Genomic DNA, 110997 nt, shown 5'->3' on the forward strand with positions numbered 1-110997 from the left:
AGAAAAAATCGTTCCCTAGAGCCAGTTATGAAGGTGAAGCATATCCACAAACGCTTTGTGGATCAGTGCCGTGAAAAGGGTATAACTCTCTCTGAATACCCCTTAAATACAAAATGGATGGGGTATAAGGCTCTACAACGTTACATTAAACAAATAGCTGAGCGAAATTTCAAAAAGGCTGCAGCCCGTTACGGTAAAGATGCATTTCATAGAGCAAACCGAGTAGGGGAGGAAGATCAAAACCAACTCTCGAACTTATTCCCGTATCAGAAAGTCCAATTTGACGCCCATCGAATTGACGGTTTTTTTACGGTAGATATTGATACACCAGATGGAGACCCTATGACCTTGACGCTTGAACGTTTCTGGATTCTTACCATCATTGATGTGAGTAATCGCTGCATTTTAGGATATTCTGTTTCACTGAATAGAGAGTATGGTGGAAGTGACGTAATGCACTGTGCTCGTAATGCAATTATGCCACATAAACGGCTAGAATTGACAATCCCCGGCCTGAGTTATCATCCTCCAGGTGGGTTTCCATCAGAAAAGTTTCCTGAGTTAGAGTGGGCAGTGTGGGATGTAATCTGTTTAGATAACGCCAAATCTCACTACGCTAAAATGGTGCAGGATCGACTCACAAACTTAATTGGTTGTACTCCGAACTTTGGTCCCGTGGCACTTCCAATGAGAAGAGGAGTTATTGAGAGATACTTTAAAACTTTAGCTGAGAACCTGTTTCATCGGTTACCGAATACAACGGGCAGCGGTCCGGATGATCCAAGAAGAAACAATCCTGAAAAAAACGCTCTTCGTTTAAACATCACATACGAACATTTATTGCAGCTCATTGATGTGATGATTTCAAATTACAACGGAACACCTCATGGTGGGATTTATCATCAAACACCCCTCGAACTTCTTGAAAAAAGGATACAACTAAGAGGCTTACTACCAAGACGCCTGGAAGAAGAGAAACGATCGGAGATGTTGTTTATGCAAACCCAAATAAATCGAACCGTAAGAGGTTCTCTATTGAGTGGAAGAAAGCCCTACATTCAATATGAAGGCGTAGAATATCGTAGTGAAAAGCTCGCTAACTCTGCCCATCTTATAAAGCACGAGCTAGTTCTACATGTAAATGTTGATGATCTGCGTACTTTAAAAGCTTTTCTTCCTGACGGCAGCGAATTTGGTTATTTAACTGCTTGTGGCAGATGGTCACTTACTCCACATTCCTTGCAAACGAGACGTGCGATCAATTCATTAGTTCAGCGGAAGCTAATTCATTATACAACTTGGGACGATCCTATCTTCGTGTACACTGACTATCTCTTGAGTAGAGAAAACACTAAGAAATCAATAAATAAAATTACTCAAGTGAAAGAGATCAGTAAACAAAAGCTAACGGATGAAGCGGAGGAACAAACAAATGCATTAGAAGAAGCAAGAGCACAACATGAATTGTTAGACAAAGTTCGAGAAGAACAAATCAACAGGGAAAAAATCAATGAGATGGATAATTATGAGCGATTACTAAAACAATTCAAGACAAAAATGTATTGAGATAAGGAGAATTTGAACATATGGAAAATAATTTGATACCTGTTGGTACACACCCTATTGAAGTAGGGCATTATTTACTTCCGACCAAAGAAGTACTCCGCCTAATGGATAATCTCAAAAAGATTGTACTGAACCGATTACCAGGAATGATTGTCTATGGTCGTCCGCGTCTTGGAAAGACCACTGCATTAAAGTTTGCCTTAGAAAATCTGCCACATTTTATAAATGCGCCAATACCAATCTTCATAGCCAATAGCAACTCATATAGATTTCCGAGTGAAGAGAAGTTTTACGCAGATCTGCTACATGATTTTCAATTTCCGTTTATAGCTAGAAGAAAACCTGGTGAGTTGCGGAATCAAATTGTTAATTTGTTAAAAGAAAAAGCTGAATTGTCTCGTTTAAGAAGGGTTATTTTGATTATGGATGAGGCACATCACCTAACAGAATCACATTATCATTGGTTAATGGACATCTATAATCAACTAGATCGTGAGAAAATCAGTATGTCTGTAATTTGCGTAGGTCAAGAAGAATTGCTCACTAGGAGAACTTTCTTTTTAGGACAATGTAAGTCCCAGATCATAGGACGCTTTATGACACATGAACATCGGTTTTTTGGTATTACTTCACTAGATGATTTTAAAGCAGTTCTTCGTTGCTACGATTCACCTGAAATCTCAGCTTATCCAGAAAACAGTGATTGGAGCTTCACAAGATATTTTTTTCGGGAAGGATATGAGAAAGGTCATCGGTTGGAAAAGGATGCAGCTTTAATATATCAACAATTTCAAAATCTTCGAAGGGAGCATGGAGTGAACTCAAAACTTGAGATTCCTATGGAGTATTTTACGTATACTGTTGAAAACGCTCTGAAAATATACGGAACTCATGGAGAGAAACTTGAATGGATCTCAGCCCAAAATTGGTTAGATTCCATTAAACTTACAGGCTATATTGAATCTGAAATTTATATGGCATTAGCAGGTAATGGTGATTAGAACATGAATGTCGTGTGGAGGAAAGAATGGATAAATGAATATGAATCGCCTTGGTCCGTATTTGAAAAACTTGCTTTGGTGAATCTTGCAGATCGAAATGAGATTCTTCAAATCTTTGGCAGTGCTCACGTGAAGGATATTAAACATTACATTGGAGATAAGCAAAGAGAACTAATACAGTTAAATGGATTTCACCTCGAAAGGCTTCATCAAACGCTGGATTTTAACTTACAAGAACACAATTTTAAGAATATTCAGTCGTTAATAGGTCCATTTTCTGAACTATATAGTTCATGGGAGCATTGGTTTCATCGTGAATTGCATTGGTGTTCGAGGTGTATGGAGGGGGGGTATCATTCTTGGCTGCATCAGTTTAAGCTTCTTGATGAATGCGCATTTCATGATCTAAAATTGAATAATACTTGCCCTAACTGTAGATCAACAGTACCTTTCTTGTTGTCGAATAGACAGTTAGAACATGCATTTCAGTGCAAGTGTGGCTATGCCTTTGCTAATTTTCATATGTCCAGTTGGAACGAATGGAGAGCGCCTGATCAAATGAATCCTGCTGTCCTTCGTTGGGTTCAAGCAAACCAGGCAAACATGAAGATATCAAATATGCATTCCAAATGGATTATACATGCACAACATTGCAATTTAAAGCGTTTAGTTATGGATGGACCTGAAGAGATAAAGTTATTTAATTCAGAAGAAACCTTCCACAGACAGGATTATTTCTCTAAGCGTTTCCAAAAAGATTTACTGCAAGTTACTTCTAATGCTGTTCAACAAGTTGTAGACCGACTACTTCAGAGTACACTTAAGTCTCATCGACATTGCATAACTCAATTGATGGAGCTTAGAAAATCAAATGAAACGATTGAATTCCCTGAAATTTGTCCCTATGCATATGCTTATGTTTTTTGGAGAAAATCTCTTTTAAAGAAGGAGCATTTCTACGGTTTTGATTCTTTAAGGATAAGCTTAATTTCTGATGATGTAGCACCACTTCTTGTCAGGGAGCTTCTGGAGTATTTCTCTGATCAGGTCGTCAATTATCAAATGAAAATCCGTAGATGTATTGATATGGGGGGGCTTTCCTGGATTCTTGAAAAACTGGTCTTACAGTTCTGTGAAAATTTCTTTTGTGCTTGGATGGAGATCGCAGGGAAGAGAAGCAAGGAAGTTAGCGTACCTTCTTGGAAGGAAATTGAGAATATGAGGGATCAATCGTTTCCAGATGTCGCTTTCAAATATAACTTTGATGAGAGCAGCTCGTCTAGCAGCATTGAATATTATCATTTGCAAAACAGAGAACCGTTGTTGAATAACAAATGCAATTGCCCGAATCAATACGAAACTGCTAAACAAGATATTCAAACAATGATATCGTATACACCTCAAAAAGTTGCGATGCTAAACATGAGTAATCCAAGTGATGAACATCAGATCCTACAAAAAATAGTCGAGAGATATGTGAAAAAATTAAGTTTTTGAAGCCGTTAATCTGAAAAGATTAACGTTTTTTTGTGTTTAACTCAGTTTAAATGAATAGGAAAAGGGGGTTGTAAACGGCAATAGGTACAAGTTCTTGTCCTTTAACGGTATATGTTCTTGTCCCAAACGGCCAAATCAAATAAAAAAGATGCTTAACGTAAGGTGATAATGAACACTAAGATACCTGATAAAAAAAATGTCAAGAGACTGTTGTAAAATCAAATTTTTGAATCAGTTATAACTGATTGCTTATTTATTAACCATAAACCCGTAAATTGAAGGAGGAGACAGCAATAGGTACAAGTTCTTGTCCTTTAAGGGTACAAGTTCTTGTCCTCCGACAGCAATAGATCGGTACCGAGAAGCTTTAGTCAAGTTTTGGGAGGAAATACCGGAAAGACATATGTACAAAATACGAGTTTTGTGAAACAGTACTTAAGAAGTTAAAGAACCGCTAATGATTTTATAATATCCTCATTACGGTTCTGCTGTTTTTTAACTTAATCCCACACAACTTCTGTTCCTGCTATAAAATCATGTATTGCACGACGATCCTCTCGCATTCCAACCATAAACGCGCTCACAATAATTCCAATACCTAGCGTCAATACGTACACAAGTCCAGCAACTAAAACTCGCATTAACATTGTAGTTATTTTAGGCGATTCTTGAGTGTCATACATTTGAATTCGAATTCCACAAATCCGCTTACCAATCGTTCGTCCATACCAGTAAACAGGTAATAAAATTGAATATAACGCACTCAATATTTTAGCAACTGGCTCATCTGAATCATAATTTCCAGTAAGTGCACCGGCAATAATAACTAATGGAATTCCAATAATAAGTCCATCCAAGAAACTTGCGGCAAGCCTAATCCAAAAACCTGATTTATACAAAAATGATTCCTCCAAACTATTTTGTCATACCTTGATGCGCGATTATTTATATTATACAAGAAATATATACCATTTGGTTCATATTATTCATTTTTATCTCCTAAGTATCTACCTTTCTACTTTGTGAAATTATTAACAATAATAATGGATGCGATTAATACGTTTAGACTCCACCTTTTCATATAAGCCCTTCCCTTCTACAACTTCCAAAATAAAGAAATAGCCATATTTTAAATATGGCCTAGTAGTATAATTATCCTGCTCTTACAATGGATCAATGAAAAGCTTTCCAGAATGAACCATCTGTATTAATAATAGTCATAATCTGACTAAATGGGATCGTAAATGTCGGGAATCCCGCAGCATATGGTGCAATATCATAAGGGTTGAAATACAGATGCAATGCATCTGCTGTAACAAAAAAAGGCTGGTCCGCACTTATTCCGGTGTACGTATCTGGAAAAACATACGAATACTGCGGATCATTTTTGATCTGATCCCCTACAATTTGGCTTAATACCTTCACATAGTCACTGCCCGGCTTAAACAGATCCTTCAATTCATAGAGCTGGCCGTCGGATAGATTAATAATGGCATACACCATCGTTGGCATCCCGTGTGCGGCTCCTGCTGGATAGTTATAACCCGTCAACTGCAGTTGAAGCAATTGCTTCTGATAGAAAGTTATATCAAAATCACCGGTATAGGTATAGTCCAGTTGCTGATCTGCAGGAACCGGTTTTACTTGGGAAAGTTCTTTCAGCTTAGCATTAAGCTTACCCTGCTCTGTCTGATTGGCTAATCCGTCAACCTGCGGATAATAAACGAGATAATCCCGGTTGGGTTTATACTTCTCCTCACGCACCTGATAAGGCGGATGTAACGGTACGATCCTATTCTGTTGCCAAATCATCTGTCCAGCCCGGTTCACATAGGATAAACGTTGATCCACAAACACTTTAATCAGATCCGGAGCCACAACTTCCATCGACCCTGCCCCTGTTACACGAGGATATCCTGGAGCCGGTCTGCCGCTCAAATCCAGAAGATACGTCTGATTTCCGTCTGATGCGGATGCGAGACCGTGTTTGTAGTTTTCCACATTACGATAGATGAACTCCGTTAGTATTCTGCCATTCAATTCAGCGAGTGCATACACCGAGCCGATATACGGCTGTTCTGGATTAATGGCCTTCCCGAGTGCGTACCTGTGCTCCCCAAGCTCCCGAATATCGTTATAGGCGGGTTGAATCACAAATGATCCCTGCATATTAATGACACCATAGTTCGATTTGTAATCCTCTGCCGTATTAACAATAGCCTGCCCATCGTTAAAAGCAAATGCGGAAGTAAACTTGGGCTGAATACGAATATTGCCCCTTTCATCAATGTATCCGTATTTGCCAGAGGATTCTTTTTGAAAAGCAAGCAAACCATCTCCTAACGGCCCTACATAGGCATAAGGGTACGTTGCAAGACGATTTCCGTGCCGATCAATAAGGGCGTATTCCTGATCTTTAATCTGCACAACGGCTTTGCCCTGCTGAAAATCATTTGCTGAAGTGAATTGCGCTCGGATTACTTCATTTCCCGAAGCATCCAGGTATCCATACAAGCTAGGTGAGCCATTCGTCTGATTTGGGTTTTCATCATAAAACATGGCTCTGCCTTCATGCATATCTGCGATAAACGGATAAGCTCGCTTAGTCAGCACGGTACCTTGCTCATTAATCATTTTAAACCCTTGAGAATCAATGGCCATGGCCCGTTCTTCGGAAAAAGAGTTAATCGAATCATACACTGGCTGAACTACATACTGCCCTTGAAGATTGATGACACCGGCACGACCCTTCTTTACGACAACTGCCAACCCGTTAGGTTGAAACGCCTGAGCCTCTTCCAGCACCGGCTCCAGGAGGATATGTCCCTGTGCATCCATATAACCCCAGCGCGTTCCACTTGTTGTTCGGACAGAGACGGGATATAACCATGTCGTCAGTCTGAGATCTGTACCTGCAGTTGCAGTCATCGCCTGCTTTATTTTTTTCTCCAGTTCAAGCAAGTTCTCTCTTGAAGGATACGCTTCCGGAAAGCTTAGTGCTTTCTGGACTGAAATGAGTGCCGCGGGATATGACCCAGCATGAAACTGAGCATCCGCAAGATAGTACCAATAAAACACATAGTCGGGATAATGTTGCGTTAACTGCTCATAATACTGCACGACTTTTGGAAAGTAGGCTCGGTATGCATCCGTTGCTGGGACCCACTGACTCTGCTGCCATCGAATAATCTCCACTCGATAAGCTTCACCAGTGTCATGAATCCACAATGCTATTTCAACCTTCCCATCTCGGCCATTCACGCCAGGTATATCTACAATCTCGGCGTAGCTGTAATACAAATCGTCCGGGGCAATGTCCGTAAGGCCGGATTCGGTCCATTCATACACAGCAAGTTTTGACCAAACGGCTCCGATCTGCCAGCCTACAATCAGATTATTTCTTGCCGTTGAAGTTACAGGCGCTGCTGTCAGCAACTTAACGCCATAACCCAGCCCTTTTGTCAGAGCCATTTTAATCCAATGTCCTTGAATGAACTTTAATATAAGCAGATACAGCTCGCTATTCAATTGGTAAACAGCAGAAATTTCAGGCATGCCATCACCTGTAAGATCAGCCGCATACACTGCCGGATGTTGAATTGGCTTATCAATGGTAATGATCGTTGCCCCCGCTGGAATATGTTGATTTACGATTTGCAGTAATAGCGGTTCACTCATCGACATTTCCGCTTCCTCCCTTATGACCGCATTCGCCTAATGGTATGCAGCATAACTCGGGATATGACATGAAAGTGTATTGTGACACCTCTACTTCATCGTATCACTCTTCTAAATTCACCTTCTGTGCATTGATTAAAAGACTGCTTATCAAATCACTTTTACTCACATGAACAACAAAAAAATTGCAGAGGCTCAGCTGCCCTGCAATTTTTTCAGATTATTTCTATCTAATTAGGACTAAAACCAGCAAAAATTACTTCATACCTTACTTTCGTATAATAATTAATCCTGTTTCATCATTATTAAAATCAGGCATACGTTAAACAAGTTAACTAGAGAGATCAAGTTTGTGATTGTACACTAAGCTGAACATATTGACTCAGTCGACAATATTGATTCAAGAGCTGTTCTTCTTGTCCTTCGCCTAATGCCACTTTGCGCCCTGCTTCTAGAACACCGCTGACCAATTCATGCAGGAAGTGCATCTGCATTCGCTGCGCGTTGGTATCCAATTGCTCAAGCAGTTGCGTATCTCGAATCGAAAATTGAGATAACCCCCGAAGAAGTAATTCCTCACACCAATCAGATAACTGCTGGATCAATCCATTATCTTCTTCCAAAACGTCCCATCCTTCCACTACTGGAATCCAGCTTCAAGCTTAGCAACGTCTGGCCCTTTAGAAAACTGATTGGACTGATACGTTTGGTTTCTATTCGTACAAATGCATAAAAATGTTCAAGTTTTTGAGAACCAAATCCTGATTCCAGTCTGTTAATCATAGACTGCCAATCCGATGAGTAAGGAAGTGTGAGAGGCAATCGTGCCCCCTCTGTATCCTCAACTATAAGGATCAGATCCTGCGTTTGTTTGTTGAAGCTATGCTCTGTAATGCGAGCAACCTCAATTAATGCCAACCGTTCTTTTGGTTCAGTGAATAGATCGATAGAATCAGGCTCGCGTTGAAGTGCAGCAGGTATGTCTATCAGGTACTCTCCAAAATGAACCCCGGTCACGCCGGTTCGTGGTAAAATAGTTAACTTCGCCCCATCACCTGAAGAAATTCGTCGTTCTTCATTCACTTTAACCGACTGAAACTGAACTTCTTCTCCCGTAAATTGACTAAATGTCAAACTTGGCAACCAAGGGGTAAACGCTGCATAATGCTCGGCATACGAGAATTGTTGATCCTCATAATACACCGCACGTACATCACTGTACGTATAGATCTGCCCATCATCAAAGCAATAGAAATAATACGTAATTCCGCGAAATCCTGACCGTGTCTCCCAAGAGTCTGCGCCTAGCCCATAGAGATGCAGTGAAGGCACGGTAAAGTACTTACTTCGGAAGCTGCCAACCAGCTGACTTTGCTGCCTAACAGGAATCTCCCCTTGTTCAAGCACTTCTAGCGCGAGATACAACTTGCTTATACGATCCAGCATCGTCTGCATAGAGAAACGTACATGACGTTTGAAAAAAAGCTGGAGCTCTCCCTGAATGCCGCGTAAACTACGTTCAATCTCTGGAAGGTTACCACTATGTGCAGCAATGGCCAGCGTCTCCAGTTGCGCATTATATGACTGAGGAAGTCTGGCAAGCCCTGTCTTAAGCATACCTCCCAACATGTCGCGACACTCCTGAATCGTTTGAAGCGAGAATTTCGGCTCGTATGCGCGGACACTCAAAGCGTCCGTATCATCCACCCCATGATACAAACGGTATCTCAGCAAAGCTTCAAGCTTGGCCATTTTTCCCGCGGTCTGCTTTAACTTGCATAAAGCTTTGGTCAGCTGAGGTTCTTCTGTGAAGGATACCTCTATATTCTGACTTTTAAAATGTACGGTGAGCAGCGTGTCTTCCATGATTTGAATGTCTTCAGGATAACGTAAACGAAAAACCACCTCTTCAACCATCGTCGAAGTATATGATTTCAGGATGGGAGTAAGATCGGCTTCAAGCATCCAGCGAAAACGGACATTTGTCTCCGGCGAATGAGATTGCAAACCGTAATCTGGCTTGTCTGACTCGTTAACCTGATGAAACTTATCCTGCACCGCGAGCTTATACTCTTTGGCAGTGTCAGGATCTACAAAATCAGCTGAAGACAGTTTTACATCCAAAAGTGACGGCGAAGAAGCAGGAACGTCTTCTAAAGGCTTCGCGACTTCCACAATATCTTCACCCGTAACACTGTTTTCAGTTATCTGCTGACGCTGGTCATACAGAATTGCAATCAACACATGCTTGCAGATATTCTCTGATGGACAAGAACACTGCCAATCATCCAGCGTAGCATAGAGGGTACACTCGATACCCTCACTTAGCTGACAGCTCACCGAAGCTGTATTCCAGGTGTACTGTACTTGTACACCTTGATCCAGCTCTTTAAGTGCCCTTTTGTATAGCCCCTTGTTCGCATAACGAATGAGATAATCCTCTGTGCACAATTTGGAAAAGTGGCTGAATTTCTGCTTGAATTCATTGAAATCGTTCATAACCACGAAATCAGCGCCCCGTTGCTCTCAAAATATCATAGAGAGTCTCACTGAATACTCGGCCTGAAATTTGGCCTAAAGGAATGGATTTGTTATCTGCATAATAATAGTGCTGTCTCTTGCCATTTGGTTTGAAGAAATGTAACGATTCCAGCGTCACGTCGTCCATCCCTTCATAATACGTAATACTTGTACCGCTGAACCGAAGTTCAGCAACAATCTCTCCGTACTCTTTGTAAAACTCGTTGAACCAGCCGCCATCTTGCGCAGGACCTTTAATCCATCCGTATTTCTCCAATGCTTTCGGGAGAGCTGTTGGTGAAAATTCCTCTTCTGGAAGACGATCATATTCTGTCTTGGCCCGATCTTCATCCTCAATCAAATGGATTTGACGTTTCAATTGTTCGAACGGTTGTTTGACCTCATAATCCTCAAGCTGAGTAGCCCAACCCTCTAACGTATCCTGGTCGAGTTCAAGCGGATGTACAAGACCCACCTGAGCTCCTGATGGCAAATCCGTTTCATCCTCATCTACTGTATTAAATGTACCGTCCTCCATGTAACGGAATGTACGGACTAACTCGCCCTGCTCATAAACGCCCCAGATTAATCCAACGGCAAATTTCTGCATGATGACATTGTCTACAAATAGGGAAGTCCATTCCTCAGCGGTCCATAAACGCTGTTTGGATAAAAACTCTTCCAAGCGTGCAGTCTGAATCGTAACCATCGTTTTAAGATCTTTCTTCAACTGGGTGAAACGTGCCTTGGATTCTGCGGCGAGCTCAGGGTCATCCTTCTGTGCCGGAGCAGGCAAACTTTTAACGGCTTTACCCGTTTCTTCGTTTACAACAACAACCTGTAGATCGGCATTAACTTTCACCTGGAAGGACCGCTCACCGTAACTAAGCTGTAACGTGCCTTTTTCATCAAAACCGAGGGAAGTGACTAAACGATCTTCAAGCTGCTCTGCAGTCAATCCCATATTCTCTGCTGCAAGCTGCAATGCTTCTTCGGCTGCGCCTTTCACTTGACGGTTCTTAACGCTGCGTTTAACCTTGTCAATCGCCATAAGTGCGGCAGGTTCTTTTAGAAATGCTAGTACTTTCACTGCTTCGGCCGCTATAGCCCCACGGCTATTCTCTGTCCATTCCTTAATCTGTGGGGTCAATATATGAACAATCTGAAGATCACCGAAAAGTGCGGAAACATACATAACCCACTTTTCCTTCGCAGGCGCACCATCCTGAATCCATAGCTGCAACAGTTCCTTTGAAAACCTGATAAGCGAAGCTTCGCTTACATATTCTCGCAGTTCATTTAACCGCTCATTCGGTCCAGACCCATGATCGATAGATTGCAGTAATACATATTGTTTGATCCGGTCATCCAAAGGCAAACCATCTGCTGATCGAATCAGAGCAGGCAGTTCCTTTAGAGGTAACCAGCTGATCCGGGACATCTTTTTCGCATCGGCCAGGTCAGCTAACGCTGCGTGTGAATATTCAGGGCTTAGATCAGCAGTGTCAAGCAGAATTTGAATCAGGTTTTTCCATTCGGTGGCTTTCTCACTTTGCAAGAGTTCAGTATATAATTCCTTACTGTTATCCAGACTGCGGATCGCCGTTAGCGCCATTTCTTTAATGGAAGCCTTTTTCTCCGCACGGTAGATCATCATATACAGTTCTTGATCCGGAACCCGATTGAACTCGGCCAAAGCCATACTGCTTGCCCGTTTAGAAGCATCCTGTAAACCTGCTTGAATAGCTGCTACCAATTGTTGCTTAGGCAGGGTAGATCTCTGCTCAAATGCAACTTCAAGCGTTAAAAGACGTGTATCCGTCGGCAGTTTTTTATACTGCTTTAATGCATACTCCAGGTTTTGCTGTAAAATACGGCGATACTCATCCTGCGGCATCGATTGATACGTATAATCTGTCATCCCATTCAGCGAAATCAGGCTAGTCAGCAGTTGTTCTCGTTTTACCTGAGGATCGTCACCATACGTATTCAAAATTTGCTCACCACTAAAAGCATAAGAATGATACATGTCCGAAACAATATCCAGCGTCCATTCCGGATGAGTTAGCAAAATCGCAAAGCGGTGCATTGGCTCCGAATCAATGGGCAGGAAACTGATGCTAATGAGATTGTTAATCCGCTTCCGGTCCCGATTGACATGATTAAACAATCCACGGCTGTCCTTGTCTTCCCAATACTCTTCAAGGGTGTACTCACCACTTAAATATCTCGCAATGGCAAGACCTTGTCTCCCACCTTCGAGCGGTTGACGCAACACACGGAACACAGCCTCTTCAATTGTGTTTTCCGGTTGAATTCCATGGATGTCTTGATCCAACATCATTTTATGAAGACATAACTTCAGGAATGGTGCTCTGACAATCTCATATGCTCGTTTGGCGTGCTCAGGTTGGTTGGCAATTGCCGCCTTGATTATAATCCAAGACACGCGGTACGAATTCAATTCGAGTTGCGTCATTTCAATTAATTGATAGGGCTCGTTCAGCGGGATCAGCCCGGACAGCAGATCATCTTCGCTTCTTGAACGAGGATTCATACTAAGTAAATACTTGCGAACCTCCATCGGATAGAGCTCATGCAGGTGATGAATGACTTCGAGAAGAACCTTGCCAACGTCACTAACGTTATCCAGAAAGCGTTGCTTTCCTCCATTGATATTCGTCAGATACAAGACCGCACTGCTCAATAAAACCATCGTCTGATGGAATTCGGCATGCGAAACATGATGTTTCGCGGAGTAAGTGATTTCTGGATAATGCTTGGCAATCAATTCGCTGCGTTTCCGTTTCAGGAATTCCTCTTCCAGCAACTGTGACGAACTGTTTTGCTTGCCTTGAACGTTGCCTGTAACCAAAGGTTCAATCAAGCGGTACAGCTCTTGATGTAGCTTTGCCGCATCGTTAGCCATAACATGCTGGAACAGCTCGGGCAAGACGGAACTCATATCCTTGATCTCTTGCTTATTCACAAATTCTACATCCGGTTGCACACACAAATGAACAAGCATCATGGCATCAATCACATCTCTGAAATTACCCTGACTGTCTGCTTTTTTGGAATCAAAAAGCCATTGTGCTCGCTTCACGCGCCTCTTAAGCTCGGAGAGGATTTCTTCTTCACCCGCATATTGCTTCATTTTCTTCAAACGAGATAACAAGGTTGCCATCCGATCCGAACTCTTGCTTTTCCCATTTAATCCATAAGCCTCCGAATCATCACCGAGACATGCTGTGAATGCATTAACCCCCCAAGGGCTTCTACGGAAATAATTCGATTCCAAATGCATGGCAATAGCTCCGGCACGAAAAAAAATATCTCCATCTTCTTTTTTGCCAAGCTTGGACAGTGCTTCTACCGTTCGATAGACATAATGACTCGTTTTACCCATCATCTCAGGGAACTTTTCTGTTGCACCCATGACGTAATCAATAATTTCGGAGCTGCGATCCGTTGTAAGCGAGTAGTCATCTGAACAAATGGAAGCGAACTTTTCTACCAAACTCTCTACTGCACGGTCTGCGGTAAGCATGATTTTATTCCTCCTAAAAGTATGTTTAAGTGATAATTTCGCCGATCCATTCGGCAAGCTCGTTAGGTGTAATTGCTGCTACATGTGCCCCCATATTGGCTAGCGTCTGCGCAGCATGTTTGTTGTACACCGAATCTCCGTTGAAATCGAGAGCGGTGAGCACAAGCAGATTGCATCCCGCATCGATAATATCCTTACAGGCTTGATACATCTGATTAATCGGGTAACCTTCCTCCAGATCACTCACCAAAATGTAGATCGTTTTTCCAGGATTCTCAATCAGCGTTTCCCCATAACGCAGCGCTTTGGCGATATGGGTTCCTCCACCGAGCTGCACATTCATCAATACATCTACGGGGTCCTCAAGTCGGTCGCTTAGATCCACAACTTTGGTATCAAAGATGAACAGCTTTGTGCGTAGCGCATTCAATCGATAGAAAATACTCGCCATGACCGAACTGTAAATCACCGAATCCATCATGCTGCCGCTTTCATCCACACCGATAATGATGTTCCACTTATTGTGCTGCTCTATATTTCCGTCAAAATAAAGACGATCAATCACAAACCTTCGTTTGTGTTTATCATAATTTTTAAGATTACGAGTAATGGTTCGTTTAAAGTTCAGGTTGCGCAGGGATCGCACCGAACTGGATGCGTACCGACTGCGTTTCCCCATAATACTGGCCCGGGTATGAGACTCCAGCTTCCTGCGCAGATCTTCAACCACCGTGCGTACAATATCTTTTGCACTCCGAAGTACGTCACCTTTCATTCGCCCTTTGAACTGCAAGATGTTTTTGAGCAGGTTCATGTTAGGTTCAAGGGACTCCAGCAGTTTTTTATCTGTTAAGAGCTCCGTCAGTCCATAACGATCAAGCGCCTGCTTTTCCAAAATTTCGACCGTAGATTTGGGAAAAAGTTCTCTGACCTTGTGTAACCAATTGGGTACGGTAAGCTCAGATGAACCACGTCCGCCTTCTTTTCGGTAACCTTGCTCCTCACCGTATTCACGGTTATAGAGGTACCCCAGAATTTCGTCCAGGTCAACATACTGAAATTCACCCGTGTTATATTGATCCGATTCACACAGACCTTCCTCTGCAGATTCCCCCAAAATCAGGCGCCAACGGTTCAATGTTTCAACAGCACTTCGTTCTTCCGAGGAAGGCAACTCCGTCAACATTTCGTTCTGGCCGCGACGGGCATCATTCATATTAACTTCCATGCAGCAAACTCCTTTCGAAGCGCCTCATCCTGCGTCCTGTAACGAATGAGCAGCTGCTCATCCAACGCAGGCATCAACATTTCATCCGACTTCACCTGGTGCAGATTCGCCACACGCTCGGCAATCAGATTCGTTTCCATTGGTGTAAAATAAGTGAAAGCCAGACGTAGTTCTGGAATCATAGCAATAAAATCATCATAGGATAACTGCTCAATTAACCCGTTTAGCTCATGTAACAGTTGGTCCTCATATAGGAAGGCATCTCGCGCTACGGTAAACACACCTTGTAAAAATAAAGCCGTTTGACGCGTCTGTTCCGGCGTTCCACGGATATACCCGCGGGCTCGCTCCACGATCTCTTCTCTAGATCGATCACCAAGTCCCGAAGCAATAGCGATACACACTCCTTCGAGCTGAGCAGGAAGCTTCGAATCCGACAAAAGCTCGTGCAAATGGTTTCGAAAAGCCGTATCCTGGAATTGCTCTTCGGCAGACTCGGCCAGCATCGCAAGTAGCTTTAATCCCTGAATAATACCTTCATGCTCGTCCGCATTCGTTCTCGAAAGCTGTTGCAGCTTGTCCACCGCGTTACGGTAAGCTTCAGACACTAACTCAGGAAGATGTGGGTCTTCCGATAGTCCTAACAGCCGGCGATGCTGATGAATCCGATTCAGAATCGTTAAGCTGTTGCATAGTGACAGAAAATGTCCATCTGTCCGCAGAGCAGCACGAACCTGGGTGTACAACTGCATGGCTGTCTCCTGAAGTCCCATTAACAGTGCCTGGAGCATTTTTTGAGCAAGCTCACCGCTGTGATGGTCAGGAATATCTCGCATCTGCTCTTCCATCTTTCGAGTAGCAGCTGTAGCAAGCGTTCCACCGTATAAAGAATTTTCAATAAGCCGCGCTTCAATCCGTGAGGAATACATGTATTCCCACGTTTCACGAACCAGATTCATATCACGTTGTGCGATCCAATCCGGCCCTGCCTGCCGCTTCGCGAACTCGGGAACCAGATAAGAGATGCATTGAAACAACTGACTAATCAAGCGATGTTCCGGTTTAGCATACAGATCAAGCACCTTTTTATGCTGACCCGTTGTTCGAATCTGAAGCTTGAATTCCGTGCAACGCGCTTTAAAATCTTCAACGATAGGAATATGAAAAGCATTAGGTGCAACGCTCCCGATGACGTCTCCGGTCAACAGAAGCTGCAGTTCCTGAAGCGGTTTGTCGGTGGCAAGTGTAAGCTCTCCTTTGACAAATGAAGAGAGGGCCGCATCCATCAGCTCATACACTCCGCCTTCCTGCTTGCCGCGAAGCTCTGCCAGACCTTGAATCATACTATAAGCCTCAATCGCATCACTTGTGGAAACATGTTCCTCCCGGTCTCGCAGCTTGCGCATCAATCTGGATAACACGTTCAGTGTAGTTACACGGTAAGGAGAACGTGAAGTATGGACTAGTTGATCCCAGATTTGATCGTAAAAATAAACATAAGGCATACCGCTGGCATAGCCATTCAATCGATCAGCTTCCGCAAATGTATACACCATCGGATACACCTGTTCATGAACATTACCTGAATCTGATGTATCGTGCTGAGTCGAATTGCCGTTGGGTTCCTTTTTCTGGACAGTGGAAGAATTCACTAAACCAAAAGTATGAAAACCTCCCGTAATTACGAGCACACGCTGATACTGCTCTTCAGCTTCCTTGATTCGTTTCGCCATATGGGCTTCTCTAACCAAATCACCACTTGCGATCAGGCGCTCCGGGGTGTAACACATTCGAGATAATGTACAATACGTGAAAACATCCTGCACAAAGGCAGAGGTCGGTTTCTGTAGCCCCCCGATCTCAAACACCTTTTCCCATAGTTCATCAAAACTGCGGCAGTTTGTTTTCTCACATAAACGGTTAATAAAATCTGAACTGGCAAGCAGTGTTTCGTCCTGAACGGAGATTTCTTTTTGCTCTTTTTTCGAAGGACTCTCCGTGTTTCTGGATACTTGCCGATAATCCAAATCTATAAATTGTGCCGGAATGCCAAGCCGGTGTGCTTCCTTCAGGGCAACATATTCGGGTGAATACCGGAGCATCGGATAATAACAGGCTTCTCTTCCGTACTCATCTTCATAGGTATAATAGAGACTGACCGGAGGCAAGGTCGCTTCATCCGTTAGCACAGGTATCAGAGGATTACCGCTTTCTGGCCCCTCAATCAAAATGATATCGGGTTTGTACTCCCCGATGACATGCAGCAGATGATGAGAACAAGCTGGACTATGATGCCGTATTGGAAAATAAACCGTTCCGTTGTTTAAGTTATATACACTTGTATCGAATAAGGATTGAAGCTGATTCAAATCCGTAACATCCGATAAACCAGCAGCGTCAGTGGGCTCCACTTGGTCTAACCGATCCATTTTCTTTCCTCATAATAATTTTTCCAAATCTCCTCTTCGGCAGAGCGCGCTTTAACAATTTTGGAAAAATAGTTTTTGAGAATGCTTAGGTCCTTGTCGTTTTCCTTTGCAATGGTTCCCAGCATATTTTGTACCAACCGATCCAGCGCAATAGATTTCCCCTCGTAATAGTACGATGTCATTGCGCTCTGTACATATACGGACACGGCTTCTGCAGTACTCATAGACGCTTGAGGTGTATCGAGCTTGTACCCTTCGCGAGACATGCCTGTTCGCAGTTCCATAAATGTAGTTGCCAGCAACTCCACCACGTCGGTTTGAATTTCGGTATCAATTCCACTATGTAATAACAGGTTTCTCGCCTGAGATTCAATGATTTTGGCTTCCATCTTTACATTCTGGATCGGTCTGATCGTTTCAAAATTAAAACGTCGCTTGAGTGCGCCGCTCATCTCATTTACACCTTTATCCCGAATGTTGGCCGTAGCAATGACGTTAAATCCCGGTTTGGCAAAAAGCACACCCCCGTCAAGTTCTGGAATGCTCATCACTTTATCGCTCAAAATACTGATCAAGCTGTCTTGTGCTTCGGCCGGACAACGTGTAATTTCCTCAAAGCGCGTTAAAATACCTTTTTTCATGCCGTTGTATAAAGGGGAAGGCACGAGAGCTGCTTCAGAAGGCCCTTTGTCCAAAAGCATCGCATAATTCCAGGAATATTTGATCATATCCTCCGTTGTTCCAGCCGTACCTTGTATTGTATTCAAACTAGTTCCCGAGATCGCTGCCGTAAGCAACTCACTGAGCATTGTTTTGGCTGTACCGGGCTCACCCACAAGCATCAACCCGCGATTCCCTGCAAGGGTAACAACTGCACGCTCAATCAACACATCATTCCCGTAAAATTTACGTGTAATGGTGATCTTCTCTCCATCCAGCATCGCTGGCTTATCTCGACCAATAATAAAATCCCGCACATTAGCTGGAGATAATAACCAGTTGGGCGGACGATGACCCTGATCCTCCTGTTGTAACGCCCGTAACTCAGCCTCGTATAATGTCTCGGCAGGCGGTTTAAGCATCTCTATCATCAAGATGTCTCCTCTCATATATACAGATCGTATGTTCCTATTCTCATCATTCTATCATAGCCGTAAGCTATGAAGTCTGAAAACGGGCAAAAATGGTTGAAACGTCCTTCTTACCTGCACTTTTGACTAAGTCCAAGGACTTACATCACCGCACAAATGTGAATCCTCTCTCCTGATCTACATCTAGAATAGAGTAATTTCTCATTCTTTCCTTCGGAATATCGCTTAGGCATATAGTTCTACATATCAACACTAACGTCCAGACTTCATAGAGAAGGCACTACAATCTTATAAACAATCCAACATCTCTTCTAATCACTGCTTAAAAAGAAAAGAATAAAGAAACACAGGACTGTGCGTCCTGTGCTTCATCCGTCCGCATAATTGGTGGCAAATTGTCTCTCATTTCATACAATTAGCTGGCTAAAGCCATAAACAAAAAGCCGCTAGATTAGCGACTAATTAAAAAGAATATGATCCTGTCTGTAGACGCTACATTCTCCGTCCGCACGAAGACGAGTACAGCTCGTACCATTCATACCGTGTCAGTTCAACCTGAGCCGCATCACGGCAAGCGAGAATCCGCTCCGGACGAATCGAACCGATCACCGGCTGAATTCCGGCTGGATGTTTCATTAACCAAGCCAGTACAATGGCTTCACTCGTGACACCACGCTCTTGAGCAATACGAGCCACCAGTTCGGCCGTAGCTTCAATCTCGGGACGCTGACCTTCGATCGCCCTGCCTGTAAATCTTCCCTGTGCGAGAGGACCCCAAGCTTGCAGCTGGATACGCTCTGCCTGACAGTACTCCATCGTACCGTATGGGAAAACATTTTCTTTCGCTTGCGCACGGTTCACGGTTACGCCAGCTTCTACAAAACCGATTTTATCAAGACTCATCTCCAGTTGATTCACGATGAATGGCATAGGACTGTACATCTGAAGCAAACGAATCTGTTCAGAACCCATATTGGATACCCCGAAGTGCCTTACTTTTCCAGCCTGATGAAGTTTAGCCAGTGCTTCTCCGATCTCCTGCGGGTGGGCAAGCGGGTCGGGACGATGAAGCAACAAAATATCCAGGTACTCTGTGCCGAGCCGGGATAAAATCCCGTCAACACTTTTTATAATATGTGCCCCTGAAGTATCATAACGCTGCGGCCCCTCATCATCCCCTACCAGCCGAATTCCGCATTTGGATTGGATAATGATCTGCTCCCGTAGTCCGTGCCTTTCGGATAAAATCCGCCCAAATACATGCTCCGCTTTCCCACGTGTATAGATGTCCGCCAGGTCAAAATGATTAATTCCAATCTCCAGTGCTGCTTCGACTGCTTGGCGGCCTTCAACAACCAAATCCTCAGTAATGGGGGCTCCATCCCAATCTCCTCCAAAGCGCATACACCCCAGAACAATAGGACTCGCGGAAATCTGATAATCATGTAAAGGCAACTGTCTATATGACATTTCCATGCTCCCTCGTTTTTTTATTTTTGCAAACGCATTCTTGACTCTCTTGTCTTCTTGAGTCCAACACGATATTCCTGCATCGCTCGCATTTTTATCATGCAAAACAAGGTTTCGAACCTTTACATATGGAATAATTACAAAGTGACATATCTTATTGCTATAGGAGAGGAGATTACACACTTGAATCCGAATGCATCTAATGAGACGAATGAGAGCAACGAGACCTCTAGCCCAGATTTTTTCACAGCATCATTTACTCAAAATCCTTATCCGGTATATGAAAAATTAAGAAAAGATGACCCCGTCTTCAAAGTCATGTTTCCGAGTGGAGAGTTTGGCTGGATCATTTCTCGATATGAGGACGCTGTTCAGATTTTGAAAGATCCCCGCTTCAGCAAAGACATAGTCAAACGATACGGGACAGAGGGCAAGAGTATTTTTTCAAAAAATATGCTGTTCTCCGATCCACCTGATCACCGTCGTTTGCGGGGGTTGGTACAAAAAGCCTTCACTCCCAAACTTGTCGCAGATATGAGAAGTCATATCCAGAGCATTGCGGATGACCTGCTCGGCAAGTTGCCTTCGCAAGAAAAGATGAATCTCATCGATGACTTTGCTTTTCCGCTTCCTATTATTGTGATTAGTGAAATTCTCGGCGTGCCGCTAGAGGATCGTGATCAATTCCGCATGTGGTCCAACACGGTTATTGAGGCTTCCACCGGAAAAAATGAAGAACTATTTCAACAACATGAACGGGAGTTCATCGAATATTTGACCGATTGGTTCGCCAAAGTACGTAAAGACCCCGGTCAGGACCTGATTAGCCAGCTTGTTATTGCCGAAGAATCCGGGGAGCAGTTGACCGAAAAAGAATTGCTTGGTGTGATCTCACTGCTTATTATTGCTGGACATGAAACCACTGTAAATCTTATTGGAAACGGTATTCTGGCTCTGCTTGAGCATCCGGAACAACGAGATTTGTTAATTCGGGAGCCTGAACTGATCCATCAAGCCATCGAAGAGATGCTGAGATATAACGGCCCAGTTGAGTTCAGCACCTCACGCTGGGCTTCGGAGGATATGGAGTTCCGTGGGCAGCAGATTACCAAAGGTGAACTTGTGGTTGTGGCGCTGGATTCAGCGAATCGTGATGAAGAGCAATTCAAAGACCCGGATGTGTTCGATATCACACGTGAGAAAAGTGCGCACCTCGCTTTTGGCAAAGGTATTCATCTCTGTCTCGGTGCACCGCTGGCCCGACTTGAAGGCGAAATTGCCGTGAGTACGCTGATCAATCGCTTTCCTAACATGAAGTTACAAAAAGATGTGGATACACTGGAATGGAGACCGGGCATGGTCGTTCGCGGCATCAAGGAAATTCCGGTTCTACTGAAATGAGCAGTTTCTTATTCGTGGTATTCCTGTTGATTATTCCAATTCTCTGGTCCAAACTCGGCAATCTGCAACGTCAGGTAGATGAGCTGAAATCAGAGGTAGAGCGACTTCAAAACGGTTCGTCTGTCGATTCGAATCGTTTTGCGATGAACGCTTCTTCTGTCCAAAATGCTTCATCCTTCTCTTCATCTACAGACACAAACGCCTTCCCTCAGAGCGGATTCGATACAGATCGGGAGTTGGATCAGGAATTGCTTGCAATGGTACGTCGGGGAAACAAAATTCAGGCTATTAAAAAACTGCGTGAAGCCCGCAGCCTCTCTTTAAAAGAAGCGAAAGATTATGTTGAAGCATTAGATCGATAGGGGCACAATTGACCGAAGCGGTCTTTTAAAAGAGAGTAAGCTTAAACTAACATCGTGAACTAAAAACGCTGAATTGCATCGTCCATAAAACGAAAGAGGAACTGAGCGGATTAACGCTTACAGTTCCTCTTTTTCGTACTCTTTTTCATAAACTAGCGAATACATGAACAACAGAAATAAATGGTGCCCTGACTTCTTACTGTGCAGTTACCGCACCATCGATAGGATAGACAGCTCCGTTGATGTATGGTGCATCGTCTCCGAGCAGGAAGGAAACCAGATTCGCGATTTCTTCCGGCTTACCGAGACGTCCGGATGGAATGCTATCTACCGTAGCTTGGAACACTTCCGGATTATCTTTACCGAATTGAACAACCATCGGTGTCTCGATCGTCCCTGGAGCAATCGCGTTCACGCGTATGTTCTCCTTGCCATATTCAATCGCTGCTGTACGCGTCAAACCAACAACACCGTGTTTGGTCGCCGCATACGGAGCAACTGCCGGAACACCCACAATTCCAGCGGTGGAAGCTGTATTCACAATGGAACCCCCACCTGTTTTGAGCATTTCGGTAATGACATATTTTAATCCGTAGAATACACTTCTCAGATTAATATCAATAATCTGGTCAAATTGCTCAATGGTATGTTCAATTAATTTGATCCCTGGGCCGGCAATGCCCGCATTGTTGAAGAACATATCAATTCGGCCGAACTCTTCGATCGTCTTTTTTACATAATTCTCTACCTCAGCGGCTTTACTCACATCAGCTTGAACAAAAATCGCTTTGCTTCCCAGCTGTTCTATCTGCTTCACCGTTTCAAGACCTGTCTTTTCCACCAAATCCACGACAACGATGGAAGCACCCTGCTCAGCTAGTTTCAGCGCTGCGGCTTGACCTAATCCACTTCCTGCTCCTGTAATGATGGCTACTTTTCCTGCGTGACTCATGATGATCTCCTCCAAATTATGTGTCATTTGCGATTGTACCTATTCATTCCTCGGCCCTATGGATGAGCTATGTAGGTCAGCAAGGACATGACTCCTTCCTGACTTCACCTATTTTAATCAACAACCGATTTAAAAACAAACTAAATTATATCAACTTGCTTACCGAAGCAAGTTCGTTTTCGCAAGTTCAATTAATTCATCGCCACGGCCATTCAGAACGGCTTTCATCATCCATAGCGTGAATCCTTCAGCTTGTTTAATATTGATTTTCGGTGGCAGGGAGAGCTCCTGGCGATTCACAACAGCGTCGATCAATACCGGGCCATTGTGTTGCAACGCACGTTCTATGGCTCCCTCAAGCTCGGCAGGATCTTCCACGCGTATGCCTTCAATGCCCATTGCTTGTGCCACCATCGCAAAGTTTGGATTCACAAGCTCAGTCCCCGATTCGAGGAAACCGGCAGCTTTCATCTCGAGCTCTACAAAGCTGAGTGCGCCATTGTTAAACACAACCACTTTGACTGGAAGGTTATGCTGCTTCAGCGTGAGCAGATCCCCCATAAGCATCGCTAATCCACCATCTCCAGATAACGAGATGACCTGTCTTCCAGGATCAGCAACCTGAGCACCAATGGCCTGAGGCAGTGCATTAGCCATCGTTCCGTGATTGAATGAACCTAGCAATCTGCGGTTACGGCTCATCTGAATATAACGTGCCGCCCATACCGTTGGTGTACCCACATCACAAGTGAAGATTGCATTTTCCGCAGCAGCATCACTGATCACTTTGGTCAAATATTGCGGATGAATAGGCTTTTTGCCTGGTTTTCCCACCGCAAGCTCGTCCAAATCCTCCCGTACTTTCGTATAATGCTTCACGCTTTTACGCAGATGTTTATCACTATGTTCAGCCGTGAGATACGGAAGCAACGCTTCAATCGTGGCCTTAATGTCACCACACACCCCATAATCCAGTTTGGTTCGCCGCCCCAAATGCGAGGTTTGGATATCCACTTGTATCACTGTCGCATCTTCCGGGAAAAACTGACGGTACGGGAAATCCGTTCCGAGCATAAGTAGTACGTCACAGTCCATCATGGCATGGTATCCCGAAGAATATCCGATTAAGCCTGTCAGGCCCACTGAATAAGGATTGTCATATTCTAAGTACTCTTTCCCTCGAAGCGCAATAACCATAGGGGATTTCAATCGATCACAGAGCTCTAGCAGCGGTTCACGAGCCCCCGCACATCCTGCCCCGCATAGAAGTGTAATTTTCTTGTCCTGATTCAAGTACTCCGCCAGTTTGGCGAGTTCGGGTTCAGAAGGGTGTACAACCGGATGTGGTGCATGGTATACATGCTCGGGAACAGGCAGATCAGCCGCTTCAAGTCCAGCAACATCACCCGGAAGCACAATGACAGACACCCCGGAACGTGCTACGGCTGTCTGCATCGCCATCGTGACCGAACGAGGCATCTGCTTGGCTGTTGTAATCACTTCACAATAATGACTGCATTCCTGGAACAAATACTCCGGATGAGTCGCCTGAAAATATTCACTGCCAATCTCGTCACTTGGGATATGAGCAGCAATGGCCAGAACCGGTACGCGGTTTCGATGGCAATCATAGAGTCCGTTAATCAGATGCATATTCCCCGGGCCGCTGCTCCCTGCACATACGGCAATGCTCCCACTTACTTGGGCATCTGAACCGGCTGCAAAAGCCGCTACTTCTTCATGTCTTACATGAATCCATTCAATTTTGCCCGACTTGCGGATGGAGTCGAGAACCGCATTCAGCGAGTCTCCAACAATACCGTATATCCGATGAATCCCCGCATTTAATAAGGCTTCAACAAGAACGTCTGCTATCGTTTTTTTCATGATGCTGGGTCACTCCTTTATAACGTTATTTTGATTAGGTTTCCATCCCTTGAATATACCTATTCTTATACCCCAATATTTTGAAAAACGAATCAATAACATATGTCATTCCAAGTATATAAACACAATCTGCGTTAACATCTGGAGAAAACTCAAAAAATCCGTTTACCTGAAAAGGCAAACGGATCACTCTTGTTTTTCACACGATATATGCTCCTGAGAGCACAGTTAATCAAATGGCTGGCATAACATTGCCACCGCTTACAGGGATATACGCTCCAGTGATAAAAGAGGACAAATCGGATGCCAGGAAAGCAACTACGTTCGCAATCTCCTGATCTTCTCCTCTGCGTCTCAATGGTACAGTCCGAGTATAAACCTCATCATGTCCTGGTTCGCTTGTTCGATCGCGTTCACTAATTGTCCAACCCGGAGCTACTTGGTTAACCGTAATCTGATATTCGCCAACTTCCTTCGCTAACACACGATATACACCGTCCATCCCGCGTTTTCCTGCGGTATAGGCCGATTGATGCGCAAAATTTTGCATCGCACATTCGGTATTAATCCCAATGAAGCGACCGGACCTCATTTCCTGCATCTGCGGAATGAAAGCTTTAGCAAGATATACACTCTGCATAACACATGATTCGAACTGGCTCAAGTAATCCTCGGGTGCTTGCTCCAGAACGGAAGTCCATTCGTATTGAATGACTGCATTCGCAACGACAATATCTACATTACCCAGCTTGTTTTGGATCGCATCTCGTATCCGAAATGCGGTATCCTGTTTAGTCATGTCACCTTGTACGATAACGGCCTGACAACCCAGGGCTTCGATCTCGCCCTGCAGTTCTTTGGCCTTCATTTCGTTGTTTATGTAATGCAGCGCCAGATTCGCGCCGCAAGTTGCGAGTGTACGAGCAATCACTCTTCCCAATTGACCCGTTGCACCCGTAACTAATGCCGTTTTCCCCGTTAGATCCAATTTCACGACCCGAGATGACCTCCTTATACATTCTATTTCTAAAACGATTTCGAAAAGTGAATTTTTGAATATTCGTGCCGCCTGAATTTTCGGATACCAAGACTTCCTTTGGGGTTTTTCTTGATTCTCAGTCAATTTCCAACGTTACTTTTGGATCTTTATTCGCCACTGTGTTTCACGAGATCAATTTCCTGAAAACGGCTGACTTCTTTCTCCCAGCGCTCTGCAACATATTGACGGTGTACGGGGTGAACATTATAAGCGTCATAAGCAGCCTGATCTGCAAACTCCATGGAAAAACCGTAATCAAACTCATTCTTAGCACTCACCTGACGTAACACTTGAAAATGTTCAACACCTGGAATTTCCGCAAGCGCTTCCTTACTTTCGTTCAAAAAAACTTCGGACTCCGTTGTATCTTTACCTGCATAAAGTGTAAATGTCACCATATGTGTAATTCTGCTCATCTTTGTTTTCTCCTCCACTATGTTCAGACTCTGTACTCTAGTTTACAACTGAATGTGCTGAAAGCGCAATATTTGGTTGAGTTGAACTGATAAGCACACATACAAGGCATAAACAGACACTAATAGCAAAAACCCCCGGAATAACATTCCAGGGGTTTCTCCTCATCTATAAGAGAACTAGTTTTTGAGGTTGTATTTGCGGTTGAACTTGTCAACACGTCCACCGATATCCACGTTTCTTTGTTTACCAGTGAAGAACGGGTGGGATGCAGAGCTAGTATCTACACGGATAACAGGGTAAGTGTTACCGTCTTCCCATTCCATTGTTTCGTTCGAGAACTTCGTGGAAGAAGCCAGGAATTTGAAGTCAGCACTTGCATCGTAGAAAATAACGAGCTGTGTTTTAGGATGGATGTCAACTTTTGGCATAATCTATTTACACTCCTTTAATATGGGTACTCCCTAGAATCAAACTAAATTTTATTATACTCTTTTTTTGTACGAAGTACCAGCAAGAATTGACGAAAAAACAAAAAAATTATAATCCATGCGATTGGGTATCTGATCTATCATTACGCCGGGCCTTTTTCCAATACATGCAACATGTACTCGAGCGCCTCTAGTTCATCCCTTCCTCTGGTCTGTAATCGAACCATACTGCCGTTTCGAAGCGGAAGTAAAGCCATGCCTAGAAGGCTCTTCACATCTACATGATGTTCATGATCAGCCTCCGTATAAGACAATGATATGTCCGAAGCAAAACGTGACGCTTGAGAGGATACCGACAATAATTCATCCCGATGGAAATCCGCGTGAATCATAAATTCATGTGTTCTCACAACTTCAATTCCTTTCGCCAAAATATGAGTAACCTGCAATCGTGTGTTTTCATTTATATATTAAAATCAACATGAATTATACCATGTGCTGGCAGGTTGTCCATGCCTTTTATGCGGAGAAAACAAAAAAATCACGGTTACTCTGCTTACAATTAGAAAAAGGTCCCGTACACATATGTGTACAGAACCTCATGTCCATTCTTATTACATACCGTTCGGGTAAACCATCACTTTAAGACTACCGCTTTTATTATGCAGTGCCCGCTCCATTGCCTGTTGTGTCTCTTCAAGGGCATATCGATCCGTGATCAAAGACATCACATCATGCTGTCCTGAACTTAAAAAGGCGACGCCCGCAGGATACGTATTCGCATAACGGAATATGCCATAGATATCTACTTCATTATCGGCGATAAACGGTACATTGATTGCAATCTCATCCTGTGCAGGCAATCCAACAATGGCCAGTTTACCACCTCTGCGAAGAGAATAGAGCGCCGATTGTAGTGCTTTGGGATTACCTGCCGTCTCCCAGGCTGTATCCACCCCGATACCCTCGGTAATTTCCCGAATCACAGCAAGCGCATCCTCATGACGCACATTGATCGTGTGCGTTGCTCCCATCCGGCGTGCGGCCTCGAGCCGGACTTCCTCTAAATCCGTGACGATTATGGTCTGAACTCCGAAAGATTTCGCTGCCGCAACAGCCATCAGTCCGACGGGTCCCATGCCCATAATAGCCAGTGTCGTTCCTGGAGCCAGTTTGCTCCGGCGAGCCGCATGAATACCAACGGAAAACGGTTCATTCATGGCTGCTTCCTCAAAGGTTAGGTGATCCGGGATTGGAAATACCATATCTTCTCGCATGACCATGTACTGCACAAATGCTCCATCCACCGGAGGGGTTGCCAGGAATTGAACTTCAGGACACAGATTGTAACGTCCTTCCTTACAAGCTGAACAGCGGCCGCACGTCACTCCAGGTTCAATGGCAACTCGCTCCCCAACCTTCACCCGGGTAACGTCTGCACCAACCGCAACGATAACCCCTGCACATTCATGGCCAAGAATAATCGGTTTTTCCACAACAAATCTGCCAATACGACCATGCTCGAAATAGTGCACATCAGATCCACAAACGCCTACGGCCATTACCTTAATAAGCACTTCATGGGCTGTGGGTCTGGGAACAGGCTGATCCTCAATGATAATATGTCCAGGCTTTGTCATGACGGCAGCCCTCATCGTTACGGGCAGTTCGTGTTGACTCATACGCATTCTCCTCCTTTATGCATGTCAGTGCTGTCTCTCGTTTCAAAGAAAACGTTGCGTACTTCGTACATGATCCATTAGTAGATTTTTCGTGCCTGCTCATCCTGAATTCCGCTCTTGCGATAAAAATAAGTGTTAATCATATCGCGCCATTCCTTCGCGTGATCTGCCTGTTCCTCTTGCAGCGCAGCTACCTTGTCAAAGATGACTGTATCCACTTTAACTTCCAGTTCTCTCCATGTTTCGAGTAAAGCTTCAGCCTGCGCAGCACCTTCGAAATGAGTATCGTAGATGTGCTGGATAACCGTTTTACCGGAATGTAACACATGCGTGTACGGGACGTGATGGAAAAAGAGAATTAACTCATCGGGACAAGTCTCCAGTGATTCATATCGAGTTGCATTTTCAGCATGATATTGGGAAGTATAACCTGTACCACTCTTCACCGTCCGATCGACCCCAATTCCATGACAGTCGGCAAAGTGATACGTTCCCCATTTGGAATACTCGTAACCATCCACATTAGGACCGTAATGATGATCTGGATTTACCATCCAGCCTACACCGAGAGGTGCAGTATAATTTTCATAAATGTCGAGTGAAGACAGCAACATGCCCGTAATCCGCTCCACCACTTGCTCATCATGTCCAAACGTTAATCTCACCCATTCATCTGCGATGGCTTCTGCCGAGAGCTCAGGATTCCACCCCAGTCTGCCATATCCGTACAAATTCGCTTGAGCCAGCGGATGTCCTGTCCAACTTGCATCCGCACCGATGTTGGATACAGCCGCAAATCCACTGTACTGGCGCTGATAGAGCGAACCGTCTGCAATGCGCTTGATCTCTGAGCCTTTGCCCTTAGCATACGTGTCAAAATCCAGAATTTCCTTCCACTGTGGCACAAGATAAGCCAGATGACGCTGTTGTCCTGTATATTCTTGCGTAATCTGGAACTCGATCACTTGATTCGTATTCTCCATCGCCCCGAATAAAGGGGATACTGCTTCTCTAACCTGAAAATCCATAGGTCCATTCTTAATCTGCAAAATGACATTGTCCGCAAACCGTCCGTCTAGCGGTTTAAAGTGATCATAAGCCGCGCGAGCCCGATCTGTAGTACGATCCCGCCAGTCCTGCTTGCAGTTGTATACGAAGCACCGCCAGATGACAAGTCCGCCAAACGGACGAAGTGCCTCGGCAAGCATGTTCGCACCGTCTGCATGGTCGCGATTGTATGTGAACGGCCCCGGACGATTTTCAGAATCCGCCTTGATCAGATATCCACCAAAATCCGGAATTGCAGCGTACACCTTCGCCGTTTGAATGTTCCACCACTCACGCACTTGTTGATCTAGTGGATCAGCGGTCTGTAAGCCACCAACTTCGATTGGACTGGCGTAATTGGCACAAAGAAACAAGCGAATACCATACGCTCTGAATTCAGCCGCTACCTTCGCAACATCACCAAGGTATCGCTCTGTCAGAAAAAGACTCTCTTGCTTATGCACATTCACGTTATTAATCGATATCGCATTGATTCCGGTTGAAGCCAGTAATCGGGCGTAGTCTCGAATCCGCCCTAAATCCTGTGTGAACTCACCGTTTTCGTAAAAAATAGAACGCCCGGCATATCCCCGCTCAATACTGCCGTCCACATTATCCCACTGATTAATCATGCGCAGTTGATTCACGGGTTGCTCTGTAATAAATAAAGGCTTCTCCCCGTCAAGAGCCGAACCGGCTTCTTCTGATTTACCTTGCTTTAATGTCAGTTCACGCAACAAATGAAAAACAGCGTATAAAACACCTTGCGGCGTCTCTGAACCAATAACCAGTTCTTGGAGAGAATCATCTTCACGAATGATAAAACCTTCACCCTGTACAGCAGCACGTTCCGTCTCCGTGAACGCACTAGCCACCTGATTGTTCCCTGCCCAGGTGCCCAATCGGATTGAAGGTTTACGTTGTTCGCCTGAGTCCGTGCTTTGAGACTGAGAATGATGAATTACAGGCTGTTCCCCATATAACTTACCAAGCCCTTGCTTGAGCTCGCTAAGAGCGGTGTCGATGACGAGATGCTGTTCCTGTACATCAATTAGCCGACTCCAGAGAGGAGCTGCCGTTCTCGCAGCTCCTTTCGCTCCTGGCAGTTCAGCATGATAACTTAGCCATGCTTCATATTGCGGGCCGGACAGTCCAGATTGAACAGTAGTTTGACTCATTGTACAGCCTCCTTGCTTGCATAGATCTGTGCAAGATGATTATTTTTGCCTTCAAGTAACCACAGAATAGAAGTTACGCCACGTGGGTAATATTTGCTGCCGACGGCAACACCGGATAAGATCTGGTCACTCCAGCACCAGTAGGATTCTTTCGGATGAAGCAACCATTTCACATGAGCTGCATCCGCTGCTTTCCCAGACTCATCCCACTCCACACCCAAAATTTCACGTGTGATAAATTGGGACAGGTAGATTTTGCTCAACCAGGAGTTGTTGCTTGTCGACGACAGCTTCCAGCCGCCATCTTCAAACAGGCATGTTCCGGGAACTAACACCGTTTTTAGATGTGTGTGCAGTGCCTTGATATAAGGTCCGAACCGGCCGTTAACATCCAGTGCCGCTTCACAACCTGTAAAGTACGGGAATACCAAGCCTTCAATAGCCGGAATGATACGCGAATCGTTATTTTCCGCAATAACCGCCGGGATGTAACCTCTATCAGTCAATTGAGCAGCGATGCTTGCCGCGCAGCGATCTGCTTGTTTTCCTGCCTGATGAGACAGCTCTGCCAGCTTCTCGCCTGCAAACAATTTTTCGAGTGCAACGTAGACAGCCCAGCATTTACCCGCAAGATAGATATTGTTCCGTGATTGTCCAAGGGATACGTCCAAACTATCGTACGTGGTAATCTCTGCCCCGCCTTGTGTACGGCTGCTATCCAGCCCCATTAAGCCATTACGTTGAGCTTCTTCAGGATGGTCACGGTTAAGCATGCTTTGGAAGCATTCCTGAATAACCGGCAACATCTCTGTCACAAACTCCCGATCTTGCGTCTGCTCAATATATACCGTTGCGCAACAAAGCCAGTTCACAAGCTCTTCATGGCTCATCTGAGAGAAACAGTCATCGATGCCGACGAGTTCATATGCCGAATGACCCGGACGGGAAAATACATTGGCAATACCAATATCATGTGTAAACGTAATTCCGCCTGGATGCAGTGTCTCTTCTCCAGGGAAGCGCACCTGATCCGTATAGCTATAACGCTTCACAAACCACTCCAGCTCATTACGAACAGTCCATGGATTAAGAGCAAGCTCGAAGTACAGTTGGTCTGCGGTCAGATCCAGCGTATTCATCATCCGATATTCCCCTTCATTCACAATCCAGAGCGGCTCTCCATCCGCATCAAGCAATTGCGTGCTGGCGTAATAGCTGTGGATGGAATGGGCAAGCATATAGGACTGATCTTCGCTCAGCGCTGCCGTTCCAAGACGCTGATCGACTTCAGCACAGGATGCAGTCAATGCATCAAAACGATTCAACGCATACTGACCCGCTTCCAAAATGTCAGCAAAGTAACGTGTGTACCAATATGTGGTGTCCATACCGGTAGTTACAATTCCGCCCCGATAGAAACATACCGCGAATTGGAACGTGCGTTTCTGACCTGCCGGAACTTCCATCAGCAATACAGATGTAGACCCTAAGCCAAATGCCAGATTGTCCCGATGTTTTTCCCCTAATATCTTCTCCAGCGTAAATCCGCGTGCAGGCCACAGACCTTCATTTTTGGATACAATAGCTGTCAGACGACCTTGTCCAACCCCTGTCAATGATCCTCCCTCTGGTCCACCAATCAAACGCATTGCAGAATACGGATCACTGCCTTGATAACCGAAGTAACCTTTACGGGTCTTCTCGCCTTGGCTGTTGTCAATTGTCATCTCGACCAACACTGCTGGTACGAGCGCATCCATTAGCGCTTCACGCTCTGCACTTTTCGGATGCGGAACGGGACGTACAGGCGAATAGATACGAAATTCCAGATCCCCTGCATTCCATGTATCCGTGCCTGAAGTGAACTCCCGAGTAATGTCTTCATCCCGAAACGCCGAGATCAGCGGCTTTGCCTCTGCACTGTCAGCTTGACTTCCGCTTTCCAGCTTCTCCACATCATAACGGCTGCTCTCATCTTCACTTGCTTCATAAAAAGGCAATGCCTGATAGTGCTCTCCATCACGAGCTTGTAATCCAATATATACGTTTTGGTCAGCCGGCTTCCCAAGTTCAAGCCCCAGCCCCCCTTTAGCCCCTTTGTAACCTAGCGTGAAACTGGCAAATGCACCAATTGGTGCGTGATGCGCATTGTAAAAAATGGAATTGGATGTACTCATTCTCTATAACCTCTCTCGGAATAAGATCTGCATACGTTTTCATTAGCCCATCCTATCACGCAGTACCCGTCCAGACCATGAACAAATCAATCGAATATTTACCCAAATCAAGCCGATGTATGATAAAATATAAAGCGGTTACAATTTTAAAATTTTAATGAATTCGTTTTAAATATGTTCATAGCATAGCATAGCATAACATGACCCAACATAAGGAGGAATTCAAATGTCTTCCACGTATTTACCTCCCGATCTGGGAGAATGTGTGCATGAAGTGTTTTACCCAGATGTACAAACCACTGTTAACTTGTTCGCCATTCATCTGCGCAATGTCGGACCCGATTGGGACTATCCGGCGCACGAGCATCCTCAATATGAGCTCAATTATGTAACAGAGGGTGTGCAGTATATGACCATAAACGGTACTTTATATGTACAAAACGCTGGCGAGCTGCTGCTGATCCCTCCAGGTAGCATCCATTCCAGTCAGAGCCGAAACGGAGAAGGCTTCACCTATTTCTGTATGCATTTTGATATCGATGATCAGCTGTTTCTCTCCCTTCTGGCTCGAATCAAGCAATTATTATTCAGTGCAGACAGCCCGGTTACCCAGCAGATTGAACCGGTGCTGCACAAACTGATGTCTTCTGCCCACGATCAATCCGCCAGCGCTATGGTACAGCGTATGCAACTGCAATCCGCCGTATTTGAGCTGTTTGGGCATCTCTGGGAGACCGTGTCTCAGGAAGCAGCCCAGACGTTTGCGGGTGGGTACGAGCGGATTGAACTGGCGCATCAGATCCGTACTCGGCTACAAGGACTAATGAGCCAGCAATTCAAACAAGGCGATGAACCCGACAGCCACTATGGCATCGATGATATCGCCGCAGAACTCGGCATCAGTACTTCGCATTGCAATCGTGTGTTCAAACAAGTATTTGGGCAGTCTCCTCGTACCGTTTTATCTCAAATGGTGCTGCATGAGGCCAAAGTTCTATTAGGTAATCCGCAGCTCTCTGTACAAAACATCGCAGTGATGCTTGGGTATAAGGATATCGCCCATTTTAGCCGTCAATTCAAACGGTGGTCGGGGAAGTCCCCTTCACAATATAGACAGGAACAGCCTGCTCTGGAGTAATGTCCAGCAACAGGCTGTTTTCATTGGCTGTATATGTTACAACTCGTTTATTTCAGCAAACGTTTGATCAAATTCAATTTGTTATTGTATGGCGGATACAGCATATGCGGATTGAGCTTGGTGCTCTTTTTCAAAATACTTTTCATGTGCGAAAAGGTCTCGAAGCTGTACCGTCCATGGTACGAGCCAATACCAGAATGACCTACTCCTCCAAACGGCAGACGTGGATTGGCCACATGTGTAATCGTATCGTTAATACATCCCCCGCCAAAAGAAACCTCAGTTAACACTTTATCCTGAACAGCTGGGTTGGATGTGAACAGGTACAAGGCTAACGGCTTTGGTCGTTTAACAATTTCGCTAATAGCTTCATCTAAATGACCATAACTGATAATCGGCAAAATCGGCCCAAAGATCTCGTCCTCCATCGTGGCTGCATTCCACGATTCCGCATCAATTAAGGTCGGTTCAATAAAGCGATCCTCTTCATCGGAAGTCCCTCCAAAGATGACCTGATCCCGATCTCGTTCAATCAGAGCAGTCAAACGTTTAAAGTGTGACTTGTTCACGATGCGCCCGTAGTCCTTATTGTGCTGAATGTCTGTCCCAAAGAAGGTTACAATCGCGGCTTTCATTGCATCAATTAAAGGCTGTTTTACACGCTCATGTACGAGCAGGTAATCCGGGGCGATACAGGTCTGTCCCGTGTTAAGCAATTTGCCCCAAATAATTCGCTCAGCCGCCACTTGAATGTCCGCCTGCTCATCCACGATAACAGGACTTTTTCCGCCTAGTTCGAGCGTGACCGGAACAAGGTTTTTCGCTGCGGCCTCCATCACGATCTTCCCAACAGGTACACTGCCTGTAAAAAAGATATAGTCGAACGAAGAATGGATAAGCGCTGTTGTTGTGTCTTTGGCCCCTTCAACCACTTGCACATATTCTGGCTCAAATACTTCACCAATCAATTTCTTCACAACAGCTGATACAGCCGGTGTGTTCTCGGAGGCTTTAAGCACCGCCGTATTGCCTGCGGCAATCGCGCCAACCAGAGGTTCAATAAGGAGCTGAAAAGGATAATTGAACGGCCCAATGATGAGTACCGCACCATACGGCTCAGGCAAGACATAACTTTTGGAGCCAAGAAGCGCCACTTGAGTTCTAACCTTAACAGGCTTCGCCCACTTTTTGATTTTACGCATCGTGTGTGTGATGCTGTCGAGCATAAATCCAATCTCTGTCGTATAGGATTCAAATTCGCTTTTGCCCAAATCTTGATACAATGCCTGTGTTAGCTCGGTTTCATATTTCTGAATAGCCTGTTTGAGTCGGCTCAGCCGTTCTATTCGCACACCAGCCTGGCGCGTAGCACCTGAACGAAAAAATGTACGTTGCTTCTCCAGGATCACGTGTACATCCTCATGGGTCAATTCCTGAAACGTAGTCATAACAGTCATCCTCCTTCGTTTTGAATGATTTATTGATCAAAGGTTTAAACTGACGAACATATAGGATACATGCCTTGGCATGCTAACTCTTTCCTTACTACTACTCATCATTGCAGCTGTAGATATTTTCAACAGAACCACCTTAAGCCGCTACTTTGCGTCTGCATTTCTTACATGCGCATTCTCATAATAAAGCTTTCTCGCATGGCATTAGCATCAGTCACTTATTTTAAAGGCATTCCTCTTCAAGCGCAGCGACAAGCTGTTTCAGCAGATCGACGGAAGCATGCAGCGAAGCTGAATAATAACGTTGTGTTCCCTTCTGTTCCACGGATATGAGCCCTTTTTCCAGGAGCAACTTCAAATGATGGGATATGGCTGGACGGGACAGGCTGGAATGTTCCGTAATTTCATTCACTGTCATATGGCCTTTCTCGCTCAGCATGAGCAAAATGGATTGACGATGGTTGTCACTCAGAACTTGAAACAGCGGGATACATGTTTGGAAAATGGAGATTGCTTTCTGGCTCATTATTGCACCTCTATTATCATTGGTTATACTCTGTTGTCATTCGACTGGTTTAGGCATTTAATCATTTTTATTATATTCGTTTAAACATTTAAACCTATATAAGGAATTGTACTTCCTTAGATCTCAAATCTCAAGCAAAATAGCTCAGAACATATAATTCTTTATAAATAAAACGCTTCCACTCCACCATGCTTGTATGGTAGTATGGCAATGAAGGAGTTGAAGTTGTGGAACATACCCCCAGATTATCATCCAGAAGCAGTTTGTCGCCCTTGTCAGGCCACCTCTCAGCGTTGAACAAGCAATCCTACTCGACGCGAGATTTGGTTTATGACACGCTGAAACAACAGATTTTGAGTCTGCAATTGCCTCCGGGTACGGCCATTTCGGAGAAAGAAATCGCCTTGGACTTTCAGGTTAGCCGGACACCTGTGCGCGAAAGTTTTGTCCGACTCGCTCAGGAAGGTCTGCTGGAAGTGTATCCCCAGCGTGGAACGTATGTCTCTCTGATTCAACTGAATCTCGTTGAAGAAGCCCGATTTATGCGCGAGCAGCTTGAGCGTGCTGTCATCCGTCTAGCTTGTGCACAATTTCCAGAAGAGCAGATGTTGGCCCTTGAACAAAATCTTACAGAGCAGCAGCAATGTCTGAGCGAACCGGATGATGAACGAATGTTTCAACTGGATGAGGAGTTCCATAGTACTCTTTTTGCTGGCTGTAACAAAAGCAACACCTGGACGGTGATTCAGCAGATGAATGTGCATTTGAATCGAAGCCGGATGCTCCGTCTGTCTTCCGATCATCATTGGGATCACTTAATAGAGCAGCACCGATCCATGGTTCAGGCGATTCAGCAGCACGATGCAGAGAAAGCAGAACGTCTGATGCAGGAACATCTACATTTGCCAGTGACGGATCTGGCTGTTCTGCGGAGTACATATCCTTCCTATTTTCAATAAGTAAAGAATTTCTGCTTTCCCATCGTAATGTATGCTGTTTCTTCCACTAATGAGGATGAGGTGAATGAGATGAAGATGGTTTTTCGCTGGTTTGGTGAAGGCAATGATACGGTATCGCTGGATCAGATCCGGCAAATTCCCGGCGTCGAAGGCATTGTATGGGCACTACATGATGTTCCTGCAGGCGAAGAATGGCCGATGGACAAAATACTCGCTGTCAAGACAGCTGCGGACCAAGCCGGGCTGCATCTGGATGTCGTAGAAAGTGTTAATATTCATGAAGATATCAAGCTTGGACTACCTTCACGGGATAAATATATTAGTAATTATATTAAAACTATGGAGAAACTTGCCCAAGTGGGTGTCAAAGTAATCTGTTATAATTTTATGCCGATCTTCGACTGGTTGCGTACGGATCTGTATAAAGAAATGGAAGACGGATCAACAGCCCTCTTCTATGAAGCTAGCAAAATTGAAAACATTGAACCAATGGAACTGGTTCGCAAAATCAATGAAAACTCCACCCTCACAATGCCGGGCTGGGAACCTGAACGACTGCAGTATTTGACAGGTTTGTTTGAAGCCTATAAAGATGTGACCGAGGAAGATATGTGGGAAAATGCACGTTACTTCCTGCAAGAGATCATTCCTGCCGCTGAGCGGCTTGGCATTCGAATGGCGATTCATCCCGATGATCCACCATGGCCCATCTTTGGTCTGCCTAAAATTATAATCAATCAGGACAATGTTCGCAGATACCTGAACCTATATGACAGTCCGGCGAATAGTGTAACGCTGTGCAGCGGATCTCTCGGTGCCAATCCAGACAATGATATTATTGGGATGATTCATGAGTTCAGTGATCGGATTCCGTTTGCTCACATCCGGAATGTGAAGGTCTATGAGAACGGTGACTTTATCGAAACCTCTCACCGCAGTCAGGACGGAAGCGTAGATATCGCGGGTGTTGTAGAAGCCTATCACGATATTGGTTTTGAAGGATATGCCAGACCGGACCACGGTCGACATCTGTGGGGTGAAAAATGCAGACCAGGCTACGGGCTGTATGATCGCGCACTCGGAATTATGTATCTCTGGGGTGTCTGGGATTCACTGCAAAGGAGGGCAAACGCATGAGCGAACACAATTCGAACCTGAAACTGGATCGAACTTCTCGCCTTGAAGGCAAAACAGCCGTGATTACCGGAGGAGCAGGTGTACTATGCCGCTCCATGGCTGAAGAACTTGCAAGACACGGCGCCAAGATTGCCATCCTCAACCGGACAGTAGCCAAAGGTGAGGAAGTCGCATCGGCAATTGAAAAAGCGGGCGGCCGTGCCATTGCCGTTGCATGTGATGTCACCCAGGCAGAAAGTGTACAGGCGGCAGCGGATATCGTACGAGAACAACTCGGCCCTTGTGACATCCTGATTAATGGTGCTGGTGGTAATAACGCCAGTGCCAATACAACAAATGAAATTTTCAAACCGGAGGATTTGGGCAATCCTGATGTGACCACTTTTTTTGACGTAAGTGTTGCAGGGTTTCGCCAGGTGATGGATCTCAATTTTGTGGGTTCTCTCATCCCTACTCAAATTTTTGCCAAACACATGATTGAGCGCGATGTACCGGCTACAGTCATCAATATATCGTCCATGAGTGCTCCATCTCCCATGACCAAAGTGCCTGCGTACAGTGCTGCCAAGGCGGCTATTAACAATTTTACACAATGGCTTGCTGTGCATCTGGCAGAGTCGGGGATTCGAGTCAATGCGATTGCACCAGGCTTCTTCCTGACCGAGCAGAACCGCAACTTGCTCTTGCAGCCCGACGGCTCACCTACGGAGCGTTCCAGCAAAATTATTGCGCATACCCCAATGCGTCGTTTTGGTAAACCGGAGGATCTGCTCGGTACGTTAATGTGGCTGGCAGATGAACAACAGTCCGGCTTTGTAACAGGTATTGTTGTCCCTGTAGACGGCGGATTCATGGCCTATTCGGGTGTGTAGCCTTCTTTTTGGACACATCGATTGTCTGAAACAGACACAATCAAACCGAACCTCGTGAAGTAATCACGGGCTTCGGTTTTTTTGACGTTTATTTTGCCCCTCAGGTGATAAGGAATAAATTGCATCGTTGTGGGCAAGGATTGTGGGTGTAAAGGGTGGTGATGCATATATGATGGAGGAAACTACGGTCGTTGCTGTGCGAGCGATTATTGCTTTTCTAACCTTAATTGTCTATACGAGGGTACTGGGAAAACAACAAATGGGCAACCTGACCTATTTTGATTATATTAACGGCATTACGATTGGCTCCATTGCCGGTACGTTTGCCACAGATTTGTCGTCCAAAGCGTGGATTCATTTTGTAGCGTTAACCATCTTCACCTTGATCACCATCATCTTTCAATACATTACACTGAAAAGCCGAGCCTTCTCCCAAATTACGGACTCCGATCCCACGCTGGTCATTCAGAATGGTAAAATTCTGGAGCAAAATCTGAATCAAATGCGCGTGAAGTTCAACGAACTCACGATGATGCTGCGGCAAAAGGATGTATTCGACCTGACCACGGTTGATTATGGCATTTTAGAACCGGATGGTACTTTGTCCATTGCGTTGAAACCGGAGAATCAGCCCGTAACCGCAAAGGATATGCACATGCATCCACCACCTCAGAAACTCATGACCGAGCTTATTATCGACGGTGCATTAATGAAAGAAAAACTGGCGGAACGGAATAAGGACAGCCGCTGGTTAACCGAGCAATTGAAAAAGCAAAATCTGACGATTCAGGACATCGCATTTGCTGCCATTTTACCGAATGACAAGTTATATATCGATTTGTATAAAGATCGGTTATCAGACAAGACCAGCACAGATGAGGAAAAAAAACGTAACTGATTCTGAATGAATCCGAATTGATCTGAACTCGTAAAAACACAATCTGACCAAACTTGTCCCAGGAGGTTCGGAAATGAAAAAGCATAAATGGCTGCTCTATACCATACCTATTATCATGCTTTTGCTGTTCATCGCGATCATGATTAGCGGCCCTTGGCTCAAAAAACCTTTTGGCACGCAAGATCGCTTACTGGAATCTATCCAACTTCTGGAGAAGCAGGTTCAGCATCAGCAGTGGACACAAGCCAAAGCTCAAGTGGAGTACGCCATGCAAGCTTGGCATCGGATCGTCAACCGCATTCAATTCAGTGTGGAGCGTGAAAGTATCTATGATATTCTGGGCGCACTTGCACGCATCAAGGGTGGTATCGCGGCGAAGGATGATCAAGCGATTATGGAGGAAATTTATTATTTTTATGCGTTATGGGATAACCTCGGAGACTAACTGGAAAGAAGCTAAACGTAGCTCATTAGAGGTACAAATCATTGCAGACTAACAGAAAAAATTAAAAAGCACCTCCTCTACGCAAAAAGGAAGTGCTCTTTGTTGATCGTTCATGCCTTATTTAGGCCGCGTTCTTATGCTCTGTGTAATCCACGGGATTTCGACTTCGAGGGACTAGCCGTACCTTCTTTACGGAAAAAGAGTGCAAGTGCTCCCTTTGCACACCATAGTGCAAACAGTGCAAACAGCGTACCCCAGAATAGCGCTGGCATGAGTGTCTGTTGCGCCAGATTGGCCGCATCTCCAGCCTGAGAAGGACGGGTCCAGGATGCCCAACCGATATACATCGCACTAACGACAGACTCTTCGAGCGTAATAAAGGCCAGCAACAGGTAGTAGTACTTGGCGATTTTTACACCAAAAATCATAATAACTACATTCAACGCGATAAAACCGGTTAACCACAACATACCGAATTCACCTCTGACATATAACAACAGCGACACAAGTGCCACAGCCGTCATCAACCCCAGCCCCCACATATGTCTACCTTTCCGGTACAAGTAAAAGAGCAGCCATGCAAAAAGCGATGCACCAATGTATCCTGCCAGCGAAACAAATATCGCTCTCCCCGATGTCAGCATAGACGAATACGTAACACCGCTATGATCCGCGTATAATTCAATGCGCAGCACTTTGCCGGACAAAACCAGTGTCATCAGCGCATGAGCGAATTCATGTATCATTGTATCCAGATTACGGAACAAGGACGAGAACGGGATAAATCGGGTCAGAAATACAGAGGCCATTAGAAAAAGGATCGTTTTGAGCCATTTGTTCAATCTGTTCAGACCTCCTTGCCTTCAACTAGCGAGCCTATTCATTATAGTACGTCAGGCTTCCCTGCTTCGTTTCGTCTTTTGAAATCAAGCGCGCACCGCTCCATCCACCAGCAGAAGCTGCGATTATGTCCAATGAAAAAAGAAGATAGATCATATCGCCCCCGCCCTTTCTCAAAAGTAACCAGAAGTCGATTTCGCATCCGCACAATGGCATCGTTCACAAACTGTTCGGCGGCTTTGCTGTGGATAAGCGTCACATACGCATATAGTGAATGATCGACAGGTTCATCCAGCGGACTAACCCCGGCACACGAAAACTCGGTCTGTACCCCCGCTTCCTGGAGCAGGCTCAATGTTCGAACCAGCTCTGTATCGACCTCTACCCCGTTCCACATCACCGTCCGTTTGGGTAACACGGTTCGTTTGTCCCGTTCGGTCCAGTGCAGCAGTTCCTGTTTCCGTCTTCTCCACAGATGGACAGGCTGTTCACTGAGCAGCACTTCCTGTTCCTCAAATTCTTCATGTACGTTCATCATGTTCCTCCCGGTCTGCATATCCGATCGTCTCAAACGAAAGAGAGCACATCACTGTGCTCTCTGCTTCGCAAAAGGCAAAGGAATAGGTCACGTTCATTCCTCAGCATGTTGTTATATTGTACCTTTTTCGGTGAAAAGCATCAAATGCTCATTAAACTTCCTATTCGTTCAATGCCAGCTTCAGCGCTTCCAGATTCTCTCTCATCACACTAATGTAGTCCTTGCCTGCCTTAACCTCATCCTCGGTTAGACCTTCGATGGGATTTAACACGGCTGTTTTGGCTCCAATTTCTTGTGCAATAGTCTCGGATACTTTGGATGAAACGAGTGTTTCGAAAAAGATCGTTTTTACCTTGTGTTCCTTGGCAAAATCAATGACAGATGCCATCTGAGCTGCGGATGGTTCCTGTTCAGGAGACAACCCGGCAATCGGAACCTGCTGCAAACCATACTCCTCTGCCATATATGCAAAAGCCGCGTGCTGTGTAATAAAGTCCTTACGTTTGCTGTCCTTTACAGCCGCTTTGAAGTCCTCATCCAGTGCTTCCAGCTTGGCAATATATGCATCGGCGTTTTGCTTGAACTGGTCTGCATGCTGAGGGGCCGCTTTGGCAAGTCCAGCTTCAATGTTACGTACTTCCTTTATAGCGAGCGCCGGTGACAACCACACGTGAGGATCAAGTCCACCGTGGTCATGGTCATGCCCTTCGCCTGTTGCAGCGTCATGGTCGTGACCTTCCTTCGCATTAGCATCATCCCCGTGATCATGCTCTTCAGTGGTTGTTGCTTTGTCCGCATGATCGTGGTCATGTGCTTCTTCTTCCACACCCTCGTGGAGCGTAATCCCTTGACTGGCTTCCACCTGTACAAGTTTGCTATTGCTTAGGCTATCTTTGACCTGATCCATCCAAGACTCCATGCCTGCCCCGTTGTAGACGAGAACATCTGCTTTTTCAATGCTCGCGATGTCCTGAGGCGTTGGTTCCCAATCATGGGGCTCCATGGCTGGCGGAATAAGCGTATGTACATCAGCCAGATCGCCCGCTACATTTTTCGTAAAATCATACATCGGATAAAAGCTGACCTCTACATTTAATTTTTGCTCCGAAGCCGCTGGAGTGCTCGCTGCCGCAGCTTGCTCCGGATTAGAGGTTGTTGTTTTTTGACCGCAGCCTGTTGCAACAAGTGCCAAACTGAAGATAAGTCCCAGTGCTGAAGTTTTACCCAATTTCATCGTCTGAATTCCCCATTTCATCTTTATGTGTTGCCTTTTGAATGAATATATAATGTTGCTGTCCGCTGCTTAATATCGCGATGACGTTTACGATTGTATAGTGAAACCAGCTTTTGGGCTGATATTCCAGTCAACAGGAAAAATAACAGGATGAGTGCAATCGTTCCTCCCGGCGGTGTATTCCACTCGTAGGAGGCGGTCAGACCACTGAAAATACCCGTCAGACCTGTAATGACAGCAATAACAATAGCTGCGGCAAAACTGCGTGCAACCCTCAAAGCTAATGCTGCCGGCAATACGATAAGTGCAGATACAAGCAGTACACCGACAATCGGCATCGCAGCTGCTACGGTCATTCCGGTTAGTACCGCAAAGGCAAATGATAAACCTTTCACCTGTACGCCTCCAATGGAAGCCGTCTCTTCATCAAAAGTCAAATTGTACAACGGTCTTCGCAAAACGAAAAAAAAGGTCAATCCAATCAAACATACCGCTGCCATCATCCACAGCTGAATGTTACTCACCGCGACAATGGAACCAAACAGATAAGAACTGAAGGTTTTGGAAAGATTCATTTTCAGACTCATTAATACAACAGCCAAAGCGAGACCAGATGTCATAATGATTGCAACCGGCACCTCACTGTAGGTCCGATAGCTTCGCCGTAGCTGTTCAACCAGCAGAGCACCAATGATTGCAACAGCGAAGCCGCTTAGAACCGGATTCAGGTTCATAACCGAACCCAGGGCAACCCCTGCCAGTGAAACGTGAGAAAGTGTATCAGCCATCAGTACCTGCCGTCTAAGCATCAGATATACACCCAGAATGGGTGCAATGATTCCGATTAGTCCCCCAGCCCAGAAAGCACGTTGCATGAATTCGTACTCAAACACTGCCATTCCTCACTTTCTTGTCGCTCCAAGGTGATCGTTCGATCGAGCCGGTTACCGACTTCTTCGAGACCGTGAGTTACCATGATGATGGTGAGACCATGAACATCTGCGTAGTGACGCGTCAAGTCATAGAACCCTTCTCTGCTTCGCCGATCCATACCGGTGGTGGGTTCATCCAGCACAAGCACTTGCGGCTGTCCAGCCAGAGCTCGTGCGATACAGATTCGCTGCTTCTGGCCGCCCGAAAGTTCTCCTACGCGTGCATGGCGGTATTCCCACATGCCGACCTCACGCAGGCTTCGTTCAACAATTGCTTCTTGGTCCGAAGTGAATCTCCGAAAAAGACCTAACTTGTGGTAACAACCGGATCGCACCAGTTCGAGTACCGTGCTCGGAAAACCACTATTAAATGAGGCGACTTGCTGAGGTACGTAACCGATCTCCAACTTTTTGCCTCGTAGCTGTTGTGTATTCATATGTACCGAACCGCTCCAGGGCTTCAAGAGCCCCATCAGCAGTTTCAGCATCGTTGTCTTCGCAGAGCCATTTGGCCCCGTGATGCCTACAAATTCGCCCACATGAATATCCAGCGACAGCTGATCAATGACAGGTTCTTTACCATATCCAAATACGACATCACGCATGGAAGATAAGATCATGGGTAACCTCTTTCTATTTTCGTAAATATTACGATTTAAAAAATTCAAATTTTTTAGCGGGTTTCCCGGTGAATCGTCATCTTCTTCAAACGAGGTGAATACTTCTTCATTTCCAGACGTTCTGGATGGTTACGCTTGTTCTTGGTTGTTGTATAGTTGCGATCTCCGCACTCCGTGCAGGCTAAAGTTACAATGACTCTCATGATGTTGCCTCCCTTTATCTATTCGTAATAATTACTATTTAATAACACTAGCCTAAGCCTATTCTTTTGTCAACTTCTTCTCTTAGCTCCACTGTGGAAAAGGGTCTTTCAACTCGCGCCAGTTCATCTGCATCTCTTCATCTGTAAGTAATGTCTCATCCAATGTTCGTTCAATGGCTGCACGATCCATATCGATCCCGATAAACACCAGCTTGGTTACCCGGTCCTCCCACTCTTCATCCCAATCCGGAATAGCTGGAAGTGTGTCGCCAAAATGAAGATGCCGTTCTTCCTCACTCATCGCCCCTACCCATATTCCCGCGGGTGCAAGCTGTTTGGAAGTACCCGCATGGCTAAATGAAATGGCCATATGGTTGCGTGTAGCCATCCACATCAAACCTTTGGAACGAACGATACTGTCCGGCCACTTGGCAATCCAGCGCAGCAGGCGCTCGGGATGGAATGGACGTTTGCGGTGATACACAAACGAATGAATACCGTATTCTTCGGTCTCAGGCGTATGCTCCTCTTTCATTAATTCGCGGATCCAGCCCGCGGACTGGCTTGCTTTTTCAAAATCAAACCGTCCGGTATTTAAAATCTCTCTCGGATCAATCTGTCCATGCGTCGTGCGAACCAACTTGGCCTCAGGCTGCATCGCGTGCAGTGCTTTTTCAAGCTTGGATAGCTCTTCTTCGGATACCAGATCACATTTGTTCAGCACCAGTACGTCGCAAAATTCAACCTGGTCGGTCAGCAAATGTACAATGCCCCGCATGTCATCTTCTCCGGCTTCCTGTCCGCGATCCTTAAGCGTCTCTTTCGAATAGAAGTCACGCCAAAACTGAGCAGCATCCACAACGGTTACCATTGTGTCTAGACGAGTGAATTGGGTCAGATCAATGCCAAGTTCCTCATCAATGTACGTAAATGTCTGAGCCACAGGAACCGGTTCGCCAATGCCCGTGGATTCAATCAATATGTAGTCGAACGACCCATCCAGCGCAAGCCGCTCCACCTCTTTTAACAAATCTTCACGAAGTGTGCAGCAGATGCATCCGTTTGACATCTCCACGAGCTTCTCATCAATCCGCGATAAACCGCCTCCGTCCCGAATCAACCCCGCATCAATATTGACTTCACTCAGATCGTTTACAATGACAGCGACTCGCATACCCTCCCGATTATGAAGCACGTGGTTTAGCAATGTAGTCTTACCAGCTCCAAGATAACCGCTAAGAACCGTAACTGGCACTCGGTTGTGAGTTTGTTGTTGCTTTTCTGATACTGACATTATTGGTTCCTCCACTTCTTATCGTTAATTAAGTGATCCATCGAAGCTTTCGGGATGTTCAGAAGGAAAAAAGGGATAAGGGGTGATGTACTTATGATGGAGTACTTATATGAATTATATATTTAATCGTAATTATTACTATTAAATATATGGAGAACTATACCTTACCACACCTTAGCTTGTCAACTGCATGTCTGTGGACGAACTTTTTAATCGTAAAATAACTTATTAACTGAGTGTATCGATGTATGTTACGGCAAGTACAAGCATATATTCTAGCAAAGTTCTAGTAACGGAGGTCTTTTCATGAGAATCGCAGCTAGTTTGAAACTTCTCACCTTCCTTGTTCCCTGTGCCTTTCTGGTTCCGGTTATTATTGCGTTTGCCCCGGATCTCAATAAGGTCTGGAATAGTGAAGCGTTGCAAAATATAAAAACGGTATTTGTCAGCATTTTTCTGGAAGCCGCCCCTTTCCTGCTGATGGGTGTTTTCCTTTCCTCCCTGATGCAATGGTTCGTATCGGAAGAGATGGTGCGAAGACTCACCCCCAAACATCCCGTTGGTGGCGTGCTTGTGGCGGGTCTGCTCGGTATTATTTTTCCCATCTGCGAATGCGGAATGATTCCGGTTGTACGGCGGCTTATGCATAAAGGCATGCCTGCTTACATTGCGGTGACGTTTATTTTAAGTGGACCTGTCGTCAATCCAATTGTGTTTACAGCAACTCTACTGGCATTTCCTAATCATCCAGAGATCACCATCGCTCGTATGGGCCAGGCGTTTGCTGTAGCGGCTGTTGTTGGCGGGCTTGTATATGTGTTCGTAAAACGTAATCCTCTGCGCACACCCAAAGCAGTCGTAACCGAAGTAAAGACGCACCCTGGGTTCAAAATGGCTTCCTTACCTCATTCTCATACACATACTCATGCTCACTCGCACGGAGACTCCTATGATCATCATCACTCTCATAAGAAGGACTGGCGCAGCTTTTTCATCCACGCAGGTGAAGAGTTCGTCGATATGAGCAAATATTTGGTGATTGGTGCGTTGATTACAGCCTGCATTCAGACGTTCGTGAGTCGCAGTGATCTGATAGCGCTAGGAAACGGCCCGATTGCGTCGTATGTATTTATGATGGGTTTTGCTTATGTTCTATCCTTATGTTCTACCTCAGATGCTTTTGTTGCGTCAGCCTTCTCACATACCTTTGCTTTGGGTCCGCTGATTTCCTTCCTTGTGCTCGGCCCGATGCTGGATTTCAAAAGCACGCTGATGTTACTCTCCACCTTCCGCACTCGCTTTGTCATTGGCTTAAGCCTGGCGATTATCATACTGGTTTTTGCCGGGTCATGGCTCGTGAACTTCTTTGGATGATTGAGGGGAAACTGGTTTGAGCTGAAAGAATACTTGATCTTTTCATTAACAGCATTAATCATTCATGCTATTAAGTATTTTCCCGGCTGGTACCTCATGATTTTGACATGATCCAGAAAGGATTCATATAAGAAAGGAGTGCAGGTCATGGCTCAAGCAAATCATGCGATGAACAAGAACTTTTTTTCAAAAAGGATACTTATTCAATGGCATACGCTCATTCGTGCAGGCTGGATTGGCAGTCTGGCTGTGTATGTTATGCACCTCAAATCGAGCAACTCTCTACATTATTATTTGGTTCCTACGATGCAAAAGCTGCTTCTCGGTTGTGCCGTTCCCCTCCTATTTATTGCTGTTATTATGGCATGGCATGCTTTTGGGAGTCGAAATGAATTCGAATGCGATTGTGAGCATGCTCCTCCTTCCGGCGTGATTCGCAGCTCCATGGTCTACGGTTTGATTGCTTTGCCACTATTGCTGGGTTTTCTACTACCAGATCAAGCTTTAGGCAGTTCGATGGCTAGTCAGAAAGGAATGTCTTTGACGTATGCTCCACCTGAAATAAGGCGTAAAGACCCGCTGCCAGACGCGTCTGCAAAGTTGAGCGTGCAAGATTATACCGTTACGCAAGGCACAAAGCAGCAAAATGACAAGTTATCTGTGACACCTGCCAGTGTGCAGTTTGTGCCGCCGGATGAATACAGCCGCGAATTCGCGGAGCTGGCAGAAAAGTTATACGTACAACCTGTCATCCAGGTGTATCCAGAGATATTCTCGGAAACCCTCGGCACCATTGATATGTTCCAGCGCCAATTCACAGGCAAAGAGATTATGCTGACCGGATTTGTATACCGGGACGATAACATGGAATATACCTCTCATTTTGCATTAGGACGTTTTCTCGTGATGTGCTGTCCAGCAGATGCGGCTCCTTTCGGCGTCATGATTCATATTCCGGATGCCAACAAGTTTGAGAAGGATAGTTGGGTACAGATCCGTGGTACCATTGGCTCGGCGCAAGTCGACGGTAAAGATACGATGGAAATTCAGGCAACGTCCGTAACACCGATTAATCAGCCAGCTTCTCCTTATATTTACACCAATGCCGATTCCGTTAAGGCATATGATAAGATCGTGAGTAAGTGAGTGAGAGAAAGTAGAGCATCATTGAGTTGAAGTGGAGCACTTTACGAAAAGATCGCCAGCACACTTCTATTTCTAACGATCTCAGACGAGCTTATTTAGGTGAAAATAGGCTTTTGAAATTCTAACGATCACCAGAGAGCTTATTTTGCTAAAAACACAAGAAAAAGCCCTTTTTCACATCAAAATTCTAAAATAAGGTTTCCTGTGATCGTTAGAATATTTAAACGCGGGAAATAGCTCAAATAGCGTTCCTTGTGATCGTTAGAAAATTAATCTCATTGGATCGTTTTAGACGCTCCATTTGCACACAAGTTAGTAGCCGAGCTGATGATAATCATGATGATCATGACAATTTAAACTAACGAAGAGCGCCAAAGTAGCACTTTCACGGTTTATAGAGAACCAGAACATTGGACTGAGGATTGTCGTATTATGTACTCAGCCGTGTTTCGAGTTTACGTGCACGTCGTCTCCTAACAAAAAAAGACGGGCAGATTAATACCTGCTCCGTCGTCTTTCATATATTATGTTCGCCTGTATGTTTACAAGTGTGTATCTACAACTGTGTGCCAGTAAGGGATCTCACGACAGTTTTGTGGTAGTCTAGCGGACTGCCATCAGCAGGTAAGTCATGAGTGCATCGTTACCCTGCTTATCTATCCCGCTTATCTACGCAGCATATCCTTTTACTCCGTTACGATATCATGAACCAATACAGGTGCATCAGCATGATCTGCAATGGTGATGTTTTCCTTGATTTTCGCAATCACGGCATCGACATCTTCACGATTCGCATGAATGGTTACCAGAGATTCACCGGCTTTCACTGAATCACCAACTTTTTTGTTCAGCATCAAACCAACCGCCAGATCGATCTCGGACTCTTTCGTTGCACGACCTGCACCAAGCAGCATGGCAGCCGTTCCGATCTCATCCGCAACGATCCCAGCTACATACCCGTCACGATCTGCTGGAACTTCGATTAGATATTGTGCTTGCGGCAAGCGCTCTGGGTGGTCCACCACGGAAGCATCGCCGCCTTGGTTCGCCAAGAAATGTTTAAATTTCTCCAGCGCTTTACCATTCCGGATCACTTCTTTGAGTTTTTCTTCCGCTTGCTCCAGTGAATCAGCTTTACCTGCGAGGAACACCATCTGACGTCCCAGTGCCAGGCACAGTTCTTCCAGATCTTTCGGACCTTTACCTTGCAGTGTAAGAATCGCTTCTTTGACTTCCAGAGCGTTACCGATGGCAAGACCCAATGGCTGAGACATGTCGGAGATAACCGCCATCGTTTTACGTCCTACATTGTTACCAATGCTAACCATAGCGTGTGCCAACTCTTTAGCATCTTCTGTTGTTTTCATAAATGCGCCCGCGCCTGTTTTTACGTCCAGGACGATCGCATCAGCACCTGCTGCAATTTTTTTGCTCATGATGGAGCTGGCGATCAATGGGATCGAGTTGACCGTTGCCGTTACGTCACGAAGTGCGTACAGCTTTTTGTCCGCAGGTGTCAGGTTGCCACTTTGACCGATAACCGCTACTTTGTGTTCGTTTACGAGACGAATAAACTCTTCTTTTTCCAGCTCAACGTGGAACCCAGCAACGGATTCCAGCTTGTCCGTAGTACCGCCTGTGTGTCCCAGACCACGACCAGACATCTTCGCAACAGGTACATCCAGTGCGGCAACAAGTGGCGCAAGTACCAGTGTCGTCGTGTCTCCCACTCCTCCAGTGGAGTGTTTGTCGACTTTAACACCTTCAATGGCAGAAAGATCGATCGTTTCGCCAGAGTTTACCATCGACATTGTCAGATCAGCACGTTCCTTATCCGTCATATCCTTGAAAAATACAGCCATCGCCCATGCGCTGACCTGATAATCCGGGATTTCTCCTTGTGTATATCCTTGAACGACGAAATCGATCTCTTCTGTAGTCAGTTCTTTTCCGTCACGTTTTTTAGCAATAATGTCTACCATTCTCATGATAATCTCTCCTTTTGTAAAATTGATTGTATAGAACACGTGTTGAGCGGGGCCGTTCCGGACCCGGATCGTTCTTTCGAGCGCTGTTGTCTCCAAATTTCTCTGAATCACCATTATCCATGGTTGAAATTCGGAGACAAAGGCGCACGCTTCGCTGCTCCAGAATCGATTCCGGTTCCTTCACTCCATGCTTCAACACCAGTTTCGATAGGTTTACAGTGTAATTGCTGTATCCAACGCCACAACCATCATGTCGTTAAATGTTTTTTGTCGCTCTTCAGCTGAAGTTTCTTCGCCCGTCAGCAAGTGATCACTTACGGTCAGGATTGTCAAAGCGTTCACGCCAAATTTCGCAGCAATGGTGTACAGTGCTGTTGTTTCCATCTCCACGCCAAGCACGCCGTGTTTCATCAATTTCTCAGTCACGGAACGGTCATCGCGATAGAAGGAATCGGAGCTAAATACGTTACCTACGTGGATTTTCATGCCTTTCGCAGTGGCACGGTCATAGGCTTCTTTCAACAACGAAAAAGTCGCAATTGGTGAAAAATCGTACCCACCGAAGACATGTTTGTTCATGCTGGAATCAGTACAAGCTGCTTGAGCAAGGATCACATCACGTACACGTACATGCTCCTGCATTCCTCCGCAAGTACCTACACGAATCAGGTTTTTTACACCATATTCGCTAATAAGCTCGTTCGCATAGATTGCGAAGGATGGAATCCCCATACCCGAACCTTGCACCGAAATCCGGTGACCTTGATATGTACCTGTGAAACCGAGCATGCCACGAACTTCGTTGTAACAAACAACGTCTTCCAGATACGTGTCAGCAATGTATTTCGCGCGCAGCGGATCTCCTGGCAGAAGGATCGTTTCTGCGATATCTCCTGGTTTTGCTCCGATATGTGTACTCATGTGTAATCTCCTCCGATATAGATGATCTGTAGTATGATATAGATGTCCTTGAATTCTGAAATTCGATTCTTTTTGATATCAAGTTTTGTTGATGTCAGTAATATTAGGGTAGCTTATGCCACTCAAGTGTCCCAGAAATTACTTCGAGTTCGGCATCATGACACAGTGCGTCGCATCCAGACAGAGCAGGCACGTACAGGATCAACCCAACCATCCTGAAATGCCTTCTCTGTCCAAGACACTATTTAAAATGCATGTTCATTAAATTCACACCTGAACGCAGTTTACTTCAACTCATTCAAGAAGCTTTTGCCGTACTCCGGTAATTTTACACCAAAGTTATCAGCCACGGTTGCACCAAGATCGGCAAACGTGCTACGCAGTTCAATCTTTTTGCCCTCGCTGAAACGCGGGGAGTAAGCCAGCAGTGGTACATATTCACGCGTATGATCTGTGCCGCGATAGGTTGGATCATTACCATGGTCAGCTGTAATCAGCAGCAGATCATCGTTTGTCATTTTCGCAAAAATCTCAGGTAAACGTGCATCATAATCTTCAAGAGCTTGCGCATAACCTTGTGGATCACGGCGGTGACCGTATAATGCATCGAAATCAACCAGGTTCAGGAAACTGAGTCCAGTGAACTCTTCGTCCAGCGTCTCAGACAACTTGTCCATCCCATCCATATTGGACACCGTACGAACAGCTTTTGTTACGCCTTCACCGTCATAAATGTCAGAGATTTTACCCAGAGCAATCACATCCAGACCGCTATCTTTCAATTCGTTCATCACCGTGCGTCCAAATGGCTTGAGCGCATAATCATGACGGTTCGCTGTACGCTTCCAGTTCCCCGCTTCACCAACGAACGGACGGGCAATAATGCGACCAAGCATGTACGGATCTTCAAGCGTGATTTCACGACAGAATTCACAGATCTCATACAGTTCTTTCAAAGGTACGACGTCTTCATGCGCTGCAATTTGCAGGACAGAGTCAGCTGACGTGTAAACGATTAGCGCGCCTGTTTCCACATGTTCCGCACCCAGTTCATCCAAAATCTCCGTGCCGCTGGCTGGTTTGTTACCAATGACCTTACGACCCGTTTTCTCTTCGATGCGCTGAATTAACTCATCCGGAAAGCCATTCTCGAACACACGGAAAGGTGTATCAATGTATAACCCCATGATCTCCCAATGACCTGTCATCGTGTCTTTGCCTCGGGAAGCTTCCTGCATTTTGGTGTAATACGCTTTAGGTTTATCCGCCACAGGGATACCTTGGATTTCTTCAATGTTGGAGAGTCCGAGACTTCCCATATTCGGCATGTTCAGACCACCACGCTCACGTGCAATATGACCCAACGTATCGACGTCAAAGTCATCAAATTCTGCTGCATCCGGCGCTTCTCCGATTCCTACAGAATCCATTACAATCAGATGTACTCTTTTGAATGTTGACATAAATTAAGCACTCCTTCCAGCTTCCATATTATCCGACTTACAAAAACAGTCCAGTGATGATCGCAGACAGCACGCTAACCAGCGATGCACCGTAAAGCAGCTTCAGACCGAAGCGGGCCACCACATTGCCCTGTTTCTCATGAAGTCCCTTCACTGCACCGGCAATAATACCGATGGAGGAGAAGTTGGCGAAGGATACGAGGAAGACGGATACGATTCCTGTTGTTCTGGCAGACAATCCCGTTTGCTCGCTCAAATTCAGCATCGCCACAAATTCGTTGGACACCATTTTGGTAGCCATAATACTGCCTGCCTGAATCGCTTCTTTCCAAGGGACACCCATAACAAAGGCAAAAGGTGCAAACACATACCCAAGCAGTTCCTGGAACGAAATACCGATTACAGCGCTAAATATTCCGTTAATCAAGGCAATCAGGGCGACAAAACCGATCAGCATCGCCGCTACGACAATTGCTACTTTGAATCCGTCAAGAATGTATTCTCCCAGCATTTCGAAGAACGATTGTTTCTCTTCTTCCCGCACTTCCAATATATCTTCTTCCTCCGTAACCCGATACGGATTGACGATGGAAGCAATGATAAAACCGCCGAAAAGGTTAAGCACAAGCGCTGTCACTACATATTTCGGTTCAATCATTGTCATATAGGCGCCGACAATGGACATCGATACCGTGGACATTGCTGATGCACAGAGGGTATACAGCCGATGTTTCGGCAGTAGCCCGATTTGTTTTTTCACGGAGATGAACACTTCAGATTGCCCCAGAATGGCCGAAGCAACCGCATTATATGATTCCAGCTTGCCCATTCCGTTGATTTTGCTTAGTACCAGACCAATATATTTTATAACAAAAGGTAAGATTCGGATATACTGCAGGATACCAATTAAGGCAGAGATGACCACAATCGGCATTAGCACAGTCAGGAAAAACGGACCACTCCCGCCTTCTGCTCCAATGTTTATAAGACCGCCGAAAACAAAGGTGATCCCTTCGGCTGCATAATCAAGCAAGTTCTTGAATACGGTGGAAAATCCGCCAATCAGCCATGTTCCCACTCCCGTATTCAGCAAAGCATAGGCCAGTACGATCTGTAAAACAATCATTACCGCAAGCGGTCGGTATCGAATCTGTTTCTTACCGTTACTGGCGATATAAGCCAGTCCAAAAACAACGAGTAAGCCAAGGATGGCAATAAGGTATTTCATGTGATCTCTCCTTTGAAGGTCGTTAATCCCGTTGTATAAACTGCTCAAAGGGTTACTGAATCTTATTTTGTGTCATTTCATAACATATATTTCAGAAATTTTATTAAGCGCTTACAAACAACAGGATATATTACGTTTCATTATCAAGTAAAAAATGGCCCTGAACCCTGCCATGCATCTCAGGCAGAGTTCAGGAGATTCACTCATTTTAGTAAGAAGAAGTGGACTGACCACCTTGCATGATTTTCACGCCTGAGCTTGCTCCGATTCGAGTAGCCCCTGCTTCGATCATTTTCTGCATATCTTCGAGACTGCGTACGCCGCCGGATGCTTTAACACCTACGTCCGGACCAACGGTACGACGCATCAGTGCGATATCTTCCGAAGTTGCCCCGCCTGTGGAGAAACCTGTTGATGTTTTCACAAAATCTGCCCCGGCTCTAACAGCCGCTTGACAAGCACGTACTTTTTCATCATCTGTCAACAGACAAGTTTCAATAATTACTTTCACCAAAGTACCTGCCGCAGCTTCAACAACAGCACGAATGTCCTGCTCTACCACATCATCTTTGCCATCTTTCAGCGCACCGATATTAATGACCATGTCTACTTCTGTTGCACCTTTAGCGATAGCATCTTTCGTTTCAAATGCCTTCGTTTCGGAAGTAGATGCCCCCAGAGGGAAGCCAATGACTGTGCAGATATCTACGCCAGTGCCTTTTAGCTGCTCTGCAGCGTAAGATACCCAGCCCGGATTCACACATACAGATGCAAATTGGTACTGCTTCGCTTCTTCCGTCAGCTTGGTAAGCTCGTTGCGAGTTGCGTCTGCACGAAGCAACGTGTGGTCGATCATTTTAGCTAATTGTGGTGTAGTCAATTGAAATCTCTCCCTTATCTGAACTGGTGAACTTTATATCCTTACACTACCATGAACATATGTAAAAATCAACTTGAACATTCGTTCATTCTTCATTTGTGGATCGAAAGGTGAACTTTGTGTTACACCAGAGGAAAATTCCTTCTTCCGTTTATTTTCTGCCTTACAAAGTAAAACATCCGCCCGGATATCATGGCAGATGTTGTCATTGTTAAACTAAATATGAAGTTAGGCCGGTAAGAAGAGAATTCAGCCACATGTGTACTCATCCTCTATGCTTTTCTATAAACGAAGCAATGCCTGCGCTGTGTATTGATCCGTAACCAAAATGTTGGCATACTGGCCTTTCAGAGCCGCGTGAATCGCTTCAATTTTGCGTCCGCCGCCAGCAACGAGAATGGATTTCTCCTTATTTCTTAATTCAGCCAAATCAATCCCGACCGTCCTGCTGTTAATCTCCTCACTGATCAGATGCCCTTCCGCATCAAAAAAACGTGAACAAATGTCACCCGCACCGGACTTCATCAAAAGCTCCTGCTCTTGTTCGTTAAAATATCCCAGCTTGAACAGAAGTGCATCCTCTTTCACCGTTCCTACCGTAAATATGGCGATGTTCGCCTGTCTTCCCAGCTCAACAATGCGTCCAATGTGACGGTCGGCCTCGACCATTTTTTTCACTTCAATATTATCGAAGATCACCGGAAGCGGCAGATACCTGGGAACCGTATGAAAAGCTTCCGCAAACAGATGTACAATATCTGCAGCATAGGTGTTTACATGGGAGTGACTTACGCCCCCTTTGAGCTGTACCACTTCTACGCCTTTGACCTGCTTGGGTCTAAGTTGACGTGCGACCGCATGCATTGTTGTTCCCCATGTCACACCGATAATATCCGCATCCTGCACAGTGTCCTGTAAATAGTCCGCAGCTCTCTTGCTTATATGCTTCTGAATTTCCTCATCACTCTTCAACGGTGCGAAACATACCAGTGCCGTCTCCAGATTGTATTTGGCTTTCAGTTCGCCGCCGATAATATCAATATCCTCCAGCGGGTCCATAATTTCAATGCGCACGTACCCTCGGTCTTTGGCATATTGAAGAAGCCTCGATACGGTAGGACGTGATACCCCCAGTCTTGAGGCAATATCCTGCTGGCTGTAATCGGACTGATAATACAATTTTGCCGCTTCAATGCTTAATCGCTGTTTCTCCAAGTCCATTCCCATGTGCATTCATCTCACTCATCTTATTATCGTTGGAAAATAAAGAAAACGTATAGCCTCAATTTCTGGTATATAGCTGGCTGAACTTGTACGCACAAAGCTCATTCCGCTACAATACTTGTCCTTATATATTATACATATATTAAAGTTTCCATCACTATATTTTGCCAATAGTCAGAATACATGCCACTTTTATCGGTTCAATGATTCACTGTGCTGCCATCTTACCCGAAAAAACGAATAAAAAATAACACCACACCCCATACTACTCCAGTCACTGGAGCTGTTTCGAGAAATATGAACTCAAAACCAAACCAAATTCGAAAGTGAGGACACAAGTTATGTCTACTTTATTGTATATTACTGCCCATCCGCATGATCATCAAACCTCGTTCAGTATGGCTGCCGGCAAAGCGTTTATTGATGCTTACAAAGAAAGTCATACCTCAGACGAAATCATTCATCTCGATCTGTACCGTTCCAATATTCCACACATCGATGCAGATGTATTCAGTGGATGGGGCAAACTGCAAGCTGGAGGCGACCTGAGCTCTGAAGAACAGTCCAAAGTGCAACGGCTAAACGAACTATCTGACCAGTTTGCGAATGCAGACAAATATGTATTTGTTTCACCACTGTGGAACTTCTCCTTCCCTCCTGTACTTAAAGCATATATTGATTCTATCTGTGTGGCAGGCAAAACGTTTCGTTATACGGAGCAAGGTCCGGTAGGACTTCTGACGGATAAAAAAGCATTGCATATTCAAGCCCGTGGCGGTATCTACTCCGAAGGACCTGCGGCTCAGATGGAATCGGGACATCGTTATTTGGGCATCATCATGTCGTTTTTGGGTGTACCAAAGCTGGATGGCATCTTTGTTGAAGGACATAACCAGTTCAAGGATCGTGCGGAGGAGATCAAACAGAAAGGAATTGAAGAAGCACAGCGTTTTGCCAAGCAGTTCTAAATAAGATAAACCGGGCCACACGGCCCGTAACCAGAACCCAACTATCATCCGCCATAATAAGTAATAAAAAAACCGCATCACAGCCCTTAGAGTACAATTTCAAGGGTTGGTGCGGTTTTTTTGTGTAGATCTGTACTATATAACAGCGTTGTAAAACTTATATTTATGCTCAGCCGTTGTGCGTCCCGGCACTGGCACGGCTCATCGTTTCAAGCTTACGAGTAATCGCATGGCGGTCTATTTTTAGTCCCCAGATCAACTCAATAATCTGTTCTTTCTCTTCTGGCTGGTCGGCTTGTTTCAATTGCAGCAACAGTTCATGCATCTGCTCGTTAATGTCTTCAAACTGATTCCAGAGATCTTGCCGCACTTCGGTTGAATCCACGTGATGGTTGGCATCGACTTCTTCCTTCAAAGCTTGCAGGATAGCGTCTTTCCACTCCTCATCACCAAGTTGTTTTGCAATGTTTAGGAGATCCAGATAATCGTCAACAAGAAGAGAGTTCAATTCAGCATATGTTTTCATCGTTTATTGCATCCCCTTTTCGTTCTATTTACCCAGTATTATACTCGGTATTTCTGGTAATGCAATAGTTGTCGAGAAAAAGGGAATCATTTGCTTATCCTCATGTCATATTTTGACGAATCTCACATCCTTGAAATCCTTCCCTTACAACTGTAGAGACTATCTCAATTTTATACCATCAAACCCAGATCAAGATTTAAGCTGCTGCAGTAGCTGAACACGATAAGCTTCGCTCTCAAGGGATTGAATCTCTTTATATTCTGCATCAGTCAAAACTTTAGGTTCGCCTGTAGCCTTGGCAATCATATATACCTTGGCACTTTCCTCTACCACTTGTGTTCGGTAATAGGCTTCACGCAGGTTTTTACCTGTCGTAACCAGACCGTGATTGACGAGAATTAGGGCAGAATGTTCGGTCACCTTAGCAGCAACGGCATCGGCGAGAAGCTTGGTCGTTGGCAGCACATAAGGCACAAATCCGATATCTCCAACCAGGGCGGATTGATCGGGGAACAGGTGCGGAAGATGGTCAAAAATTAGACTGAGGGCTATCGTGTACGCCGGGTGCGTATGCACAATAGCCTGAATATCCGGGTTTGCGCGATAGCAAAACAGATGCATAAGCACTTCAGATGAAGGACGGCTGGCTCCTGCTTGCGTCTCACCTGTCTCTATATCAATTGCGATCCACTCATTGGGCTCTAGTTCCTCTAGCGCGAACCCGCTTGGAGATAAAAGCATCGTATTACCTGAGCGTGCACTAATGTTACCTCCAGGCCCGACAACAAGTCCTTGGGTTACCGCCTTACGGGCATATTTGGTTAGTTCTTCTCTAATCTGCTGTTCAGACAAGTTTCTCCCACTCCTTTATTGCTGGTGTTGTTCCAGTCGGTTGAATTTTCGGTACTTTCCATATGCTTCTTGCCAGCACTCCGCATCTTGAGGTGTATATATCTCCGTATCGAAGGAGGCCGATACAATGTCACGAATCTCCGACAAACCGCCTACTTCACCAAGAGCCACATATTGAAGCAGGCAATTGCCAGCCGAGGATGCCTCAACAGGTCCAGCAATTAACGGAACACCCGTAGCATTTGCAGTAAACTGACAGAGCATGCGATTGCGCACACCACCGCCAACCATATGAATCACAGGAGGTCTTATGCCTGTAATCTGTTCAAGCTCATCCAACGTCTGCCTGAACTCCAGTGCCAAACTTTCCAATATACAGCGAACGATGGCTCCTGCGGTTTCGGGAACCGTTTGGAACGTGCGCTCGCAATACTGTCTGATTCGTTTAGGCATGTCTCCTGGGACCATGAAAACATCATCTCCCGGCGATACCACAGATTGATGTGCCTCTGCTGATGCAGCAAGCTGGATTAGCTCTTCATGAGAGTGTACTCGATTTTCCCGTTCCCACTGGCGTTTACACTCCTGAAGCAACCACAGACCTGAACGATTTTTCAGCGTTCTCACCTTACCGTTCACGGTTCCTTCATTCGTAAATCCAAGCTCAAGAGCCTGCTCACTTAATACAGGTGAATCACGCTCAACCCCCATAAGGGACCATGTTCCACAGCTAATAAATGCATAGTTCGATTCAGTAGCCGGGATTGCCGCCAGTGCTGAAGCCGTATCATGTGATCCCACTGAAACAACTTTCATAGGGGCGATGTACAGTTCTCTAACCAGATCGTCTGATAAATGACCAAGTACGGTTCCTGAGTGAACCAATCGTGGAAATAACGATGCAGGTAAGCCGAGTCGGCTCATTAATGGTTCATTCCATTTCACTTCCCCGCTATGCAACAAACCACTGGTGCTTGCTATCGTATACTCGCACGCTTGCTCGCCAGACAGATAATAGTTAAACAGATCCGGCAGGAATAATGCACGTGTATCCGCATCGGGGTCCATTGTACTGTCTTGTGCTTTGATCTTACTATCCTGAAGGTCACCGAATAATTGAAATATCGTATTGATCTGCTGAGGTAACACCCCCGACATCGCATAAAGCTCTTGTTCACTAACTATCTCAAGTACATCGTTCATGGATTTCGCATGACGTGCATCACGATAATGACGGGGATTGCCACGTAATCTTCCCGCATGATCAATCAGTCCGTAATCCACACCCCATGTATCCACCGCAATGGATTTTATTCGTCCTGACATTCCTTCAGTGCCTTTGCGTATCCCTTGCTTCAGCTCGTAGAATAAACGAAGGAAATCCCAGTACAGTTCATCCCGAAGCTGAACCGGCTCATTAGGAAAGCGATGAACCTCATGCAGCGTCAGTCTGCGCCCATCTAAAGAGCCCCGTACAACTCGACCACTGCCAGCACCAAAATCTGCAGCAAGCACAGATGCAGCCTGATTGCTCATATGAAAGCCTCCTTAGCTCGCTCAGCAACTCAACGATACAACGGTCCAAATACATGACAAGCGCGATAATCTGCACTCTCCGGCTCACTTGTACCAAACAGTCCCCATGCACGCGGACGGAAAACTTCTGTCTCAGGTACATTGTGCATATTTACGGGTATGCGCAGCATCGATGCTAAGGTAATCAGATCAGCACCAATGTGTCCATAAGAGATGGAACCATGATTCGCTCCCCATTGATTCATCACCTCATACACCGAAGTAAACGCTCCGGAGCCCGTAAGAATTGGAGCAAACCAGGTCGATGGCCAAGTTGGATCAGTGCGCTGATCCAGCGTGTCATGAACATGCTCTGGCAAGTCCACCGTGTAACCTTGGGCAATCTGAAGCACGGGTCCCAATCCCTTAACGAGATTCAGACGGGTCATGGTCACAGGCATACCGCCTTTGGTCAAAAAGTCAGCCGAGTATCCTCCACCGCGGAAATACTCAACTGAAGCCGGTCTCCATGAAGTCGCTTTCAGGCAACTCTGGACTTCTTCGTCCGTAATTTCCCAGTAAGGCTTGAGCACAGGCTTGCCATCTCTCGTTTGCTCCCCAGTCCCATCAAGGGCAGCAGAGCCGGAGTTAATCAGATGTAGAATTCCCGCTGCCCCGTGCCCTTCCAGTTGATGTCCAGTCACACGCTTGACCGAATCAGGGCTCCAATACGTGCGCACATCAGCAAAAATCTGAGCCGTGTGTGTCAGTAGTGAACCAAACAACATGGATACACCGTTTAAACTGTCATTCTCCGTTGCCACAAGATAGGGTGCGCGTTTACCATTCCAATCGAACGTGGAATTCAGTATGGATTCTAGGAAATCTCCATTAGGCGCATGATCCGTCCATTGCCTCTGGCCTTGGAAACCAGAAACAATGGCATGATGACCCATAGCTTCCTCATCATATCCAAGTGAAGCAAGCTTTGGATTGCCTGCCATCAGATCTCGTACAATTTGCGTCATTTTAACAACCGTTTCCCACTCGTCGTCTTTACGTTTTCGATCGGACTGAAGATGCTCCGGATTGTTATCCGTTCCTTCACTGCAATAATCCTTCACCCAGGCAAGTGCCCGCTCGTATTCCTCAGGATCATAGATTTCTTCTTCGATCCTCCGTGTCAATTCGCTCATATCCACATATTCGTTTCGCATGCCCAGATATTCCTGGAAAAAAGAATCATTCACGATGGAACCTGCAATCCCCATCGACACGGAGCCAATGGACAAATACGCCTGCCCCTTCATTGTGGCCGCCGCAAGTCCAGCACGGCTAAACCGAAGTAACTTGTCGCGCACATCATCTGGAATGGTAGTATCACCGCCGTCCTGAACATCTTCACCGTATATGCCGAACGCAGGAATCCCTTTCTGTGCATGTGCAGACAGCACAGCAGCCAAATATACGGCTCCTGGCCGCTCTGTGCCGTTAAAGCCCCAGATAGCCGTTGGTATCGACGGTGACATATCCATCGTTTCCGTACCATAACACCAGCAAGGCGTGACCGTAATCGTTACACCCACATTCGAACGGCTGAACAACGCCGCTGCGGACGCTGCTTCGGCGACACCGCCGATACAGGTCTCCGCGACCACGCATTCGACTGGAGAACCATCGGCATAACGAAGCTCGGATGAGATCAGCTCAGCTACTGACGTTGCCATGCGCATCGTTTGTTCTTCCAATGACTCACGCACACCCTTGCGTCTGCCATCTATTGTGGGACGAATACCAATCTTGGGAAAAGGCTGATGATAACGATAATCTGAATGAGTCATGCGAGAACGTCCTCCTTTTAGTGCATTTCAATAAATGCATGTGGAATTGAGAATATTCTGACTGAACGATGAGCGACAAAAGAAAAAGAAATCAGATCATACTACCGGGTGAACATTTGCCGATAACCACACACGTTGAATATTTGAATGCGTTTACATAACTCTCTAAAAAAATAAACCACTCTCATTAATCATCATCCAATGTCATTCACTGTACCTTGGTGGACAATGAAACCATCATGAAAAATAACGAGAACGGTCGCTGTGTTGAGTAAATAAATGAATTTATAGAGATCATTTTGCAGAAATAACCTATAGAACGATTTATCTTAACTATACTTAAATCAGACTAAAACAGAGCTTAATCCAGCAATTTAAAGACCAGTTAAGATCATAAAATGTCTCTGAGGGTTATCGGTAACCCAAACATACCACGCACCTATGTTGCTGTCAATTACCATTATCCATTAAAATGAAAGGACTATGCTGTGGAAAGGTTCGATTCCATTTGATTACAATCTATGATATTGCCAAAAAAGCAAATGTCTCTGCGATGACTGTCTCCAAAGTCATTAATCGCACAGGTCGCATCAGCACGGCTACACGTGAACGTGTGCAGCAGGTCATCGATGAACTGGGCTATATCCCAAACTCCAATGCACGAAGTCTGGTGCTGCAGCGAACTCATATGCTGTCTCTGCTAATTACGGACATTACCAACCCTTTCTATACAACGCTGGCCCGTGGAGCCGAGGATGCTGCGCATCTTCGGGGTTATCGTGTTTTATTTGGCAACAGTGACGAGGATTATCGAAAAGAAAAAGAGTATGTGGAGGCAATCCTGTCGACGCGGGTAGATGGCGTGCTCTTTGCACCCGCGGGAGATCGCTCTCTCCCCCATCTGCAACAGTTGCAGGCTCGAAACATTCCATTTGTGTTTTTGGATCGAACCGTGCCCGGAATCACTTCAGATGTGATTGCTGGAGACAGCCGTGAAGGCGCAATAGAGCTCATACGTTACCTTATTGAACTTGGACACGAGCACATTGCACTGGTCAACGGGTCTTCTGAAGTTTCGACTGCCAGACTGCGTGAAGATGGTTATATCGAAGGACTGAAGGAAGCAGGGATAACACCTGATCCTTCACTTATACTTCGTACAAGCTATCGTGATTTTAGTGATGATGAAGGGTTGGAACGTTTGCTCTCCAGATCACAGCAGCCTACAGCTATTTTTGCGGCAAACAACATGCTGGCGATTGGAGTGATCCGTCTGCTTCGCAAACGAGGACTTAGAGTACCCGAGGATATCTCTGTCGTTTGTTTCGATGACCTTGATCTGGCTTCTGCCTTTGATCCTTTTCTGACCGTCATTGCACAACCTGCTTATGAATTCGGATACCAAGGGATGCAGATGCTGATTGACCGGATTGAAGGAAAACTGTCACCTGCCGCTGAAACGATGATTTTACCTTCCAAGCTGCGAATACGTACATCGGCTTCTGTTCCGCCTACTAATTGATGATATACAAGTTGAACTAGAGATTTTGCACAGTCCACTCCGATGACAGAGTTCAAGTAAGAATACAAAAAACAGGACGTACCCGAGATCGTATCTCTGGTCATCCTGTTTTTTATGATCAATTTAAGCTTTTAGTTGAATACAAGCGTATCTCTATAGCTCACTTATAATAACGGACAGGTCCATCTCTTGGCATGATTATCGTTCTGACTGCAATGCAAGAGCGATCTCACGCACAAGACCCGGAAACCAATCCATAAGCGCTTCAAACGCATACCCTGCGTGTTCTGCTTTGGATGTGTCCATCGTCCATGATTGCTGGACTCCGAAAGGCGACATATCTTCGTCCACGGTTTGCTTCAGAATCTGAGCCTGCATGCCCGTCACCGTTTCAATTAACTGCATCATCGCCGAGAGGTTAATCGCCCCCTTGGACGCGGCATTCACAGGTCCAGTTAACGACACATTCCCAAGCCAGGCAAGGAATCTCGCAGCTTCCGTTGAATTAATAAATGCAATCTCGGCATCGGGATTCGGCATACCTATCGGTTTTCCCTGTTGTACATGTTTGATATGAAAATGAAGCCTTCTCGTATAATCATCCATACCAAGTACGATAGGAATGCGCATTGCCGCTACCGGGAAGGTCGCCGTTTGGAAAAAAACAGCTTCGGCAAGGCGTTTGCCTTCACCATAGGCAAAGTCCTCCTTGTTACCATACTGCAGCGGATACGTATATGGATCAAAATCCGTTTCCACAGATCCTTCTCTTGGTTCTCCATACACCGAAAGTGTAGAGGTTAACACATATCTTTTAGTATGTCCGGCAAATGCTTCACATGCAGCCTTGGCTTCATTCGGAGAGTAACAGATATTATCGTAAACGATATCCCACTCATCCGACTGTGCAACCTCTGCTACAGACTGCGGGTCTTCCCGATCCATCCGGATTCGCTTCACTTCCGCTCCGAAATCGACCTCTGTCTGTCCACGAGTCGCAACCGTGATCTCGGACTTCCCCTCCCAGATCAAATGATCCACAAGTCGTTTACCGAAGAAACGTGTACCTCCAAGAATAAGAACCTTTTTCATCTCGTTTCCCTCCAATCTTAATCTGTCTAAAGTGAAGGCTTTCTTATCCGAAGCATCGTATGAGCATTACGCTGAAATTCATATGACGTTCTAACTTCAGATAGGAGATAGCCCTTATTTTCCAAAAACATCTTCAGCTCATCCATATATTCATAACGCTTGCCTGACAGATCTACTGTGGGAAAAATACGTACTTCATGCTTTGTCACACGCAGCATCTCCAGCAACGTTCCAACATGAAAATCAAAATTCAACCGATTTGCATAGGTAAATAAGAAATGTGCGGATAAGGTCAAATCAAACTGCTCATCATTGAAAGGCAAATCAGGCAATACCGTTGCCACGTAACATTCAGGATAATGCCTCATATCTTCCATACAATCCGTAATCGCGCGCAATCGTTCTTCCCTCAACCCTTCAATCGTTCCGAATTCATCCCAGACATACTTCCCTTGAACAGCATGGATCTGTTTCATCGTATGTTCAATATCCTGAAACCCCTTCGTTCCAAGTTCATTCATGTCATACTGGTAAGCGATATCTGCCGCTACAGAATGAGCACCATGTTTCCGAGCCCGACTACTGAACGAACATGCGCCTCCAGGGCAATCCAGGATGTTCTGGCCTGCAAGCTCATCCGTAGTCAGATCAAACATACTCATGTATTCCTCAAACGTTCTTCCTATAAAAACAATCTGGGACAGCTCCAGACCGCTCTCTTCATGCTGATGCATCTGTTTGCCGTGCTTCCTGTCTGTGCTGTCTTCTGAATGTTCCCGTTCTTCTCTGCTCTTCTGATCGTTCACGATCCTCTGCTCTTCTCGGCTCATCTCGTTCGCTTCCTCTCTTATACACTCTCTCGTTTAATCATTGGGGAAAACAAGACCAATCTGTTGCCTGATCTGATCCATCACCTTCATCGTTTGATGGGAGCGTTCGTACGTGTTCATAGTGGATTCTAATTTTCCTTGTTGCACCAGATTCACGAACTCCTCCACTTCATAATACATCGCGGGATGTTGCTGTTCCACCGTCAATACCTCAATCGTGCCATCATTATAACGAATTTCTGCATGTTCAGGCGATCCAATCTTGTCGATGATGATACTTCCGCGCTCGCCCATAATTTCGCTAGGTACATGCGAATTGGAGATTTTGGAGTAGGTCACGACGGCATCCATTCCGTCATAATTCAGCAACACACTTCCTTGCCCATCTACGCCGGATTCCAGCATCATGGCTTGAGATTGAACCTGGTTTGGTGCTCCAAATAACGTGATGAGTGGATATAAACAATACACACCCAGATCCATTAACGCCCCGTTAGCGAGCTCAGGCTTGAAGGCGTTTAACACGATACCTTCCTTATACTTGTCATAACGCGAAGAATACTGCGAATAACCCGCTATGTACTTGCGAATAGGGCCGATTTTGGGCAAATGCTTCTCTACACTTTTAAACACGGGAACGAGCGTTGACTTCATCGCTTCCATCAGCAGCACATCATGCTTGCGAGCTGTCTCGATCATACTGTGTACTTCTGACGCATTAGCCGCAAGAGGTTTCTCACACAGTACATGCTTGCCATGTCTCAGAAAAAGCTCCGCCTGTTGTGCATGCAGTGTATTCGGCGTCGCAATATATACTGCGTCCAGCGTATCACTGGCTGCCATCTCTTCCAAATCCGTAAAACGATAAGCTGCATCATATCGGTCTGCAAATGCATTAGCCTTATCCTCTGTTCGCGAATATACCGCAGTAAGCTCAAACCCTTGCACTTGAACTGCAGATTCCAGCAACCTTTCCGTAATCCAGTTGGTACCTACTACACCGAATCGAACCATGTCTATCTACCTCTTTCTTCTATGACTGATGTTTGTTATTTGTTCAATGGTTAGATAATAAGATGATCTCTGCTTCATAACCTATCCTATACATTGTAGCGTATATTTCAGCAGGAATGAAGAAAGAGCCCGTCTCATTCCTACATAAGGGTTCAAGAATATCGATATCTTGCGATTTCAATTCAAAACTTCGTCATTTCCCGATCGTGCAGGGTATAATTAAAGCAGAGGTGAACCTTATGAAACCTACACAGCAAAATGATGAACTTCCCACATCGATTCCCCATGATTACTGGGAAGCGATAATCCAGAATGATCACACGTACGATGGTACGTTTTTCTATGCAGTACAAACAACCGGTATTTTCTGCCGCCCCTCGTGCAAATCAAGAGCGCCGAAATCAGGCAATGTCCTGATTTTTCGTCATGCAGAACAAGCGCTGGCTCACAAATTCAGACCTTGCAAACGCTGTAAACCTACAGGAGAACGCGTGCCAGACCAGGAGTGGATTCACGGGGTTACCGAATATATTGATAAACACTATGCCGAACCGTTAGCGCTCGATGTACTTGCTGCTGTAAGCCATGGGAGTCCGTACCACCTGCATCGGGTGTTTAAACGCATTACGGGTCAAACCCCGGTTCAATATATCCAAGCCAAACGGATCAGCGTAGCACAAACCCTTCTTATACGTACACATCTAACCGTCAACGAAATCGCACGTCAAGTAGGGATATCTAATCCGGCTTATTTTATTTCCGTTTTTCGTAAACATACCGGATATACTCCTGCATATTACAGGGAAAGACATGACCGCTTATGAAGACTCAATTCGCTTACAAGGTGCCCAAGACGTTATTAAACAAAGGCACTGGCTTCCTGAATGGTTACACCCACACCTTGAATCCTTATACGGGTTGCACTTTCGGATGTTCCTACTGTTACGTTAGACAGATGCCTGTCAACTTATTTCGTAAGGAAGACTGGGGTAGCTGGGTAGATGTGAAAAAAGAAGCCTCCGGTATTCTCGCCAAAGAATTGCAACGAGCCCGTAAGAAAGGAAAAGTAACGATTTTCATGTCGTCCAGCACCGACCCGTATCAATCCGTCGAAGCTCAGGAACAAATCACACGTTCATTGCTGGAAACGATGCTGATCGAACCGCCGGATTTTGTTTTGGTGCAGACCCGAAGTCCGCTGGTTACTCGTGATATTGATGTCCTGCAGAAGCTTGGTGAACGTGTGCGAGTGAGTATGACCGTGGAGACGGATCAAGACGATATTAGGAAGCACTTTACCCCCTCTGCGCCACCTATTGCAGGTCGCTTACGTGCGCTTAAACAACTACGAGATGCTGGTATCCCGACTCAAGCTGCTATTGCGCCTGTATTGCCGAGCAGTGAACAGTTTGCCTCTATGCTTAGACCGCTCGTTCAACGTGTGTGCATTGATGATTATTTTATGGGTGACGGCAGTGAGGGCAAGCGGACACGGAGACTTGGGATGGAGGCTCTTTATCAGGAGGTCGGAATGCAGCATTGGTATCAGCCGCAGGCTTACCAAACGGTTGTGGAACGAATGAAGATGCATTTTGCAGAACAGGAGATCTATATTAGTCAGGCCGGATTTGAGCCTTGATTTTAAATACATTTTGTTAAATGTCAGATCAAACAACGGTAATCTCTGCAGTGTACTCTTGGTACACAAAACAGCCTCTTTCCCAGTTTCTTGGAAAGAGGCTGTTTGTTTATCTCGGGAAGAAGTTATGCATTCCTTACTGATCCAGCGTATATAGTGGCAGGTTCACTGGTAACGCTGCTGGGCGCTGACATGTGCTCTTCATCTTGTAAAAGGTCTGCTCATCCGATGAGTCATGGAAAGCCCACATGGCTTCAAGCACATGGTTGGCCAGCTCGCCGCTCGCCCGGTGTGCTCGACCACTTTGAACAGCATACGCCATATCCGCGACGCCAATGCCACGCGTATTTTGCTGGTATCCTGGAAGAAGCGGGGCTTCTGTCCATTCATGCTCACCCATCAAACGATAACGCACTGGACCGCCGAAGGTATTCGGGTCAGGGACTTGTAACGTGCCATGCGTTCCGTAAATCTCAATCGGAGGCAATGCACTTCCGCCAAATACATCAAAGCTTGTAATCAGCGTACCGATGGCTCCCTGCTCAAATTGAAGCAGACCGGTGACATGGGTTGGAATGTCAACGGGGATGATCTGGCCTCTCTTTTTCTCACTCGTAATCGTTCGTTCTGTCATCGCTTTACCCGTCATTCCCGCAATGGACTTAATGGGTCCCAACAATTGAACAAGCGCCGTCAGATAATAAGGCCCCATATCGAACATCGGGCCCCCGCCGCTGGCATAATAGAATTCCGGATCGGGATGCCAGAACTCATGTCCACGGCTCATCATGAAGGCTGTTGCTGCTACCGGTTTACCGATGATACCATCCTCTACGAGCTGCAGTGCTGTCTGAATGCCTGAACCGAAGAAGGTTTCAGGTGCGCAGCCTACGAGGAGGCCTTTACGTTTGGCTGTTTCAAGTACAGCGTGCCCTTCTTCACGGGTAACCGCGAGCGGTTTTTCGACATAAACGTGTTTGCCCGATTCCAGCGCACGTATGCATACTTCGGCATGAACGGCAGGAATCGTCAGATTGATGATCAGCTCGATCTCGGGACTCGCGAACATTTCATCCACGGAAAATACATTTGGAACGTTATAAGCCGCGGCCTGCTCCTCTGCACGCTGCCGATCCAGGTCAGCGACCGCAACCAGCTCAAGCACCTCAAAACGGTGACAGTTCTCCATATAAATGCCGCTGATTTTACCACAGCCGATAATACCTACTTTCATTGTTTTCATGCTTTTACTCCCCTCGCCGTGGATCTGTTATGTGGTTATACGCTCTCTTATGCATTTCTTGTGAGTACGAACTCACAAAGTTACTAGGCTGCTGAACAAAAACATTAGGTTTGGTTGTCTGCCATGCCTGTGTATACCTCAGTCGTCGCATCGGTTTTGCAGCTCTTCGCCAGTTCCTTGCCTGCGGCTGTCCAGAGGAAACCACTGCGCATCATCTCGGTTACGGGTTTCATATCTACGATGTCTGCATGGTGTCCCAGTGAATTGTAAAATACACGGCCTGCACCCCAGCGCTTCGTCCACGCTACAGGCATATCGACAGGCCCATTGGCGGCGTGAGGCCCGGATACAATCGGGAAACGGGTGGTTGCCAGCACTTCTACAGCCGGGTCAACGTGCAAGTAATACTGCTCACTTTTCACCTGAAAATCTTCAATATGTTCGAAAAGCGGGCTGGAGCCTCGCTTCATATTCACCATATATTCCACTCCATCGTTACCTGGATGGGCTACCCACTGTCCACCCGTCATAAACTGCCAGTCTACGTTGTTACGGAATGCGTCACACATCCCGCCATGCAGACCTGCAAGGCCCACACCGCTCTGTACAGCCGCTGAAACGTTATTCACCAGTTCTTGCTCAATCTGCCCCATTGTCCATAGAGGCACAATCAGATCCAGACCGAGCAACTTCTCTGCGTCCGCATACGACTCCAAGGTGCCAGAGACTTCGACTTCGAACTGCTCTTCCTTTAAGATGCGCTCAAAAATGGCTGCTACTTGTTCCGGCTCATGTCCATCCCAGCCGCCCCATACAATCAGTGCTTTTTTCATCGCTAGATCCTCGCTTTCGATTCATTCAATTTGGGTCGTTCCTTGGATCTGAATATCTGATTCGGACTGCATCTCTACCAGTCTCTTCTGAATTTATTTTCTGTTTTTGTCTTCAAACCTTATCTCTTCGTATCTCGTTATTACATCGTTACATCTCTTCAAGAGTTACCCAGCGACGCTCCGTTACCGAACGTTCTACGGCTTCAAGTACCGCTTGACACGCAACCCCATCATGGAAGTTTGGCGACGGCTGGCGGCCCTCCGAAATAGCGGTTACAAGTTCCAACATTTCATGTGTAAACGTGTGTTCAAAACCAATCGTATGTCCCGCAGGCCACCAAGCCTCGGCATATTTATGCGCAGGATCGGTAGCGAGTACGCGGCGGAAGCCCTGTACATCCTCGTCATCCTTCGTAAAATAAACTTCCAGTTCGTTCATACGTTCAAAGTCAAACCGCACACTGCCCAAGCTGCCGTTAATCTCAAAAGAGTTCGTGCTACGATGTCCGGCAGCGAATCGAGTAGCTTCAAAACTGCCAAGCGCCCCGCCTGCGAATCTAGCCAGGAACAACGTGGCGTCATCCACTGTTACCTCACCTTTAGGTGCATCTGCACTTGAACTTCCCTTAGCACTAAGACCTGTCATCTCGGAAGCGAGCGGACGTTCTTTGATAAACGTTTCACTCATGCCAATAACCTCCTGGAACTCACCAACGAGGAAACGAGCGAGATCAATCAAATGAGCACCGAGATCACCATGTGAACCGGAACCTGCGACGTCTTTTTGCAGACGCCATACGAGCGGGAAGTTCGGGTCCAGAATCCAGTCCTGAAGGAAAAACGCACGGAAATGATAGATTTTGCCCAAACGTCCGCTTTCGATCAGATCCTTTGCCAGCTGAACGGCTGGGGAGAAACGATAGTTGAAGCCAACCATATGGGTTATACCAGCCTCTTCTGCTGCTTGAAGCATCTCACGTGAGTCAGCCAGCGAGAGTGCGAGTGGTTTCTCACAGAACAAATGCTTGCCTTGACGAGCTGCTTCCAGTGCAATTTCCTTATGAGCATCACTTGGAGCATTAATATCAATGAGATCGATGTCATCCCGCTTGACCAGTTCACGCCAATCCGTGACACTTTCAGCCCAGCCAAATTGGTTTGCCGCCGCCTGAACTCCCTGCTCATTTCGACCGCAAATGACAGACATTTCAGGCTGTAGCGGTGCAGATGGGAAAAACATGGGCAGACTGCGATATGCATTGCTATGAGCCTTTCCCATAAATTTGTATCCAACCATTCCTACACGAACACGTTTTGACATAATCATTTCCTCCCTTAATAGAATGCAAAAACATTGGTATAGAATGAAAATAACATTTAATAGAAGTAAATAACGGATCTGCTCGGCTCTACTCTTCAATACGACGGTTGGATGACGCACGAATAATCAATTCTGTGGGTAAAAGAGTTCGTAACGAGTCAAAAGTTACTGTGGAATGATACCCTTTCTGACCTCTTGCATCAGCTATCCCATTCGTACCTTGCATCAGTTTGGATACAGCAAGCTCCCCCATCTCGAAAAAGGGAACCCTGACGCTGCTCAGCGCCGGAACTGCCATCTCGCCGGCATCGGAGTCGTCATAGCCAACAAATGCCGGGAAATCCTGGGTACGTACTCCTCGTTCCCGCAAGCCATGCATCACACCAATGGCCATCCTGTCATTTGCTGCGAACACAGCATCTATCTCATACAAACGATTAGCTATAGAGGCTGCTGCCTCAATGCCGCTCCGCCTGCTGTAGTTGCCTTCAAGTAGCAGACCAGGATCCAGTTCCATGCCCGCCTCATGCAGTCCTAATCGCACGCCTTCCAACCGATCCTGACTGTTCGAATAGCTGTCTGGTCCATTCAAAAAAGCAATTTTGCGGTATCCCTGATCGGTAAGATGACGTATAGCAAGCTTGCTTCCCTCCACATGATCGGCATCCACTTCCATGAATGACTCACTGGCAAAATGCTGATTCATGACGCAGAACGGATGTCCTTCCCGATCTAACTGTTGCATGGCCGCAAGCTCATCCTGATCATGTCTCGCACCAAGAATGATACAGGCATCAATTTTCTGTCTGCGAAACAAATCGGTATAATTCATAACCTCACCTGCGGTTTGAAACATGACCAGCAGATCAAGGCCGTTGTCTCTCGCTTTGCTTCCGATACCACTTAACATTTCCGAGAAAAAATAGGCTGAAAACAGATGTGCCTTCGGAACATATGGCAACACAACGCCCAAATTGCCGCTCTTACTTCTGGCAAAACTGCGAGCAAGTGCACTGGGCACATAGCCTAGCCGCTCGGATGCTTCAAGTACTCTGCGGCGAGTCTCTTCCCTGATGGGTCCAACGCCATTTAAAACTCTGGACACCGTCGCTTCGGAAACCCCTGCAAGCTCAGCGACTTCTCTGCGAGAAGCCATGTCTTTCACCTCCTTCAGATGACATCTGCACGTTAAAATAAAAATCATCCAGAATAAATATTTATGTACGCGCGTACATTTTCTCATGCTATGTAACCGTTGTCAATGCTAAAACAACAAAAAGAATGAGGATTTCAGGATTCACCTTTTTCCTCATTCTTATTTTTCAATAATGTGGCGCACAGGTAAGTTCTATGAATTTAATATATAGATGAAGAAAAGAATTTAACCATTTGTAATTACGCTTGCTTCCTTGGCAGACTGACTGAATTCAGCCTGTTCCATCTCTTTAGTCAACTTCCGGATCATGCGATCTGTTGGCTCGGAGGAAGCCTGAAGCTTACGAACCTTATGCAATACCTCTTTGTTCGGCAGGAAATGCAGAGAACGAATAAAACGAATGGTTTTCGTTTTGGCACGCATGACAATCGAATCTGTCTCCGCCCGGTCATCTGCAAGATAACGCACGCCGCCAAGAATCTCACCAGGCGTTACTCCCGTTGCGGCAAAAATAACATCCTCTGTACCGATCATATCTTCCATCGTCAACACTTTGTAAGGATTATCAATTCCCATCTGCAAGCAGCGCTGGAATTCATCTGCATTGGCAGGCATCAAACGGCCTTGAATCTCACCTCCGAGGCAGGACAAGGCTGCTGCAGCCAGCACACCTTCAGGGGCACCACCTGATCCAACATACAGGTCAATACCCGCTTCAGGGAAAGCTGGAGCCATCGCTCCTGCAACGTCGCCGTCACTAAGGAATTTGATCCGCACGCCAACTTTGCGAAGTGTTTTGATCGTGCTCTCATGCCGTACACGATCAAGGATCATGACCGTGAGATCAGAGATATTTTTATTTAGCGCAACAGCCGCTTTTTCCAGAGTCACCTCAATCGGATCTTCGATGCTGACTTTGCCTACCAGTGCAGGACCAACGGCTAGCTTCTCCATATACATGTCCGGCGCGTGGAGCAGATTTCCTTTTCCCGCCACCGCAATGACGGATAGTGCATTGTTCAGACCTTTAGCAACAATCTCTGTACCTTCCAAAGGATCAACAGCGACGTCAACCTCCGGTCCCTCGGCATTCCCGACTTCTTCACCGATGTACAACATTGGGGCTTCATCCATTTCCCCTTCCCCAATTACGACCGTGCCTCGAATAGACACGGAATCGAACATGGCACGCATGGCTAAAGTAGCCGCTTCATCTGCACTATTCTTGTCGCCTCTTCCCATCCAAGGAGCTGAAGCTAAAGCCGCCAATTCTGTTACTCGGACAATTTCCAACGCCAGTTCGCGTTCCATGGTTGCCACTTCCCTTCTGGTTTTCCACAGCATAACGTGAAGGGCATCTGAAAATCTATCGCAAATCCATATCAAATTAATCTATAAATAGCGTAGCATCAGCTTTTTTCTGGAATTTCCCTTATTTTTCTATTTATTAATCTGAACAATTTAACTTGTTTTAGGGGGAGGTTTACAGCCTGCACGACTTCCTTTCTTTGTATTAAAACATTAATAATTTTTCCAATTTTCATTATCGTTTTCTTCTCTCCAGTATCATCAGGAGATTCGTGTTACCAATCTACACTTGTGAAGTGCTGTAACCCTAGCGCTGACTGCGATTTGAACCAAAATTCAGATGGTTTACCTGCCCATTTCTCAGTAGAATCGAAAACGATTTTCGGGAAGCAATCTAGCGTATAAAAATTTTTAATAAAATGGAATTTGCACACTGCAATGAGGGTGTTTCTTCTCTGTCGGAATGAAGTTCACAAGAGAGTGTAGTTTAGTATTAATCAGGACTTTAGCATTCTCTAATACCATAGATGTCATCTATAAAGGATATCGAAAAATATAAGTTTACATAATATTTGTTATGATTGCAATATTCACTTTTACACCTTAATTTATTACATATATTACCATTTGTCTAGCTTTCTAATAAAATGCGCCTCTGTTCGGCTTTAAATTTTCATCCATACGCACACTTCTCTAAACATAACAAAGCCAGACCGGATCAGTTAAATGAGATACTGACCCGGCCTGGCTTGTACTTATCGCTTAAGGTTCCACGCCCCATACCAACTGATCACTTACGTATCCAGTTATTTTGCTGTGATTAGCATATTGATTGCCCGTTGCCATGAAGGAATAATCATCGGACTGATTGTAATCAGACCAGTTATTTTTAGAAAAACGAGCTTGTACCTCTGCGCTTTCGCCCGGATTTAGTACTCCAGCGCTGCTAGTGAACCCCAGTTGAACGTAATAGTCAGCACCAGTTACGGGTGTGTCCAGCTTGACGAAGGTACTGGTAACGTTGGCACTTCCTACACTTGCCCAATCTGACCAGAAGGTCTGTGCTTGCTCACCATCAATCGTATAATAATACCGTACCTTCACATCACTGAGATGAATAGCCGTATTCCCGGAATTAATCAGCTTGAATTTGGGCGCGATTCCGTTCGTCGAAGCACTTGTATTGCCGTTATATGCCTGAATCGTTAGCTTGCTGTCAGGTGGGACAACAACAACGGAACTGTCGACTACGTTCAACTTAAGAACAGCATCTTTACCATTGTTGAAATGAAAAGTTAGACTCGTTTGTCCAAGAGGCAGTGTTGCTAGATAGGCTTGCTTCAGCACCGCTGTTGATTCAGACGCCGTATAATGCTGGCCGGAAACCAGATTCACCCCTCCCTTGGAAATGCCCGTAAGCTGATGTCCGTTCAAGGTGAGCGAAATCGTAATATCCTGCGCATGACTTGTTTCCTTATCAAAGGTTGCACTTCCGGGTGAGATGACCGCACTTGGATTGGGCTGGTTCGCTTTTAGATCCGGCAACTCATCCAGAGTAATGACATAATCGCTTTGATAGAGTGTCTTTAATGTGGAGGCATAGTTAAACGCTTCGCTCATCAGATGTTCGCCGTACCATGGAAGGAAATAAAGCCAGCCCGCTTTTTCCTCTGTCAGATTTTTCACGCTTGGAACGGTATCGTTCTCTGTCATTGCCACCATTTTTTTGCCATTGGTCAAGTTCACCAGCTGATAAAATGTGGACGTAATGGCATCCTCGTTAGGTACACCAGATAATCCATCATAACGATTGTAGATCGTATTGTATTTATCAAAGCCCACAAGATCTACCTGATCATCCCCTGGATACCAAGCCGGTGAAGTACTGTAGACATAGCTGTTGTAGGTCCAGATTAGGTTATGCAGGTCATACGTTTCGGTCAGCTCAGTATAGATCATGTCCCACAGCTTCTTATACACATCCGCTCCAGCAGAAGCCCACCAGAACCAGGCTCCCTCTCCATTCAATCCTCCGTTTCCTTCTGCTTCATGGTAAGGACGGAAAATGACCGGCACATCGTTATCCTGTAATATCTGGAGCTGCTCCGCCAGATCTTGAATGGTCATCATCACATACTGATATTCCTTCGTACCAGGAATGACGGCTTTTGCGGTATCAAAATTCGTTTCAGTTGGTTTGTAGGTCGCCTCTTTCCAATCGACAAAATCGCCAAGTTGATACGTAGTAAAGTTACGCGGCACATTGATATGCCAAGATGCGGTTGCTATACCTCCGCGGTTGTTCACCCAGTCGATCACACGATCAGTTGTACCATCTTCCCAGCCATAAAGCGGGTTGTAGTTCATAAAATCAAAACCTCTAATTGCCGGATATTTACCCGTCAGATCATGAATCCATTCAAACTCCAGCTCGGAATTTCCGTCATTTCCTCCTCCATAAATCTCCTGTTGCCCCGATATGATGTTGTGTCCGTATACCTCCGTTAGATAATTCATTAAAAGCTGTGTTTCCGGCGTAGCCTGAGAATCCGTGAGCACAGGCTGCACGTTTAGCGGATCAAGATCGGCATAATCCACTGTGAACGTATCAAAATATGCATAACCCCAGCCAGCCTTCAGTTGAATTGTGTTGCTTCCCTTGTTTAATTTGTGGAAACCAAAATCATAATCCGACCATGTTGTCGTATATGGAAGCATGTAAGAGGCCTTCGTTCCCCCATTCACTACCAAGTATTGAAGTCTGCCATCCATACTAAGCTCCTGCATAAAACGGGTGGAAATACTGTACATCCCCGTTTCGGGAACGGTCACATCTAATGTGATCGTTCCCGATCCCTGCATCCATACAAATCCGCTTCCCGAGTAACCTGGCTTCGGCTGTCCATAAATCTGGGTAACCACTTGCAAGTCCGAGGTTAATTGTGCATCTTCACCTTCAATTGTGAGCAACGGGGCATCCGCTCGCGCAGGTGCAGGCAATGCCAGCATTCCCAACAACAAGGTACTGACCAGCATGATTGCCAATGCTTTTTGAACCCTCTCCCTCCATCCATTCTTCGTTCCCATCTTCATTCCGAACTTCATTTCCATCTCCCTTTCCATCTGAAATGTGAGAGCGAAATGTGCATAACCCCAATCATGATGGCGCTTTCATATTTAAACATATCATGAGTGGATAAAATTGTAAATATATGGTTATATAGATCAGGTATCACTATGTTTATCAAGAGAAAATAATTATTCTATCCCAAGGAAACTTCACAAACTTACATTCCGAAAACGATTAAATTTATGTTTACAAACACTGTGTTTTTTCACAATCTAGTCATGCTTATGTAACTAACCTCTTCATTCATCTGGCACTTGAAGAAACATACCTTATTCTTTTTTTATCCCCTGATATCCAAGTAATCAGGAATTCGGGTGATTTGCCTTTACTTTTGTCCAAGGTGAACCCTTCCACGTTTTTCGTTATATTCAAAAGGTAGTGACCATCAGGTGACGACACATCATGATATTCGATCGTATCGTTAGGGTATACAACCATAACTTTTACGTTGCTTGCTTTTTTCGCTGGAAACATATCAAACGTTACGGTAGCTTTGTACATTCCGCGATCTCCCCCATAACTTTCGACCACCTGGCTCGTATTTACGGCGGCCTCATTATTTTCAATGTAATTTACCAACAACATGATCACAAGCAGACTTAACACGGTACCGAGAAACAAATGCTTTTTCTTCATAGTGATCACCTCCCACACAAAAAAATAAGAATTTTCTACGGGCAGCACTTGATCTCCACTCGCAGGAAATTCTCTATTATTCTTAATATTACCATAATTTTGTGTAGAACTTAAGCTTTCTCACCGCTTCGGGTCATCAAATTTCAGTACCATCTGTTTGCACAAAGTTAACTGCTGATCTGCCTTCATCTTTTTTCACCGCTATTTCAACCGTCAACTGTTCCTTTGACTGCACAACGCTCACTTGCCTTGTTTACCGCGCGTATAATTCCGCCATAACCTGTACAGCGACAGAGATTACCGCATAAACCTGTTTCAATCTGCTCCTGAGAAGGGTTTGGGTATGCGTCCAGCAAAGCTTTGGTTGAAATAATCATCCCTGGAGTACAGTATCCACACTGAAACCCGCCTTCTTCCACGAAAGCTTGTTGAATGGGGTGCAGCTCTCCCTTTTTCTCACCATGAAGTCCTTCAATTGTCGTAATGTCGCTTCCCTCACTTTGATACGCCATCACGAGACAGGCATTAATCGGCTCTCCATTCATGAGAATCATACATGCGCCGCATCGTCCAACCTCGCAGGAAACCTTTGTTCCCGTCAGCTCTAAGTGATTCCGAAGGATATCGACAAGTCGTGTTTCAGGAGAAACGGACAGTTCTCTTAGCCGTCCATTCACCCTAGCATTCCATGTCTGTTCAAGAGGCTGATTCTTCATGATGGCTTCACCCCTTCTGGTAAAAGAACATTTAGCGCCTGGCTGAGTTGCTCTCGCGGCACGGGGAGCTGAGTAACCCATACGCCTGTCGCCTGATGAATAGCCGCAGTAATCGCAGGGGCAAGTGCAACGGAACCAATCTCACCGATGCCTCTAGGTCCGAATGCATCTCCTTCAGGTAAATCTTCAATTGCCTCTACTTCTAAATTCGAGTGAATATCCTTGATTGTCGGAATTAAATACGTGTCTAGATTCGACGTAACGTAGCGGCTCTGCTCCATGACGGCATCCTCGGTTAACGTAAATCCAAGAGCCATCACACTGCCACCTTCAATCTGCCCTATATAGCCCATCGGATTGATTACCGGCCCTGCAGCCACAATATGCCGTGTATCCAAAAGTTTGGTTTCACCCGTCAGTGTATTGACCTCCACCTCTGCAGCTACGGCGGCATACGTGTAGAGGTAATGACCACCCATTACATTGTCAGGCGTCGTGGGGTAATGAAAAGTGGTGTCGAAAATCCATTCCTGCGCTTTACCCTGCTTTACAAGATCCGTATAAGAAATGACTAGACGGGTGGTTGAGTTTGTTGAGGAATCGTGTGATTTCATCCATACTCCCCCAGGTCCTGTCATTAGTTGCTCTGCCGGAATTCCGGAAAACTGTGATGCCACGTTAAGCATCTTTGCGCGGAATCCATGCTGCAAGCGCTGCAAAGCCATCCAGGCCATCGTGGTTGAACGGGATGCCGTACTGGAGCCACTATGGGGCACACGGTCTGTATCTCCAATGACAATACTCAGGTCCGATGGGGAGCACTGGAACAGATCACAGAGCATGATCTCCAGTGTGGCCACAAGACCTTGCCCGAATTCCTCGTAGCTGAAAGCCACCTCAATCTTGCCCTCCGCATTCAGAGACAAGCGTCCACCAGCCGGATCTGGAATGCCGTAACCAAGCCCGGCGCCATGCATCGCGATGGCCGCACCTACTCCTCGTTTGATCCATGGAGGAAGTGACAAATCCACCTGAGGATGAAGATGCTTCTGCCATAGCTCTGAACGGTCCAATGCCTCCCATACTTGATATAGTCCATCCGTGGGCAGAATGCGCTGGTTCAAGGGACCCGGATCATGTTTCTGGCGCAGATTGCGCCGCCTAAACTCCCAGGGGTCCATATCCATGATCTGTGCCAAACGATCCATCTGACCTTCCATTGCAAAGATTGCCTGATTGCCTCCGAATCCACGAAACTCTCCGGATAATCCATTGTTTGTATACACAGATACCCCTTCTACATCCACATGCGGAATCATATACGGCCCCATACAATGCTCGGTACAGAAGTTTAATACGGGTGCTCCAAGCGTTGCATATGCACCGGTATCTGCCGTAATACGAACCCGATGTGCCTGTAAAATCCCTTCACGGCTTATACCCGTTTGCATCTCAATCTTCATTGGATGACGCTTCAAACCAGCCCGAACGGATTCTTTACGCGAGTTGTGCATTTTAACAGGGCGGCCGCATTTTAACGCGAGCAGTGCGCCATAAGGTTGGACGTTCAATTCATCTTTTCCGCCAAACGAACCTCCAATAGGTGAAGATACCACTCGAATGTGTTCTTCCGGGCAGCCAATAATACGTGCGAGTTGCATGCGATCCTTATACCCATGCTGTGTTGCCGCATAGACATGAAGACGCCCCATCTCGTCAGGTACAAACAGGCCTCCCTCTGTCTCCATATAAGCATGCATTTGTCTTGGCGTATAGTAAGTCTCCGTTACAATATGAGCACACGAATCAAAAGCTTGCTGGGCATTTCCTCGCTTGATCTCTGTACGATGTAACACATTGCCTGGACCATGTGGATGCAGTTCGGGCGCCCCAGGAGCCATTGCGGCAGCCGTGCTGTCCAGCGGCTCAATCTCCTCATACTGCACACGAATAGCTTCTAAGGCAAGCAAGGCTCGTTCAGGTGAGTCAGCCGCAACCGCGGCAATGGCATCACCTACATAACGCACAACATCTTCACAAAAGACGGGCTGATCCGGGGTTGCAATACCAAAACGGTTAAGTCCAGGCACATCCTTGGCCGTTAACACCGCATATACACCCTCCATGGCTTCCGCTTCCGATGTATCAATGGACAGCAACCGTGCATGTGGAAAAGCACTTCGCAGTACTTTCCCATAGACCATGTTAGGCAAGGACATATCCGTTAGATACTGCAACTGTCCCGTGACCTTTGGAGGTCCATCCGGCCGAAGGTGCCAGCGATTTCCACTCTGTTCCCGGTTAAGCAACATGGTGTCTCTCCCCTTCCGTAGCTCCTTTTTAAGTCCAGTCCTAAATTGTAGATACCTTAGTTGCCTTAAGTCCTTAATACTCTGGTTGGCGCAGATACCTTACATACTCTATGTGCTGTAGATCCTGCAGCCTATGAATGAAAAGCCTGCCAAAGCCCAGCCCCAAGCATATTTCCTGCCGACTGTTTCCTGTAGATTTCGGTGGCAAAAGCATCCGTATAGGATACAAATTCAGCAGTAACCTGGGCTGCAAGCCCGGCTGCTTGAGAAGCATCTGCTTTTTCGGATTGAAGCCAGTGCTCCGTCTCGGTTAGCCTCGCGGCTATACCAGAGCCACCGCCAGCAGCTATCGCAATCTGTGTCCATCGTCCGTCATCCGGGTTAATCTCCCCGTGAAAAGCTACAGTGACAAGCGAGGCAGTAAATGCCTCCCTTCGGCCTAATTTACGATAGAAGGAAATTTGATGAACTCTTTCAGGTATGGATTGCTTGGACTCACACGTGTATCGCTCTGGAACAGAGGATGTTAGATTTACTGCAAAGTTCCTGGACGGAATATGAATGGAGATTAATACGTCATCTGCATTCAGCTTGCTATTACGCCCATTTTCAAGCCATAATGCCACATGTTGCGTCTCCATACCACGACAGGTCAGCCAGTGAAGCTCAGCATCATACACAAGTAGCGCCGGTAATGTATCCCCTATCCCTGATGCAATATTCCCCCCAATTGTCGCCAGGTTTCGAACAGAAGGGGCTGCTATAGCCAAAATAGCCTGATGCAAAATAGGAAACCGGCTTAGCAAAGGGTCTGTTGCACATTCCCTCAATCGCGTCATAGCTCCAATCACAATCTCATCCCCTTGAATCGAGATTCCACTCATCTCGGGAATGCAAGCCAGACTAACTAAATGTTCAGGTGAGCCCTTTAATGCAGCCTCCCATTGCGTCCGCAATAACGTGCCTCCAGCAACATAACACCGTGTTCCTTCAATCTGTTCCCTAATGTTTAGTAATTCTTGTAACGTACCTGGCTGCCATACAGAGGGCTGCGCACCTGAGCCGTATCCCGGCATGACCATGGCTCTCCCTCCTTTATTTCTCCGTTTCTTCAACCTTCTCGTTCATCTAGCAGTTTTCACACGGAGCCGCGTGAATTTTAAGCTTCTCTCCACATCCGCTCTTCTGCATATTTCAGAATTTGTTGCACTTGCAACTCTGTATCAGCGTCCCAGAAACTCTCTCGCCTTAAAGACACCTGTACCCCTTGGTATTTAGGGTTACGAAGCATTTTGCGTGCCCCTTCATCTCCGTGCAGGGACAGCAGCGGGCCGAACATATGCGAGCGAAAAGCAACCGGGGGTTTACTCCCCTCATTGTCCGTACCCGCAACATAATCACACAGCGGATTAGAATCCAGTACCGCGGTGACATGATTAATATTCTCTGTCGTTATAAGGGGCTGGTCTGCCATCAGCATCAGAACCCCCCTCGGCCTGTATTCCATCGCCGTCAATATACCGCAATGAATGGAGTTCGCCATGCCACCAGCAAAATCGTTGCATAATACAATACGCAATCTGGTTTCGGGATTATATGTGTAAGAGCATACCCCGCGCCATTTGGAAGGTAACCATTCAAGAGTGTCTTCTGGTTTGACCACACAGATGATTTGATCCAACCGGGAATTTAGAGCGGCCTCCAGTGTCCATGCTGCCAGTGCTCTTCCATCCGGCATCATAACCGATAGTTTATCTCGCCCAAGTCTGCTGCTCTTGCCAGCCGCTAGAACGATACCTGTCGTTTGCATAAGCACCGCTCCTTTTTTCGATCCCTAACGCCGATTTTCCAGCCACTGTCTTACGCCTGATTGCAATCAACTCTGCAACAATACTGATCGCGATCTCTTCTGGCCCATCTGCACCAATAGACAAACCAATTGGACTATGCACGTGATCTAATGGTGGCAACCCGTCGAACAAACGAGCTGTTCGGGTACGTGAACCCATTATGCCGAGATATGCATAGTTGCTGTTCGCTAACAACGCTAACCATTCTCGTTCACGGGGGAATTGATGACTCATTAGCATGAGATAGTCATGCTCATTGATGTTCAGCTGCGGGAATACTTCCTGAGGAAAACCGTGTACCCGTTCCACATCTGGAAATCGTTCTGGCGTACACAAGGATGCTCGCCAATCTGTGATCACGACACGGAATCCAGCGGATTGAGACAGTCCGGCAACCGGTACAACATCGTTTCCAGCGCCAACGATAATCAAACGTGGTTTGGGCGTATACAGCGAAGTGAAGTGTTGAGGAAGATTCCAAGGATTAATCCCAACCTTCAGGTTAAGAGGATGTGATGACAAAACTTTTTTTGAACATTCAGCTTGCTCATTTGCAGTTAAATATTGCTCTTGCCCTGACGCGACTGACTCGATCTTCAAGTAACCATACGTAACTTTAGTGTAATCCTCGTCAAATGACCGCAGAAGAGAAACCGTTAAAGCCGCATCCAAACATCGCTGTATCTGCTTCATCATGTCACGTAACTCACCACTGATCGGCTCAAGCAGAACAACGACAAGGCCTCCGCAACCAATCGTTTCTCCCCAGGATAAGTCATCTTCAGGCCGCATATCGTAGCTAGCCAGTTCAAGTTGTTGCATCTCCAGCACGCGGCTCACCCTGGCTTGCAGGTCACTCTCCAGACAGCCCGGACTGATACTGCCGTACATCCTGCCGTCCTCCGTTATTAGCATGGAAACCCCTTGTTTGCGATAGGCATGCCCCTCCACTTTAATTGCAGTAGCAAGTACACTCCGGGTTTCCCGAAGGGCAATGGCACACAGATCATGCATCTCCATAAGGGCCGCCCCCTTTCTACTTTCTGCCTTTCAACGATTCCGGGATCGGTACATCCAATGTGGTAGTAGAGCTGGTACACCTGTGCTGTTTCGATTACAACTGTTTCTACGGTTCTGATTACAACCGTTTCATTAGCCGTGCGATGCATTTGTCCGACTCTCTTAAGACGATGCTGCGGTCAATCGTTTGTATTTTACGATTGTTCAGCACGATGCTGCCATCAATGATGACCGTTTCCACACAGCTACGGGTAGCCGAATAAACGATACGGGAGTAAATGTCGGTCTCATAGGACGGGTACGTGTGAAAATCATCAAGATCCAGCAGGATCATATCTGCTTTTTTGCCGACTTCAAGACTGCCAATCTCTCTGGATAGCCCCAACACTTCCGCCCCGCCCATCGTTGCCATGTGTAACACGGTTCTGGCATCCATCACCGTCGGCCCGTGCGGCACCTTCTGGATCAAAGCTGTCATACGCATCTCCTGGAACATATCCAGATTGTTATTGCATGGCGCACCGTCTGCACCGATCCCCACTGCGATCTGCCGGTTCAACAGGTCGGGGATGTCCGCAATTCCCGAAGAAAGTTTCATATTGGATCCGGGACAATGGGTTACTTTGACACCACGTTTACGAATAATCTCCTTCTCTTCTTCACTCAGCCACACACAATGTGCAAGAACCAATCTGGGGGTAGCTAGGCCGATGTGATCAAGATAGACGATGTTCCGCATACCTCTCTCGTGTTCGACCAGTTCTATCTCTCCACGATTTTCGGAAGCATGTGTGTGCACTTTGACGTGATATTTATTCGAGAGGTCGCGTACTTCCGTAAGCAGTTGTTCAGTGCAGGATACAACAAACCTTGGACAAAACGCATATTGAATGCGGCCTCCGCCGAATCCGTTCCATTTTTCTAACAAATCAACACTCTGCTGCAACGAATCCGCCGTATTCTCACGCAGAGGCTCTGGAACCTCATCCCCATGATCCATCATCACCTTGCCTGAGATGACCCGGATTCCACTCTGGGCCATCGCTTGAAAAGCCGATTCAGTATGATTCACGGTCTCCATATCCAGAATGGTCGTTGTGCCGCTAGAGATCAATTCGCCCAGTCCGAGCATTGCAGAGTAATACACCGATTCTTCGTCATGTGCCGCTTCTAACGGCCAGATGCGCTTGCGAAGCCAATCCATCAGTTCCATATCGTCTGCACGTCCACGAAACAACGTCTGGCATAGATGGATATGGGTCTGGATAAAACCCGGCAGTAACACCTTCCCTCGTGCATCAATGACTTGATCTGCCAAGTTCTCATCGATATGCACTGCCATGTCTTTGATTTTGTTATCTTCGATGAGAAGATCTCCCGTAAATACTTCCTCTTCTGTATTCATCGTGACCAATTGCGCGCCTTTCAGCAGAATCGTTCCCATCCACATCTCCCCTATCCCGTCCTGTCTTCTCTTCAGCTTCCCCGGTATGTGCTGTATCCCCCTGGCGCTATCAACAAAGGGATATGATAATGGCTCCCGGTATCTCTTACGGCAAAACGAATAGGGACTTCGGTCCACAACACATGTGTCATATCCGTTTGAGTATCTTGTGCAAAATAGGGTTTCACATCAAAACGCAGTTCATATTCGCCTACTTCCAGCTTTCCTTCGTGAAGCAAAGGTGCATTCAAACGTCCATCGGAATTGGTCGACGATTCTGCCACCTTCAGGGCATTCCACTCGTTTCCCGACCATTTTATAAAATAGAGTTCAACTCTCACTCCCGCAGCAGGAGCACCTTTAGATGTGTCCAGTACATGTGTAGTAATTCGGCCAGCATTCGGCTGCATCAGGCATTCACCTTCGATCTCTATGTTTATCCTCTTTCTTCACATCACGTCGTACGCTTGGTCATCCATTGTTGCAACCGGATTGTAGCAATTTTAAACACCTCATTTAATGCCGTTTCGAATTCTTCTTGCTCGTTTCTCTCTAGACGTTGTCTTATGGAATCAAAAATAGATCCCTTCGTATGGCCCTTCACCGCTAAAATGAACGGAAAGCCAAATTGCTTTGTATACCTCTCATTCAACTGCTTAAGCTCGTTATATTGTTCTGGTGTTAATGAATCCAGGCCAGCACCAGCCTGCTCCTGAACCGAGCTGGTACTCATGCTGATACGAGCACCCAAATCTGGATGCTTACGTAGTAGTTCCAGCTTCTCTTCATACTCCGAGTCAAGAACTTGTTTCGTCATGACTTGCATCATCTCTTCCCATGAACCGAAAGGCCGAAGACCGGCAGAACGCTCTGCAATCCATGCAGATTCTTCAAATAAAGGGCCAAATTCTTTCATAAACTGTTGATCAGACCAGCCGTTAACGAGATGTATAAGATCATCCATGTGATAACCCCCGGTCTCTATTTAATTATTGTTCCTCATTCTATTCACTGCTTCAGAATACAGCAACATTGTTTACGCATCTTTGTAATATAACATAACATCTAACAAGCAAATTGTTATCTGCGCACGGAATACCTCTTGTTACAATTGCTATCTACGTCAATAAACCGCACTTGCCAATGAAGGAAGTAATGTAACTTATGGCAACTCTTTAAGCATAGCTCATATCACGAGCATCATGTGCATCCATACAAGCATTAGTGATTACGTACGAATTCTTACAGGTGCTTTATCTCGCACGAATTTACGGAAGGTAAACACCAACTTTAACTTGAGCAGATCATTCGTCTTTTTGAAATCCATTTGCAGCAGACTGCCGATCTTCTCCATCCGATAAGTTACCGTATTGCGATGCACGTACAGCTGTTTGGCAGCTTCATTAATTAATCCGTCATTTTCAATAAAAGACTCCAGGGTGTTCATCAGCACCTGATTGGGATCACCGTCTCTGGCAAGTAACGGTTCGAGCACTTTATGACAATAGTTCTCCATAATTTGTTCAGGCACATGCTGAAATACATACGCGAATTCCAACATCTCAAATTGCAGTGCCCGATCCTTCATACCAAGCCTTTGGGCTAACTGACGTGTATCCAGACACTCCTGGTATGCTTCACGTAGTGAAGTCGGCTCATGTTTCATTTTGCTTATCCAGAAACGAGGCCCTGGCGCACCCTTGGCTTCTTGAGCTGTGAGCACATCGCCAAATCGATTTAAGAGAAATGCGGACAACTCCTCACCATAATCACGCCCGGTCGGACAACTGTAGATGGATAGTATTCCTTCATTCATCTGAAAATGCTGGGAAGCTGTGAATTGCATTAGGGGATTGTACTGCAACTCACGATGAATCTGTTTGAGCAGTTTCCCCTCAGCAAAGACATTGGGTTCGAGCGTAGTTAACACACACTGATACGTCTCTTGAAAAAGGTGTACTCCTTTATTTTCGCTCAAAGTCATGAGCTCCTGCATCGTCAATTTCTGATCCATATATTGGGTCAGCAACGTCCGCATTTCATCCTGAACGGTTGGGTTAATATGCTCACGGTAGGTCATATCCATGTAAAAGGCGAGCACATCCGCAGCTTGCTGAAACAGTTCCTCCTCCGCTCGTAGAGACAAGGCAGAATCTGTGTACACCAGTAGGAAACCAAATTCTTCGTCTTTTTGTTGAATCGGGACACGGTGACAGCTTCCCTGATTCCATTTTACCCGGTGCATGACTGATTTCCAGGGCCAGCCTTGCGTGACTGCATTGTCCGACATGACGTCATCGTTCGCATAGAGCACATGTCCGCGCGAGCCGATGACGGCAATCGAATAGTTGAGAATCGTGGACATTTCGGCAAACACATTGCGATGTTGCTGCTGCTGTAAGGCAAACTGCATTAATTTCTTTTGTTTCTGCACGACTTCATGCAGTAGCCGATGACTGCGTTCATGTTCCGCTTTAAACAAGGCGTTCATCTGGTCAGAGAAAGTGAATTGGAACGGAAGCTCCAAAAGCGGTAACCGAAGTCGATTCGCTTCCTCTACGATACCTTGGGGAATCGACTCCCAGAATCGTCCAAGCTTGATGCCGATTCCCGCACATCCACGTTCATTCAGACGTTGCATTAATCGAAGCGTATCTGTTTCACTATCTTTGATCATAAAAGCAGTTGTAAACAACATTTCTCCAGATTTGATCCAATCTGCAATATCAGGAGCGTCCATGACGTTGACTGACTTCATCATCCGTGAAGTCCCTTCCCGGCCCGCAATCAATTTGGCTTCAGACAGCGGGTATACCTGCAAAGCTTCTTTAACGGTAAGTTGCATGGACATGACCTCCCATATATTTAACACAATTGTGTAAACAAATAGTTTACAAATCCCTTTTAGCTTCATTACTCCACCGATTTTGAAATAATAGATAGAGATTATCTAATTACTTGTTAAGTATTATAACATCAATTTCCGTAAAGAAACTTACATGAGAAAAAAATAAACCCATGTCCTCAAGGCAGCATGATCATGCTGGCATGGACATAGGTTTGAAACGTTTTGAATAAACATTTTCTACTTAACATTAAATCCAACAATGTGGATGTGTTCAAATCTCCATCTTTTCGTGATTCATCCATAATTTCATGCGAGATAATACATCCTTGACATTCAACGGTTTACTGAGGTAGTCCGTGGCTCCGGCAGCGATACATTTTTCCCGGTCTTCTTTCATTGCTTTTGCTGTGAGCACAATAATTGGAATTTCGGTCAGACCGAGATGCTCTCGAATCCTGCGGGTGGTTTCATACCCATCCAGTTCTGGCATCATGATGTCCATGAGAATAACATCCGGTTTAAGACCTCCCTGCTCTAACAGCTCCAGACATTCCGTTCCATTCTGAGCAGAGGTCACTTGCATACCGTATTGCTCCAGTGCATTTGCAAGCGCATATACATTACGGATATCATCATCTACAACAAGAATCTGCCGCCCGCTGAATAACGATTCCTCTAGAGGTGTTAGCAAAATCTCCATATTCTTCAGTTCCAGTTCCATCCGAGTTGCTGAAGGGATGATACGTTCTTCTGCTACAGTACCAGCTGTCTCATAAACAAACAGTCTAGAACTTTGCTCCTCCTGCGGAACCTCGTGACCTTTTTGATTCAATGGAAGAAACAGCGTGAATACACTGCCTTGGCCCAATCGGCTCGTTGCCGAAATTGAACCGCCAAGCAATGAAGCCAGGGATTGAGAAATGGACAGCCCTAGCCCTGTGCCGCCATATTTGCGCGCCGTTGCCCCATCAGCCTGTTTGAATGCCTCAAAGATCTGGAGCAGCTTATCCTCCGCAATCCCTATTCCCGTATCACTAACGGAAAAAGCAATGACTTCGGTTTCTTGATCGGCGTGTCCCGGGTCAGTCAGACGCATCTGAGAAATCGTCAGCGCCACTTCCCCTTCGCTCGTGAACTTAAACGCATTCGAGAGCAGATTTCTAAGAATCTGATGCATCCGCATCTCATCGGTTTTAATCGTAGCCGGAAGCGGACTTTGCAGCTGAATGCGGAAATCAATTTTTTTCTGTTCAGCCGTTTTCAAGAAATACTGATTCATCACTTCAGGCAACGTGTCGAGATACACATCATCAAATTCCACTTCCATCTGTCCGGCCTCAACCTTCGACAGATCGAGAATATCGTTAATCAGGTTAAGCAAGTCTTTACCCGATCTGTGAATGACAGCTGCATAGTTCTGCTCCTCACCGCTCAAATGATGATGTTTGTTTTCCGCCAATATCTCGGACAGAATCAACATGCTATTTAGAGGTGTGCGCAACTCATGCGACATATTGGCGAGAAATTCGGATTTGTATCCCGAACTGATTCGCAGCTGATGAGCAGTTGCTGCAAGTTCTTGGGCTGCATTCTCCGCCGTGCCCTTCTGGCTCTCCAAGCGTTCATTCAACATATATAACTCTTCCGTCTGCATCTGCAATTCTTCTGTCTGAGATTGCATCTCCTCGGTTTGAAGTTGCAACTTCTCGGATTGTGCCTGTAATTCTTCGTTTAGAACTTGTGATTCATCGTAAAGGTGCTGCAGTTCCATCCGCGTGACGGTAGAATGAAGCGAAACAGCGAAAATGACCGTTAATTCCTTGATCAATTCTATAGCCTTCTCGGTTAATGGCTTCATGGATGCGAGTTCTACGACAGCAACGGTCTTTCCTTCAAACAGAATGGGTACAACGGTAAGCGAGCTCGCTGAGGCATGGCCCAGACCGGATGAAATTCGAATGTAATTCTGCGGTAAATCATTCATCCGCAGCACCCGCTGCTCAATCGCACTTTGACCGACTAACCCTTCACCAGGGGCAAGTGATATTTTCCCGAGTGAGCGTTCCTTCTCCCCATCTCCTGCATAGGCAGCCACGCGAAACAACCGATTGTCTTTCCAGTGATACAACACGCTATATGGAATCTCTAGCATCGTTGCAAGCTCACTCAGGAACAAACGTGACAAACCTTCTAATGTGGTAGGGTTTTGCAAAAGAGTAGCAACGCCTGTAAGTTGATCCTTCACCCGGTTTTGCTCCTGTATTTCATCCAGTAGTTGATTGGCTTCATGAGCGAGATCAGCGACTTCATCTCTTGTTCGTACACGTATACGTTGCTTCAAGTTGCCGCCTTTGGAAATATCGCTGATCGTTTGCTTCACCTCTTGAAGTGTTCTCACGATGTTGCCAGAAACAATGAAAGCCGCGGCGATGGATAGTACTGCAATCAGACCCCACAGGGTATACATAATTGTCAGCAAAGTTGAGCTACGATTCGCCAAGTCCGTCACCCTTGCTTCTGTCAGCAAGATTTCGGTGTTACGGAAGGCAGCAAGCTGGGAGCGAAGCAGATCAATTTCTGTTTTCCCCGGATCGGACTGAAAAAAAGCGAGAACCTTATCCTGATCCCCTTCTTTTTTGAGCTGTACGGATTTTTCACCAGCAATTTCGATCCAACGGTTGATATGGGACTTAATATTTTGCAAACTTTGTTGCTGTGCCGGGTTATCGCTGATCAAGGAATATAACTGATCGTAATTGGAGTTCCACTCGGAAAGACCTTGATCATAAGGCTGAAGATAACTCTCTTTTCCGGTAAGCATGAAACCTCGCTGTCCCGTCTCCATATCCAGTACATTTTTCTCAATCGCGTTGGTCAGATTATGTACGTCCAGATCATGATGGCTGATAAAATCATTTTCCTTCTGCAACACATCGATTTGGGCCGAAAGGATTAGCAGTACTACACCAAATAAAAGCACAACCACAAGATAGCCCAATACAATTTTGGAGCGTATCGTAAATCTTCTCGTTTTAGACAACGTGAAACCCTCCAAATATAGACGAATGCTGAATCATTGCATGAAATCTGTTGCATTAGTATTTTATATGTATAGATATCAGCTGACAAGCAAAATATGCGATGACATAAGAAAAACGACCTGCTTTGCAGGCCGCTTTTCCGGGACTTTATTCATAAATATTTATAATTGTCACACGTAGGGGTTGAAAATCGGTTTAGGCCTTTGGCGCAATCATCTTAGCCGGGTCTACATATTGATCGAATTGTTCCTCTGTAAGAAGTCCGGTTTGTAACGCAGCTTCCTTCAGGGACAAACCTTCTTTATGTGCAAGCTTTGCAATTTTAGCCGCATTCTCATATCCAATATGAGGATTGAGTGCAGTGACCAGCATAAGCGAGTTATCCAGATTGTGTTTGATCTGATCCAGATTCGGCTCAATACCTACAGCACATTTGTCATTAAATGCAACGATGGAGTCAGCAAGCAACTGTACAGACTGCAGGAAGTTATAAATGATGACAGGCTTAAATACATTCAGTTCAAAATTACCTTGGCTCGCCGCGAATCCAATCGCCGCATCGTTACCCATCACTTGTGTCACAACCATCGTGATCGCTTCGCTCTGTGTCGGGTTCACTTTACCTGGCATTATCGAGCTGCCCGGCTCGTTCTCAGGGATACGAATCTCACCGAGACCGCTGCGTGGACCGCTTGCGAGCCAGCGTACGTCATTGGCAATTTTCATCATATCTGCTGCAAGCGCTTTTACTGCACCGTGGGCATATACGACTTCGTCATGGCTGGTCAGAGCATGGAATTTGTTCGGCGCAGATACGAAATCTTTGCCTGTATGTTTACCGATCTCTTTGGCTGTGAGGTCACCAAAGTCAGGGTGTGCGTTAATTCCGGTTCCTACAGCCGTACCACCAATTGCAAGCTCCTTCATGTACTCTACGCTCTCGCGGATCATGCGTTCACTCTTACCGAGCATGGCTTCCCAGCCGCTAATCTCTTGCCCGAGCGTAATTGGTGTTGCATCCTGAAGGTGAGTACGTCCAATTTTGATGATATCCTTAAACGCTTCCACTTTTTCCGCAAAAGTTGCTTTCAACACCGCAATCGCTGGCAACAACTGATCTTCCACCGCAAGAACGCCCGCTACATGCAGCGCTGTTGGGAAGGTGTCGTTGGAGCTTTGTGACATATTAACATCATCATTCGGATGCAGGCGCTCTTCTTTGCCTTTTTGCTCCAGCAACTGGTTACCCAGGTTGGCAATGACTTCATTCACGTTCATGTTGGATTGAGTACCACTACCCGTCTGCCATACCACGAGTGGGAAGTGATCATCAATACGTCCTGCAATAATTTCGTCGGCCGCATAAGCAATCGCATCTGCTTTCGCCGCTGATAATTTGCCTAATTTATGATTAGTAGCCGCAGCACTTTTCTTCAAAATGGCGAGAGCACGCACCAATTCCATCGGCATATGCTCGCGTCCAATCGGGAAATTCTCCTTACTGCGCTGCGTCTGAGCGCCCCAAAGCCTGTCGGCTGGTACTTTCATTTCGCCTAACGTATCTCTCTCAATGCGGTATTCCACTTGCTTGTCCTCCTCCAAAATGTTGGTCTGGGTCTCTACAAAGCTTGTGTATCTCGTCATATTATACATGATTTACGAGCAGGTTTTCACCTTTTCGACAAAATTGTAAGCGTAGCGCAAAACGAACGGGTGGGAAGTGAGTTCAATCTATCACCGTTTTATTTTTGAGCAGCAATCGGATACAAACGGCTGGTCTGTTCATACAGTTCACCTGGTTGTAATCCAACGAGACCACTCTCTTCTGCGGAAATACCTTCCACGTTCGGGGCATTAACCAGATTCATCTGTGGTTCCGGACAGAAAAATTCATTGCAGGCATTGTTGTTCCAGATCATCCAATGTTTATAGGACGTGCCTACATCGTACACCAGTTTGTCTCCTGTGCGATGATCCGTAAGTTCCATGTAATTGCGCCCATTTTGCGGCTCAGCGGTATAGTGGTTATCCATCGCTGCAAAAAACGGACTAACTCCGCCCTGTTTAAGTTGCTCTTCCTCGGGTGTAAGCGGTTGAAATTGTCCAGTCGGCAACGAACGCTCGTTTAATTCACGGCGCTGACCAATCGTCACTTTGGCTGTATAATCCGAAGACTGGCTGTCCGGTGCAAAAGGAACTTTGATCGCTGTATGGAAAGCAAACAGGTTCGGCATATATTCTGTGCCCGTATTGTTCACAATTAACTGTTGTTGCAGACCATGGCTGCTCAATGAATAACGAAGCGTTACACTGAAGCTGAACGGCAGATATTTGTAAAAAGCATGGCCTTCTCCGATGCTTTGGCTGAGCGTGACATAACTCTCCAGATTATTAGAGCCATATCCCTCTACCGTCCACGCCACATCATGCAAAAATCCGTGCAAATGGTTGCCTGTCGCAGGTTCATTAATCGGCAGTTGATAGACTTTGCCATTCCAAGGGAAACGACCGTCTTCATATCGATTAGGAGGAGACAAAATCGGAATGCCATAGACGGCAGGAGCCGCCATAAATTCATCCATCTGATCCTGATCCGGCTCGCGCAGGTAGCTGTATCCTTTTTCCGTATCCCGAAAAGCCACCAGGTTCGCGCCAACGCTTGGAATCACCGCTGCTTCAAATGAACCAAAGCGCAGCCATACCGCAGGAATGCCGCCAAATTGTTCTTCAGACGCTGTATTCTGTTGTGTCATCGTTATATGTACCTCCTGCATACTAAGGTTATATTATACGGCTCGACTATATCATGATTGCCCCCAAAAGAACAATCTGAGATCGAGAACAAATTAAACATGCGAGCGCAAAACAAAAAGACAGCTGCTCGATCAGCTGCCTTGATCACTCTTTGTCGGTCTTCATCGCTCTTCAACTCACTCACGAGTAACGGTCTATGTTGTCTCATTCTACATACTTACCCTGCTTGGGTACCGTATCTTCTTCAAAATGCATGTCGAGATGCCGGAGGGATTCATGTAACATCTCTCCGCTTAACACGTGTCCATGCCCTGTCACAACCATCCTCGGCTCCAGTTGTCTGATGCTCTGAACCGATTCATGTGCTGCCTCCCAGTCCGTTGTAAAGTACGCAGGAGGGCCGTGTAACTGTTTGTCCTGAAGCAGAACACTCCAGAGCGACTCCTGTTTGACCGAGACAATCGCATCACCTGCAATCAGTAATCGATCTGCCTCGCGGAACAAGGATATATGCCCCGGTGTATGACCTGGCGTATGAATCCAGTTCCAATCCTTTGCACCGGGCACCGTATGATTTTGGGGTAGACTAAATACCCGATCATCCAGATTAATCGCTTCGTTCGGATACGTAAATGACAACTGGGCCATCAGGCCTCCACCCACGGAAGGGTCTGCCGGAGGATAATTTTTCAAACCTGTGAGATAGGGTATTTCAAGTGGATGTGCGTACACCGGCACTCCCCAGAATTGCTCCAGTTCAATTACCGTTCCCACATGATCAAAATGACCATGCGTTAAAATAATGGCAGACGGCGGACCTTGAAAACGCTCGGTTGCCACATCAACAATGTGATTCGTGAATTTTGACATTCCTGTGTCCACGAGGACCCAGCTCCTGCTTCCCGGATTTCCAATGAACACGACATTCACAAAAAGGGTACGCAAGCTCAAAATATCAGGAGCAATTTCCTCAACGCTGGTCATTCCTGATGTAATCAGATTGTCAAATGCCATTCACGATTACCTCCCATCAGGCGAATTGTCTCTCTGGTTTAGTTCATCTCGTAGACTTCCCTTTTCTGGAACATCTATTCGGAATCTCAAAAATAAAAATAGACGGCGCACGCCCTCCTCAGGGCACACACCGTCTAGTATAGTCGGGTAACTTGGACAATAGAACAAGAACATTTACTTTACATTACATTAAGCGGGGTAAGCATCCAAGGCTGCATCCAGCAATTGATTGTATAAATCATCGTCATTTTCAAGCAACTCGTCCATTTTCAGCAGCTCTTCTTCGTCACCTGATTGTTCCGTGAAGTGCAGGCTGTAGTCCCAATCCTTGCCGTTCTTGCTCATAAACGTAATTTCATATACGGATTTATCACTATCTGTCTTAAACACCGTGCTTCCTACAAAACTTTTTTCATCCTCACGACGCATTGCTGCGCGAATAATTTCAATATTCACCTGTATACTCTCCTTTTAATCTTTCGTTTAAAGCCTCACTTCAATAAATCTTCGATTAAAACGTCCAAAAATCTCTCTTTTGGCGCTTTTCTCCAACTTTTTGGCAAAGCTGTTTGGTAATTATTATTGGTTAATTGTACAATATATATCGTAGCAACGTATACATTATTCAATGAAGGCCCTATGCTAAATCCTCATATAATTCAAAGAGGACTATAATAGACCGCCAGCTACGATATTCATATCACATTGGAGGAAAAAATAGCATGAACAATTTTGAATCAAATCTGCAACAATATGCTGAACTGGCTGTCAAAGTAGGTGTCAATGTCCACCCTGGCCAGACGTTAGTCGTAAATGCGCCAATCACGGCAGCTCATTTTGTACGATTGATCGTTAAGGCTGCGTACAACGCGGGTGCAAAACTGGTCAAAGTCAACTGGAGTGACGAGACGGTAACCCGCCTTCACTATGATCTAGCGCCGGATGAGGCATTCTCGATCGAACCCAAATGGTTTGCAGCTGAGATGACCGAACTTGTTGAAGAAGGTGCGGCTATCCTGCATGTCATCGCGGAAAATCCGGATCTGCTGAACGGAGTTGCACAGGAGCGCATCGTAACCAGCCAGAAAGTTCGCGGTAAAGCGCTGGAGAAATATCGTGCCTATCAAATGGCTGATAAGTTCAGCTGGTCCATCGTAGCTGTCCCTTCCCCTGAATGGGCTGCTAAAGTATTCCCGGATCTGCCTGAAGCGCAGCAAGTAGACCGTCTGTGGGATGTTATTTTCAAAACGGTACGAATTGGTGAAAAGGATGCTGTCGCTGAATGGAAAACTCACCTGCAAAATCTTGACTCCCGCGCAGATCTGCTGAACAGCAAAAAATATAAAAAACTTCACTACACCGCGCCAGGCACGGACTTGACGATCGAACTTCCCGAGGGTCACATCTGGGTATCCGGGGGCAGTGTAAACGAGCAAGGACATGTGTTTATTGCCAATATGCCTACAGAGGAAGTATTTACTGCACCGCTGAAAACCGGTGTGAACGGTACTGTTCGCAGCACAAAACCGCTTAGTTACGGTGGCAATCTGATTGACGGCTTCTCCCTCACATTTGAGAATGGACGCATTGTTGATTACACAGCTGAACAAGGGCTTGATGCACTAAAAAACCTTGTCGAAATGGATGAAGGCGCACATTATCTGGGTGAGGTTGCCCTTGTTCCACATCAATCTCCTATTTCGGACACAAACATATTGTTCTACAATACATTATTTGATGAGAATGCATCCAATCACTTGGCGATCGGAAATGCGTACGCTTTCTGTCTGGAAGGCGGCAAAACGATGTCGAAGGAAGAGCTGATCGAACATGGCATGAACTCCAGTCTGACGCATGTTGATTTCATGATCGGTTCCGGTGAGATGAACATCAACGGTGTAACTTCGGAAGGTGCGGAAGAACCGATCTTCGTAAATGGAAACTGGGCATTCTAATTAGCTCCATGCATAGAGAGGAGATTTCTCCTCTCTTTTCCTATGTCTGAATTGTACTCACATTTAAGGGTTATGGAGGGACATTCGATGTTAAGTTTTGAACAAAAGCTGGATCGGTACGCTGAACTCGCTGTCAAAGTGGGGGCAAATGTGCAAACGGGGCAGATTTTTGTTATCAATGCCATGATTGACGCAGCACCACTTGTGCAACTACTGGTACGCAAAGGATATGAAGCCGGAGCCAAACAAGTTATCGTTAAATACTCCGATGAAACGGTCAACCGTCTTCGCTTTGAAATGGCTCCTGAGGAGTCCTTCGATGAACTTCCAAAGTGGCATGCGGCAGAGATGGAGGAACTCGCGGAGAATAATGCTGTTTTTCTGACGATTCTATCTTCCAGCCCTGATCTGATGAAAGGCATTGATCCGTCTAGAATCTCGGCGAATCAGCGTTCCTTTGGTCAGGCGATGGCTAAATATCGTCAGTATCTGCAAGCTGATAAGATGAGCTGGACTGGCATTGCTTGCCCTTCAGCAGATTGGGCGGCCAAGGTATTCCCTGATCTCCCTCAAGCAGAACAGATGAATCAGCTCTGGGATGCGATATTTGCCGCGGTTCGCGCGGATGTTGAAGATCCGATTGCTGCGTGGGAACAACATATCGAACGACTGGAATCACGAGCCGTAGCGCTCAACAACAAAAAGTACCATGCACTGCATTACATCTCCCCGGGCACAGATCTCACGATAGAGCTTCCTGAAGGGCATATTTGGGCTCAGGCTGGCAGCGTAAACGAGCGAGGCACCCCTTTTGTAGCCAATATTCCTACGGAAGAAGTGTACACCGCTCCAGCAAAATACGGTGTGAACGGCACAGTGACGAGTACCAAACCGCTAAGTTACGGCGGTAGCATCATTGACCGGTTTACTCTCACATTTGAGAAGGGACGGATTGTGGACTTTCATGCAGAGGAAGGTCACGAAACGTTGGAACGTCTCATCTCCATGGATGAAGGTTCTCAGTACCTTGGCGAAGTTGCGCTTGTACCGTTCCACTCTCCAATCTCGGAAAGCGGCATTCTGTATTATACAACGCTATATGATGAGAACGCTTCCTGTCATCTGGCAATCGGCAGCTCCTATGCTTCCAATATCGAAGGAGGCAAAACGATGTCTCCCGAGGAGCTTGCGGAACGCGGTATGAACTCCAGTATCACTCATGTTGATTTCATGATGGGTTCTCCCGAGACAGACATCTATGGCATTACAGCGAGTGGTGATCGTGAACCGATTTTCCTGAAAGGAAATTGGGCGTTTTAAAAAACTTGTGTGTAACGGCGATTTCAAAGTTTTAAATCAGCGTTACTTTAAATTAAACAGGCGATTTTGCTGTCATGGATTCCATGGTTTGCAAGATCGTCTGTTTTTTCTTTTTCAGCAAACGTCAAACAGGGTCAGAACTCCTTCTTTACAGTACTTTAATCAGGTCTATCGGACATTGTAACGTTTCCATAATCTGTTGTAAAATGTAATGATACCAATGTTTGTGGACTGTTGACCAGAAAGGAGAACACCATGGCCAATCGGCTCCAGCTTTTACTCGCTTCAGATTTTCATCAATTAGGACCTGTACTTCAGGAAGAAGTCTATTATGAATACTATAATATGGTGTATGGATTAATCGTATATATCATCAAGGAACGTGCAGCGGCAGAAGATATTATTCAGGAAGCCTTTATTAAAATCATTAAAAATAAGCCCCTCTTCGAAGATGAGGTTAAACTTAAAGCCTGGCTCAAAGTAGTCACCCGGAATACCGCAATAAATTATTTGAGAAAAAATAAAAATAACCGTAACCAACTGGACTCGGACAGTGTCTTTATAGATATAGAGACCATGAACCAGACGGCAGTCTCGGTGGAAAGCATGGTGGAGACACAGATGATGCAGGAGTCTATCGAGCATTATCTCTCCCAGTTGAAACCAGAATATCGCGTACTCGTTGAGTTACGGTGGAAAGAAGGCTTTTCTTATCGGGAAATCGCTGAGTTGTTGAACACGACTGAAGACATTGTTAAACAGCGTTTATTCCGGGCACGTGGCAGTATCAAGAAGAAATTACATAAGGAATGGGGTGGAAGCATTGAGCAAAGGCAAGCTAAATAAGCTTGAACAGCCATTCGATTCAGGTCTGGAAGACGAATATTTTGATGCGGCGTTTGAGCAGGCGTTTGATGAAGCTTTCCGGCATGCTGCCTCCGCCCCTTCTGCCTCCCGTACGGAATCCATGCATCATTCTTGGCAAAAGGTTCAAAAGGAGATCGAAAGAATTGGCGCACGTAAACGTAAAATGCGCACGTTTAAACTTTCAGGCATCGTAGCAGCGTCCGTAACCATTGGAGCGGTCCTATTCAGTCTGCCCTCGGGAACACAAGCCGTATCTCCTATTGTTCAATCGATCAAGAATTGGAGTAATGGCATGAAATCGATCATAGTTGAGGATAAGTCTGTCAATCTGAGTCCTGATCCCTCTACCGCCAAAACACCTCCTCCACCGGACCGTGAATCCAGCTTCGTTTCTCCGCATGAGGCTGCAAGCGCTCCTGCCTTCGAGCTCAGTAGTCACGTTTTCCGTTCAGTAGCTGTAACAGAAGAGATTGCTCGGGATGGATTTGTGGGAGAATTTATATTATCCAAGGCAATCCCTGCCCGGTTTAATAAGGTGAAATATGAACTCATGCTGGATACCGATAATCCGGTCAATCCTGATGACTATTACGAGTCCGAGGTGCTGAGGGTGAGATACTCCATCCAGGGCAAAAGTGATACGGACGAACTTATACAGTTTGATTATGAGTATATTAAGCCTGGACAGTCGATTGAGAGAACCCCGCTACAGAAAAGTGAAGCTGTGAAGCTCATCGATGGCAGCGAGGCGCTGGTATATGTAGGACCGCCATTTAATTCCATTCAGTGGATGACAGGTTCACTCAGCATGAGTCTGTTTGGATCAGTGACTGAAGAGGAAATGATCGCCATCGCCAATGATTTTCTGGAGCAGAACTCTCCTGCAAAATCAAATTAAATTAAAATAATACACTAGGTGAAGTGTATGTAGACTGATCGGATGTCGTTCCATCATTAGCTGTGTGAACACTAACGAGACGATAATAATAACCGGTAGTGATCTCCCAATCCGAATTGGATCGAAGTACATTTGTTTTGGTATCCGTTGAGGAGTTACCTGCAAAAGTTACCCAGGCCGTTCCAGTCCAGCGCTCCAAACGATAATTAACAGACAATGTCTTCATCTCTTTGTATGTCAATGTTACTGTCTTTGCGAGTGCATGAAGACCATCTCCACGTGTTAACGAATTTGTGGCCTCATAGATATGTACGGGTTTGGAAGCTCGTGATTGAACCGTGTATGCCTGATATTCGAGTGGCGGCGGAGCCGTTCGCGCTCCCGACGTCACGTTGATGATCGGACTTGCAACTGCGGACGATTCTGTAGGCAGAACAAGAATAACTGGCGCACTCAAAGCCAGAATCAGACTTACTTTCAAGATTGGCGTACAGCATATTTCTCTACATCGTTTAAGCATCTTCATTCCTCCCCAGCCTTGTTTTAATTTTTGGTGTAATCTATTAAACGGACGGAATGGATAACTGGTTTCAAAAAAATAAGGACGCCCGATTGTTCAATCGGCAGCGTCCTTTAATCATTTTCCAGATTAATAAAAACGGTGAAACCTAAATTAATCCATCTCGTATGATGAAGAATAGGCTTTTTCGGCGGAATCCATGCTCATTAAAACATCATCGTCTGATTACCTGATTCGAACGATTTGTTTATTCTCTATAGTATATACCTGATCAGCGACGTTCTCGACTAAACGGGTATCATGCGAGATGAAAACAATCGTGCCTGCATAACTTTTCATCAAATGCTCCAACGCTTCCATTGCAGGAAGATCAAGAAAATTACTCGGTTCGTCCATTAGCAAAATATTGTATCGGCCAAGAAGCACTTTCGCCAGCTGCAACTTCATGATCTCGCCGCCGCTTAATACCGCCAACGGCTTGCGCACATCATGCTGAGAAAATCCGAGAGATGCTAATACAGCTCGAATCTCCGACACCTGATAGTCACAGTTCTCCTGCATGAATTCCATGACGACCTGATGGCGGTCAAGTGTGTATGCATGTTGTGCAAGATAACCGATCTCTGCCCTAGGCGATATGATGATGCCCTGTTCACGGTTTAAGATCATGTTAAGCAACGTAGTTTTCCCTGCACCGTTCGCACCTGTCAGCGCGATCTTACCCCCAAGAGGGAATTGAAAAGATACGTCTTCCAAAATGACTGCATCACCATATGTTTTATTCATCTCTTTTCCTATAATCGGAAATGGATTGTGAAGTCCTAACGCTTGACTCTGACGAAAGTGAATCGTACGATTCACCTCCGGTGCTTGGACATCACCCAACGCTTCAATGCGCTGTTCCATATTTTTGGCGGCTTGATGAAGTTTCTTCTGTTTACTCCCCACAGATTTCTGATGAGCAAGTCGCCCACCGTGATCAGAGTTATTTTTCCTTGCAGCCCCTTTCTCTTTCTGATCAATTTTCCGAGCCTGATTCCTTTTTTCAGACATCGCTTTTTCCAGTCGTTCTCGTTCATTCACATATTGCTGATACTGGATTTCCTGCTTTTTCTGAGTTTCATTCTTCTGCGCCAAGTAATCGGAATATCCACCCCAATACTCGGTAATCTTCCCATCCTTCAGTTCCCAAATTTTATCAACCACCTGATCAAGAAAATACCGATCATGACTGATAACCAGCAACGCTCCCGTATAAAAAGAGAGCTGATGAATCAAGAAATGGATTCCTTCTGAATCGAGATGGCTCGTGGGTTCATCTGCAAAAATACCGTGCACTGAACTGGACAAAGCCTTAGCAATTTTCAGTCTTGTTTCCTGTCCGCCGCTCATCTGATCAGCATCTATGCGGTTTATTCCTAGCTTACCCGCTAATGCATAATCCACTTCCCCCTGATCTCCGCCCTGCTCCATCTGCGGGATATAAGCAAAACTGCCGTTTCTCACCACTTTCCCATACGATTCGGGCATTTCACCTAGCAATACTCTTAACAACGTACTTTTACCTGCTCCATTGGCTCCAACCAGGCCAATTCGGTCGTATTCGTAAAGCTCCAAATGTTCAATATCTAATACTTCACGGCCTGAATATTCCACTACAATCTCTTTTGCTTTAATTAACAAACTCATTATAGGTTCCTCCTTCAAAAATCGCAGTTTTCACGCTCGCAGGATGACCTGCGATTTAAGAAGGGGATTATATAAAGAAATACCAATGCATATATCTCATGAGCCTTCTCTCCTTTTTTTGTTACGCATTTGGGATGTAATAAAAAATGCAGATCCAAGCCCACCGTGGACTTAAATCTGCATTACTCACGTGTAGAAGACACTTCGAATCAGCATAGCACAAATAAGCTACCTCATTCGAAACCTATGTCTCACCATACGTAAAATAAGCAAATCAAAAAAGCCCACGATTGTGGAAAAATCCGCTTTTTTGACCTGCTTATCGAAGACGCATGGAATGAGTCATAGGAACGAGCCTCCTCTTCTTTAATTGAATTGAATATTACCATGAGGTTCTTCATGCGTCAACCTGGAACAAAAACTTGTTCGAAAGCGATCAAAAAAGCCGCTAAATAGTAGCGGCTTACAAGTAAAGAACCTTTTGAACACTTTAAAGATACGTCGATATACTCAAAACATGGACTTCATGCTCACCGAGAAGCTACGCGCCCTCTTCTTCAACCAGCATTTCAAGCTTCATCACATGAACACGTGAGATTCGCTTGTGTTCTGTCTCCTCAATAATAAACAAATATCCATCATGTTCAACGGATTGCCCCACTTCAGGCGGAATCGCATCCACTCTGGAATATAACCAGCCGCCAATCGTATCATAATCCGTTCGATCCATCTCGATGCCGAATCGTTCACCAACTTCTTCAATCAGCATTAATCCGTCAATCGAGTATTCCACGTCATTCACTTGTTCAATGGTCGGACGCTCCTGATCGAATTCATCCTGAATCTCACCAACAATCTCTTCCATGATATCTTCAAGCGTGACCATACCGGAGGTTCCTCCGTATTCATCGATCAGAACAGCAATTTGTGTTTTGCTCCGCTGCATACGCTTGAGTAGATCACTAATTAACGTTGTGTCAGGCACAGCCAGAATCGGACGAATGACAGATATGGTGTCTGTTAACTGTGATCGCATCAGATCCTTAATGTGAATAAAGCCGATAATATGGTCCTTGTCTCCGTTATATACCGGATACCGGGTACGCATGCTTTCACTCGCAATCTCCATATTTTCCAGCATGGACTGATTGGCGTTGAGACAGATCATTTCCGTCCGCGGAATCATGATTTCACGGGCGGTTGTATCCGTAAAATCAAATATATTATCAACAAGTGCTAATTCAGTGTTATCAATTAAACCGCTCTTATTGCTTTCTTTCATGAGAATTCGTATTTCATCTTCACTATGCGCTTCGTCCAGTTCTGACGCAGGTGCCATCCGAAACAGTCTGAGCAAGGCATTCGCCATGCCGTTCAGCACCCAGATGAACGGATACATCAATTTGTAAAAGAACGTCAGCAGTGCCGCAGACCACAGTGTAATGGCCTCTGACTTGCGAATGGCCATCGTTTTGGGAGCCAGTTCACCCAGGACAATATGCAAAATCGTAATAATGACAAAGGCAATGACAATCGAAATGCCATGCACATATACCGGACCCAGTCCAAATGCCGTGAATACAGGCTCCAACAGTCGTGCAATGACGGGCTCTCCCAGCCATCCGAGTCCAAGTGAAGCCAAAGTAATGCCCAGCTGGCAAGCCGACAGATAAGCGTCCATATTACGTATAATGTTTGACGCGTATTTGGCATTTCGATTACCCGCTTCGACCAAAGCCTCAATTCGGCTGCTCCGCACCTTCACCATCGCAAATTCTGCCGAGACAAAGAAACCATTCATTAATACCAGTAAACCAATTAAAATCAAACTCATAATACTCGGTAAGGGGTCACTCAAATGTTCTTCCTATTTGCCGTGATTGTTCGGCAAATAGGTCCACCTCCTTCGAAAATGTAGGATATTAGCCATTCTGCCGTTCATATGCAATTTCAACTTCCCAATGCTTCCACCTCCTGCTGTTTGCGCCATAATAACATGGATATACTTCTTTTATTATATAATTCTACACTACACAGTCAATCCGTGTCCTATGACACCTAAAAGGCCAAATCGACACAATTCGTTTACAAAAGTAGCGATTTCACTGTTTTATTTACATTTACTAAACAAAAGAAAAAAGGAAAACAGACTCTCATCGTCCAGTTCTCCCTCAACATGTTTGATATGACCTATCTCTTTGATTTCATACTTTCGATTTCACCTTGCCTCACATGCAACCCGCCCACCCAATATTCATCCTCTCTCAAACTACTCCAGTCGATTTCACCATTCAACGTCTGTACGCCCAGTTCCGTCAACGACATCACAGCATCATGAAATGCCTGATCATGCTGATTGAACATCGGAAAACTTGTCGCTCCTGTCATTCGAATGAGTGCATAGGGCCCTTCCGACATCCTTTTCAGATGAGCCCAGTATTCCAGATCACCCATACCGAGCACATGCAACTTGTCTCCTACCTTACGAAACAGGTCATGCGGACGATGAATACCCGATCTGATGGTTTCCAATGTTGTCTGTTCAATACTCCCCAAGCCATTGGTTACGGAAGGCAACCTGGACAGATGCGCCTCGAATGCAACTTTTGCAAATGGGAGTTCATTCATTCCGGACTTCAAGTATTCTTGATGCAACCGAATGTCAGATGAGCTGTACGCTTCCCAGAACTGTTTACCTGCCTGGAGTTCCTGTTTTTCAATGACATGCCAGTTGCCTGACAAACTTCCGATCTGCTTGGGAGTAAGCTGTCCCAGTCCTCTGAAATGCTCTACCTCGGGATACGAATCGATGCAAAGGAGATTCAGACGTATATTCTGTAGATCTTGTCCGCTAAAATAATGCAGCAAATAGGATAACATGGTTTGATCATAAAGGTCATACTCGAACCATAACACAATCTCTTGAAACTGCTGCAACGAACGAAGCTTCTCTTCTAATGCCTCAATATGCAGATACCCCTTCTGAGGTATGCCCAGTTCTTCTTCCAATACAACAGCACGATGCTGACGTGCGCTTCTGTCTGCCATAGCTGTAGTTACAGGGCCATACGTGTACAATTCCCTCCAAACCAGAATCTCTCCTTGTATACCGCTCTCGCGCAAGCGATTGGCCGCATGATCCCCATTCATGATATGCAACATGCTTTTTCCTCCTTCATGAAGTTCATTGAACACGGATGCCAGATTTCGTATAGGCAGTGAACGCTTGAGTTTCGTTCGGGCATCAAACATCCTTTTCTTTAATGCAGATACATTCACATCAAGAAAGTCCGATATTTCTTTGAGCGTGTAGCCTTGAAAGTAAAACAGATCAACTACAACTTGCATCGATGATGGCAGTTGGGCAATTGAACTGCGCAGCGTCTCCTGCAGCTCCTTCTGCATCGCCTGAGCTTCTGGGTCACGGGTCTGATCTTCTTCACGGAATACAGTCTCTACTTCTTGTATGGGAACCACCGCATGCCGCTTGCGTCTGAGCCAGCGATAACATTGCCTTTCTACAATGATTTTGAACCATCCCGGAAAAGCTTCCGGCTTCTCCAATTTGGACAGATTGGCAAATGCTTCGGTAAACGCCTCCTGTACAACATCCTCTGCGCCATACGCATCCTGTAAGTGCTGATAGGCCACGGCAAGTGCCATTCCGCGAAAATGATTCACCAGTTGCTTATAAGCTTCCGGCTCTCCCTTTACTGCTCCTTCAATCCATGATTTCAATACCGCGGACTCCCTTCATCTGTCGTTCATTGCTGCCTGAATTTGTATATCTATTGCTTCACTTTTGTGTTCTCATATGTAAGTGCCTTGAACTATTGATTAGGTTACTTTATTTTCGACTACAAATGCAAAAGCTGCCCTGTCTGCAGATGTGCACTGCATTCAGGACAGCCCAAACTACCTTATGTGTTGTATAAAATGTTATATTGATGAAGGATTAACGTCTGCTTGGTGCTTGCGGATAGTTGCCAACAACGCCCGGATATTGATACAGCAGCGGCTCATCAAACGTTGCATAGTCGAAGTTAACCATCAGCAACATGATTCTTCTACCGGTTTTAGGATCACTGATAATGATGTGGTCACGTCCAGCTGCTTCGATAATCCCTTGGAAAATACGAGCATTCCATTCTTTGTTTCCTTCGTATGTCATATAGAATGTACCGAATTTACCCAGGTTCAAACGCAAAATATTTTCAATGTACGATTGCTCAAACTGCGGAGCTGTAGTCGAAACGACCGTTCCTGACGGTGTCATTGGGCTTCCGCTGGATACGAGTGGCGGTACGCTGGTGGAGCTAGGAGATACCATGCCAGGTGTTGGTGCCATCGACGGCATGCCATTACCGACTTTGTAAGATGTTCCCTGAACTTGAGAATTCGCTTGTGCCCCTAATACCGAATTTGCTTGTGCTCCCAATACGGAATTGGCTTGCTGACCCATAGTTTGAGTTGGTTGATAAGGTGTGTTAATCACGATAATTCCTCCCTGAATATGAAAATTGGTAATGGATTAATAGACGTCCGGACAGTCTTCACCTGTTGGACTAAAGAAACAATGCGCCTTGAAACGTCCCGTGTTGGGCTGGTTATACCACGTCGCCGGGCAATCTCCAACCGGCCTGAAAAACCATAATGAGTTACTTGCTGGCCAGAAACGTTCCCCGTTAATGACCCGTTGTGCCAGCCGAATCTCGGATTGTCTAGCACGCTGGTAGAAGTATCCCTTCTGCGTGGATTCAAAGCCCCCCGGATTCTGAAAGACCATGCGGTTCATATCACGAATGTCGCCAAAATCCAGACAGTCTGCCAGCACACGATTCACGCCAACATTGCCTACCAGCAACATGCCTTGATCCCCATCACCCTCGGCCTCTGCCCTCATCAGTCTCGCCAAGAGCTTGACGTCTTCCGAGTTGGTCTTAATTACTGCCATCGCCTGTTCCCTCCCTTGTAGCAGCTGTTCATCACCGTACATCGTATTGTGCAGGAGCCTATTCGGTGACACTATTCCAGATTTTTTCCATAAAAAAAGACCGGAACCTCACGCAAGGTGAAGTCCCAAAGCCTTTTTCTAACACAAATTAATTTTGCTATGCTTCTGAATACCGTTAAGGTTTGGCTTCAATCCAGTAATCATAGGCATGGACCAGATTGCCTTTGTAGGCCTTGTATTTAGAGAGCAGGTCTGGCAGTTTGCTCAGCTGACTCTCCATATCCTCGGCTCCTTTTTCGTGAAATGAAATATGTGTACCTTCAAAATTTTCTTTCATTTCGACGGAAATGAGCAGTGATTTACCGAGACGGTCTGCTATTTCCATTTCCTGACTCACAACTGCAGCGATCCCGTTGGAGCCTTCTGCGGTGTTACGGAATGCCATTAGAGACACATGATCAAGCGTATCAATCATGAACTCGGTCACAGAGATATCCTTGCCTGGCAGCGGGTAGGTATCCAGCCACACCGCAAGATCCGCACTGGTTTCAAGGTTACTGTCCTTCTTCGTTTCTTCTTGGAAATAGGCGATATTCGATGCCCACTCGGTCAGCAGTGTATTTCGGTTCGCCTCCCATTCGGGCAGCGTATACGGCTCGATATCCAGATGGATGCCCTCGAACCGCTCGTCCGGTTCCACTTCAGCATTATAGTTTTTCACATAATCGATCAGCCGTTTGATCCGAGGACGATTCTCCTTTTTGCCCCAGATCGGATGTCCACCCATCGCATGAACTTCGATTCCCTGGGCTTTCGCTCTTTTCACAAAACTGCGGTAACTGGAGTAGGGCTGATCCAGATCAAGCCGCACGTATAACCAGTTGATCTTTTGCTGCTTGGAAAAAGCCAGAATGTGATCGCCGCCATCGTCCGTCACTTGTGAAGCCTCCCAGATATAGGTGCCGCGAATTTCAGGTGCACTTGCAGGCGGGTTTACTGGTTTTTCTGGTAGTGGCGGTTCTTCTGGCTCCAGTTTCCCCCAATACGTCAAATCATGTACAGCTGAACCGGCATAGGACTTATGTTCCCGGAATGCAGTTGCAACCTCTTGGAGTGCGTTCTCCAACTGTGCGGAGCCTTTGCCAGCAAAACTGGTAAACTCTTCACCAGGCATCGGCTTGGTGTTTACTCCCACGGTAACGCTAGTCCCGCTCTTGTCTGCCCACTGCATCTCCTGTTCAATTAAACGAATAATGCCGTTACTTCCTTGTGCATTATCCCGGTAAGCAAGCAGGGTCACATGGTCTACATTTTGAATAAACCAGTGTGACAATGCTTCGTTATCTGCATCATCAATTATACGATCGCCTTTGACCGTGTATGAATCGAGCCAGAAAGGCAGATCGACATGCACCGCTGTTCCGCCATCCTGTTTGGCCTGATTTAGAACCATTTTCATATTACTGATCCAGGATTGCACTAAGGGTTTGGCGTCTTCCTTCCATGCAGGCAGCACGTATGGTTTAACATCCAGATGGATTGCATCAAAGCGTTCGCCAGTTTCCACAGCCTGATTGTAATCCTGTACCCATGAAGTGAATCGAACCATAGGGCCCTCGCGTCCTTGAACACCCCAGGAGGGATCGCCGCCCAATGCCTCAATAGCAATACCTTCACGACCCGCTTTGGCAATAAATGCTCGATACACCTCTTTGGATATGGTCATGTCCACGTTTACATACAGTCGGTTAATCTTATGTTTAGCTGCATTCTCCAGCAGCTCATCTCCTGCACTCTTAACAGACTGTGCCTGCCATACCCAGGCTGCTCGTATATCCACATCTTCTGCTGTAGCAGGTGACTTGATCCCGATCATTATCATTCCTCCGATCAGTAATAACAGCCAAAACACTTTCCGGGACGTTTTCCCGAACATACACTCCCTCCATTCCTGTTCTGTTGTAAAATCACATTCATTATAGCAACCGACTTATCAAAAACAAATAAGCCCAAGTGCTTAACTTGGGCTTATTTCAGCTTCCACTAGCTTCGAAAGACCGGCTTCGGGTCGACGTCCCGGTTCTAGTCCTCATATATCATTTTTCGAGTCATGCCACCGTCAACTACGAGATTAGTCCCTGTGACAAAGGTATTAGCAGGGTCGGACAAATACAGACAGGCCCTTGAAATATCCGATGGCACGCCAACCCGGCCGGATGGATGTTGCTCATGGTCTTCTGCTTTAAGTTTGGACACGTCTCCAGTCTCAATCCAGCCGGGACTGATACAATTGACCCGAATTTGGTCTTTACCGAGTGAGACTGCCATCGCATGTGTCAGCGCTGTAATTGCACCTTTCGATGCGGCATATGCCTCGCTATTCGGCTCAGACATTCGTGCACGAGTCGAAGCCATATTTACGATGGCGCCGCCATGTTCATTTTTTTTCATATGCCGGGCCGCTTCCCGACTTGCCAGAAAACAGCTCCTCACATTTGTATTGAGCACATCGTCCCATTCGTCCACTGTTAGCTCATAGGGCGATTTCCACCTAGACACTCCAGCGTTATTCACCAGTACGTCAACCTGCTTGAACTCTTTCACTGTGGTATCGAATAACTGCTGAATATCTTGCTCCTTCCGCACATCACACTGCACAAAGATAGCTTCGCCGCCCTCATTGCGTATCGAAGCCGCCGCCGCCGCTCCCTCGGCTTCCTGAACATCGGCAAGCACGACTTTAGCCCCGGCAACCGCATAAGCTTCTGCCACACTTCGTCCAATTCCCTGAGCAGCTCCCGTGACAACAACAACCTGATCTGTAAGTGACATGACCATATTCCTCCTCTGATAAGACCTCTGTGTTTAATATAGTTGTTTGTTCAGTCTGGTTATGGCTATAGTTTATTACATTACTTATCGATTTCCATTAGCCCCATACCTATATACAAACACGATCTCCCTTTAAGAAACGCTTGTCCAGCAAACGATGGAAAAAAGCTCGCGTCATCAGGCGCAAGCGGTTCAATGTGAAGCACAGAGATTTGGAAACCTCGCTGGATTGGCAGCATCTATTCGTTTAATTATGCCAATTGGGTGATGACCAGATGCGCCGATACAGGTCTGGTTCCGCCTGCCAACGGAGTAATTGTCAATGCAGTAGCGTTACCTGCCGGATTTCGCACGGTGAGGATCGAATTAATGACGGTGGTCTGTACCAGAGCGATACCGACAATCTGAGAGGTTCCCGTTGCTCTCCCGACGACAGTAGCAGCCAAGTCTGCTCCATTGAGCGTTAGAATAAGCTGACCCGCTTCATCAATACTTACTTGGAATAAAATCTGGTACGTACCAATCGCTGCCAAATTGAATGAGCTGACACCTGTGCGTGCAATTGTAGTTCCACTTGTAGGGCCATCCTGTGGAAAGCTGACATCCGTACCCGGGGCAACTGTGGTCGCATTGTCAGGTGGCATCAGTGCAAAAAAGTCTGCGAAGCCCAGCACACCCCCGGTTGCTCCAGTGGCACCTGTCGCCCCAGTTGGACCTGCTGCTCCGGCGGCACCTGCCACACCTGTCGCCCCAGTTGGACCTGCTGCTCCGGCGGCCCCTGCCGCACCTGTCGCCCCAGTTGGACCTGCTGCTCCGGCTGCTCCCGCGGCACCTGTCGCTCCAGTTGGACCTGCCGCTCCGGCGGCACCTGTCGCCCCAGTTGGACCTGGGACACCTTGGGGTCCGATTGCACCAGCGGGTCCTGGATTCCCTTGCGGGCCTTGAGGCCCCACACTGCCAGCTTCTCCTGGAATTCCTTGTGCCCCTGCGGGACCAGCAGGCCCTACAGGACCTTGGGCACCAACCGCGCCGGGAGGACCAGGCTGTCCTTGCGGACCTTGTGGTCCAGGTGGGCCACCCGCTGGTCCCGTTGGGCCGGTAGCTCCCTGAGTACCACGATTTCCCTGAATACCTTGAATTCCCGGTATACCCTGAAGGCCTTGCGCCCCTGTTGGCCCAATAACTGTAGGCGTCGAGATATTCACTTCAGGCGGAGGGCATTTTACCTGCACTATTTTTCTGATAATCTTCTTTCTGCGCCCATTTTTTTTGACTTTACATTTGACTTTACAAGGGTAGACAACTCCCTTTTTTTTCTTCCAACGTTTCTTCATTTCTGGATGACTCACCGTCTGGACACCTCCCTATAGACATAGTTTAACCTACGTATAAAGATGAACAGATGCGTGGACGATCAACCATTTCAATTAAAAATCTAGCGGATTTTTAGAAATGAAACAGACCATTGTACAGAGGAAGCCCATATGTTGGATATGATCTGGTCGTGACCAATAATGAAGGCGAGCCTGAGATATTCGATTATTTGCTAGAGTAAAAGGCTGGGCAAAACCCGGCCTCTCCTCATCAAACCGTACGTGAGGTTTTCCCTCATACGGCTTTCCG

Annotated in this window: 91 protein-coding genes (1 of these 91 cut by a window edge); 21 read left to right on the forward strand and 70 right to left on the reverse strand. The window is 45.9% G+C overall.

The genetic code is table 11. From position 1 onward, the window contains the following. The 3 genes in view from EC604_RS23420 to EC604_RS23430 are tightly spaced (at most 20 nt apart) and all read left to right on the forward strand, a layout consistent with a single transcriptional unit that may run on beyond the window. Positions 1-1566 carry the 3' portion of a hypothetical protein gene (locus EC604_RS23420; protein WP_123066446.1) on the forward strand. It extends 411 nt beyond the left edge of the window, so only the last 1566 of its 1977 coding nucleotides appear in the window; its start codon lies beyond the left edge, outside the window; its stop codon occupies positions 1564-1566. A 20-nt stretch (positions 1567-1586) separates the two neighbouring features. Next, a complete protein-coding gene (locus EC604_RS23425; protein WP_123066447.1) occupies positions 1587-2567 on the forward strand; it encodes an ATP-binding protein in 981 nt (326 codons plus the stop codon). Between the two features lie 3 nt (positions 2568-2570). After that, positions 2571-4064: a hypothetical protein gene (locus EC604_RS23430; protein WP_123066448.1), complete on the forward strand. Its 1494-nt coding sequence runs from the start codon at positions 2571-2573 to the stop codon at positions 4062-4064. Positions 4065-4564: 500 nt separating this feature from the next. Here the strand turns inward: EC604_RS23430 and EC604_RS23435 are convergent, their stop codons facing one another. The 9 genes from EC604_RS23435 to EC604_RS23475 all read right to left on the reverse strand — a co-directional run bounded on the left by EC604_RS23435 (position 4565) and on the right by EC604_RS23475 (position 20030). Then, positions 4565-4963: an RDD family protein gene (locus EC604_RS23435; RefSeq protein ID WP_123066449.1), complete on the reverse strand. Its 399-nt coding sequence runs from the start codon at positions 4961-4963 to the stop codon at positions 4565-4567. A gap of 274 nt (positions 4964-5237) precedes the next feature. After that, positions 5238-7748, reverse strand: coding sequence for a WG repeat-containing protein (locus EC604_RS23440; protein WP_123066450.1), 2511 nt, complete (start codon positions 7746-7748; stop codon positions 5238-5240). 338 nt (positions 7749-8086) lie between these two features. After that, complete coding sequence (locus EC604_RS23445) at positions 8087-8365, reverse strand: hypothetical protein (protein WP_123066451.1); 279 nt, start codon at positions 8363-8365, stop codon at positions 8087-8089. Further along, entirely contained in the window at positions 8352-10241 is a 1890-nt protein-coding gene (locus EC604_RS23450; protein ID WP_151458117.1) for an SWIM zinc finger family protein, read from the reverse strand. The genes EC604_RS23445 and EC604_RS23450 overlap by 14 nt, the downstream gene beginning before the upstream one ends. Positions 10242-10251: 10 nt before the next feature. Next, the gene (locus tag EC604_RS23455; RefSeq protein WP_123066453.1) at positions 10252-13812 is read right to left on the reverse strand and encodes a DUF4132 domain-containing protein; all 3561 of its coding nucleotides are present in this window, start codon (positions 13810-13812) and stop codon (positions 10252-10254) included. A gap of 25 nt (positions 13813-13837) precedes the next feature. Beyond that, positions 13838-14998: a VWA domain-containing protein gene (locus EC604_RS23460; RefSeq protein ID WP_123066525.1), complete on the reverse strand. Its 1161-nt coding sequence runs from the start codon at positions 14996-14998 to the stop codon at positions 13838-13840. Positions 14999-15024: 26 nt separating this feature from the next. Continuing rightward, positions 15025-17469: a DUF5682 family protein gene (locus EC604_RS23465; RefSeq protein WP_123066454.1), complete on the reverse strand. Its 2445-nt coding sequence runs from the start codon at positions 17467-17469 to the stop codon at positions 15025-15027. Then, positions 17457-18557, reverse strand: a complete 1101-nt coding sequence (locus tag EC604_RS23470) for an ATP-binding protein (RefSeq protein WP_205127948.1) — start codon at positions 18555-18557, stop codon at positions 17457-17459. Before EC604_RS23470 ends, EC604_RS23465 begins: the two co-directional genes overlap by 13 nt. 495 nt (positions 18558-19052) lie before the next feature. Further along, a complete protein-coding gene (locus EC604_RS23475) occupies positions 19053-20030 on the reverse strand; it encodes an aldo/keto reductase (protein ID WP_123066456.1) in 978 nt (325 codons plus the stop codon). Positions 20031-20213: 183 nt separating this feature from the next. On the opposite strand from EC604_RS23475, the gene EC604_RS23480 reads away from it, so the two are divergent. After that, complete coding sequence (locus EC604_RS23480) at positions 20214-21431, forward strand: cytochrome P450 family protein (protein ID WP_240037139.1); 1218 nt, start codon at positions 20214-20216, stop codon at positions 21429-21431. Positions 21432-21457: 26 nt separating this feature from the next. Next, entirely contained in the window at positions 21458-21793 is a 336-nt protein-coding gene (locus tag EC604_RS23485; RefSeq protein ID WP_161557024.1) for a ribosomal protein L7/L12, read from the forward strand. A gap of 196 nt (positions 21794-21989) precedes the next feature. Here EC604_RS23485 and EC604_RS23490 read toward each other — a convergent pair whose 3' ends face one another. The 9 genes from EC604_RS23490 to EC604_RS23535 form a co-directional block, all read right to left on the reverse strand. Continuing rightward, the gene (locus EC604_RS23490; protein WP_123066459.1) at positions 21990-22745 is read right to left on the reverse strand and encodes an SDR family NAD(P)-dependent oxidoreductase; all 756 of its coding nucleotides are present in this window, start codon (positions 22743-22745) and stop codon (positions 21990-21992) included. 159 nt (positions 22746-22904) lie between these two features. Beyond that, the gene (poxB, locus tag EC604_RS23495) at positions 22905-24632 is read right to left on the reverse strand and encodes a ubiquinone-dependent pyruvate dehydrogenase (RefSeq protein ID WP_123066460.1); all 1728 of its coding nucleotides are present in this window, start codon (positions 24630-24632) and stop codon (positions 22905-22907) included. Between the two features lie 232 nt (positions 24633-24864). Further along, positions 24865-25626: an SDR family NAD(P)-dependent oxidoreductase gene (locus EC604_RS23500; RefSeq protein ID WP_123066461.1), complete on the reverse strand. Its 762-nt coding sequence runs from the start codon at positions 25624-25626 to the stop codon at positions 24865-24867. 152 nt (positions 25627-25778) lie between these two features. Continuing rightward, positions 25779-26087 carry a Dabb family protein gene (locus EC604_RS23505; RefSeq protein WP_123066462.1) on the reverse strand — a complete coding sequence of 103 codons (309 nt, stop codon included), beginning with the start codon at positions 26085-26087 and terminating at the stop codon, positions 25779-25781. Positions 26088-26264: 177 nt separating this feature from the next. Next, positions 26265-26516, reverse strand: a complete 252-nt coding sequence (locus tag EC604_RS23515; RefSeq protein ID WP_090916418.1) for a type B 50S ribosomal protein L31 — start codon at positions 26514-26516, stop codon at positions 26265-26267. 143 nt (positions 26517-26659) lie between these two features. Further along, entirely contained in the window at positions 26660-26926 is a 267-nt protein-coding gene (locus tag EC604_RS23520) for an HPr family phosphocarrier protein (RefSeq protein ID WP_240037141.1), read from the reverse strand. A 204-nt stretch (positions 26927-27130) separates the two neighbouring features. Continuing rightward, complete coding sequence (locus tag EC604_RS23525; RefSeq protein ID WP_430538870.1) at positions 27131-28204, reverse strand: NAD(P)-dependent alcohol dehydrogenase; 1074 nt, start codon at positions 28202-28204, stop codon at positions 27131-27133. Between the two features lie 71 nt (positions 28205-28275). After that, on the reverse strand, positions 28276-30423 hold the full coding sequence (locus tag EC604_RS23530; protein ID WP_123066465.1) for an alpha-glucuronidase family glycosyl hydrolase: 2148 nt from the start codon (positions 30421-30423) through the stop codon (positions 28276-28278). Continuing rightward, positions 30420-32600, reverse strand: coding sequence for a glycoside hydrolase family 52 protein (locus EC604_RS23535; RefSeq protein ID WP_123066466.1), 2181 nt, complete (start codon positions 32598-32600; stop codon positions 30420-30422). The genes EC604_RS23530 and EC604_RS23535 overlap by 4 nt, the downstream gene beginning before the upstream one ends. Positions 32601-32826: 226 nt before the next feature. Here EC604_RS23535 and EC604_RS23540 point away from each other — a divergent pair, with 226 nt between their 5' ends. Next, positions 32827-33738, forward strand: a complete 912-nt coding sequence (locus EC604_RS23540) for a helix-turn-helix domain-containing protein (RefSeq protein WP_123066467.1) — start codon at positions 32827-32829, stop codon at positions 33736-33738. A 47-nt stretch (positions 33739-33785) separates the two neighbouring features. Here the strand turns inward: EC604_RS23540 and EC604_RS23545 are convergent, their stop codons facing one another. Continuing rightward, the gene (locus tag EC604_RS23545; RefSeq protein ID WP_123066468.1) at positions 33786-35186 is read right to left on the reverse strand and encodes an aldehyde dehydrogenase; all 1401 of its coding nucleotides are present in this window, start codon (positions 35184-35186) and stop codon (positions 33786-33788) included. Between the two features lie 229 nt (positions 35187-35415). Then, positions 35416-35718 carry an ArsR/SmtB family transcription factor gene (locus tag EC604_RS23550; RefSeq protein WP_123066469.1) on the reverse strand — a complete coding sequence of 101 codons (303 nt, stop codon included), beginning with the start codon at positions 35716-35718 and terminating at the stop codon, positions 35416-35418. Between the two features lie 293 nt (positions 35719-36011). Between EC604_RS23550 and EC604_RS23555 the strand changes: the two genes are divergently transcribed. The 5 genes from EC604_RS23555 to EC604_RS23575 all read left to right on the forward strand — a co-directional run bounded on the left by EC604_RS23555 (position 36012) and on the right by EC604_RS23575 (position 40029). After that, positions 36012-36677: a GntR family transcriptional regulator gene (locus EC604_RS23555; RefSeq protein WP_240037143.1), complete on the forward strand. Its 666-nt coding sequence runs from the start codon at positions 36012-36014 to the stop codon at positions 36675-36677. 69 nt (positions 36678-36746) lie between these two features. Continuing rightward, positions 36747-37814, forward strand: coding sequence for a mannonate dehydratase (uxuA, locus tag EC604_RS23560; RefSeq protein WP_123066471.1), 1068 nt, complete (start codon positions 36747-36749; stop codon positions 37812-37814). After that, a complete protein-coding gene (locus tag EC604_RS23565; protein ID WP_123066472.1) occupies positions 37811-38686 on the forward strand; it encodes an SDR family oxidoreductase in 876 nt (291 codons plus the stop codon). Before uxuA ends, EC604_RS23565 begins: the two co-directional genes overlap by 4 nt. A 169-nt stretch (positions 38687-38855) precedes the next feature. After that, the gene (locus EC604_RS23570) at positions 38856-39584 is read left to right on the forward strand and encodes a DUF421 domain-containing protein (RefSeq protein WP_123066527.1); all 729 of its coding nucleotides are present in this window, start codon (positions 38856-38858) and stop codon (positions 39582-39584) included. Positions 39585-39657: 73 nt separating this feature from the next. After that, the gene (locus tag EC604_RS23575; RefSeq protein ID WP_123066473.1) at positions 39658-40029 is read left to right on the forward strand and encodes a DUF4363 family protein; all 372 of its coding nucleotides are present in this window, start codon (positions 39658-39660) and stop codon (positions 40027-40029) included. Positions 40030-40163: 134 nt separating this feature from the next. On the opposite strand, the gene EC604_RS23580 is transcribed toward EC604_RS23575, so the two are convergent. From EC604_RS23580 to EC604_RS23610, 7 genes are all read right to left on the reverse strand, one after another. Beyond that, positions 40164-40871, reverse strand: a complete 708-nt coding sequence (locus EC604_RS23580; RefSeq protein ID WP_123066474.1) for a M50 family metallopeptidase — start codon at positions 40869-40871, stop codon at positions 40164-40166. Between the two features lie 41 nt (positions 40872-40912). After that, positions 40913-41404 (reverse strand): hypothetical protein, encoded by a 492-nt coding sequence (locus tag EC604_RS23585; protein WP_123066475.1) that lies wholly within the window; start codon positions 41402-41404, stop codon positions 40913-40915. Between the two features lie 163 nt (positions 41405-41567). Next, the gene (locus EC604_RS23590; protein WP_123066528.1) at positions 41568-42641 is read right to left on the reverse strand and encodes a metal ABC transporter substrate-binding protein; all 1074 of its coding nucleotides are present in this window, start codon (positions 42639-42641) and stop codon (positions 41568-41570) included. A gap of 23 nt (positions 42642-42664) precedes the next feature. After that, positions 42665-43540: a metal ABC transporter permease gene (locus EC604_RS23595; RefSeq protein WP_123066476.1), complete on the reverse strand. Its 876-nt coding sequence runs from the start codon at positions 43538-43540 to the stop codon at positions 42665-42667. Continuing rightward, complete coding sequence (locus EC604_RS23600; protein ID WP_123066477.1) at positions 43486-44193, reverse strand: metal ABC transporter ATP-binding protein; 708 nt, start codon at positions 44191-44193, stop codon at positions 43486-43488. Before EC604_RS23600 ends, EC604_RS23595 begins: the two co-directional genes overlap by 55 nt. Positions 44194-44246: 53 nt before the next feature. Beyond that, positions 44247-44396, reverse strand: a complete 150-nt coding sequence (gene rpmG, locus EC604_RS23605) for a 50S ribosomal protein L33 (RefSeq protein WP_036613813.1) — start codon at positions 44394-44396, stop codon at positions 44247-44249. 82 nt (positions 44397-44478) lie between these two features. After that, entirely contained in the window at positions 44479-45690 is a 1212-nt protein-coding gene (locus EC604_RS23610) for a GTP-binding protein (RefSeq protein ID WP_123066478.1), read from the reverse strand. 306 nt (positions 45691-45996) lie between these two features. On the opposite strand from EC604_RS23610, the gene EC604_RS23615 reads away from it, so the two are divergent. Together EC604_RS23615 and EC604_RS23620 are read left to right on the forward strand one after the other, a co-directional pair. After that, positions 45997-47064, forward strand: coding sequence for a permease (locus EC604_RS23615; protein ID WP_123066479.1), 1068 nt, complete (start codon positions 45997-45999; stop codon positions 47062-47064). Positions 47065-47211: 147 nt separating this feature from the next. Further along, positions 47212-48210 carry a TIGR03943 family putative permease subunit gene (locus tag EC604_RS23620; RefSeq protein WP_240037145.1) on the forward strand — a complete coding sequence of 333 codons (999 nt, stop codon included), beginning with the start codon at positions 47212-47214 and terminating at the stop codon, positions 48208-48210. Positions 48211-48896: 686 nt separating this feature from the next. On the opposite strand, the gene EC604_RS23625 is transcribed toward EC604_RS23620, so the two are convergent. The 6 genes from EC604_RS23625 to EC604_RS23650 form a co-directional block, all read right to left on the reverse strand. After that, positions 48897-50198, reverse strand: coding sequence for a pyrimidine-nucleoside phosphorylase (locus EC604_RS23625; RefSeq protein ID WP_123066480.1), 1302 nt, complete (start codon positions 50196-50198; stop codon positions 48897-48899). A 213-nt stretch (positions 50199-50411) separates the two neighbouring features. Continuing rightward, positions 50412-51119, reverse strand: a complete 708-nt coding sequence (deoD, locus tag EC604_RS23630; protein ID WP_056691414.1) for a purine-nucleoside phosphorylase — start codon at positions 51117-51119, stop codon at positions 50412-50414. Between the two features lie 284 nt (positions 51120-51403). Next, entirely contained in the window at positions 51404-52582 is a 1179-nt protein-coding gene (gene deoB / locus EC604_RS23635; RefSeq protein ID WP_123066481.1) for a phosphopentomutase, read from the reverse strand. A 37-nt stretch (positions 52583-52619) separates the two neighbouring features. Continuing rightward, positions 52620-53810 (reverse strand): NupC/NupG family nucleoside CNT transporter, encoded by a 1191-nt coding sequence (locus EC604_RS23640; RefSeq protein ID WP_123066482.1) that lies wholly within the window; start codon positions 53808-53810, stop codon positions 52620-52622. A 208-nt stretch (positions 53811-54018) separates the two neighbouring features. After that, the gene (gene deoC, locus EC604_RS23645; protein ID WP_123066530.1) at positions 54019-54666 is read right to left on the reverse strand and encodes a deoxyribose-phosphate aldolase; all 648 of its coding nucleotides are present in this window, start codon (positions 54664-54666) and stop codon (positions 54019-54021) included. Positions 54667-54972: 306 nt separating this feature from the next. Next, positions 54973-55911: a sugar-binding transcriptional regulator gene (locus EC604_RS23650; RefSeq protein WP_123066531.1), complete on the reverse strand. Its 939-nt coding sequence runs from the start codon at positions 55909-55911 to the stop codon at positions 54973-54975. Positions 55912-56255: 344 nt separating this feature from the next. On the opposite strand from EC604_RS23650, the gene EC604_RS23655 reads away from it, so the two are divergent. Further along, complete coding sequence (locus tag EC604_RS23655; RefSeq protein ID WP_123066483.1) at positions 56256-56882, forward strand: FMN-dependent NADH-azoreductase; 627 nt, start codon at positions 56256-56258, stop codon at positions 56880-56882. A gap of 169 nt (positions 56883-57051) precedes the next feature. On the opposite strand, the gene EC604_RS23660 is transcribed toward EC604_RS23655, so the two are convergent. The 4 genes from EC604_RS23660 to EC604_RS23675 form a co-directional block, all read right to left on the reverse strand. Then, entirely contained in the window at positions 57052-57408 is a 357-nt protein-coding gene (locus EC604_RS23660) for a hypothetical protein (protein ID WP_123066484.1), read from the reverse strand. A 189-nt stretch (positions 57409-57597) separates the two neighbouring features. Beyond that, complete coding sequence (locus EC604_RS23665; protein WP_123066485.1) at positions 57598-58260, reverse strand: class II aldolase/adducin family protein; 663 nt, start codon at positions 58258-58260, stop codon at positions 57598-57600. A 15-nt stretch (positions 58261-58275) separates the two neighbouring features. Further along, entirely contained in the window at positions 58276-59796 is a 1521-nt protein-coding gene (locus EC604_RS23670) for a rhamnulokinase (RefSeq protein ID WP_123066486.1), read from the reverse strand. A gap of 29 nt (positions 59797-59825) precedes the next feature. Continuing rightward, positions 59826-61616 carry an L-fucose isomerase gene (locus tag EC604_RS23675; protein WP_123066487.1) on the reverse strand — a complete coding sequence of 597 codons (1791 nt, stop codon included), beginning with the start codon at positions 61614-61616 and terminating at the stop codon, positions 59826-59828. Between the two features lie 508 nt (positions 61617-62124). Here EC604_RS23675 and EC604_RS23680 point away from each other — a divergent pair. Continuing rightward, positions 62125-63138 carry a LacI family DNA-binding transcriptional regulator gene (locus EC604_RS23680; RefSeq protein ID WP_123066488.1) on the forward strand — a complete coding sequence of 338 codons (1014 nt, stop codon included), beginning with the start codon at positions 62125-62127 and terminating at the stop codon, positions 63136-63138. A 198-nt stretch (positions 63139-63336) separates the two neighbouring features. On the opposite strand, the gene EC604_RS23685 is transcribed toward EC604_RS23680, so the two are convergent. The 3 genes from EC604_RS23685 to EC604_RS23695 are packed head-to-tail and all read right to left on the reverse strand — an operon-like array spanning position 63337 to position 66074. Next, positions 63337-64230: an NAD-dependent epimerase/dehydratase family protein gene (locus tag EC604_RS23685; RefSeq protein WP_123066489.1), complete on the reverse strand. Its 894-nt coding sequence runs from the start codon at positions 64228-64230 to the stop codon at positions 63337-63339. A gap of 26 nt (positions 64231-64256) precedes the next feature. Next, positions 64257-65060, reverse strand: a complete 804-nt coding sequence (locus tag EC604_RS23690) for an SAM-dependent methyltransferase (protein ID WP_345789278.1) — start codon at positions 65058-65060, stop codon at positions 64257-64259. 33 nt (positions 65061-65093) lie between these two features. After that, on the reverse strand, positions 65094-66074 hold the full coding sequence (locus tag EC604_RS23695; RefSeq protein ID WP_123066490.1) for a Gfo/Idh/MocA family protein: 981 nt from the start codon (positions 66072-66074) through the stop codon (positions 65094-65096). Positions 66075-66313: 239 nt separating this feature from the next. Between EC604_RS23695 and EC604_RS23700 the strand changes: the two genes are divergently transcribed. Both EC604_RS23700 and EC604_RS23705 read left to right on the forward strand, forming a co-directional pair. Continuing rightward, the gene (locus EC604_RS23700) at positions 66314-66898 is read left to right on the forward strand and encodes a bifunctional transcriptional activator/DNA repair enzyme AdaA (protein WP_123066491.1); all 585 of its coding nucleotides are present in this window, start codon (positions 66314-66316) and stop codon (positions 66896-66898) included. After that, entirely contained in the window at positions 66895-67713 is an 819-nt protein-coding gene (locus EC604_RS23705; RefSeq protein ID WP_123066492.1) for an SPL family radical SAM protein, read from the forward strand. The genes EC604_RS23700 and EC604_RS23705 overlap by 4 nt, the downstream gene beginning before the upstream one ends. Positions 67714-67849: 136 nt before the next feature. On the opposite strand, the gene EC604_RS23710 is transcribed toward EC604_RS23705, so the two are convergent. From EC604_RS23710 to EC604_RS23810, 21 genes are all read right to left on the reverse strand, one after another. Then, the gene (locus EC604_RS23710; RefSeq protein ID WP_123066493.1) at positions 67850-68956 is read right to left on the reverse strand and encodes a Gfo/Idh/MocA family protein; all 1107 of its coding nucleotides are present in this window, start codon (positions 68954-68956) and stop codon (positions 67850-67852) included. A gap of 104 nt (positions 68957-69060) precedes the next feature. Then, positions 69061-69789, reverse strand: coding sequence for a ThuA domain-containing protein (locus EC604_RS23715; protein WP_123066494.1), 729 nt, complete (start codon positions 69787-69789; stop codon positions 69061-69063). 148 nt (positions 69790-69937) lie between these two features. Then, positions 69938-71110 carry a Gfo/Idh/MocA family protein gene (locus EC604_RS23720; protein ID WP_123066495.1) on the reverse strand — a complete coding sequence of 391 codons (1173 nt, stop codon included), beginning with the start codon at positions 71108-71110 and terminating at the stop codon, positions 69938-69940. An 88-nt stretch (positions 71111-71198) separates the two neighbouring features. Next, positions 71199-72266, reverse strand: coding sequence for a LacI family DNA-binding transcriptional regulator (locus tag EC604_RS23725; RefSeq protein ID WP_123066496.1), 1068 nt, complete (start codon positions 72264-72266; stop codon positions 71199-71201). A 225-nt stretch (positions 72267-72491) separates the two neighbouring features. Next, a complete protein-coding gene (gene glpX / locus EC604_RS23730; RefSeq protein ID WP_123066497.1) occupies positions 72492-73577 on the reverse strand; it encodes a class II fructose-bisphosphatase in 1086 nt (361 codons plus the stop codon). A 759-nt stretch (positions 73578-74336) separates the two neighbouring features. Then, positions 74337-76661, reverse strand: coding sequence for a glycosyl hydrolase (locus EC604_RS23735; RefSeq protein ID WP_123066533.1), 2325 nt, complete (start codon positions 76659-76661; stop codon positions 74337-74339). 286 nt (positions 76662-76947) lie between these two features. After that, positions 76948-77340 (reverse strand): hypothetical protein, encoded by a 393-nt coding sequence (locus tag EC604_RS23740; RefSeq protein ID WP_123066498.1) that lies wholly within the window; start codon positions 77338-77340, stop codon positions 76948-76950. A 206-nt stretch (positions 77341-77546) separates the two neighbouring features. Beyond that, positions 77547-78056, reverse strand: coding sequence for a (2Fe-2S)-binding protein (locus EC604_RS23745; protein WP_123066499.1), 510 nt, complete (start codon positions 78054-78056; stop codon positions 77547-77549). Continuing rightward, complete coding sequence (pucD, locus tag EC604_RS23750; RefSeq protein ID WP_123066500.1) at positions 78053-80368, reverse strand: xanthine dehydrogenase subunit D; 2316 nt, start codon at positions 80366-80368, stop codon at positions 78053-78055. The genes EC604_RS23745 and pucD overlap by 4 nt, the downstream gene beginning before the upstream one ends. 131 nt (positions 80369-80499) lie before the next feature. Next, complete coding sequence (locus EC604_RS23755; RefSeq protein ID WP_123066501.1) at positions 80500-81450, reverse strand: FAD binding domain-containing protein; 951 nt, start codon at positions 81448-81450, stop codon at positions 80500-80502. 77 nt (positions 81451-81527) lie between these two features. Further along, the gene (locus EC604_RS23760) at positions 81528-82178 is read right to left on the reverse strand and encodes an NTP transferase domain-containing protein (RefSeq protein ID WP_123066502.1); all 651 of its coding nucleotides are present in this window, start codon (positions 82176-82178) and stop codon (positions 81528-81530) included. Then, complete coding sequence (locus EC604_RS23765) at positions 82120-83238, reverse strand: XdhC family protein (RefSeq protein ID WP_123066503.1); 1119 nt, start codon at positions 83236-83238, stop codon at positions 82120-82122. Before EC604_RS23765 ends, EC604_RS23760 begins: the two co-directional genes overlap by 59 nt. Positions 83239-83356: 118 nt before the next feature. Beyond that, the gene (locus EC604_RS23770; RefSeq protein ID WP_090924823.1) at positions 83357-84682 is read right to left on the reverse strand and encodes a 5'-deoxyadenosine deaminase; all 1326 of its coding nucleotides are present in this window, start codon (positions 84680-84682) and stop codon (positions 83357-83359) included. Positions 84683-84714: 32 nt separating this feature from the next. After that, on the reverse strand, positions 84715-85092 hold the full coding sequence (gene uraH, locus EC604_RS23775; protein WP_123066504.1) for a hydroxyisourate hydrolase: 378 nt from the start codon (positions 85090-85092) through the stop codon (positions 84715-84717). A 44-nt stretch (positions 85093-85136) separates the two neighbouring features. After that, entirely contained in the window at positions 85137-85646 is a 510-nt protein-coding gene (uraD, locus tag EC604_RS23780) for a 2-oxo-4-hydroxy-4-carboxy-5-ureidoimidazoline decarboxylase (RefSeq protein ID WP_123066505.1), read from the reverse strand. 264 nt (positions 85647-85910) lie between these two features. Further along, on the reverse strand, positions 85911-87527 hold the full coding sequence (locus EC604_RS23785) for a PucR family transcriptional regulator (protein WP_123066506.1): 1617 nt from the start codon (positions 87525-87527) through the stop codon (positions 85911-85913). A gap of 274 nt (positions 87528-87801) precedes the next feature. Further along, positions 87802-90570 carry a CHASE3 domain-containing protein gene (locus EC604_RS23790; protein ID WP_240037146.1) on the reverse strand — a complete coding sequence of 923 codons (2769 nt, stop codon included), beginning with the start codon at positions 90568-90570 and terminating at the stop codon, positions 87802-87804. Positions 90571-90766: 196 nt separating this feature from the next. Further along, entirely contained in the window at positions 90767-92155 is a 1389-nt protein-coding gene (gene fumC / locus EC604_RS23795) for a class II fumarate hydratase (RefSeq protein WP_123066508.1), read from the reverse strand. A 158-nt stretch (positions 92156-92313) separates the two neighbouring features. Then, a complete protein-coding gene (locus EC604_RS23800; RefSeq protein WP_123066509.1) occupies positions 92314-93324 on the reverse strand; it encodes an aldose 1-epimerase in 1011 nt (336 codons plus the stop codon). Between the two features lie 205 nt (positions 93325-93529). Continuing rightward, entirely contained in the window at positions 93530-94339 is an 810-nt protein-coding gene (locus EC604_RS23805) for an MBL fold metallo-hydrolase (protein WP_123066510.1), read from the reverse strand. Between the two features lie 189 nt (positions 94340-94528). Then, a complete protein-coding gene (locus EC604_RS23810) occupies positions 94529-94795 on the reverse strand; it encodes a hypothetical protein (protein ID WP_192895150.1) in 267 nt (88 codons plus the stop codon). Between the two features lie 266 nt (positions 94796-95061). Here EC604_RS23810 and EC604_RS23815 point away from each other — a divergent pair, with 266 nt between their 5' ends. The 4 genes from EC604_RS23815 to EC604_RS23830 all read left to right on the forward strand — a co-directional run bounded on the left by EC604_RS23815 (position 95062) and on the right by EC604_RS23830 (position 99379). After that, positions 95062-96294 carry an aminopeptidase gene (locus tag EC604_RS23815; protein ID WP_123066511.1) on the forward strand — a complete coding sequence of 411 codons (1233 nt, stop codon included), beginning with the start codon at positions 95062-95064 and terminating at the stop codon, positions 96292-96294. Positions 96295-96381: 87 nt separating this feature from the next. After that, on the forward strand, positions 96382-97614 hold the full coding sequence (locus tag EC604_RS23820) for an aminopeptidase (RefSeq protein ID WP_123066512.1): 1233 nt from the start codon (positions 96382-96384) through the stop codon (positions 97612-97614). Positions 97615-97869: 255 nt separating this feature from the next. Continuing rightward, on the forward strand, positions 97870-98460 hold the full coding sequence (locus tag EC604_RS23825) for an RNA polymerase sigma factor (RefSeq protein WP_123066513.1): 591 nt from the start codon (positions 97870-97872) through the stop codon (positions 98458-98460). Further along, positions 98438-99379 carry a hypothetical protein gene (locus tag EC604_RS23830; protein WP_123066514.1) on the forward strand — a complete coding sequence of 314 codons (942 nt, stop codon included), beginning with the start codon at positions 98438-98440 and terminating at the stop codon, positions 99377-99379. The genes EC604_RS23825 and EC604_RS23830 overlap by 23 nt, the downstream gene beginning before the upstream one ends. 1 nt (position 99380) lies before the next feature. On the opposite strand, the gene EC604_RS23835 is transcribed toward EC604_RS23830, so the two are convergent. The 9 genes from EC604_RS23835 to EC604_RS23875 form a co-directional block, all read right to left on the reverse strand. Continuing rightward, positions 99381-99899, reverse strand: coding sequence for a hypothetical protein (locus tag EC604_RS23835; RefSeq protein ID WP_123066515.1), 519 nt, complete (start codon positions 99897-99899; stop codon positions 99381-99383). Positions 99900-100124: 225 nt separating this feature from the next. Continuing rightward, the gene (locus EC604_RS23840) at positions 100125-101588 is read right to left on the reverse strand and encodes an Msr family ABC-F type ribosomal protection protein (RefSeq protein WP_123066516.1); all 1464 of its coding nucleotides are present in this window, start codon (positions 101586-101588) and stop codon (positions 100125-100127) included. Between the two features lie 541 nt (positions 101589-102129). Further along, a complete protein-coding gene (locus tag EC604_RS23845) occupies positions 102130-103422 on the reverse strand; it encodes a hemolysin family protein (protein ID WP_123066517.1) in 1293 nt (430 codons plus the stop codon). Between the two features lie 356 nt (positions 103423-103778). After that, the gene (locus EC604_RS23850; RefSeq protein ID WP_123066518.1) at positions 103779-105326 is read right to left on the reverse strand and encodes a sigma-70 family RNA polymerase sigma factor; all 1548 of its coding nucleotides are present in this window, start codon (positions 105324-105326) and stop codon (positions 103779-103781) included. A 217-nt stretch (positions 105327-105543) separates the two neighbouring features. Next, the gene (gerQ, locus tag EC604_RS23855) at positions 105544-105945 is read right to left on the reverse strand and encodes a spore coat protein GerQ (protein WP_240037154.1); all 402 of its coding nucleotides are present in this window, start codon (positions 105943-105945) and stop codon (positions 105544-105546) included. A 174-nt stretch (positions 105946-106119) separates the two neighbouring features. After that, positions 106120-106542, reverse strand: a complete 423-nt coding sequence (locus EC604_RS23860) for a cell wall hydrolase (RefSeq protein WP_123066520.1) — start codon at positions 106540-106542, stop codon at positions 106120-106122. 175 nt (positions 106543-106717) lie between these two features. Then, the gene (locus EC604_RS23865; protein ID WP_123066521.1) at positions 106718-108478 is read right to left on the reverse strand and encodes a hypothetical protein; all 1761 of its coding nucleotides are present in this window, start codon (positions 108476-108478) and stop codon (positions 106718-106720) included. A gap of 146 nt (positions 108479-108624) precedes the next feature. Beyond that, on the reverse strand, positions 108625-109374 hold the full coding sequence (locus EC604_RS23870; protein ID WP_123066522.1) for an SDR family NAD(P)-dependent oxidoreductase: 750 nt from the start codon (positions 109372-109374) through the stop codon (positions 108625-108627). Between the two features lie 251 nt (positions 109375-109625). Continuing rightward, entirely contained in the window at positions 109626-110723 is a 1098-nt protein-coding gene (locus tag EC604_RS23875; RefSeq protein WP_123066523.1) for a collagen-like protein, read from the reverse strand. Between the last annotated feature and the right edge of the window lie 274 nt (positions 110724-110997).

Origin of the sequence: Paenibacillus amylolyticus (assembly GCF_003719335.1) — a bacterium.
GTDB lineage: Bacteria > Bacillota > Bacilli > Paenibacillales > Paenibacillaceae > Paenibacillus > Paenibacillus amylolyticus_D.

Bases quoted from the DNA above. Each gene is read 5' to 3' on its own strand.
- EC604_RS23425 (WP_123066447.1), top strand. From the start codon at position 1,587: ATGGAAAATAATTTGATACCTGTTGGTACACACCCTATTGAAGTAGGG.
- EC604_RS23430 (WP_123066448.1), top strand. From the start codon at position 2,571: ATGAATGTCGTGTGGAGGAAAGAATGGATAAATGAATATGAATCGCCT.
- EC604_RS23440 (WP_123066450.1), bottom strand. From the start codon at position 7,748: ATGTCGATGAGTGAACCGCTATTACTGCAAATCGTAAATCAACATATT.
- EC604_RS23450 (WP_151458117.1), bottom strand. From the start codon at position 10,241: ATGAACGATTTCAATGAATTCAAGCAGAAATTCAGCCACTTTTCCAAA.
- EC604_RS23455 (WP_123066453.1), bottom strand. From the start codon at position 13,812: ATGCTTACCGCAGACCGTGCAGTAGAGAGTTTGGTAGAAAAGTTCGCT.
- EC604_RS23460 (WP_123066525.1), bottom strand. From the start codon at position 14,998: ATGTTGACGGAGTTGCCTTCCTCGGAAGAACGAAGTGCTGTTGAAACA.
- EC604_RS23465 (WP_123066454.1), bottom strand. From the start codon at position 17,469: ATGGATCGGTTAGACCAAGTGGAGCCCACTGACGCTGCTGGTTTATCG.
- EC604_RS23475 (WP_123066456.1), bottom strand. From the start codon at position 20,030: ATGTCATATAGACAGTTGCCTTTACATGATTATCAGATTTCCGCGAGT.
- EC604_RS23490 (WP_123066459.1), bottom strand. From the start codon at position 22,745: ATGAGTCACGCAGGAAAAGTAGCCATCATTACAGGAGCAGGAAGTGGA.
- poxB (WP_123066460.1), bottom strand. From the start codon at position 24,632: ATGAAAAAAACGATAGCAGACGTTCTTGTTGAAGCCTTATTAAATGCG.
- EC604_RS23505 (WP_123066462.1), bottom strand. From the start codon at position 26,087: ATGAGCAGAATTACACATATGGTGACATTTACACTTTATGCAGGTAAA.
- EC604_RS23515 (WP_090916418.1), bottom strand. From the start codon at position 26,516: ATGCCAAAAGTTGACATCCATCCTAAAACACAGCTCGTTATTTTCTAC.
- EC604_RS23525 (WP_430538870.1), bottom strand. From the start codon at position 28,204: ATGCGTATGAGTCAACACGAACTGCCCGTAACGATGAGGGCTGCCGTC.
- EC604_RS23530 (WP_123066465.1), bottom strand. From the start codon at position 30,423: ATGAGTCAAACTACTGTTCAATCTGGACTGTCCGGCCCGCAATATGAA.
- EC604_RS23535 (WP_123066466.1), bottom strand. From the start codon at position 32,600: ATGAGTACATCCAATTCCATTTTTTACAATGCGCATCACGCACCAATT.
- EC604_RS23540 (WP_123066467.1), top strand. From the start codon at position 32,827: ATGTCTTCCACGTATTTACCTCCCGATCTGGGAGAATGTGTGCATGAA.
- EC604_RS23545 (WP_123066468.1), bottom strand. From the start codon at position 35,186: ATGACTACGTTTCAGGAATTGACCCATGAGGATGTACACGTGATCCTG.
- EC604_RS23550 (WP_123066469.1), bottom strand. From the start codon at position 35,718: ATGAGCCAGAAAGCAATCTCCATTTTCCAAACATGTATCCCGCTGTTT.
- uxuA (WP_123066471.1), top strand. From the start codon at position 36,747: ATGAAGATGGTTTTTCGCTGGTTTGGTGAAGGCAATGATACGGTATCG.
- EC604_RS23565 (WP_123066472.1), top strand. From the start codon at position 37,811: ATGAGCGAACACAATTCGAACCTGAAACTGGATCGAACTTCTCGCCTT.
- EC604_RS23570 (WP_123066527.1), top strand. From the start codon at position 38,856: ATGATGGAGGAAACTACGGTCGTTGCTGTGCGAGCGATTATTGCTTTT.
- EC604_RS23575 (WP_123066473.1), top strand. From the start codon at position 39,658: ATGAAAAAGCATAAATGGCTGCTCTATACCATACCTATTATCATGCTT.
- EC604_RS23585 (WP_123066475.1), bottom strand. From the start codon at position 41,404: ATGAACGTACATGAAGAATTTGAGGAACAGGAAGTGCTGCTCAGTGAA.
- EC604_RS23590 (WP_123066528.1), bottom strand. From the start codon at position 42,641: ATGAAATTGGGTAAAACTTCAGCACTGGGACTTATCTTCAGTTTGGCA.
- EC604_RS23595 (WP_123066476.1), bottom strand. From the start codon at position 43,540: ATGGCAGTGTTTGAGTACGAATTCATGCAACGTGCTTTCTGGGCTGGG.
- EC604_RS23600 (WP_123066477.1), bottom strand. From the start codon at position 44,193: ATGATCTTATCTTCCATGCGTGATGTCGTATTTGGATATGGTAAAGAA.
- rpmG (WP_036613813.1), bottom strand. From the start codon at position 44,396: ATGAGAGTCATTGTAACTTTAGCCTGCACGGAGTGCGGAGATCGCAAC.
- EC604_RS23610 (WP_123066478.1), bottom strand. From the start codon at position 45,690: ATGTCAGTATCAGAAAAGCAACAACAAACTCACAACCGAGTGCCAGTT.
- EC604_RS23615 (WP_123066479.1), top strand. From the start codon at position 45,997: ATGAGAATCGCAGCTAGTTTGAAACTTCTCACCTTCCTTGTTCCCTGT.
- EC604_RS23620 (WP_240037145.1), top strand. From the start codon at position 47,212: ATGGCTCAAGCAAATCATGCGATGAACAAGAACTTTTTTTCAAAAAGG.
- EC604_RS23625 (WP_123066480.1), bottom strand. From the start codon at position 50,198: ATGAGAATGGTAGACATTATTGCTAAAAAACGTGACGGAAAAGAACTG.
- deoD (WP_056691414.1), bottom strand. From the start codon at position 51,119: ATGAGTACACATATCGGAGCAAAACCAGGAGATATCGCAGAAACGATC.
- deoB (WP_123066481.1), bottom strand. From the start codon at position 52,582: ATGTCAACATTCAAAAGAGTACATCTGATTGTAATGGATTCTGTAGGA.
- EC604_RS23640 (WP_123066482.1), bottom strand. From the start codon at position 53,810: ATGAAATACCTTATTGCCATCCTTGGCTTACTCGTTGTTTTTGGACTG.
- deoC (WP_123066530.1), bottom strand. From the start codon at position 54,666: ATGATCGACCACACGTTGCTTCGTGCAGACGCAACTCGCAACGAGCTT.
- EC604_RS23650 (WP_123066531.1), bottom strand. From the start codon at position 55,911: ATGGACTTGGAGAAACAGCGATTAAGCATTGAAGCGGCAAAATTGTAT.
- EC604_RS23655 (WP_123066483.1), top strand. From the start codon at position 56,256: ATGTCTACTTTATTGTATATTACTGCCCATCCGCATGATCATCAAACC.
- EC604_RS23660 (WP_123066484.1), bottom strand. From the start codon at position 57,408: ATGAAAACATATGCTGAATTGAACTCTCTTCTTGTTGACGATTATCTG.
- EC604_RS23670 (WP_123066486.1), bottom strand. From the start codon at position 59,796: ATGAGCAATCAGGCTGCATCTGTGCTTGCTGCAGATTTTGGTGCTGGC.
- EC604_RS23675 (WP_123066487.1), bottom strand. From the start codon at position 61,616: ATGACTCATTCAGATTATCGTTATCATCAGCCTTTTCCCAAGATTGGT.
- EC604_RS23685 (WP_123066489.1), bottom strand. From the start codon at position 64,230: ATGAAAAAGGTTCTTATTCTTGGAGGTACACGTTTCTTCGGTAAACGA.
- EC604_RS23690 (WP_345789278.1), bottom strand. From the start codon at position 65,060: ATGAGCCGAGAAGAGCAGAGGATCGTGAACGATCAGAAGAGCAGAGAA.
- EC604_RS23695 (WP_123066490.1), bottom strand. From the start codon at position 66,074: ATGGTTCGATTCGGTGTAGTAGGTACCAACTGGATTACGGAAAGGTTG.
- EC604_RS23700 (WP_123066491.1), top strand. From the start codon at position 66,314: ATGAAACCTACACAGCAAAATGATGAACTTCCCACATCGATTCCCCAT.
- EC604_RS23705 (WP_123066492.1), top strand. From the start codon at position 66,895: ATGAAGACTCAATTCGCTTACAAGGTGCCCAAGACGTTATTAAACAAA.
- EC604_RS23710 (WP_123066493.1), bottom strand. From the start codon at position 68,956: ATGAAAACAATGAAAGTAGGTATTATCGGCTGTGGTAAAATCAGCGGC.
- EC604_RS23715 (WP_123066494.1), bottom strand. From the start codon at position 69,789: ATGAAAAAAGCACTGATTGTATGGGGCGGCTGGGATGGACATGAGCCG.
- EC604_RS23720 (WP_123066495.1), bottom strand. From the start codon at position 71,110: ATGTCAAAACGTGTTCGTGTAGGAATGGTTGGATACAAATTTATGGGA.
- EC604_RS23725 (WP_123066496.1), bottom strand. From the start codon at position 72,266: ATGGCTTCTCGCAGAGAAGTCGCTGAGCTTGCAGGGGTTTCCGAAGCG.
- glpX (WP_123066497.1), bottom strand. From the start codon at position 73,577: ATGGAACGCGAACTGGCGTTGGAAATTGTCCGAGTAACAGAATTGGCG.
- EC604_RS23735 (WP_123066533.1), bottom strand. From the start codon at position 76,661: ATGGGAACGAAGAATGGATGGAGGGAGAGGGTTCAAAAAGCATTGGCA.
- EC604_RS23740 (WP_123066498.1), bottom strand. From the start codon at position 77,340: ATGAAGAAAAAGCATTTGTTTCTCGGTACCGTGTTAAGTCTGCTTGTG.
- EC604_RS23745 (WP_123066499.1), bottom strand. From the start codon at position 78,056: ATGAAGAATCAGCCTCTTGAACAGACATGGAATGCTAGGGTGAATGGA.
- pucD (WP_123066500.1), bottom strand. From the start codon at position 80,368: ATGTTGCTTAACCGGGAACAGAGTGGAAATCGCTGGCACCTTCGGCCG.
- EC604_RS23755 (WP_123066501.1), bottom strand. From the start codon at position 81,450: ATGGTCATGCCGGGATACGGCTCAGGTGCGCAGCCCTCTGTATGGCAG.
- EC604_RS23760 (WP_123066502.1), bottom strand. From the start codon at position 82,178: ATGCAAACGACAGGTATCGTTCTAGCGGCTGGCAAGAGCAGCAGACTT.
- EC604_RS23765 (WP_123066503.1), bottom strand. From the start codon at position 83,238: ATGGAGATGCATGATCTGTGTGCCATTGCCCTTCGGGAAACCCGGAGT.
- EC604_RS23770 (WP_090924823.1), bottom strand. From the start codon at position 84,682: ATGGGAACGATTCTGCTGAAAGGCGCGCAATTGGTCACGATGAATACA.
- uraH (WP_123066504.1), bottom strand. From the start codon at position 85,092: ATGCAGCCGAATGCTGGCCGAATTACTACACATGTACTGGACACATCT.
- uraD (WP_123066505.1), bottom strand. From the start codon at position 85,646: ATGGATGATCTTATACATCTCGTTAACGGCTGGTCTGATCAACAGTTT.
- EC604_RS23785 (WP_123066506.1), bottom strand. From the start codon at position 87,527: ATGCAACTTACCGTTAAAGAAGCTTTGCAGGTATACCCGCTGTCTGAA.
- EC604_RS23800 (WP_123066509.1), bottom strand. From the start codon at position 93,324: ATGACACAACAGAATACAGCGTCTGAAGAACAATTTGGCGGCATTCCT.
- EC604_RS23805 (WP_123066510.1), bottom strand. From the start codon at position 94,339: ATGGCATTTGACAATCTGATTACATCAGGAATGACCAGCGTTGAGGAA.
- EC604_RS23815 (WP_123066511.1), top strand. From the start codon at position 95,062: ATGAACAATTTTGAATCAAATCTGCAACAATATGCTGAACTGGCTGTC.
- EC604_RS23820 (WP_123066512.1), top strand. From the start codon at position 96,382: ATGTTAAGTTTTGAACAAAAGCTGGATCGGTACGCTGAACTCGCTGTC.
- EC604_RS23825 (WP_123066513.1), top strand. From the start codon at position 97,870: ATGGCCAATCGGCTCCAGCTTTTACTCGCTTCAGATTTTCATCAATTA.
- EC604_RS23835 (WP_123066515.1), bottom strand. From the start codon at position 99,899: ATGCTTAAACGATGTAGAGAAATATGCTGTACGCCAATCTTGAAAGTA.
- EC604_RS23840 (WP_123066516.1), bottom strand. From the start codon at position 101,588: ATGAGTTTGTTAATTAAAGCAAAAGAGATTGTAGTGGAATATTCAGGC.
- EC604_RS23845 (WP_123066517.1), bottom strand. From the start codon at position 103,422: ATGAGTTTGATTTTAATTGGTTTACTGGTATTAATGAATGGTTTCTTT.
- gerQ (WP_240037154.1), bottom strand. From the start codon at position 105,945: ATGCCGTCGATGGCACCAACACCTGGCATGGTATCTCCTAGCTCCACC.
- EC604_RS23860 (WP_123066520.1), bottom strand. From the start codon at position 106,542: ATGGCAGTAATTAAGACCAACTCGGAAGACGTCAAGCTCTTGGCGAGA.
- EC604_RS23865 (WP_123066521.1), bottom strand. From the start codon at position 108,478: ATGTTCGGGAAAACGTCCCGGAAAGTGTTTTGGCTGTTATTACTGATC.
- EC604_RS23870 (WP_123066522.1), bottom strand. From the start codon at position 109,374: ATGTCACTTACAGATCAGGTTGTTGTTGTCACGGGAGCTGCTCAGGGA.